Genomic DNA, 115,343 nt, shown 5'->3' with positions numbered 1-115,343 from the left:
TTTTAGCAATAAAGCTTACAAACGATGCCAGAACGGAAGTTTTTATTACAGACGCTGATATTCGATCATGGTTGCCTGGCGACAATATTTATGATGATGCAATTGCTATTCCATGGGATATGCCAACGGGAAAATATCAAATGCAGATTGGAATCGTTGATAAACAGACCCACCAACCTAAAGTTAACCTTGCTATTGAAGGGAGAACCAATGAAGGTTGGTACTCATTTGGAGAAATAGAAATTAAGGATATTAAATAATAAGAAGAAAAATGAAAAAGGAACTGTCAGTTATAATAGTTTTGGTTACTATATTTTTTATTTCATGTGCGGAGGAGCACAGCTCATTAAAAAGTATTGAAATAAATGTTAAAGCACCTTTTGAGATGCCAGGCATCAAAGTGCCTGATTTTAGCAACTGCAAAAAGCTGTTAATAACCGATTTTGGAGCAGTGCCGGGAAATAAAGACAAAACGTCGAAGGCTATTGCTGATGCAATTTATCAGGCAAATAAAGTTGGTGGTGGAATTGTGGTCATTCCTAAAGGTGTCTGGCTGACGGGAAAAATCCATTTTAAAAGCAATGTCAATTTACATCTAGATGAAGGGGCGATGCTTTTGTTTTCGGATAATCCGGACGATTATTTGCCTGCTGTTTCTTCAACATGGGAAGGCATGGAGTGTTACAACTATTCACCATTAATTTATGCTTTCCAGTGCCAAAACATAGCTATAACAGGCAAAGGGGTTTTAAAAGCAAAGATGGATGTGTGGACCGAATGGTTCGAACGCCCCAAAGCACATATGGATGCCCTTATCAGGCTGTACCATATGGGAGCAAAGGATGTTCCTGTTACAGAACGTCAAATGGTTGGCGACAGTGCCCATCTGCGCCCACAATTTATTCAGTTTAACCGTTGCGAGAATATTTTGATAGAAGGGATCTCTATAAAAGACAGCCCTTTCTGGGTAATTCATCCCTTCCTTTCAAAAAATATTGTAATCAGAGACGTTGAGGTTAAAGCGCATGGGCATAATAACGATGGGGTGGACCCTGAAATGAGTCAAAATGTTTTGATTGAGAACTGCACTTTTGACCAGGGCGATGATGCAATAGCCGTAAAATCAGGTCGCAACCAGGATGCATGGCGTTTAAACACCCCATCTAAAAATATTGTCATTCGAAATTGTACCGTAAAAAACGGTCACCAGTTATTAGCAATTGGAAGTGAATTGTCGGGAGGAGTTGAAAATATTTTCATGGATAATTGTATCGTTACCGAAGAGGCAAAATCGTCGTTAAACCACCTTGTATTTATAAAAACCAATGAACGCAGGGGTGGTTATGTTAAAAACATATTTGTCAGTAACATCAAAGCCGATCATATAAAAAACGGGATACTTGGTATTGATACAGATGTATTATATCAATGGCGGCATTTGGTTTCTACCTATGAACGCAAGCTAACTTCAATCGAAAATATTTATATCGAAAATATTCAGGTGTCGGATGTACAGTTTGTTTCTAAAATTCAGGGGCAGGCAGAACTGCCTGTTAAAGAGGTGAATTTGAAAAATGTGACAGCTGATACGATTCACAACAAAAGATTCATACATGAAAATCTTGAAGGTTTTAGCTGGGATGAACAACCGTCAGAACAGAAGGAATAATAAAAATCTTAATACCAAATAAATAGTATTAGTTATGTTTTTAAAAAATGATTTAATGAATACCACAGAAAATACGCAATCCCGGTTACTGTCCCTGGATTTTTTCAGGGGATTTACTATGTTTTTATTAATAGCAGAGTTTACTTTTTTGTTCGACCACCTTGTTTCACCTCAACTTAAAGGTTCTTTTGTTTTTTTCATTGGTGAACAGTTGCATCACCATCCCTGGCATGGGCTTAGGTTTTGGGATTTGATACAACCATTTTTTATGTTTATTGTGGGGGTGGCAATGCCTTTATCATTCTCAAAAAGAATAAGTAAAGGAGATAGTTATAAATCCATATTAAAACATATAATCACTCGCTCATTGCTGCTCCTTTTATTAGGATGGGGATTGTATTGTATTCCCGATGGAATTGCGTTCCGATTTCAAAATGTATTGGCACAACTTTCTGTAACTATTATAGTTGCCTTTCTTTTAATACGAAAATCACCCTTAACTCAAATCTCGGTATCTCTTGGAATATTGATTTTTACAGAAATTATTTACCGCGTTTTCTGGATAGAAGGATTCAACCAGCCATTTACTCCAGACCACAATTTTGGAGCCTGGTTTGATATGATGATTTCAGGGGAATTGGCATCCGGGCATTGGGTGTCGTTTAATGCCATACCGACTTCTGCTCATACCATTTGGGGAGTTTTGGCCGGCAACTTATTAATGAGCAATAAAACAAATAAAAAGAAGCTTTATATTTTAATAGTTGCAGGAATTGTTGGGCTACTTATAGGATATGGACTAGATCCAATAACTCCTATAATTAAACGAATCTCAACTACTTCATTTGTATTTGCAAGTGCCGGATGGACTTTTCTAGCCCTTGCAGCCTCTTTCTGGCTAATTGACATGATGAAGGTTCAAAAAGGAGTGAAATTTTTTGCGGTAGTTGGTATGAATCCTTTGTTTATTTATCTGTTTGCGCATGTTGGAGGTGCTGATTTGTTGGGACAAGTTATCAGACCATTTTCAACAGCACTTTTTGGATGGACAGGGGAACTTGGCACACTAATCATTACCTCTCTATTGGTAGCATTTGGGCTTTGGTACATCTGTTATTGGATGTATAAACGGAAGTTGTTTATTAAAATTTAATTCACTCATTCTAATAAAAGAACAATGAACAAACTACTCTGTACAGGATTAAAAATACTTCTACTCGTATTTACTTTGAATGTGAATGCGCAACATAAAAAGCAGCATCAAATTACCATTCCAGTTGAAAAAAATATGGAATGGTGGTCAGGTGTAATTAATCATGGAAGTTTGATGCCTGTTCAAAATGGCTATAAAGCAAATTTAAATGACAACTATGGCAATCAGGTGCAACCTATGCTCCTTTCGAGCCAGGGGCATGTTATTTGGTCGGAAGAACCATTTGAAATATCCTTAGAAAATGAAATGTTAAATGTGTCATCTCCAGATTCATCGTTGATTTATTTTAAGGCAGGAGAAACTTTAAACGAAGGATTCAATTTCGCCGCAAAGAATTATTTCCCACCATCAGGTAAATTGCCAGATGAGTTGTTGTTTGCCGCCCCTCAGTACAATACATGGATTGAATTGATGTATGATCAGAATCAGGAAGACATCTTAAACTATGCACGTCAAATAATTGCAAACGATTTTCCGCCAGGAGTATTAATGATTGATGATAACTGGCAAGAGGATTATGGGAAATGGGAATTTCATGAAGGTCGTTTTTCTAACCCAAAAATGATGATTGATTCGCTTCACGCAATGGGATTTAAGGTGATGTTGTGGGTTTGTCCCTTTGTTAGTCCTGATTGTGATATATTCCGTAGCTTAAGTGACGACGCAATGCTTCTGACTGATAAATTGGGGAAGCCTGCGGTTGTGGAATGGTGGAATGGATACAGTGCTATTTTAGACCTTTCTAAAACTGAAGCCAACCAATGGTTTAAAGGCCAACTTGATAAGTTAATGGTAAAATACGGCATCGATGGTTTTAAGCTAGATGCCGGCGATTTTGAGCATTATGCTGAATGCTATTCAGGGGTAGAAAAGGTAATTCCTCAAGAACATTGTGAATTATATGCAAGGATTGGGCTTGACTACCCATTGAATGAATACAGGGCAATGTGGAAAATGGCCGGACAACCAATTGTTAACCGGCTAAGAGACAAGCTTCATACTTGGGATGATTTGCAAAAATTGGTGCCCGATATTTTAGTGCAGGGAATTATGGGCTATAGTTTTGCTTGCCCTGACATGATTGGAGGTGGAGAATTCCTTTCTTTTTTAAATACTGAAACTATAGATCAGGAGTTAATTGTTAGATCGGCGCAATGCCATGCTTTAATGCCAATGATGCAATTTTCTGTTGCCCCCTGGCGAATATTGGACGATGAACATTTAGCCGCGTGTAAAAAGGCAGTTGAAATAAGGGAAGACTTTGTGCCCTTAATTCTTGAACTTGCAAAAGAATCTGCAGCTTCAGGCGAACCAATCGTTCGTCCTATGGAATATGTTTTCCCACACCAGGGATATGAAAAGGTAAAAAATCAATTTATGCTTGGCAACGATATCCTTGTAGCTCCCGTCCTTGAAAAAGGGGCGCAGAGGCAAAATGTAATACTCCCAAAAGGTAATTGGATAGATGAAATTGGAGTTACTTATAAAGGGGGTAAGTCTGTGAATATAGAAGTTTTTTTGGATCGTCTGCCTTATTTTAAAAGAGTAAAATAGAGGTGGTTTTAGGCCAATCGCTGGCGAAATTTAGTTATGCCATGGAACAGACATAAGTTTAAAATAATTGCAGATCAACTGGGACCTTTTGATAAATGGTTCCCATACACTTTTGGTTTAACGTGGCTAAAATCTATGCATGAACAATTCACTCCACCTGATTTTTGAACTGATCCCGAGGTAGGCTTCAGTTAACAAATTCCACGATAAAAAAGGGCAAAAAAAAAGGCAGCTTCTACAAGCTGCCTCAAAGCCATGAAAACAATTAAACAATGTTCAGAAAACAGAAAACTAGAAACAATTAAATAGTCATTATATCTTTTTCTTTAGCTTCCACTAAAGAATCGATCTTCTTCGAATAGTTGTCAGTCATTTTTTGTACATCTGCCTCGGCATCCTTTTGGATATCTTCCGACAAACCGTCTTTTTGCAATTTTTTCAAGCTGTCGTTAGCATCTTTTCTTGCTGACCGTACACTGATCTTGGCATTTTCACCTTCCTGATGCGCCTGTTTTACCAAGCCTCTCCTTCTCTCTTCCGTCAAAACAGGAATGTTAATTCGAATAATCTCTCCGTTGTTATCCGGATTAAAACCCAAATTGGCTGCCATAATTGCCTTTTCAATTTCAGAAATTAATTTCTTTTCCCAAGGTTGAATGGCAATGGTCCTTGCATCAGGTGTACTCACATTTGATACCTGACTTAGCGGTACCAAACTTCCATAATATTCTACATGAACGCCATCCAACATGGTTGGTGAAGCTTTTCCTGCTCTAATGTGAACCAACTCCTTTTCGAGGTGCCCAACTGCTCCCTCCATCTTCTCTTTACAGACGTCTAAAACGAAATCTACTTCCTCTTGCATTAGTTAAAACACTGTATTACCAACCGTGGATTGTTAGCAAATATAGAAAAAATATATAAACGTGAAAATTTTTTAAATAATTTATTCCCAATTCAAATAAACCCGGATCAGTTATGCACAATCGTTCCAATTGGTTCCCCATTCATAACTCTTTGCAAATTACCTTTTTGATCCATATTAAAAACCAGGATAGGCAAATTGTTTTCCTTACACAAAGTTGTAGCGGTCAAATCCATTATTCGCAAATTGCGCGCATAGATCTCGTCAAAAGTGATGCTCTCGAATTTGGTTGCTGAAGCATCTTTTTCCGGATCGGCCGAATAAATTCCATCTACCCGGGTACCTTTTAACATAACATTCGCTTCAATCTCAATTCCTCTTAAAGCGCTGGCTGTATCGGTGGTAAAATACGGATTTCCCGTTCCTCCCGATATAATGACAACTTCACCTTTTGCCAATGCATCAACCGCTTTTTCCTTTGAATAGTACTCGCCTACAGGCTCCATGCGAATAGCAGTCATCACCCTGGACCGGACTCCGCCATTTATTAATGCAGAGTTTAACGCCAGGCTATTAATTACCGTAGCCAGCATTCCCATCTGATCGCCTTTTACCCGATCAAACCCTTTGGCAGCTCCGCTTAAACCACGAAATATGTTTCCGCCTCCAATTACAATACCTACCTCTACTCCACTCTTTACCAAAGCGGCTATCTGCTCTGCGTAATCATTTAAGCGGATTTGATCAATTCCGTATTGCTGATCTCCCATCAGTGATTCTCCACTCAGCTTTAAAAGGATGCGTTTGTATTTCGCCATGAGTTTTATTTTAATTGCCCGACAAAGTTAAAATACTTTTCCTTTTCTGACACAAAAAAGCCGGCTGTCTTCCGGCAGCCGGCCCGACACTCAGGGTGTCTTCATACTATTACCCTTCGCAATAATAGTACTCAATATCAAGCGTTTTTTAAGAGTATCTTTAACTAACAGTAAACGAAGATGTTATTTTTTACTTCTGAAAAATATGAGCAATATCAGATTTGGGTATTAATGACACTTCGCTGGGATAAACCCCGTTGACTCAATCGAATCATAAACATAATTATTTTAGCCCAATAACAGCGCCATAAAGGCCGTTTTCTGTGTTCGAACAGAGGTCAAAATCTAAATAATGTCTATTCCTTTCTTTTTGCACAATTCCAGCGACAACTCACTTAACTTATATTTTTGGATTTTACCGCTGGCGGTCATCGGAAACTCTTCAACAAAAAAGATATAACGGGGAATCTTAAAACGTGCGATCTTTCCCCGGCAGAAGTCAACCACTTCTTCCTCGGTCAGCTGCTGGCCTGCTTTTACTTTAATAAAAGCCCCCACTTCCTCTCCGTATTTTTTGCTGGGCACTCCGGCAACTTCCACCGCTTCAATCTGAGGGATCTGAAACAAATAGTTTTCAATTTCGCGTGGGTAAATATTCTCTCCACCCCGGATGATCATATCCTTGATTCGTCCGGTGATCCGGTAAAAGCCATCTTCTGTTTTCACTGCCAGATCGCCCGAATGCAGCCACCCTTCCGCATCAATAACACTTGCAGTGGCTTCCGGATTGTTATAATATCCTTTCATTACATTGTAGCCGCGGCAGCAAATTTCGCCCTGCTCTCCGGTCCGGCAAAGTTTCCCGGTTTCGGGATTTACAATCTTCACTTCCACGTTGGGGTATTCAAAACCAACAGTAGTGGCACGTACCTCAGGCGAATTGTGTGTCCGTGTTGCAGTCATTCCCGGAGAAGATTCCGTAAGACCATACACCACGATAACATCTTTCATGTTCATCTTTTCCATCACTTGCCGCATGGTTTCAATCGGGCAAAGTGCACCCGCCATAATCCCCGTGCGCAACGACGAGAGGTCGAACATATCAAACATCGGGTGATTTAACTCGGCAATAAACATGGTAGGAACACCGTACAATGCGGTACACTTTTCTTTCTGAACAGAAGCCAATACCATCAACGGATCAAAATCTTCGGTAAAAACCAGAGTAGCTCCGTGTGTAACAATGGAACAAACCGCCAGTACACATCCAAAACAATGAAAGAGTGGTACACACACCAGCAGCCGGTCCTTTTGCGTATATTTCATACACTCGCCCGTTGCAAATCCATTGTTCAGAATATTATGGTGCGACAACATCACTCCTTTCGGAAATCCGGTGGTACCCGAAGTATATTGCATGTTCACCACATCGTGACAGGCAACCGTTTCTTTTACACTTTCCAGCTCGAGGTCGTCGATGTGATTTCCGAGAAGAATAAGTTCTGAGGTGTTGTACATCCCCCGGTGTTTCTGCTGCCCCACAAAACCAACGTTACGCAGTTTTGGAAACTTTTCGCTGCGAAGCTCGCCACGCGCCTGAGTCTTTAACTCGGGAACCAAATCAAAAATCATTTGCACATAATCACTGTCGCGGTAGCCGTCTACCAGGAAGAGTGAATGCAGGTCAGCGTTGTGCAGAATGTACTCGATCTCCGACAGCTTGTAATTGGTATTAATGGTCACCAAAACGGCTCCTATTTTTGCCGTGGCAAACATCAGGGTTGTCCAGTCGGGTACATTTTTAGCCCAGATACCCACTTTGTCCCCCGGACGAATACCAATAAACAGCAGGCCTTTGGCCAACTGATCTACACGGTCGTTAAACTGCTTGTACGAAAAACGCAGGTCGCGATCCGGGTATACAATAAAATCATGGTCGGGAGTTTCATAGGCCCATTTTTCCAGCATCTGGCCCAGTGTATAATCGAGTAGCTGCATGTTGGCTGATTTTTAATTTAAACAGGCGTGTAAATAACGGCCAGTAACTTTGCTTTTTGGTTGGCGGCAGCATGAATGTTATGCGCAACAATGGAATCCAGGTATATGCTGTCTCCTTTTTCCAGTTGGTAAAGATCTTTTCCGTAGTTAATCTCCACGCTTCCTTCCATTACAAAAATAAATTCTTCGCCCTCGTGCGACGACAATTTATAGTCCGACTCGTTACTGGGTTCAATTTCCACCACAAAAGGCTCCATGTGGCGGTCGGCTTTTGCCTGCGCGAGCGAGAAGAAATTCAGGTGTTCGCGCGGGGTAGCATCTTTGGTTGAAAAACTAAAGCTTGCTTTTTCTTCGCCGGCTTTTACAACCGCCGGACCAATTTTTTCCTGATCATCCAGAAAGGTACCGATTCGTACTCCCAAGGCTCTTGATATTTTTATAAGATGTCCCAGCGAAGGAACACTTCCTTTTTCCTCAATCGCCTCAAGTTGACCCTCATCCAGGTTCGCTTTCAAAGCCAGATCTTCGCGCGAGATTTTACGGAACTCGCGAAATGCTTTTATTTTCTTTCCGATTTTTTTTTGATTCTTCATGGTTTGATCTATTTACCGGGAACCGTATTTATATCAGTGAAATAAAACCGAATTCAACCGGTTCTTTCATGATCGTTTTATTATCCGTGCAAAAATAACAGTTTGAAGCTAATGAAAAAAGATTCAGTTCGGTATATCCTCCGTTCACGAAAATAACATTCCGATCTAAAGTTTACATAAAATTCACCAAACGCGCAGCAGGTGGCACCACTTCGGCCTAAAACAAATGTCGATACTCACCCTCCGTTTCCGGGTTTCAGAAGCAGGTTCAGTTCTGTAAATGCATAAAAAAAGGTGCCCGAAAGCACCTTTTGTATTCTATTGTTCACGTATTATAACCATTTCAGGTATTTAAAATCCTGGCGGTGTGGCAGGTTCTCGTTTTTCGGGAACAGCCTGAAGCTGTAATTAAATGCCCCCGGATGATCCGGGCGAACCACGTATCTGTATGTGCAGATATTATTGCTGCAATCTTCCGGTTCAAACTCCCAGGCATCGAACATTTCAAGCCCGCCATTTTCACCTTCTTCGGTAATGATCAGTTCCAAACCAACTTCTTTAGCGGTAAGACCGTTCAAATCCACTTTTACATAAACCGGGTATTCGCGACCCATTATCAATTTGTTGGTAAAGCCTTCAATCATATCCTGGTTGATGACTTTAATCCCGTCCCATTTCGAGCTGACATAGGCTTTCCACGCAGCCAGTTCTTTGGCCAGTTTAAACCCATCGGCGTTAACTTTCGATGAACGTTCAAATTGCGGATTGTAATAGCGGTCCTGGTAATCTTTGATCATGCGACCGGTAGTAAAATTAGGCGCCACCTGAGAGATGGTATTTTTTACAAAACCCACCCATTTCTCCGGCACATCTTCGTGGTTCCGGTTGTAGAACGCAGGCACCACTTCTTCTTCCAGAATATTGTAGATGGTTTCAGCATCCAGCTCATCCTGGAAATCCTGTACATCATAAGAACGCTCGGCCGACAAAGCCCAGCCCGCGTTTTTACGGTAACCTTCCACCCACCAGCCGTCAAGTACCGAGAAGTGCAGTGTTCCGTTCATCACTCCTTTTTCCCCACTGGTACCCGAAGCTTCCAACGGACGGGTTGGCGTATTCATCCACACATCCACTCCCTGAAGCAACATTTTCGCCAGGTTAATATCGTAGTTCTGAACAAACAAGATCTTGCCTCTGAATTCCGGACGTTTTGAAACTTCCACAATGTTTTTGATCAGGTCCTGACCAGCTTTATCTGCAGGGTGCGCTTTTCCGGCAAAGATGAACTGTACCGGTCTCTCCGGATTGTTAACAATCCTGGCCAAACGATCCAAATTACGGAACAAAAGATGCGCACGTTTGTAAGTCGCAAAGCGGCGGGCAAAGCCAATTGTCAGCACGTTGGGATTGAGTTTTCCCATCACCTCCGTAATAATTTTCGGGTTTTCGTGCCGCTTGATCCAGTTGCTGGCAAAACGCTGCTTGATGTAATTGATCATTTTCAAACGCAATGTTTTACGCAGTTCCCATATCTCGCTGTCCGGGGCATTGTATATGTTTTTCCAGACATCGAAATCGAGCTGATTTCCCGGAAAGTCGTTCCCAAAATATTTTTTATGAAGTGCTTTCCACTCCGGAGCCGTCCACGAAGGATAGTGAACACCATTGGTTACATAGCCAATTTCAAGTTCATCAACCAGGTAACCCTTGTAGAGATTTTTCAGCACCTCTTTACTCACATCGCCGTGCAACATGCTCACCCCGTTGATTCCCTGCGAAAGGTTGCAAGCCAGGTAACTCATATTAAAATGATCTTCCTGCGGATTGGCTTTTCCCAGTAAATCGAACTCTTCCCAGCTTAAGCCGAGTTTTTCGGGGAAGCTGTTCATGTAATGACGAAACATGTCGTTGTGGAACGAATCGTGCCCTGCAGGTACCGGCGTATGGGTGGTAAATACGGTAGAAGCCGTTACCACTTCCTTCGCTTCGGCAAAGGTCAATCCCTGTTCGCTGATCAGTCCCATAATTCTTTCGAGACCAATAAAGGCCGCATGTCCTTCGTTGCAATGGTAAATATCCGACTGATAACCCAATTTCTTCAGCGCTTTGATACCACCAAGCCCAAGCAACATTTCCTGTTTCAGGCGGTTTTCGTTGTCGCCGCCATACAAATGATGCGTAACAAAACGGTCCTGATCGCTGTTCCCTTCGTGGTCGGCATCCAGTAAATAAAGTTTTACCGAGCCAACATTTACCTGCCAAACATGTGCTACCAGGTTTCTCCCGGGGTATTCCACCTCAATGGTTACCCAGTTGCCGTCTTTATCAATGGCCGGCCGAACCGGTATTTTTGTGAATTGCTGCGCATCGTAGTTCGCCATCTGCTCTCCGTGCAGATTAAGCGTCTGTTTGAAATATCCATACCGGTACAGCAGCCCCACTGCCACCAGGTTTACTTTCGAGTCACTGGCTTCTTTCAAATAGTCGCCAGCCAGGATTCCCAAACCTCCTGAGAAAATTTTCAAGCTGTCGTGCAAGCCGTATTCCATACTAAAATAAGCCACTTCAGGACCACCCAGCTCTTTCCTTGCTTCCAGGTATGCATTGAAATCGGCATACACACGATGCATTCTTGCCAGAAACTCCTCATCTTTGGTCAGTTCCTTCAACTGGTTGTAACTCACTTTATCCAGCAGAACGATCGGGTTATGTTCGCATTCTTCCCAGATTTTAGCATCCACATAACGAAAAAGCTCACGAGCTTCGGTGTTCCAAACCCACCACAGGTTTTTCGACAGCACTCTCAATGGCTCAAGGTCTGTTGGCAAATCAGATTCTACACTGATTTTTTTCCAAACCGGTTCTTCTATTACCGGTGTTTGAATATATCGTACTTTGTTTGTCTCCATTTCTTAAATTTTATATTTGTCCCTTACGCAGGCAAGCTTCGTACTCCCTGCCATTTCATTTATCAGTAATTATCAGTGATATAATAACCCCCTAATGCGTGGCAAAAATAGCTGTTCCGTTTTTACCAGCTGTTTCCCAGGCAATTAAAAACATCGAATTTAACATGCGGGCTACATCAGCTATTTTCAGTGCCGTTTTTGTTTTCCTGTTTTTTGAAGACGGCGCAAATCGGCTTCCAGCTTTTTCAGTTTTTCATCCTTCTCCTCGATAATGCGCTGAAGAATTGCGATTTCACTCTCTGTCTCATTCTCCGGAACCACTGCATTCAGCCTGATCTTAAAATCACTCAGGATGTTCATGTAATTGATGAAGGCCCCATACGGCGAATCAAAAGGATTTTCTGACCGATTAACACGTCCATCGGAAGAATGTTTAGTTGACATATAGTAAAAATGGTCGCTCTCCTGCAGGTAGTTCCAGTCTTTAACCAGGTCAGCATCCGTACAACGCTGCATTCGTTTTCCCAACTCGTAAAGCTTGTTGAAAGCCTCTTTCTGAAGATTATTTCCCAGCCAGGCGGTCAGATCTCTTTCCTCGTCGGCCCAGGAAATAGCTTCGGGCACATGAACCGCAGAAACAGGCTGCAACTGCTCAACCACCTGGGTGGGCGTAGCAAATTGCAAGTGCGGATTTACCGAAACTTTCGCAACAAAACTTTCCAGAAATTTGAAAATTCCACTTTCTTCAGCTTGCCGCTCTCCCAACGATTCATAACTCAGAAATAAATTCACCACTTCTTCTTTCTCCTCCAAACGTTCGAGCCACCCGATAAACTTATCGGCCGTTAAAGGATGCTCCGACCAGTTTCCGTTGGAAAAACGAAAGGCAATGTCGTCGCTGAGTTTAAAGTTGCGCATCAATACCTTTAGACGCGGGTTAATCGCATTCACGTACAGGAAATTGGGGCTCTTCCATCCCAGCACCTGCTTTGCCCCCTCAGTAAGTACGCCCAAAAAACCCATGCCCGCAATTTCGGCACCGATCTCATCCGAATAAATCATCTCGGTATTCCGAAAAATACGCGGTTTTTGTCCGAACAAACCAAATATACGCTCGTCGTGCAAACGAATCTGCTCTTTAAAAATCCCGGGATTTTTCAGCGATGACAACGAATGCGAGTAGGTCTCCGATAAGAACTCGACACAACCGGTTTTTGCCAGTTTTTTAAACGAATCGATCACTTCGGGCGCATACAATTCAAACTGCTCCAGTGCAGTTCCGGTAATCGAAAAGGCGACCTTAAATTTTCCTTCCATCCGGTCGATCAGATCGAGGATGAGTTTATTGGCGGGCAAATAGCACTTGTCGGCTATTTTCCGCATTATCGTATCGTTTGAATAATCGTCGTAATAATAGTGGTCGTTACCGATATCAAAGAACCGGTAGCGCCGGTGCCTGAACGGCTGATGGACCTGAAAAAACAAACAAACTGATTTCGTCATCTTAAAATTGTTTATTCATTATTGTAACTCATCCCACTGCGATTAACTGCTCAGGATTTGTTTCATTCCCTAATCACTTAATTCTGAAACACTACGCTATCGTATACCTTTTTAACATCCATGGCAGAATTGACCCATTTCAATTCTCCTACTTCATTGCGCCCTTCTTTCTTGAAGTGGGCCGACAGCGAAGGGTAACTCAAAATTCCATGAATGGAATCTGCCATGGCAAACGTATCCCAGAAATCAACTTTTATCACATTTTCCAACACTTCGGCTACTCCCGACTGGTTGGAAATAATCACCGGCACATCCAGTTGCATCGCTTCCAGCGGTACAATCCCAAAGGGCTCTGAAACCGAAGGCATTACAAAAACATCGGTCATCCGGAAGAGGTTGCTGACGTCGTTTCCTTTTAAAAATCCGGTAAAATGAAAACGGTCGGCGATTCCCAACTGTGCCGTCCGGGCGATCATCGCATCGAGCATATCACCGCTTCCGGCCATAACAAAGCGCACATTTTTCATTTTCTTCAGCACCAGGCTCGCGGCTTCAATAAAATACTCGGGGCCTTTTTGCATGGTCACCCGCCCCAGAAAAGTAACCACTTTTTCATTAACGCCCTTTGGCGGCAGTGTTCCGGGATCGTCATCCACCGGCTCAACGGCATTGTAAACCGTTACCACCTTATCGGGCGAAATCCCGTATTTGTTGATAACCGTGTAGCGGGTAAGGTTGCTTACCGTAATTATTCTATCGGCAGCCTCCATTCCTTCGCGCTCCACCGCGTAAACACCGGGGTTTACACTCCCGCCGCTCCGGTCGAAGTCGGTAGCATGCACATGCACCACCAAGGGTTTCCCGCTGATTCGCTTGGCTGCTATTCCGGCGGGATAAGCCAGCCAGTCGTGGGCATGAATAATATCAAAATGATTTTGCCGGGCAATGAACCCCGCCACCACTGCATAGTTTTTAATCTCCTGCATTAGCCCGGCGCCGTAGCTTCCGCTAAAATCGATTTTCAAGCCTTCGTTGGTTTCAATAAAGCGGGTGTTCCGGGGATATTTTTCAGTTTTGAGCTTCCAGAAGTCTTCTTCGCTCACATAAGGAACGATCAGAGAATCCACTTCCAGGTAACTCATTGATTTATCTGCTTCCTGAAAATAAAAGTCTTTTGCGGCAATGGGGATAGTATTGGCTCCAATCAGTTTCATAACCGACTGATCTTCATCGCCAAAAGCCTTTGGAACTACAAAGGTTACCTCCACATCGTTAATTTCTGCCAGTCCTTTGGTTAATCCATAACATGCTGTTCCCAGTCCTCCTGAAATATGCGGTGGAAATTCCCAACCAAACATCAATACCTTCATGTGTAACGCTTTTTAAAGTTTTCAATGGCAACCAGACTTTCAAACAAATGTGCCTGTACTTTACGTTTCAACAATTCTGCTCCAATTTTCTCCTCTCTACATTCTTCCTCCCAAATTATCCAGGCGTTATTGTTTACTTTTTTATTCCCGTTATTACTCGTGGTAGTTCCGAATCTGCTTCATGGCGTACGACACACCTGCCACACTCCAAGCCTGCGAAATGGCCCCTTTCCCCTGATGGGGAGGATTTCCTTCGTACATTTCGGAAACGGTTCCCACACAGTGTTGTGTCATCTCTTCTTCAAAACTTTCCAATATTTGTTTTACGAAGGGCAGCCCGCCTTTTTTATGAATCTTCAAATAACCCTCCACAAAAAACGGCAGTAACCAGGGCCAAACCGCGCCCATGTGAATGGCCGACTCTCTTTCCTGCGGATTTCCCTTCACACTTCCCTTGTACCGCAAGTGATCGGGCGACAGGGACCGCAAACCCCGGTTGGTCAGCAATTTCTTTTTGGCCACACTCAACACCTGTTTTTGCTGTTCCTTGTTAAGCGGCGTGTAATCCAGGGCCACTGCAATTACCATATTGGGCCGCACCGACCAGTCGGGAACGCCTTCTTTCACCACATCGGCCAAAAGCCCATGCCCTTCGCTCCAGAAAGTATTTAAAAATGAATGCGCCACTTTCTCTACCATGTCTTTCCATTCATCGATAAATTCGTGGTCGCCGGCCATATCGGCCAAATCGAGCGCAAAACAAATGGCATTGAACCACAATGCATTCACTTCAACTGCCAACCCGGCACGCTGAACCACCGGATTCCCATTCACATAAGAATCCATCCAGGTTAATGCAATCTTTTCTTTTTCAGCCTCAATCAAACCGTCCTTGTTCATTCTTATGTAACCGAGCTTCGATTCTTTATAGCCAGAAAGAATCCGTTTGATGGCGGGGCCATAGGTTTTCCAGGCAACTGCCGGCTTACCTTTGGTTTTGTAACAATGCTGAACCACCCAAATAAACCACAGCGAAGTATCCGCCGAATGATAGGTCAATTCCTTGCTTCCGATATGATCGGGAAAAAATCCGTCGTTAAAATACTTCAGGTACGAATCGAGTATGGTGGCGCACAGCTTTTCGTCTTTCAGCGACAAACACAGTCCGGGCAACGAAACAAAGGTTTGCCGCGTAATGCTCCCGTACCAAGGGAAACCGGCAATAATTTCTGCCGTATTCTTTTTATGAACCACAAATTGCTTGGCGGCATGTTCCAGCGAACTGGCAAAAGTTTCCCTGTCTCCTCTTTTTCTCGACTCGCGGGTAAAACGTTGTTTTAATCCCAGAGGATTTGATTCAGTTAACCCGGCCGCAAACACTACGGACTCGCCTTTTTCCATGGGAAGTTCGAAATAACCCGGGACAAAAAGGTCTTCCAGATAATCGTATCCACGGTTCAGTTCTTTGAGGTATTCGATGTTGTAATACCAATCGGGTACCGGCACAAAATCAGCCTTTTTGCTTGTTTGCAGATAAAGATTCGGATATCCGTCGTACAGGCGCGTGGCAATTCCATTTTCGATATTCTCGAATTTGGTATTCACAAACAGGTTTGCCTTGCTTAGCGCATGAATATTGCGAAAAGCCAAAAAGGGTTTTAAGCGCAAAGTGGTTGCCGAACGCGCTTCTTCCAGCGTGTAACGAATCAGCACCTGTTCTTCCTTTTCAACCAGTAAACGCTCTTTTGTAATAACTACCCCGCCAACCCGGTACGTGATCTTCGGCACATTTCCAAAACTGAAATTCCGCATGTACTTGTGTCCCTTGGGCTCATAACTTCCTCCCTGGTAACGGTGGATGGCGAGGTTAAACTCCGCCTCATTCTGAATTACCGTTTCATCAAGCGACGATAACAACACATGCTTTTCTCCCCCGAAGTTTTCGATGGGGCTAACCAGTAATCCATGATATTTTCGGGTATTACAGCCATTTAATGTGGTACACAGATACGATCCAGCCTTGTTGGTCCGAAGTATTTCGCGGTCTAACGAATACTCCAGATTTATAAGCTGCTCCTGATCAAAACTAAGGTAATGCATAACAAAACTTAATTACGATTTGAGATAAATTGGTTTAGAAAGTTATGGAGAATGAGCGAACACTCATAAACAAATGTACATGAATTATATCATTTTCATCCCCCGTTTTGCTCCAATTCCCTTAAATGCCGGATAAAATATTCTTTTTCTAACTTTAAGTTAAGATAGGAATATTCCTTTTCCAGTTCCTGGGTCATTTTCAGGAACTTGTTTAAGAAAATGGCAAATTCTTGCGAACGTTTGTTTACTGGCCGATGCTGCATGGCATTCACCAGTTTTTGAATTTTCATGGCTGTTTTTCGGCTCTCTGCATCAATCAGGTTTTCCTCAAACACCGACCAGATATGATCGACAGCCACTTCGGTGAGGTGCAACATATCCTCGGCATAAAAGCGGTAATCGCGCAGTTCATCCATCACTATTTCGTACGAAGGAAAATAAAAGCACTTATCCGGAAATCGCTTTACAAGCTCATCAATTGCAAGAATCAGGGCGGCCTTGCTTCGCTGATTTTCGATGGCCCCGTCTTTCCAATGACGAATGGGGCTAACTGTAAATACAATCTTAATTTCGGGATTTTGTTCCCACGACCGGGCCAAGAGCTCGGTGTAAACACCCACAATTTCGCCAACCGACAAACGTTTGCGAACAAACTTCGATGCCGGGACTTTGTGGCAATTGGCCACCACTTCCCCGCTTTCCTTGTAGCGGTAAATCCAGGCTGTACCAAAAGTCAGGAAAAGAAAATCGGCCTGCCGCAGCCAGTTGGATGAAAAAGCGATCCGCGCATTGATCTGCGTCAGTGCTTCCGCCTGATCAACCGAAGAAAACCGGCCGTGGTGCATAAAACTATGCCAGATACCGTTGTGCTGAAACAGCTCACCGGCGCCAAACTTTTTTTCATCCAGCAGCGCCTGTAGTGCATTTGCCACCGAAGAAGGATTGTAAAGAATTCCGAAAGGATTGATATCCACCGGATATTTCAGCGCCTGCATCCTGTTTCCTACATTTTCGGTAAAACAGGAGCCGATAAAAACGCTTCTCTTTTGGTACCCCGCTTTATGTTGATAATGGGGTATGTCTACGTATGTTTGAAATTTTGCTCCCCGCATTTATTTTGCTTTCGGAATATCCACTTTCTTAAACACCAGTGCACTTCGGGCCGGCAAATAAAGTTTTAAATAATGCTGACTCTCAACCCCTCCATTGGGCAAAGTGTAATAGCTAATGTCTTCATCCACCAGATCGTTGCCTCCAAACCTCCCGGAATCGGTATTCAATACAATCCTGTATTTTCCGGCACCCAGCGGAATACCGTAATCGGTGTAGGAATGCTGAGGGTTGAAATTGAACACAAACAAAAACAGTCCGCGGTGAAAAGCCAGCACGTTATCCGGTTTGTTTTCCAGCACCAAATCCACCGAAGGGATGGTCAGCAGTTTATTTTCGTTGATCAGAGCAATCATCTCCTTGTCAAAATCGTACAGCCAGTGAAATTTCAGTTCGGGGTTGTCGGCAATGCTCCAAATCCGGCGGGCATGCTTAAACGACCAGTTATTTCCTTCGCGCGGAAAATCGATCCACTCCGGATGTCCGAATTCATTTCCCATAAAATTCAGGTAAGCGCCACCCGCCGAGCTGGCAGTGGCCAGGCGAATCATTTTATGCAAAGCAATTCCGCGTTCAACCATCAGATTCGGCTGGTCTTTCCGCATGCTAAAATACATTTCCTTGTCGATCAGCCGGAAAATAATGGTTTTGTCACCCACCAATGCCTGATCGTGCGATTCGGCGTAGCTCACCACTTTTTCGTCGAGTCTTTTGGAAGTCAGCTGATAAAAAATATCGCCTACATCCCACTGCTCGTCCGATTTTTCTTTGATGACCTTGATCCAGAAATCGGGCATTCCCATTGCCATCCTGAAATCAAACCCCAGGCCGCCACTTTCAACAGGTGCTGCCAGTCCGGGCATTCCGCTCATATCTTCGGCAATCGAAAGCGATTTCGGGTTTACCTCTTTCATCAGTTTATTGGCCAGCTTAAAATAGGTAACCGCATCGTAATCAACATTGGCCCCAAAATAATCGGCGTAATTGGTAAAGGCGATACCCAGACCGTGGTTAAAATACAGCATGCTGGTAACACCGTCGAAACGAAATCCATCGAATTTAAACTCCTCGAGCCAATACTTGATGTTGGACAGAAGAAAATGTACTACCTGGCTTTTCCCGTAATTAAAGCAATAGGAATCCCACGCCGGATGTTCGCCTTTGGGCCCGTCGTGAAAAAACTGAAAGCGGGTTCCATCGTAATTCCCCAATCCTTCCACTTCATTTTTCACGGCATGAGAATGTACCAGGTCCATAATCACCGCCAATCCCATTCCATGCGCCTCATCAATAAGTTGCTTTAGTTCGTCGGGTGTTCCGAAGCGCGACGATGGTGCAAAAAAGCTGGACACGTGATAGCCAAAACTTCCGTAATAGGGATGCTCGGGAATTGCCATCAGCTGAATGGTATTGTATCCGTTGGCTTTGATACGTGGCAACATCAGTTCACGAAACTCATTGTAAGTATGAACACGGGGTTCCTCTCCCGCCATGCCCACATGAGCTTCGTATACAAGAGGTGGTTCTTCTGTTCTCTCAAATCCGGTATTCCTCCATTCATACGGCAATTCAGGCGCCCATACCTGCGCATTAAAAATGTGGGTATCCTTATCCTGAACCACATATCTTGCCCATGCCGGCACTCGTTTTCCTGAACTCACCGCCCAGTGAATTTGAAGGGCATATAAATCTCCGTGATCAATAGCATCGGCTTCCAATTCCAATTCCCAAACTCCTTCACCAATGTGCGTAAACGAGAATTCAGCCTGTTCGCGCCATTCGTTAAAAGTACCCACCAGATAAATGTAGGTTGCATTGGGTGCCCATTCCCGAATAATCCAACCACCGGTTGTTTTGTGAAGCCCAAAATACAAATGGCCGGAAGAAAATTCGTACAAACTTTTCCCGCCCGTTAATTCCTTTTGTCTCCTCTCCGCAACAATCATCCGATCAGAAATTACTCCTGAATATGGTTCCAGCCATGGATCATCCTGAACAAGTTTTGGCAAAAATTTCTTCATGCTTGTTTTTTTATAAAGATAGAGAAACACTCCATAAAGCTTTCTGAAATCAACAAAAAATCTCCTTAACCTAAAGAAGCGAATAACATGAGTTCACCAACAAGACGTGTAAAACTACTTTAGTACATAATAATGAAGATGGGAAACCGGGAATACGAGATAAAAAACAGCAAGCGGTGCAAAAGAGAAAGACCATGACGGGGGCGCCATGGTCTTATAAGGTTCAATAAATGCTGTTTAATTATTATTTAAAACCTGCGTCTAAATTGCAAAAATCATACCAACAAATACTCTATCTTTAAAAAACTTTTATGTTATTGAATTGTTTTTTTGGTAAAATTTTAAAAATGAAACAACCCGGCTTTACAACCACTTCCCTCAATGTACCTTATCCCAAACCCGATCCTCACAATGCGTTGCATATGCCGTTGTACGAAGCAGTAGCATTCGAATTTGATTCAGCAGAACAAATTGAGGCGAATTTTAAAGGTGAATACATTGCCCATGTATACTCGCGTACGTCGAGCCCTACGGTGGAATATTTCGAACTAAAACTAAAGGCGCTCACAGGCAGCCACGGGGTAATTGCGCTTAGTTCGGGCATGGCTGCCATCTCCAATACCATTTTAGCTCTTACCAAAGCCGGAGATAACATTATCAGCGGGAGCCGGCTGTTTGGACACACATACGCCCTGTTTAACCAAACACTTGCTGAGTTTGGACTGGAATGCCGCTTCTCGGAACTTCGCAACGAAAAGGATATTGAGAAACTGATCGATAAAAACACCCGGGCTATCTATTTTGAAACGGTCACCAATCCTCAGCTCGACATTGCAGATATTGAAATGCTTGCCCGGATCGCCCAAAAGCACGACATTCTCTTGATTGCTGACAGTACGATTACGCCTCCCAATGTTTTTCGCGCGGCTGATTTTGGGGTAAATATCGAGGTAATCTCCACCACCAAACATATTTCCGGCGGGGCTACTTCATTTGGCGGTGCCATTATTGATCACGGGAATTTTGACTGGACACTCAATCCGAACCTGGGCAGCTACACGGAAAAATTCGGGAAAAATGCACTCATCGCTAAAATCAGAAAAAACATTTACCGGAACACCGGAGGCAGCATGTCGCCGCAAACTGCCCGAAACATGAGCCAGGGCCTCGATATGCTTGAATTACGTGTGGAAAAATGCTACCAGAACTGCATGGTGCTGGGAAGCTATCTGCACTCGAACCCAAAAGTGACGGTGGTAAACTATCCTGGCCTGGAAGGAGACCCGGGCTTTGATGCCGCAAAAAAATATTTTAAAGGAGTTCCCGGCACCATCATTTCATTCGACCTGGAATCAAAAGAAGCCTGCTATTCTTTTATGAACAAGCTAAAAGTTGTTCGCAGGGCAACCAACCTGGGCGATAATAAAACACTGATCATTCATCCGCACTCGACCATTTATGCCGAATTTCCGCTGGAAGAAAGAGCCGCCGCCAATATCCGCGACACCATGATGCGACTTTCGGTTGGTATTGAAAATGTGGATGACCTAATTGCCGACATAGAACAAGCGACAAAAGAATAACCCGCAAAAGAGCTGTATGGGCATCATTTACGGGATACTACTTTTCTAACTATGAACTAACGGGCAATTACAATATTCTGCGTATTTGTGAAACTATCAGAATGTACCAAAATCCGGTATACTCCTTCGGTAAATTCAGGTATTTGAATAAAGTTAGGCGAAGAAGTGAGTTCTTTCCGGAACAACAACTTCCCATCGATTGAGAAGATTCGCACATCCACCGGCTCACCAGTCTTTAGTTCGGGGTGAACCAGGCGGAACTGATTCTCTAAAGGATTGGGAAAAACGAAGCTCTTCACCCCGAAATAGCGGTTGGACAGATCGCGCCAATCGCGGACACCGTTTTGATTAAAATCAATCAGCACACAATTGCTACCGGTCGGATTGCAATTTCCGCTTTTTATATCTACACTGTCGAAAGCATCATCCAAACCATCGCCATCATTATCCTGATAGTAGGGTTTCACATCCGAGAAACCATCGTTGTTTACATCGAATGCCTCAATCAGATCGCTCACACCATCACCATCGGCATCAGCATCCAGGTAATCGGGAACTCCGTTATCATCGGTATCCACCGGCAAAGCGTATTTGCCCCCTGCCGAAGGATCGTATGCATCGTCCCAGCCGTTGTTGTTGGCATCCACATTTAGCGGCGCCACGTAATCCTCCTCGCTCTGCCACTCAACGTTATCAGTAATACCGTCGTTGTCGCTGTCTATGTCTTTACTGTCAGGAATTCCATCGCCGTCAGAATCAAGAGCTCCATCTCCCTCTACAAAATCCGGAATTCCATCGTTATCTTTGTCAAGATCCTCAAAGTCGACCACTCCGTCACAATCCGAATCCGGAATAACCTCGATAATAACCTTTGCCATTGCCCGGTAACGATCCTGCGTTTTTTCTTCTATATAATAATCAAACTCCATCGTCCCGCTGTACCATTCCGGAATCTGAATGGAAAAAGTCCGGTCGTCGTTTATAAAAAGCTGATTGGGTCTGGGTGTGATAGCAAAATAGATTTTCAGCGAATCTTCGTTTTCATCCCAGTCGTTTGCCAGAATATCTCCGGTGAGGATATCATCGCAGCCAGCATAGTAAACAAAGGTGTCGTTTTGAGCTACCGGAGGCACATTGTATTTAGCATCGTTACCAGTTCCTTCTATATTTTCGGGAAATAACAACGGGTTTGCAACAACGGGTTTGTATCCATAAACAAGGCCAGCCAATGCCAACATCCATATGACATGAATCTTCTGAAACATGATTAAGCGTCCATGATACAAAAGTAGCCAGCAAAAACATGAACACTATCCTGCAAAACGCTGATTTACATATCTTCTATCCCCCATTCTTGATTCAATATCCCCGAAAACTCATAAGCATTTCTGAAAACCAACCAGACTTTTTGAAGCAAAAGCGACTGCAACGAGGTGTATTTCAAGCAACAGAACAAATAGGCTGATCAAAATGATGCCTGCATTACTTAGTATGCAAGCATCACCGTTCCGTTGCGAACTTCGCCGGTACCATCGTTTAGTTCGAGCACATAAATGTAGTTACCGGCCGGCAATCCGCCCGACCTTCCAATTACAAAGCGGCTGTCGGTTGTACCCCACCACCAGGCATCGTTCCAACCCCAGATATCGTAGTTGCCGTAATGTTCTTTTTCCCACAGTTTTTGTCCGTTGCGGTTAAAGATCATCATTTTCGCATTCGGATACCTTGGGTAGATACACAGGATCTGGAAGAAGTCATGAACACCATCATCGTTCGGTGAGAAACCTTCCGGAATAAACAGTTCGCAATCCATTTCGGTATCCAGGTATTCCGGATGTCCGTCAAGGTCGAGGTCGTCGTTGCTGTAATCGCCGTCGCCATTGATATCTTCGTCTGCGGTCATGTATTCGTCGTCTTCGTCGTTGGTATCGCGCCAGTCACGCCATCCGTCGCCGTCAAAGTCTTGCAGCGGTGCATTGTGTTCCACTTCATTGTCAATGTCATTGCCCCAGGTATCGATCCAGGTATCGTAGGCATCATCCAGGCCATCACCGTCGGTATCAACAAAGAGGCGGGTAACATCCGGGATACCATCGGCATTGTAGTCGTAACCTTCAATGAAGTCGAATACGTTGTCGTTGTCCGAATCAATGTCAATGTAGTCGGGCATTCCGTCCTGATCGTGGTCATTCAGGTTCTCATCGAAAGCATAGCCACCGTAATTCGGATCGTAGCGGTCGTCCCAACCATCGTTGTTCTGGTCGCGCCACCCGTCCGGACTCACATAATCGTGTTCCCCCTGTCCTTCAATATTGTCAACGATACCGTCGTTATCCGAATCAATATCCAGGTAATCCGGTATTCCATCCTGATCCGAATCGATGGAAAGATCCGGGAAATCAGGATTCAATCCTTCGTTCAGGTCACGGATACCATCGTTATCATCGTCGATATCGTCCACATCGGCAACACCGTCACAATCGTGGTCGGCTACACGTGTTATGTATACCCAGGCCGTATCTCTCAACGACGGCGGCAAGCCTTCGTCCCAAATTTCATACTGGAAGCTGTCCACTCCTTCTTCAAAATCGAAGAATGGCTCGTATTCGAAATGCCCGTCATCGTACAAAGTAAGTATTCCGTTAACAGGAGGCGTTATGGTTACCGGGTTCACCACAATGTTGTCGCCATCCGGATCATAATCATCATCTGGTCCCTCAATTACACTACCCGTAAGATTACCACAAGGCAAATCGAAATAATCATCCACAGCCACCGGTGGTTGATTGGCCGGGCGAACGGTAACATGTACCAGTGCTTTTCCGCATTCAGGGTCGCAAGGTATTCCGTCGTCACAAATTATATAGCGGAACACATCCGTCCCAACATACCCAGGATCAGGCGTATAGGTCACTATCCCCGTAACGTTATCAACTACAACCGATCCATTATTTGGATTCGATATCACGCCAAGCGACGAAATATTGATATTTGTTTTCAGATCATAGTCGTTAAGAACCACATTTATATCTACCGGAACATCCACCGCTGTTACGGCCGTATCGTTGACAACGTTTGGCGGAATATTTCCAAATATTTCAAACTCGGCCTGGCAGCTACTGTAGTTCCCGTTTACATCGTAAGCCGTTACCGTAATAAAGGTGGTTCCTATATCATCGCAATCCAGAATATATCTATCCAGCAGGATGGTATCGATACCACACTCGTCGTCTGCACTTTCGGTCACTATTTCCCAGCTCAGTGTATATGTTCCGTCTTCCTCGCTTAGCTGAATGGTTTGTTTTCCGACACAGGTAATAACTGGAGGTATTTCGTCGATCACGGTTACAATGCCTTCACAGGTAGCCGAATTTCCATAAATATCGGTAACTGTCAGTTCTACTGTGTTTTCCCCAACATCGGTACAATCGAAACGATCTTTTGAAAGCTGAATGGAAGCTACTTCACAGTTATCGGTTGAAGTATTGTTAATCTGTTCGGCAGTGATGCTCACTTCGCCGTTTTCATCCAGGTAAACCGTAATATCCTGGCAAATCGCTTCCGGTGGAACGGTATCTACAACCGTGATGTTGGCCATACATTCAGCCGAAAGGCCTGCTTCGTCCACCACTGTCACCCGAACCTGGAAGCCCGACTCAATGTCTTCACAAGTCAGCTCTCTTGTTTCGATGTAAACCAGCATATCTTCCGGTGCCGTACAGTTGTCGTAAAGACTGTCGACCATGGCAATGGAATCCTGAACGGTGAACGAATACGTTCCGTCGGCATTTAGGTAAACCGTAAGGTCGGCACAGAATACTTCGGGAGCCTGGTCGTCGGTTACCAGGTAATAACTGGTGTCGCGTGCTATGTTCCCACAGAAATCAGCTACACTGTAATATACAATCACCCTCGTCCTTCCGGGCTGAAGCACAATCGTAGTGTCTCTCACAGTAAACGAAGCCGGATCAAGCGCACAATTATCATAGGCATCGGCATCAGCCAGTGCCAGAAAATCAGCCAGTGTTTCAATTTCAGGAACAACACTTAACGAACATTCAGCAGTGTCGCCCAGAGGAGCCATCAACACAGGCGGAACAATATCGTAGAAATCAATATGCTGCACACAAGTATCGCGGCGACCGTAAATGTCCTCGGCCACATAATAACGATCCACACTCAGGCAGAAATCGCGGTCTCCCGGAAGGTCGAAGCTACTAAGTTTCGCGAACAGGTTTTCCGGCACATACGATCCTCCAAGCGCGGTAAATCCGGCCAAAGTGGTTGCGGCAGGATAAGCTGACGGATCGGGGCATTCTATTACGGTGTCAGGAATGCAGAGAACTTCGGGTAACAAAGCGGTAAGTTCCACTGTAAGCGTATCCAAACAACCAATAGAATCACTTACAAATACGGTATAACTACCTGCCAGAAGCTTGTTTATATAGTTTGTGGTTTTACCCGTATTCCACAAATATTCAAACGGTTCGGTTCCGTTGGTTACCCCTACTTCGATCTCACCCACCGGATTTGCCGAATATCCCTGGTCAACATGCAAGGTTTCGTACACCTGAATGGCCGGACGCACTTCGATCTCCATACTGCCCGGACCGGCACACTGACCGGGATCGGGTGTAAACGAATAGACCACCGTGCCGGGTACATCGGTATTGATTGCAGCCGGACTCCAGGTTCCCGTAAACCCATTTGTTGATACAGCCGGCAATTCAGGCGCTGCACTATACTGGCAAAGCGGCCCCATAGGATCAAATTCGGGAACATAAGTTTCCGTGTAAATCTTCTGCACAAAAGGAACAGAGCTACACTCGTCTACAATTCGGTAGGTACGCAGCACCACTCCATCTTTGTCAGGTTTTGAATCGCTGATCCATCTCAAAGTGGGAGAACATGCATCCGTAACCACTCCACCAAGGGCTACAAATTCGGAATAGCTGCTCAATGGAGGCGGTATTACACATCCCACATCCGCTAGATCAGGTATTCCCTTCTCCAACTTCATCGGAAAATATGATTCGATTACAAAAATCGCTTCTGCCACGTCCGAAGGATTTCCGCAGCCATCGTAAACCCGGTAAAAACGCTTCACAATTTTCGGACATTTAGTCTGAACTGTTTGTTCCGGACGTACTTCTTCCAAAATCAACTGATTAGCAGGAGTACAGTTATCTCCAAGCGTTACATAATTCCCGGCGTATATCAGAAGCTCTTGCGTATTTCGGTATTTACGCGGATTGTAATCTGAACAGGCATCAATGTATTGTGTTCTGAAGCTGATGGTTGGCTTAATATTGTCTTCACGAATAATCATCTGCTCACAACTCATCACATCGCCGTTGGTATTTTCAACAGAATAGGTACGAATAATGACTTCCGGGCAACGGTTACCATCCGGAACATCGCTAGAAGTAAACGAGGATTCGATTATGGAAGGAGTACTTGAAATAATGCCACCGCCATTCCGGAATGCTTGAACAGTGGTAAATGCTGCCGGAATCGTTTCGTCAGGACACAACGAAATTGGGTCGGGACAAATGATTCCAAAGCCGGTAATTTGCACCTGTACACTTGCCGGACAGCCATTGGCATCGGTTATCTCGGCCCGGTAATTACCAATCTCCAGCCCACTCAAATCCTCAGTGTTTCGAGTAGTACCATCGGGGAAAATCCATACTACATCGTAAGGGCCTGTACCTCCTTCTATGGTCAGATCAATGCTTCCAATCGGAGAAGGAGAATTCCCCACATCGGTTTTCACGAAGCTAACCACAATCGGCTCAGGCTCCTCAACCGTAGTATTTCTGATGGCGGTTAGGGTTGAATCTTCAAGATCAATAACAGTTACCGTATAAAGACCTGCCTGCAAGCCGGAAATATCTTCCAGAACAGATGAGAAATCGTCAGGCCCCACCCAATCAAACAGGTAGTTTCCACTTCCACCCGATACATTCAGGTCGATCTTCCCGTTGTATTCTCCATAACACAAAACAGGCGTAGGAGCCAGCACTACACGCAAGCGGTCTCCTGCTTCTCTTGCCGGCAAGGTAATAACCCTGCTTACCGTACATCCGTTGGCATCGGTTACAACAATGGAGTAAGTTCCGGGCGGTTGGTTTTCCAGGTTTTGTGTTGTATCTCCTGTACTCCAGGCATAGCTGTATTCGGGTGTTCCTCCTGCCACTTCAACAAAAATACTCCCCACACCTGTGCTGCTTTCTGCCGAGTCGATAATTACTTGGGAAATGTAAAGCGAATCAGGCTGTATAATCTCTACAGTAAATGAGTCGGTGCAATTAATTGAATCTACCACAACAACCTTGTACTCACCGGCTACAAGATCACTAATATCCTCTGTTATCTCTCCGTTACTCCAAAGAAAGCGATAAGGCGGAATTCCGCCATTAACGGTGAGATTAACGGAGCCGTTGCTGTCTCCGTAGCAAAGCACATCTACGGGGTCTGCTACCAAATCAATCGGAGGGCTAATAACCAGGTGCAGCCAGCTGGTGTCCGGGCAAGCGGTTCCGCTACCAAGCGTATGCAGGTAATCGCCAGTATTGTAATATGTTTGGCCGGTCCCTTCGATCCATGTATATTCTATGCAGGCATAAATGGTGTCGTAGGTCACTCCGCCCTCAATGATGGTTGTATAAAGAATAACAACCGAATCGCAACCTTCCGAGTCAGGCAATACGGCCTGGTAAACACTGTCGGTTTGCGTTTGGATCGGGATGGAATTCCAGTCGGCCACCAGCTCGTTCAAACAGAAAGTATCAAAAACCGGTACAGTATCAGGAGGAACAATGGTTACATTATACGTGAGCAGGGAGTCGCAGCCATACAAATTTGGAATGGTATCAAAATAAACATGGCTTGAGTCAGTCTGTATCCAACGGTTATTAAGCTGGAATGCATCCGTCCCGGCGCAGAAGGTTAAATCCAGCATAAAATCGGTTACCGGCAATATGGTTACTTCATAGAAAATCAAAGTATCACAACCCGATGGCCCGGGGACATTATGAAGGTAGGTGCTATCATGCTCCGGGGAAATCGTCTGCCCGTACCAGGCAGCAATCGGTTCTCCGAAACAGAAGGTATCCAAGACCGTATCTTTGAATGCCGGCACAATGTCGACTATCAGAGTGATGGTTGAATCACAACCAAAAACGTTCTGTGTGGTATCAAGGTAGGTACTATCGATATAGGTAGAAACCGGCCGGCCGTTCCAGTCAAACGACGGACTTCCTTCGCACAGCACCATCTCGATCAGTGTATCCGACACCGGCAGCGTAATTACCTCCAGTTGCAGGCGCAAAGAGTCGCAGCCCGCGGCGTAATACAAGGTATCGAAGTAAACGCTGTCGCGATCAGGTAAAACGGTATGGCTATTCCAGCTGTAGGGCAATTCGTTTGCACACAATTCCACGGTTTGCAAACTGTCATACGGCAGCAACACTTTTACATCCAGGTTCACGATGGAGTCGCAGCCAAATATGTTTTGAAGGGTGTCGCGGTAAACACTGTCGTGTTCGGCATAAATCATCAGCGTATTCCAGGCATAGGGCTGATTGCCGTAACACAATAAAGTATCAATCAGGGTATCGGTTGCCGGATAGAGGTGTACATCCAGTTGTACAAGTGAGTCGCAGCCAAACTGATTACTAAGTGTTGCCTCGTAAATGCTGTCGAAAACGGTTTGGATGGTGACACCATTCCACACAAACGCCGGTTCATCCTGGCACAGGATTGTATCTACTCTGAAGGTATCCGGCGGAATGATGGTTACATCATAGGTTAACAGCGAGTCGCAACCAAACTGATTGGCATTGTACAAAGTATCAAAATAAACCTGGCTAAAATCGGTTTGAATCCAACGGTTGTTTAACGGAAATTCTTCAGCTCCTGCACAAAGCGTTAATTCAAGCATTGTATCGGTCACCGGAAGCGTGAACACATGGATGGTGATCAGCAGCGAGTCACATCCGGAATTGGAATAATAGGCTGTATCGAGGTAAACGCTGTCGCGGTCAGGCAAAATAGTGATGTTGCCATATGGAGCATACGGTGTCTCGTTTTCGCAAATGTAAATGGTAGTATCGAAATCTGTCGGGAAAAGTACTTTCACATCCAGGGTTAAGATAGAGTCGCAACCATATTGGTTCATGCCCGGCAAAGTATCCTGATAAGTACGATCCATGTCGCTGGTAATCGTTTTTCCGTTCCAGGCAAACGGATCGGCACCTGCGCAAACCTCCATCGAATCGTAGCTATATGATGGCGGATAAACGTTTAATTCAATGCTATCGGAGGCCTCACACATAACCTGGTCAATAATCGTGTAGATCAAGCGGTAATTCCCTACCGGCGCACCCTGGAATGTGCTAACACTGTCGTTGGTCAAATTCAGAAACATCGCCCCATTCCCAGTCCAGCTGTGAGTCAGCGTTCCTGTTCCGCCCAGCGGATTACCATGAAGCAACACCACTTCACCTTCACATAAAACGGTATCGTCTGCCGTTACATCTACCAGTAGTAACTCCGGATTTTCAAGTACCAAGGTATCCATGAAAGTACATCCGTTCTCATCGGTAACAGTGAGATAATAGGCATCGGCAGGCAAACCAACAATTGAGTCTCCATAAAAGACCGAACCAAGCTGGCTGTTCCACTGGAAGGAAAGATCTCCTGTTCCTCCGTTTGCCGAAGCCCGGATAATGCCATCGTAATAGCCGTAACAGCTTATCTGCTGAACAACTTCGGCCAGAGCTGTTAATTGCGGCGGATTAACAATTTCAATCGAATCCATGGCCATACAGCCATTATCATCGGTAACAGTCAGGTAATACATTCCGGCTCCCAGCCCTGAAATTCTGTCGTTACCGGAAGCAGAATAACCATCCGGGCCGGTCCAGGCAAAGTCAAAAGGAGCAGCACCGCCTGTCATTGTTACCCAAATAATGGCATCGTGATCGTTGTAACAAAGTAAAGGCTGCATCCCAAATTCAAATTCAGGCTTACTAAGCCGGAAGGTTACAGAATCAACAGCGGGTGTACAGGTTCCGTTGTCGGCCATTCCTTCGGCGGTCAGAATCAGCGTTACCTCGCCCAGAAGACTGTCGTTTGCCCCCAACTGATAAACCGGGTGCAGACTGTAGGCATCGCTAAATGTTCCGTCGCCGGTGGTGGTCCAGTACAATACGCTATGGTTCCATGCCGTATCGCCCGAAACCGCAATATCGTTCAGGTCACAGAGCACCTTGTCTTCGCCCACTTCCGCTTCGGGCAAGGGGAATACTTTTACCATTCCCTGCTCCAGGGTGTCGCAGCCGTGTTCGGTAGTTACATAAACAATAATATCGAATTCGCCTTCGGCATCCCAAAGGTGAGTGATTTCGTTGCCCCAGGTGGTATCGGTGCCATTTATGTCAGTAAAGTCGACACCCGGCACATAACTGGTGTCATTCACCTCGCGGTCAACCAGCTCCCAATAGTAGGAATAGCCAGCTTCCCCGTCGCGGCGGTAGGTACGTTCGGCTCCCACACATACCGAGTCGATGACATAGGTCTCCTGGGCGAGCAGGTTTGCCGCCATCAGGAGGAAGAATACTATGTACATCCACTTTTTCATTCTTTAGCTACAAGTTGTAAGCTTCAAGCCACAAGTTTTTTCTTTTGAACCACAATAGGAACATAGGGCACGATAGATGATTTAAACGCTTCAAGGTTTTAAAAACACTTGAAGGTTTATCAGACTGCCTACTGCTATTTGCCAATTGTTTGTTCATTTTTTTAGCTACACGTTTTGAGCTTTAAGCTACTAGCTTTTTCTTTTTAACCACAATAGGCACATAGGGCACAGCAGATGGTTTCTTCTCTCGCAAAGGCGCCAAGACGCTAAGTATTTCCTTTTATCATCCTTCATTCTACATTGCCAAATTGCTTACTGTTATTTGCCTATTGCCTATTCATTCCATATTCGTTATTCAAATAGTTTTTTTTGAACCACATGAGGCACATAGGGCACAACAGGTAGTTTAAACGCTTCAAGGTTTTAAAAACGCTTGAAGGTTTATCGGACTGCCTACTGCTATTTGCCAACTGTCGGTTCATTTTATAATCGTTTGTCAAACTGTTAATTGCAAAATTGCTCTATTGTAAACTGAGACACAAAGCCCGTGAAGAGTCGCGGAGCTTGCTGTCGCTTGTGCGGAATACATTTTCATCGGTGCGGAGGCTTCTGTCGATGACCGGAAGCGTTCTCTCGGTCGCCGGAAGCGTTCTTCGCCTGACGCACTGTCAGTTGATAGTTGCGCGGAAGAGATTGCACCTGACGCGGAGTCAGTTTTCGGTCGTGCGAGGTCTTCTGTCAGTCGCGCGAAGTGTACTGTCGTCCGTGCAAGGTCTTTTGCCGGTTGTGCGAAGACTATTTTCATCGGTGCGAAATGTATTTCCATGTTTATATTTTTCTAGCTACAAGTTTTGAGCTTCAAGCTGCGAGCTTTTTCTTTTTAACCACAATAGGCACATAGGGCACGATAGATGATTTAAACGCTTCAAGGTTTTAAAAACACTTGAAGGTTTATCGTACTGCCTACTGCTATTTGCCAACTGTTTGTTCATCTTTTTAGCTACAAGTTTTGAGCTTTAAGCTACGAGCTTTTTCTTTTTAACCACAACAGGTACATAGGGCACAGGAGATGGTTTCTTCTCTCGCAAAGGCGCCAAGACGCTAAGTATTTCCTTTTGTCATCCTTCATTCTACATTGCCAAATTGCTTACTGTTATTTACCAATTGCCTATTCATTCTAATATCTTAAATCGTTCATCATCATTCGTTATTCAAATTGTTTTTTTTGAACCACAACAGGCACATAGGGCACAACAGGTAGTTTAAACGCTTCAAGGTTTTAGAAACGCTTGAAGGTTCTTCGGGTTGCCTACTGTTATTTGCCAATTGCCTGTTCGTTCTATCATGAACCACAATAGGTACATAGGGCACAGATAGATGATTTAAACGCTTCAAGGTTTTAAAAACACTTGAAGGTTTATCGGGTTGCCTACTGCTATTTGCCAACTGTTTGTTCATCTTTTTAGCTACAAGTTTTGAGCTTCAAGCTACGAGCTTTTTCTTTTTAACCACATTAGGTACATAGGGCACAGAGGATTGCTTACATCCTTCGACTTCGCTCAGGATGACGGACTGTCAACTGAGACTGAATACTGTCGACTTTCTTCATACTTTTGCCTTGTTTAAATTTACAATTTAACTTTTCCATACACTAATCATTCTTCTTTCAGGTAGATCGGTTGTTTTGTTGGTTTCGGATAGATCAGGATACCGGTTCCGGGCCGTTCTTCCGGAGCTACTTCTTCGAAACTGTACACTTTACAATCGTCGGTTACTTTCATCACCCAGAATTTTGTTTCGCCCACCGGCAGCGGTTGGGTAATCGAAATTGTAATTTCCGGATCGACCTCTTTTCCATTCAGGTTGTAAACGCTGGGAGTTACCTGGTCTCCAATCGTGTAATATACATCATACGGGCCAACGCCGGTAAAGCGAATGTACACATTGGTTGGCTCGCCGATACATACCGAATCGGCAAAGATCTCCATATCGAGCGTTGATTCGATCACCTCCATTACGTACATCTCGATGTTGTCGGTACAACTTACTTCGTCCCATACATGAATGCGCACGTAGTATTTCCCGGGTGCAAGCCCGGTCACTTTTACGGTTCTTCCCACTCCGCTGGCATACATACCGTCGACGAAATACAGGGCCGGATCGAGTGTTCCTGCCGGATCGAGCACGTCTTTGGGCTGGTTCGATGCGGTGTAAATACCCCAAACAAAATTCAAATCATCGATGCTCGGGCGACTGTCGACGCTAAAGGTCATGGTATCGCACTCTTCAATAACGATCTGGGCCGAAGCATTTGCCACGGTCAACAGCACCAGGAAGAATCCCAGGATGGCTGTTGTGATGTTATGTGCGATTTTTTTAGTCATTTCTTTAGCTACAAGCTGCAAGACGCTAGCTGCAAGTCATTGGTCAATGGGGACGAATTGTCATCCCGAGTGTAGCGAGGGATCTCCCCGCAATTCTCTGTTCTTTCTTCGTTGCTTTCTTTTTCATTTCCTTTTTTCTCTGTGTTCTTTGCGGTTTCTCTACGAACTTTGCGGTTTATTCTTTTCAACCGCAGAGAGCGCAAAGTTTACGCAAAGATCGCGGAACAATTTATTCTTCATACATACGCTCTGAACATTGGCATTTTCCTCCTGCGAACTATCGTTTTTATGCAGCTGCAGTAGTAACGGAAAGCCAGAGTTTTCACTCCGTGCTCTCTGTGTCTTCTCAGTGGTCCTTTGTGGTTTCCGTCGGCTGACGGATCATTTTTTACCACAGAGGGCACAGAGTTTACACAGAGGGCCGCAGAGGGAATAATGCGCGGGACAGTCCCGGGTGCCGGCTGACGACACTCAGGCCCGTCGCGCATCTTCAGCAAGTACCTGGCCCTATCGGGCAAGTTCAAAGTTCCAGGCCGTGTCCGTCCTTTGACGGATTCAAAGTTCAAAGTACGCTCCGTTGGGAGAACACCCGACTTTTGCCTTTTGCCTTTTGCCTTTTGCCTTTTAGAGGGCGGTGCATTGCTGGTTTTTATGTAGTTACTTTTGTTCACATTTCTTTTTGTTTTTACATTTTATATAGCTGCAAGTCTCAAGCTACAAGCTACAAGTGGTGACACTCTGAAGACTGTTCACTGAGACTGTTCACTTTTCCCTTTCCGTAGTTCCGGTTTTTACTTCCGGAATTCTATCAGTGCTGCAAGGCATTAATCCATTGGCAAACTGTTTTATGAACCACATGAGGCACATAGGGCACAGCAGGTAGGTTAAACACTTCAAGGTTTTAAAAACGCTTGAAGGTTTATTGGTTTGCCTACTGTTATTTGCCAATTGTTTGTTCATTTTTTTAGCTACAAGTTTTAAGCTTCAAGCCACAAGTTTTTCCTTTTAACCACATTAGGCACATAGGGCACAGCAGATCGGTTACATCCTTCGACTACCATGCCTCACGGCAGGCAGGCGCTCAGAATGACGTACTGCCAACTGCGACTGAATACTGCCAACTTCCTTCATCCTTTTGCCTTGTTCATCACTTCTTCCTTTCTCCGTGGTCTTTGTGTCTTCGTTGTGTTCTCTATGTTTAAACTCTAACCACAGAGTTCACAGAGGCCTTCACAGAGCCTGCCTGCAATAGGCAGGGGCCACAGAGTTTATTTTCGTATCCCGAAAGGCTTTTGCCCCCGAATTTCCCTTAGAGCTTCAAGTCATTAGTCACTAGCCACTTGTCATTGGTACTGTGTACCGAGACTGAAAACTGCGACTGTTGACTTTTTTAACTACTTCTTCATAACCTTTTTAGTCATTGGTCATTGGTCCGTACTGAAACATCCTTCGACTTCCATGCCTGACGGCAGGCAGGCGCTCAGGATGACCTACTGAACACTGTGACTACCAACTGAGACTGCTGACTCTTCTTCTCCCGCTTTCCAACCTGGCCGGCCGCCCCAAGGGTACTGAAGCACCCCTGGAGCGATCGCATCCGGTTTGTCCGTCAACTGACGGGTATCTTAGGTTATGAAAAAGCAAGATTCATATTCCATTAATTACCATTCGGAGTTTTATCTTCAAACGGAGTCGGAGCATTCTCTGTAACTTCAGGTCTTGGAGTAATCGTATAATCTATATTGTCTGTTGTAAGATCATCAATACAAGCATTACCAGCGCCAGCATCATCTATATCAGGATAATCTCCAGCATAAGAACCCGCGTTAGCCGGATCTTCCATGATACCATTCACGGTCAAATTTATGACTTCATCGGTAAGGTTTTCAGTTACAGTGCCATGTTCAACCTTGACCCTAACAATAATACATGCTTCAGCAACAAATCCATTATCACTGGTACCGGCCGGATATGCAGATGCCAAGACAGCATCTGTTCCAACTGTTTTCCAGGCACCTGTAGTTGCAGCATCTGCAGGATAAGCCCACCCATCAATAGTTACTGTACTTGTACCAGTTGTTGTAACTGCGAAATCACCAGGCATCCATGAGGTCATCCAGTTGGCTGCATTAACCGCGAAGAAGACGTAATCCGTACCGTAATCAACTAACAAAGTAGTTCCATCGTATGATGCAGTCTGAATTGGGTTCACACAATCAGAAACATCACCTCCGGAATCACCAGCATCAGCGATACCAGCTATATCAAGCGTAAAATTGTATTGTGGCACAATTCGATATACCTCCATATTATCGGTACAATTTGCATCGTCAACATTGTACACTACTAATATTACATTGTTGCCGACACCATCAAATGATTTCCAAGTGATTTTAACGGATGGCGAAGTATTAGCTGGATCATTATAAGCAGCATCTGCTGACAGAACATAAGGACTTGATCCATCTTTAGCTTCTATACCCGCAGCAATCGTTCCCTGAGCACTGATGAGACTAGCATCATCGGTTACAAACCAATGAAGTGTACCTATCGAACTAGAGTTGATTGTGTAAGTATATTCAACACCTGGTATTGGAGCCAAAGGATCATCAGCAGTTCCACAAGCAAGAGGGACATATGGTGCACAGTAAGTAGGTACTGCATCCAAATGATCAAGATCAGGAGTAGTAGGTACCTGTCCAAAGACATTGGAAGTTCCGGCGACTATTGCCGCTACGAACAAGATCAAAAATAAAAATTGCTTTTTCATAATGTAAAATTTTAGAGGCCCGGACCCGGCTCCCTGTTTAAAGCGCCAAGCGGTTTGGAACCGCTAAGCACACGAGCGCCGGACGAGCTGGTTACTAATTAAGTATTTGTTTTAAATTGTTTTGTAATTACGTTTTTCATTTTACTTCTCTTTTTATGGTGCAGGGTGTAACAACAGGGCAAAGAGAAAAGGGCACGGAGCACAGGGCAGAGAGCAGAGAGAAAAAAGCGCGGTATACATACTTACTTTGAACCTGCCCTACTGAGTCGTTCAGGCGGGCTCTAAACACTAAACTCTGAACTCGCTTTTGTTTCTCTTTTTTCGGTTCAACCGGGTTCATTTTACGAAGGTTTTTTTCATAGGCATTCAGGTTTTGCGGAGATGCAGTGCCAAGAGCGAAGGGAAAAGAATGCAAAGATTTCTCCCCGCACACGTGGCGAAAGTTCAGGCGGAGGTTGCTGTTTTCACTGCTTACTGCGACCCGTCTGCTTTCGCACGCCGGGCAGGCTGCCGACTGCTTGCTGCAGTTTTGTATCTCCTGTTGATAATTCATTAATATTTTCAGTATTCTCTTTTAATCATTTGTTTTTTCTGTTTGTTCCAAATTCCATCCGTCAGCTGACGGATGGATTTGAAGCCTAATGGTCCGGCTGGCGGGAAAGTGGTGCGCTGTTGTTGTATCGTCAAAAAAAGTTGTTGTAAAGAAAGGCATCCACTGTTCCCGTTCGCCCCGGGGGCACATAGCCCCCTACAGAACCACACTCTCCGGATCGTTGGCTGACGCATCAACTACCGCCCGGAAAGATTTTCCTTTTAGTCATGTTGCATAGGCATGATGGTTTTTGATGTTAGCTACTGTCCGTTCTCCCTTTGCAAGGAAAATTGGGTTACTATTTTTAGCTGCGAGCCACAAGCTGTGAGCTGCAAGCTTGTTTTGTTTATCGTTGATATTTGTTCTTTCTGATGGATGTTCGCTTGTTTCTGTACTTCTTAAATCGTCAGTCAATATTCGAGCTTGCTGCCGCACGATTCTATCGTGTGGCTTGTTAATTCCAAGTTTACTTACCACGCGATGCAATCGCGCGGTAGCAGAGTACGCGATAGCTGGGCGGCTGTAAATACTTTTATGTTTCTTATTCGTTATTCGATATTCGATATTAGCAAGGAGCAGGCCCCTCTCGGTCTCCCCAAAGGGGAGAAGACAAGAATTGGCTGCGAGCCACAAGCTGTGAGCTGCGAGCTTGTTTTGTTTATCGTTGCTATTTGTTCTTTCTGATGGATATTCGCTTGTTGCTGTACTTCTTAAATCGTCAGTCAATATTCGAGCTTGCTGCCGCACGATTCTATCGTGTGGCTTGTTAATTCCAGGTTTACTTACCACGCGATGCAATCGCGCGGTAGCAGAGTACGCGATAGCTGGGCGGCTGTAAATACTTTTATGTTTCTTATTCGATATTCGATATTCGATATTAGCTGTGAGCAGGCGAATATCCCCTCCTTTGGGGTATCCGTCAGCTGAGGGATGGCGTGGTGAAATTATTCCTTCACGAGACAGGCGTTCTTTCTTCGGCAACCACCTCCCTCCCGATTTCATCGGGAGTACTCCTCCTGCCCAGGAGGAGAAATGTTCGTATTCCAATTTCATCATTCTGCTTCCGGTTTTATTACCCGCCACGCGATGCAACCGTGCGGGAGCGAAAGACTGAGCTTGCTTCGGTCGTCCTTTGTCCTCCCTCGCAATGACTATTTTTGCAAAGGAGATGATTGTTTCAGGCGACGTTGTCGCCTGAAACAATCTCACACAATGAAAGGAATCGTCATTGCGAGCCGGCTTCCGGCGGCGAAGCAATCGCGCGGTAGCGGAGCTCTGAACTCTGAATCCGTCAAAGGACGGACACGACTCTGAATCCGTCAAAGGACGGACATGGCTCTGAACCTTGAACTCACTTCCTGATATGTTTATAATTGTGCTCATTTCTACTACTGCTTTTCAATTTTAGGTCGGGGTGTTATCGTTATTTCGCGCATGATCTCGTCGGATATATTTCCGTTACAATCTTCCACCCAATAGGTAATGGTGTGGGTAACAGCTGTAAAGGTTACCCCGTCGCCCCACAGGTAAATATCGGTTGGGATACTGCCTTCTTCGTAGGTGGAAGGCTGCCCGGTACCGCTGACCGGCGCATGACTGACCGCTGCCCCCGTAACCGGATCGGGCGTGTCGGCAAAGTCGATCCGCCAGTTAATGGTCATATCTACCGAGTCGCAGCAATTGTCTTCCAGCGAAGTAAGATCGAGGAAGGTGTCGCCTGCAAACATGGTACGGTAATCCACCGGGAATTTTTCGACCAGGGGATCTACGTGGTTATACACCGGATTCGGATTCGACGGATTGTAGACCGCCCAGTGCAGCGGATCCACGCAGTTTTCGTACGGTTCGGCTTTGAGGGTTGGCGGAATGGTGTCGATTACCTCTATCCAGTGCGAACAGGTATCGAACCCGGCCAGGTTTTCGGCCCTCCATTCTATGGTGGTTACTCCCAGCGGGAAAGTCCGGTCGCCCAGCGGATTGGCATACGGATCGGAGGCGTCTTTTACATAGGTAACCGGACCTTCGCTTGTACCATCGGCAAAAGTTATGGTATAGGTCCAGGTGATGGGCGGCGCTCCTTCAATCAGATCGGCCACACCGGGGTCGAAGGTATCGGAACAATCTGCTTCGCTGCCATCGAGGTAAATTGTAGTATCCGGAGGACATTCGATGTCGGGCGCTGCCCAAACGGTAACCGTAAAGTCGCACACAACAATGTTCCCGTTTCCATCCTTAAAGGTATATTCGATGGTTGTTACCCCCAGATCGTAGGTGTGCGGCCCCGTTAACAAGTTAATGCTGTCCGGACTTCCATTAAATAATGTAGTTATGCTATCCGGAGGTGTTACGGTGTAAATCAGCACCGAGTCGCAGTTGTCCCAATAAGTAGGCAATCCTACGGTTACATTGGTGGCAAAGAGTTCGTTTTCGTCGGCAAAAACTTCCACATCGGGCGGACAAACCAGAATCGGTAGCATGTCGAACACTTCAAAGTTATGTACGCACGAATCAATATTTCCTGAATTATCGGTAATGTACCAAACCACCCGGTGCTGTCCGATCGGATAGTAACCGCTGGCATTGCTCGAATCAACTCCGTAATCGCTGTTGTGCGTAATATCGTACACAACGGTTGTACATTCTTCAGAGATCACAGGCGGCAGTACATCCACCCAGGCATCGCAGGAAGTAGAATCATCGACAAAACGATCGGCAGGATCCGCCTGACATGCTACTACTGAAGACGGGATCTCGTCGCGCAACATGGTAACGGTAAAATCACAGGAATCTTTGTTACCATCCGGGTCGCTTACAATGTACCATACCGTGTTGATTCCGGCCGGGAACTCCAAGCCATTTACTTCGCCCACTCCGGTGGTATCCCAGGCTCCGTTAATGATGCGGAAACTCAGGTCGAGCGAATCGGTATCCCAACAAGGTGCGCTATAAGACGGAGATCCGATGGCGGGAGGCAGAGCAAAACAATCGTCGGCGGTCATTTGCCCTTCTACATCCGAAGGACAGGTGATCGTTGGCAACTGAATACCGTTTACTTCCACGTAAACAATACACGAATCCACATTTCCTGAGTTATCGGTTATGTACCAGGTTACTTCAGTGGTTCCCGTCGGGAAAGTTTCATTTACAATGACTGAATCGTTGTTGTAATTGTTGGTAAAGCTATAAACAACCGTAGTACAGGTTTCATTAATTGTTGGTTGAGGCAAACTCAGGGTGGCATCACATTCGTTGGCTCCCAAGGTTACTGAAGGCGGATTTGGCGGACATACAATGGCCGAGCTGGGGATCTCGTCGCGTAACATCGAAACGGTAAAATCGCAGGAATCTTTGTTCCCATCCGGGTCGCTTACAATGTACCATACCGTGTTGATTCCGGCCGGGAACTCCAAGCCATTTACTTCGCCCACTCCGGTGGTATCCCAGGCTCCGTTAATGATGCGGAAACTCAGGTCGAGCGAATCGGTATCCCAACAAGGTGCGCTATAAGACGGAGATCCGATGGCGGGAGGCAGAGCAAAACAATCGTCGGCGGTCATTTGCCCTTCTACATCCGAAGGACAGGTGATCGTTGGCAACTGAATGCCGGTAACAACCACATAAACCGTACAGGTAGTATCGTTACCTGAATTGTCAGTGATCGTCCAGTTTACTTCTGTGGTTCCAACAGGAAATACCTCATTTATAATTACTGAATCGTTATTAAAATCATTTGTAATTGTATAGGTAGCGGTAACACAATAATCATCTACCGTTGGTGGAGTTAACGATATTGACCTTTCACATTCTGTTGATCCAAGAACAACGGCTGGCGGATCGGATGGGCAGGTAATAGCAGTCCATGGAATCTCATCGCGCAGCATGGTTACGGTAAAGCTACATGAAACCATATTGCTATCGGGATCGGTAACGGTATAGGTTACCGTTGAGACACCCACCGGGAAATTCAAATCAGAAACATAACCAAAGCCGGTTGTATCCCAAAGGCCTCCCTCTGTTTCAATGGTAAATGCGAGAACAAGCGAATCATTGGGCCAGCAATCATCCGAATAAAGCGGATCAAGGATGGTTGGCGGCTCGGCAAAACAGTTGGTGGCATCCATGGTTCCGGTTACATCAACACAATTGGATATTTCCAGATTTGGAGGAGTAACATCCACGATGGTGACAGTAAAGTCACATTCGGCAATTAACCCTGCTGCATCGGTTGCCCGGTAGGTAACGGTTGTTGTTCCCACGGGGAAAGATACGCCGGTAATGATTCCGTTTCCACTGCTCACCAAAGCTCCGGTTGACGTCCAGGTAATATCAGGAACCGAACAACTATCGGCATAAACCGGATCTTCCAATGTATCGGGTATTTTCGAACAGGAATCGGGTGCGGCTTCCTCCAGCACATCGCCGGGGCATGTGATTGTAGGCGGCTCATCATCAACAATGGTGAAAGTAGCCGTGGTTGAATCAGCGTTTCCGCAGTCGTCAGTAACCGTAAATGTAACGGTGATGGAATCGCGGGCGCCATCTCCTACCCAGGCTTGGGTGGTTGCGTTGTTGGTCCAGGTCAAACTATCGGGATGATCGCAATCATCGGTTGCTGCGGCTCCTCCATTGTTATTAAGCCAGGCCAGGTAATCGGGATGGGTGTTTTTATCCAAAGTATTACAATCAGTAATCTGGTCGAAAGACTCAGGACTGATTACCGGTGCGATCGTGTCGATTACATAGATATATGCGGTATCAGCTCCTACATTACCGCAAATATCCTCTGCACTAAAAACCACTGGCAAAACTACATTACAGGCGAGCGTAATACCGCTATAGTTATTCGTTACATCTAAAGGCGTACCATCGTCATTCTGAGCCGTTGCAGTAGCCAACCAATCCTGAATTAGCTGCGCAGCATCCGGATCGTTACATTGAATAGTAAGATCATCAGTTGGAGAGAAAACAGAAGCACCTGTAGTGTCTGCTTCAACCTCAAAATTGTAAACCGCAACGTTACACATTAACCCGCTGGGGTCATAATCGGTTACCTGAACAGAATATGTTCCCAGTGCAACCGGTGGTGTTAAGCTTAATGTATTTGATGTTGATATAACACTCCCTGAAGCGTCAGGACCGTTGAACCATCGCCACTGATAATAAATGGATGAAGGACTTACATCGGCTACCAATGTTAACGGATCATCCTCGCAAATAAGAGTAGGATCAATATTTAGCTCTATTTCGATTGGAGGCAAAACATGAACCGTAATGGTATCACATATTGTACCGTCGTTTGATTGTCCGCAAATGTAACCCACAACATCGGCACAAACCTGATACTGTATCGCAGCAGGTACAAGGTCTTTGTCTTCCAGCGGCACATAAAATACAGGATTGTACGGGTCAGAAACATCCAGGTATTTATCGTACGCCGGATTAAGTGCCGACCAAACCGGGGCGCTTTCAAAATCACCGGTTGTATGAATCTGATTCGAACAGTCAACACGTGTTGAAATATCATCTGATGCAATTATTCCCGCCACAGATTGGATGAAATAATCAATTGGGTCACTCCCCTGCTTACAATGAGAAAAAAGATGGTATTCACCCGAAGGAAGACAAATAATATCTCCATCCGGTCCCTCCAACGATACCTGTTCACAATCAACCCTCCATTCCTTACTATCCTGACCTTTACTTGTTTTTATTTGAACTCCTACAGCACCATCATCAATAATAACATTGAATGACACACAACGGTAAGGATCTTTTCCCCCATCTTCCCACCATACGTCGTCTAAACAGCAACGTGCACCTTTATCTTTCCTTACATCATAAACAGCCCAGAGACTATCCGGGTCTGTCCTTAAATCGACATTAAATACCTCTACTTTATCTGTACATTCAGTACATTCGCAATTGCTTAAATCGTTGACATAAATTACCTGTTCAACCTCCGTGTAATTCAGACATTCATCATAAAACCGGTATTTTCGAACAACGCTTTCAGGGCAATAACCCGCATCGCTTGTACCCGGATCAAAAACAGAGTATTCATCGTACAGCTGCATCGTAACACTACCCCCGCATAAATCGTACGCATCATTTGAAGCATTTGAAGCCAGAAATTGAGCTAAATTCTCGTAATAAACAGGGATATCATCCGGACATTGAACATTTATCACCTGATTGCTAAAAACCACCTCAGGCCCTTTCGTATCACTAACCGTTATTCTCTGCACTCCCGACCTCTGATTACCACATTCATCTTCGGCCACCCATTTTCTGAAAATGGTGTAATTGCTGGCACAACTCACTGCCGGAGTTCCCGTACTGTCGGAATAAAATATGGAATCAACTGCACAGTTATCGGTAGCTGTAGCCCAACCTGTGTCATCAGGATCCTGACTATCGGAACAAGCTATTGATACATTTGGCGGAACAGAAATGGTCGGTTTTGTGATATCGCTTACCGTAATAATCTGGTCTTTTGATGTGCTGTTGCCCGCTGCATCGGTAACGGTCCATGTTCTTGTAAAGCTATAATTCCCGGAGCAAGAACCCGGCACATTAGCTCCATCGGTATAGCCTGAGTTTAAGTTTACAGAAGCCGTGCAATTGTCTTTTAGATTTATTGGATTTCCGGTTTGAACAGGATCACTGTTTGCATTGCAGTTTGCATCGGTGTAAATGGTAATATTTGCTGGAGCCGTAAATGTTGGATCTTCATTATCTATAACAGTAATGGTTTGAGTACAAGTTGAAGTGTTTGTACCATCGGAAGCTGTCCATGTAATTGTAGTTACACCCACTGGAAAGCTGGCATTCATAGCCAGGCCATCGCTACGGCTAGGCGTTTCGGATGGATCAGGGTTGCAATTATCGGTTGCAACCGGAGGAGTGATTGTAAATGAAGCTGCCGTAGCATAGCAAAACCCGGGTGAATTATCAACAGTTATGTTTGCCGGGCATGTAATTACCGGGGCTTCGTTATCGCTGACGGTTACAGTAAATGAACATTCAACCGGCCCGTTTCCTGCCGCATCGGTAAATTCATAAGTAACAGTTGTGATACCCACCGAAAATGCCTGCCCCGAAGCCAAACCGGCGGTTAATGTGCCGGGAAGTCCGTTTCCGTCGCAATTATCATCAAATGCAGGCAGGGTGTAACTAACAACTGCGGTGCAACTTCCGGGATCGGCACCAACACTAATATTTCCGGGACAGCTTGCAACGGTTGGGTCGGTATCGTCTCCCACAATAACCTGTACCGTTGTTTGGGATGAACATCCGTTTGCTGTGGCAGTAATCGTAAACGTGGTAGTTTCTAGCGTTCCCGGATTGGAACTGCTTATCATTCCACTGATTGTATTTCCGGTTCCGCTTTCCAGTCCTGTTAAAGTTGTTGTATTGTCGCGTGTCCAGCTATATGTTGTTCCGGCTACGGAGTTCGGATTGGCAATACTGATGGCAATATTATCTCCCGGACAAATCTGTTGCGTAGCCGGAGAGGCCGAAACAGTTGGAATCGGGTTAACGGTAATTGTAAATGATTCCGGAGTTCCACTACAACTAACACCGTTATTTGTGTAAACAGGCGTCACTTCAATGGTGGCAATAACCGGAACATTTCCTGTATTGGATGCATTAAACGCGGCAATGCTTCCTGTTCCACTTGCTACCAGACCTATAGAGGGTTGATCATTTGTCCACTCATAACTTGTGGCAGTTCCTGTAAAGTTAATGGCAGTTGTATTTGTTCCATGGCATATTTCCTGATCGGAAACTGTATTTACGGATGGAGTTGAATTAACAGTGATTAAAACGACAGTAGAATAAGCTGCCGCGCATACGCCACTGGTTACCTGTGCACGATAATATCTGTTTGCTGAAAGGCTTCCCATCTGAGCTGATGTCAGCGTTGATCCCGTCGCACCGCCAATATCTGTCCACGATGAAGTCCCATCTGATGACCATTGCCACTGTATGCTTCCAACAGAACCTGATAATGTTAGGTCGGCAGGGCTACTTCCATCACAGATCGTCTGATTAGCACTGGCTGTTCCGCCAACGCTAGTAGGATCAACCGAAATTACTACGGTATTTGAATAGGCCGGGGAACAAACACCGCTGGTAACTTCAGCCCGGTAGTAACGGTCTGCATTTAAACTTCCCATATCAACCGAAGTTAACGTCGAACCCACCGCTCCGGTAATATCTGTCCACGATGAAGTTCCATTGGGTGACCATTGCCATTGAATACTTCCAACATGACCCGTTAACGTAAGGTCGGCTGGGCTACTGCCATCACAGATCGTCTGATTAGCACTGGCTGTTCCGCCAACACTAACCGGATCAACAGTTATGGTGGCTTCCACAGAATTCGCTTCATTGCAAACGCCACTCTGAACCACTGCACGATACATTGTCGTCTGAGTCAGATTCGTTGCAGTATAACTGGTTGTAGTATTCGGTATTGTAGTCCAATTCGATCCTCCATTGGTTGAATATTCCCAGCGTTGAACAGCGCCCACTTCTCCGGTTAATGTAAGTGTGGTTGAGTTGACTCCCGAACATACAGTTGCAGAACCGTTAACTGTTCCACCAACGCTAACCGGATCAACATTGACTGTTATCTGATCCTGCGCGGTAAATCCGTTACCGTCTGTAACCGTTACCGTATAAGTTTGATCAGACGTTGGACTGGCAGTCGGAGCGGCAATGTTGGTTGCACTTAAACCTGTTGAAGGGCTCCATGAGTAGGTCCATCCCGGATCGCCCGTAGGAACAGCTGTTAAAACCACTGACGAACCTGTGCATATTTCCTCACTGGCTGCTCCATTATTTATCGAAACAGATGGTGCATCAAGCGTAATTCCTGTAAATATTATCGTTCCTCCGGTTGTAATTGCTCCGGAAGAAATAGTATTTCCGCTTGCTGCGCTACCTTTTATCCAAGGTATGCTACCGGTCCAAACTCCGGCCGCTATCTCCGACTGAGTTCCAGAGATATCCGCTGTTGGAAAGTCAGCAGAAACCGAATAGTTAGGTCCATTGATGTCGTTAAGTGTAACGGTCCAGTAACGCGATAGGAAGTTAGTGGCGCTTGCATTTTGTGGGCTGAATTTGTTATCTGTTGTTGTAACTTCGATGTACGGATTGGCACCAAGAGAGCCTACCGAAGAAAGATTAATATCGACTGAAATATCATTTCCCGAACCATCGACCAAAGGGAAGCTATATGTTCCTGTTCCAGTTACCTGTTGCAGTAATGAATTGCCATTAAGATTAATAGTAGTAGCACTGTTCAAATCCAAATCACGAACCAAAAGATCGCCTTCCAGCAGCAAATCGGCATTGGCCGACGAGGTAATATGATCAAGCGGAATTTCACTTGAAATATTAAAGACGGATCCTCCCGGTGTTGAAGTATTCCCGAATTGGAAAGTGCCGCCCACGGTATTTTTGGTTCCTGTTCCGCTGATAAGCCCTAAATCAAGTTCAGTTGTTGCGGTACTTGGATTTTGGAAAATAATAGTTCCTCCAGTAAAATAAAAATCACCACTCGAAGTCACATTGAGAGATCCAACTCCACTTAAATTATTTCCAGCTGTTGAAAGGCTTACAATCCCTCCAGAAATGGTGATTCCCGAGTTCAATCCCGGAGGACTCAACGTTCCATCTGCAGTGCTTTCCAGTCTGCCGGCGATATCGACTGAACCATTTGAAACAATAAATGCACCGTGGTTCTGTGTGTGTACCGTATTCCCTGAGTTGATACCGAAATTGGCTGTTCCTGAGTTAATCCGGATGAGCCCATTATTGGTAATTGTGAAATTTCCGGTCGACAAAGAACCTCCGGTAACATCAAAACCCGCGGCTTGCTCAATTGTTAGTCCAATGGCCGGATTAACAGAGAAACTCCCTGTTCCCGGGATTGTAACAAGGCCACTCGTCATGGTAAGCAAACCGCTGCTTAATACCGCTGCTGTTCCGCTGATGGTTAATGTTGTTGAAAGGCTTCCTTTATTGATAACCAACCCTTCAAAATTGGTGGTTCCGCTTATACTCGCTGGGTTGCTACCGATAAACTCAACAACACCGTTGGTCCCACCGTTGTATGTTCCGCTATTTGTCCAACTTCCATATACCTGTAGTGTTGTTGCAAGAGTTGCTCCATGATTCACTTCTCCACCACCTTCAATTGAGATATTGTTGCAAGTTGCAGTTGTATTAACAGTAACCGTAAAACCATTTGGAATTGTGACATTATCCGCAGAAGTTGGCACATGTCCACAACTCCATATAGAGTCAACATTCCAATTACCAGAATAAATTGCTTCACAATCTGCCATCGCCGATTTCAACACCAGTTCCGGCTGAGGTTCTTCCTGCGCTTCCTCTTCGCCCGTAACATACACCAGGTGTTCCACTTCGGTGATATTACCGTAATCGTCGGCAATGCTGTAAGTGCGCGTAACGGTGTAGGGGCAACGGATGCCATTGCTCTTTTGCCCAACAAAACGGAAACTTTCAACTTCGATGTTACAGTTATCGAAAGCCACTCCTCCGCCTTCAGTAAACTCGCGCCACGAAGTAAATGCTTCAGGTACCGGATCCCCGCATTTCACACGAATTGGATGGGGAGCATAAATCTCTGGTTTTTCATTGTCGGTAACCGTTACGGTAAACGAATACTCATCGCGGTTGTATTCCACCCCGTCGCTAATGGAGAAAAACACTTCGGTGGTTCCAATCGGAAAGGCACTTCCAGGCATGTAATTGGCATCCACAATAATTTGATCGCGCGAAGCACAGTTATCCAAAACAATGGGTTCCTGCCAGTTTACAACGGCATGACAGTCGCCGGGGTCGGCCTCAACCGAAATATTTCCAGGCGGATTCATCAAACGGGGAATTTCGTTGTCGGCTACGACCACTGTAAAAGAACAGAAAACCGACTGATTGGAGCGGTCTCTTCCGCGGTAAGTTACCAGGGTAGTTCCTTCGTTAAAAACATACGAAGTAAGCTGATTAATCCCCGAGGCAGAAGAACTGCCTTCGGTTGCTCCTTCCATCTGCCAGCTAAGCGATGCAATGGTATTTCCCCGGTCGATCAGTTCCAATCCGGAACTAATCAGGGTATTACAGGCATTTACATCGGTATAGGTGGAAATATTCTCGGGACAAACAATGCCAATGGTATCGTCAGGGAAGGCATTGTTGCCGGAGATTTTAGAAAAATGAATGTTATCCGGCGCCTCATAACCACCTGTAACAATATCCACAGAGCCCCCTTCGCCAGCGCGCAACACGCCCGCTTTTACAGAAGTGGGATCTATAAATACCGATAAAGAAACTATCAAAACAATAGTTAATTTACAAGTTTGGTTATGTAGCAATTTAGTCAACTTAATTTCTTTCGATTTAAGTGGCCAATGTTTGTCTTATTTGCCCCTTTCTTATTCCCGGGGCACTTTGCAGAGGTTCTGCCAACACAGAAAACAGCGGGTTTCCGGGCTTCCGATAGCCAATGCCGACGGGCTGCTGATCTGTTGTTGTTTCGGTTCTTGTTAAGTTTTTCATTCGTTTAAAATTGTCTACTTTTTAAGGCAACTCATGGAACTCGCATAATCATGCTCCTGCGTATTAGAAAGTCTTTTTATCATGCTCGTTTCATCTCATTCAAATTGGGTTTGTAATTTTAAATCCTTGTCAGAAGTACCTCGATCGTAAGTAAGTGCGTCCAAAAAAGTCGATGTCGTAACCAATGGTAAATTCGAAAGTTCCGTTCTGGTAAGGATAAATATCTGTATAGGTAACGTCCATGGCAAAGCCAACGCGAATATTGTTGCTGAACATCCAGTTTCCCGTAAAACACAGGGCTGCATTGCTACGCCACATCACGCCGAGCCAAAGTTTTTCGCGAATCATAAAATTGGCGGCAACATCGGCCTGAAGCGGCGTCCCCCAGGTTGCACGCACCAGCATGGTTGGTTTGAAAACCACGTAATTAAAGGGGTCGAAAGGCAAAACGTAGCCCCCATTCAGGTAAATGGTGCGCACCTCGGCACTGGTAGAATAATTATGGAAGTTCTCTTTTAAGTCGTTTTCGATAAGTTTGGGAACCGAGAATCCGGCATAGAAATGCTCCTGGTACAGAAAAAAGCCGATCCCGAAGTTGGGTAAAAACTTCAGGTCAACATCCTCCGAGAAAGCATGATCATACTGATTGTCGGGATATAACTCATACTCGGTAAGTGGATTTTTATAGTTAACAAAGCCAAATTTAACACCCATCCTTAAGCGGGTACGGCGCGACAGGTACACTTCATAGGCATAATCGGCCAATACACTCAACCTGTTTTCAAGGCCGAACCTGTCGTTCATAACATTTAGCCCAACCCCTACGGCTTCATTTTTCAGGGGCGAATGAAAAGAAAAGGATTCAGTAAGGGGCGACCGGTTAATACCTGCCCACTGTTTTCTTACTAAGGTGGTAAATCCTATTTTCTCCCATATACCTGCATAAGCCGGATTAATGACCTGGCCATTATACATATACGAGGTTAAAATAGGTTCTTGTTGCGCACCACAATGAAGGGAAATTAGCAAGACAAAAACTCCTAATACAACAATTCTTTTTATGACGATACCAATATATCTGGTTACAACTAAGGCAAACTACGAATAATTATCAACAAATACAACCGTTTCAAAGCGAAAAAGATATCCACACAAAGCGCTTGAAATCTACATTCGCAGGTTTCTTATTGTTAATTTTCCCAATATGGGAACTGTTAATAACTCTCCCCGCACACAATATTCAAAAAATACGGCGTTACTACGTAGTTTCCCTGAGCCCGAAACAGGTGTAATTACCTATGTTTCAGAACCGCCACATAAACCACTATATACCTGAAGTACCCAGGTTTAGAATTGAATGAAATTCAAAAGAAGAATTAAGATGAGAGTAATGAGTAGCGTGAATTAAAATTTTTTATTCGTCGCACTCCTATCTATTTACTCAAATCTGTAGAAAACAAGAGAGTAATCTAAAAAAGAAGATAAGTTATTGACCCGTAATTTCTTCTATGGCTTTAAAAACCCGGAAGAAGTTACCGCCCCACACTTTAGAAATTTCATCGCGGGTATAACCGCGTGCCAGCATTTCTTCGGTGATCCGTGGAAATTCGCTTACATCCACACAATCCCGGATACCGCCACCGCCGTCGAAATCAGAACCAATGCCTACAAAGTCGATCCCAACCAGGTTTTTAACATAGTCGATATGGTCCACAAAATCGGAAACGGTCGGCAATTCCTTTGGATATTTTTCATCCAGTCCCCGCCACTCCGCACGAATTTTTCCTTTCTCTTCGTCGTTCATCGTCTCCCATTCTTTGGACAAGAAAATCTCCCTCAATTCCTGCTCTTTTTGGTAGCGGATGGTGGTTGTATCCGGGTCTTTCACATAATCGTCAAGCATGCAAATCTGAATCACCCCGCCATTGGCAGCAAGAGCTTTGATCATATCGTCGGTCATGTTTCTCGGATGGTGAGCAATCGCCCGCACGCTGGAGTGTGAAGCAATTACCGGAACCGAACTTAATTCAATCACATCGTAAAAGGCCTTGTCGGAAATATGCGAAACGTCGATCATCATTCCCAAGCGGTTCATTTCTTTCACCACTTCTTTTCCAAACCGGCTCAGTCCGTTGTGCTCGGCTCCTTTTTTATCGGTTGAAGAATCGCAAATATCGTTGTTGGACGAATGACAAAGCGTAATGTACCTGACACCCTTTTTATAAAACTCTTCCACCCTGTTAAGATCGGTACCAATCGGGAATCCGTTCTCCATCCCAATGTAAATCGCTCTTTTCCCTTCGGCCGATATCCGCAGCACATCATCGGGCTCCGTTGCAACTTCTGCCAGATTACTGTTTTCCCGGCACACCTCGTAGGTCTTCTCAATCATGCGATTTGCCTTTTCATAAGCTGCCTGGGTATTTTCGGGAGTTCGTTCGCGCTGCCCGGTAAAGGCGGCAAAAAACATGGCATCCAAGCCACCTTCTTTCATTCGGGGAAAATCCACACGACTTTGAGGCGCCTTGTTACGAACCGCCACATCAAAATCTTCCTGCAACAAAGCCATGGGAGTATCACAATGCGTATCCACCGTAATGGCCTTGTTGTGAATTTTCATCACCTTCTTACTATACGACTCCGCTTTCGCAAAAGTGTGTATCAGCAATCCCCCCATCACCAATACCCAATAAACAGATTTCTTCATTTTTATTTTATTGAACCACTTGCAATGATACCAATTTGTTTTAAAAATCAATGTAAAACAAACAGGAAGTTTCCCTTCCGGCTAAGTCGCACACACAATCACATGCCCCAAAAACTTTTCCTATCACTATTCCAAAACCTGATTTCCTCGGCACTCAACACAAAGAGCGTATCCTGAAGCAAATCTCCGGTATGAAAATCAAAACTTAATTTACAGTCCCAAATTTCTTTTTATATTTCCCGACTTTAACAATAACGAAACTGAAAAGTAGAGCACAAATAAGAAAAGGATGGATACTGCCAATAACAGCGATTGCTTGCTTTGGCCTCACAGAGCTTGCGGCAAGAAATCCCAACCTGACCGAAAGCTGGTATTCAAAAGGCATTTATCCTTTTGTGGCCCAAGTTGCATCCAGCATCAGCTCAGTAATTCCCTTATCTGTCGACGATCTTTTCTACATCGCATTATTGCTTTGCATTCCGGTAATGATCGCACTTTTAGTTCTGCGAAAAATCTCGTTTCGCCAGGCAGGCAAGCTTACCCTCAACATTCTGGCTACTGGCTACATTGCGTTTTACCTGCTTTGGGGATTTAATTACTACCGCCAGGATTTAAACGCCCGGCTCAACATAACTGCCCAGCAACCAGACAAACAAACATTTCTTGAACTCACCAACAAACTGATCGACCAAACAAACCGGAACCACTGTTCTTTGGAAAACCTTTCGGCCGAAAAAGCAGATTCCCTGGTTGAGTTTTCATACAAGCAACTTGCGCCCGTGCTAAAGTTTGAATACCCGATGGGCAAAAGAGAAGACAAATCGATCACCTTTAGTCACTTTTTTGCGCAGTCGGGCATTTCGGGATATTTTGGCCCGTTCTTTAACGAGGTTCACGTAAACAAAAAAGTGCTGCCAATTGAATACCCGGTAATCCTGGCACACGAAAAAGCGCACCAACTCGGAGTGACCAGCGAAGCAGAAGCCAACTTTTACGCCTGGTTCGTTTGTTCGCAAAGCGATTCGAAAGAACTGAACTACGCTGCCAACCTGTATATTTTAAGGCACTTTCTGAGACAAGCTTACCCATTGAAAGAATATCCCGAATTGGCAGAAAAAATCAGTCCGCAAGTGAAAGATGACTTCAACCGGATTAGGCAACACTGGATGGAACTTCGGAACGAAAAACTCGACCAGGCAGCCTCCACCGTTAACAATGCCTACCTAAAAACCAACAAAGTGGAAGCCGGTATTCAGGATTACAGCGGAGTAGTAAAGCTTGTTTTGGATTTTTCACTGGACAGTGCCTTTCAACAAAGCCATTCTTTCATGCTCCCTGAATAATCCTATTTTTACAGAAATTTTCCAGAATGAAACGAACATGAATTTTAATTCTTCAAATTCGCAAAACTGTATACCACAGCAGGCAAGTAGAATTAAAATTCATCGAGAGTTCCATCGAATACGAATACAATAAACAATTTTAATGAGATGAAAGTCACACCTATTTCAGCCGGAAATTTCCACTGCGATGGCGGTGCCCTTTTTGGCGTCATCCCCAAAGTTTTGTGGAGCAAAGTTTACCCATCGGACGAAAACAACTTCACAAAGCTGGCACTTCGTTGCCTGCTGGTTGAAACAGCGAACAGAAAGATATTAATCGAAACCGGAATCGGAGATCATTATCCTGACAAACATTTGCAAAACAACGGTGTAAGCTCGGTGAATAAACTTGGAGAATCTATTAAAAAAGCCGGCATTTCAAACACTTCAATTACCGATGTATTTTTCACCCACCTTCACTGGGACCATTGTACCGGTGCAGTAAAAAACACCGGAAGTGGCTTCCAACTTCGTTTTCCGAATGCCACGCATTGGTGCAGTCTTACGCAATGGGAGCACACAAAAACATCCAATCCCCGGGAGCGGACCGCCTTTCATTATGACATACTGAAGTTCCTGTACAATTCAGGACAGCTTAAGATGGTTGAAAATGAAGGAGAATTATTCCCGGGCTTTCAAGTCCGTTTTGTTGACGGGCACACTCCCGGACAAATGATTCCACTGATAAACGCCGGCGGTAAAACTTTCGCGTACATGTCGGATTTAATTCCAACAGCTGCCAACATTCCGCTGTTATGGATTTCGGCCTACGATCTGGATCCGGTAAAAGTGATGAGTGAAAAGCAGAAATTTCTGGAGGAAGCCGCCGAAAAAGACTACATCCTGTTTTTTGAACACGATTATTATACTGAATGTGCCACACTTACCAAATCGGAGAAAGGGGTCGTTGTAAAGGAAAAATTCGCGTTGAAAGATCTAGTCGATAAAGATTGACAATACATTGATCTCCCCTCTGGCAAACTTGCTTATGGAAACTTATTTCACCAACTCTTTGGTTGAAAGCAAGCCGCAGGCTGCATAAATGTCCTGTCCACGCGAGGCTCGTACCGTAGTTAAAATCCCCTTGTTATTCAGGGCGTCTTTAAAGCGCTGAATGGTTGTTTCGCCCGGACTCTTTAGCGGTGTGCCGGGTACCGGGTGAAAACGAATAAGGTTGATCCGACATTTCAACCCGCTTAACAAACGCGCCAATTCCCTCACGTGCTCCATGCTGTCATTTAATCCTTCAAATAATATATATTCGAACGAAACACGCCGCTGCCTTCCAAAATCCCAGCTTTTTATTTCCTCAACCACTGCGTCAACCGGATAGGCTACCTGCACCGGCATCAGCTTTTGACGCTCTTCATGAAACGGAGTATGAAGACTTACTGCCAGGTGTGCCTCACTCCTCTCCAGAAAAGTAAGCATTCCCGGGATAATACCGATAGTAGAAACCGTGATTCTTCGCGGACTCATGGCATATCCCCATTCCGAAGTCAGGATCTCGAGGCTTTTCAATACTTCTTCCAGGTTATCGAAGGGTTCGCCCATTCCCATGTAGACAATGTTGCTCACCTCGTTCACCTCATCAATACTGCGAATCTGGTTTACAATTTCGCCCGCCGATAATTGCCCCTGAAAACCTTGTTTGGCAGTAAAACAAAACAAGCACCCCATTTTACAGCCCACCTGCGAACTCACGCAAACGGTCTTCCGGTCGCGCTCCGGAATCATCGCCGTTTCAATAAATTTATTCTGAATGGTTGGAAACAAGTATTTTTTGGTACCATCAACACTGGCCTGCACTTTTGTGTAAGCGGTCAGCCCGTACTCAAAACGTTCGTTTAAAAGTTCGCGGGCTTTTAGCGAAAGATTGGTCATCTCGTCAATCGACGAAACCTGTTTTTTGTACAACCAGTCGGTGATTTGTTTTGCCGTAAACTTAGGCAACCCCAATTCCAGCACAACCTCCTGTAACTCTGTCAATGTTTTACCAAACAAGCGCTCTTTCATACTTCTCATTTGGCGCAAAGATACGCTTTCTTTTTGAGTGAAGTTAAAGGGCAAAACAATCTGAGCCGTCTCTCTCCTATTGAGTTTTCATAGTCATTTTTATATTAACAGCGAGACTCATCCTCCATAAAAAACAAAAAATCCCTCCACTACAAACCCCTGATCTTAGGTCGATTACAGCCCATCATTAAAAAAACAATAAAATTTTATTACAATTGCCACTTTTAGATGAGTAGGTTTTTAAAATCAAATCGTTTCTTATACAAAAGAAGACAAAATGAAGAATCATAATAATAATATATTGCTATCACTTAAAAACTTAATCTATTTTTTTAAAAAGGAAGAAATCACAACTTCAGCGGATGAGAAAAAGCGACTTTGGAACAAGGTCGTACAAACTGCCGCCTACCATAACAGACGGAAAAAATACCGTATTTACACAGCTGTAGCAACGGCCGCTGCATTAAGCGGGGCTTTTCTCTGGTTTGAAATCGCCCATACCGCTCAAAATGAAGACAAGCTAAACACGGTTGTTGCGCAGATGTCTGTTCCCAAACAATCGTCTGACATTATTATTATGGTTTCGGACAGCAATGAGATCCATATAGACAAAGACACTGCCGTAGTAAATTACTCAGGAAGCGGAGAGATTACCATTAATAACCAGGCAATAGCAACTAAAAAACCAATAAGAAAAAAAGAACCGATCAGCTACAACCAGATTATTGTACCTGGAGGAAAACGCACGATGCTGACTTTATCCGACTCCACAAAAATATGGATCAATGCCGGAAGCCGTGTTATATTCCCTCAGCAGTTTGAAGAAAAACAGCGTAAAATTTACGTGGAGGGAGAAGCCTATCTCGAAGTGGCCAAAAATGCTCAAAAGCCATTTATTGTTGAGACTCCCGCAAAGTTTGACATCCGGGTACTAGGTACTTCGTTCAACGTTTGCACCTATTCTGAACTAAACTATGCCACGGTAGTACTGGCAGAAGGGAAAATTGAGCTTCAAGGAGAAAATAAACAACAAAAAATTATGGCTCCCAACCAACTCGTTCGGATAGACGCAACCGGAGCAATGGGAGAAATAATTGAGGTTGATGCCCATGAATACACCAGCTGGACCCAAGGCCTACTTGTGTTGAACTCTCAACCCTTTACCGAAGTATTGAAACGACTGGAAATCTACTTTGGAGTTTCCATAAAAGCTGACGAAAAATTCAACCCAAAAATATCAGGCGAACTGGAATTGAAGGACCAGCTGGAAGATATACTAACCGGCCTCCAGAACATCTTACCGTATCGCTATTCCGTTAACGAAGAGGGAGTTTATGAAATATCAACTAATTAAAATCCGGTGAAACAGATCATCAAAACAACTATTAATTCCTAACAAGATAAATCAAAGTATAAATGAAAAAACACGAATTGCCTATGAGAATATAAACGCCAGGAACTAGAACTAAAAAGCCGAACAATACTGGGAATATTGTCCGGCTTGAAGAGATTCAAAATGTAAAATTTAAAATCTAATATCATTACAAATTTATGAATAAAATAGACGCAAAAGTTTTAAACAAGCGGTCATTATTAAAGAATAATATCCGAAGGATGAAATTGTTAGCAATCTGCCTCATATTAGGACTGCAATTTAGCTATGGAGAAAACAGCTATTCACAAACTACCTCCATATCTATCAATGCAGTTGGAAAAACCGTAAAAGAAGTGCTGAATGAAATCAGTAAAAAAACCGAATTTGTATTCATCTACCAGGATGAAGCACTGGATCTTGAACGCAGGGTTACCGCGAATTTTTCAGGAGAAAAAGTGGATGCTATTCTGAACTCACTGTTTACAGATACCAACAATACCTATGTGATTTCGGGCAGGCAAATCTATATCTCCAAAAAGCAACCAATACCGGGGGACGAAGAGCCGTCAAAACAAACTCAAAAAATTACCGGTAGAATTACCGATACAAACGGTGAATTGCTCGTTGGTGTCAACATTGTTATAAAAGGCACGACCAATGGTACCATTTCAGACATCGACGGTAATTTTACGCTCAATGCAGTACCGGGTCAAACCCTTGTTATTTCGTTTATCGGATTTAAAAAACAGGAAATCCTGGTAAGTGAACAAACACAGCTTTCAATTGTGCTGGAAGAAGATCAAACTCAACTTGGAGACGTAGTGGTAGTTGGTTACGGCAACCAGAAAAAAGCTTCCGTAATCGGGTCTGTTCAATCCATTAAAGCAACCGAGTTAAAGGTTCCGTCCACTCAGTTATCTACCAGTTTTGCAGGTCGTGTTGCAGGGCTTATTGCAGTGCAACGAAGCGGGCAACCGGGTGCCGACGGCGCCAATTTCTGGATCAGGGGTATTTCTACGTTTGGAGGCACCACCACTCCGTTAATCATTCTTGACGGAGTACAGATTAGTTCCGGAGACCTGAATAACATCGACCCGGAAATCATAGAAAGCTTTTCGGTACTGAAAGATGCAACGGCAACCGCTTTGTACGGAACACTCGGGGCAAACGGAGTTATGATTATTACCACAAAAAACGGGAGAGATCTGGACAAACCCAAAATCAACGTTCGCATCGAAAACTCCATTGCTGCACCAACTTACAAAGTAAATCTTGCCGACGGGGTTACCTATATGAACATGTACAACGAAGCTCAAAAAAATCCTTCGAGTACATCATTCATTCCCTATTCGCAGGAAAAAATAAACGGGACCATAGCAGGAAACAACCCCACGCTTTACCCGGATGTAAACTGGTACGATGAGCTTTTCAACGATTACCAGACAACTCAAAAAGCAATTATAAACATAACAGGAGGTAGCTCTAAAGTAGACTATTTCTCGTCTCTTTCCGGATCACACGAATCAGGAATGTTAAAATCAAGAAGCAAAGACTTCTTCTCTTACAGCAATAACATTTCGTTGTGGAGATACAATTTCCAGAACAACCTGAGGTATTATCCAACCAAAACAACCACGGTTGGTTTACGGTTAAATGTTCAGCTTAGAGATGAAAATTCACCCTACCGGAGTGCTGGTGACCTATTTAACAACGTAATTTATTCGAACCCGGTTGATTTCCCAATCCTGTTCCCAACTGACGATCCCCGCAATTTAAGCTCCACCACCGACCACCTGATGTGGGGAGGAAAAGCCTCTTCTAACGACCGAAGAATAAACCCGCTGGCTGAAATGGTACGAGGATACAATTCGGATTTCCAAAGTACGGTAATTGCGGCCCTGCAATTAGACCAGAAACTGGACTTCATTACAAACGGATTGAATTTCAGCGGCTTGGTTTCTTTCAAAAACTGGTCGAGAACGCATATATCAAGAAGCTCGAATTACAACCAATATTACCTGGGTAATATTTATTACAATGGCGAAGGTGATATTTCGGAGTACGACCTTGTAAGAACAACCGGTTCTCCGGTATCCACCGTTCTTGATATTGACGGCGACAACAGCTTTGGCAGAGGTGATCGCACCATGTATATTCAGGGGCAGTTAAACTACTCGAAAGTTATTGACGATGTGCACAGCTTAGGGGCCATGATTTTGTACAACCAAAACGAATTCAACATCAATACGCCCGGAACACTAAAAGAATCACTCCCAAAAAGAAAACAAGGCATTGCAGGCCGTGTAACTTATGGATATGCAAACCGTTACATGGCTGAATTTAACTTTGGATACAACGGAAGTGAAAACTTTGCCAAAGGACACCGTTACGGATTCTTTCCTTCTGTTGCTTTGGGTTATAACATTAGCGAAGAAGCTTTTTGGGAGTCCATCAAACCGGTTATCTCCCATATGAAAATCAGGGGATCATGGGGACAGGTTGGTAACGACCAAACCGATGATGCCCGCTTCCTCTACCTGGCAGATATTGATTTACAATCAGATGACGCTAAATACACTACAGGTATAGATCAGAACTATTCGCAATCGGGTCCGGTTTACAAACGTTACCAAAACAGCGATCTTTCTTGGGAAATTGGTACTAAAACAAACATTGGGGTAGACCTCCAGCTCTTTGATTCTTTTGAAATCGTTTTTGACGTGTTTAAAGAAAGAAGGGAAAACATATTCATGGAGCGTCAATCCATTCCGAATTTCTTTGGTGCATCCGGCACGGCCATTTACGGCAACCTGGGAGAGGTTGAAAACAAAGGTTTTGACGGGGCTGTAAACTACAACAAACAAGTAAACCCTGACCTGTTTGTTTCAGTAAAAGGAACTTTCTCATTTGCCAAAAACAAAATTCTTTCGTACGACGAGCCTGCCTACCTCCTTTACCCTGGAAATTCCAGAGTTGGACATAGCATCAATCAGCCATTGTTGTACACTGCTGAAAGACTATTTATCGACGATGCAGAAGTTGCCAACAGTCCAGACCAGCTGATCGGGGGATTTATTAGCGGAGGAGATATTAAGTACACGGATATCCCCGACATAAACGGAGAAACTGACGGACAGATTGATCAGAACGACCGCCAGTACATGGGACATCCAACTGTTCCGGAGCTTGTTTACGGTTTGGGAACATCCTTGCAGTACAAAAAGTGGGACTTCTCTGTATTCTTCCAGGGAGTGGCTCGCACATCACTGGTTATGAGCGGATTTCACCCTTTCGGAACCAGCTATACCCGCAACGTGCTGCAATTTGTAGCTGATGACTACTGGAGTGAAAGCAACCAGGATATATACGCCAGGTATCCGCGCTTAAGTATTGCAGATAATGCCAATAACACTGCAGCTTCTACCTATTGGTTACGCGATGCTTCGTTCCTTAAACTCAAAAACCTGGAGTTTGGATATTCACACAAATTTATGCGATTCTACCTGAGCGGAACCAATTTACTGACCTTCTCAAAGTTCAAGGAATGGGACCCGGAAATGGGCGGAGGATCCGGCTTAAAATATCCGACAATGCGAGTAGTTAATTTGGGCGTACAATTCACATTATAAAATTTTGAACAGGATGAAATTTAAATACATTATTTCTTCAATACTCTTGGTACTGTCTCTTTTCAGTTGTGATTATCTTGACATTGTACCAACCGAAACGGCCAACGACAAGGATGCTTTCAAAGATTCAGAAGCGGCCAGGAGATATCTTTATTCCTGCTATTCGTATCTACCTAACCCAAGGCATCAAACAGCTTCCATTGACATGTTTACGGCCGATGAGGTAGTAACCGCTTTCGAGCACGAAACTTTTGCCAACTTTCCAAAAGGAAACTATACAGCCAGCAACCCGGTTATTTCTTACTGGAATACACTTTTTCAGGGTATCCGGCAATGTTATTTGCTACTGGAAAATATTGACGCTGTTCCCCTGATGGACGAGAAAGACAAGCAGGAATACAAAGCCGAAGCCACTTTCTTAATTGCCTACTATCACTACATTCTGGTTAAAAATTATGGACCGACCATCCTGATTAAAGAATCGTTTGCAGTAAATACTCCTGCAGAAAATTTCCCGGCCCGTTCTCCGTATGATGAATGTGTTCAGTGGGTAGCCGACAAGTTTGACGAGGCCATTGCTTTGGGCTTGCCCAACGAACAGGAAGAAACCAGCTTTGGACGGGCTACCAAACCGGCAGCGCTTGCCATTAAAGCCAGAATGTTCCTGTATGCCGCTTCACCCCAGTTCAACGGTGGATCGGTTTACTACTCCGACCCTGATGCTGACGATATCTCGGGGGCTTTAGCCCAGGTAAAAAATGCTGATGGAACGGCATTGATGAATACGACTTATGACGCTTCAAAATGGCAAAAAGCAGCCGATGCAGCAAAAACGGCAATAGATGCAGCAGAAGATAATGGCATTCGTTTGTTCCAGGAAGGTGATGTACCTGCTACGTTGGCCGAACCTTCGAACAGTGTTGAAAAAACGCTCCGAATGGCCATCACCGACCGCCACACCCCTGAAATTATCTGGGCTGATACACGCCCCGAAAATTATTATTCATTGCAAAGAAAAAGTACCCCCTGGAATGCAACAAACGGTGGATCGTGGAACGGGGTAGCTCCCACTCTCACTATGATAAAATCATTCTATACAAAAAACGGACTGCCGATTGATGAAGATCCCAGCTATGATTTTGAAAGTGCTTTCGAATACAGCAATCAAACCGACTTAACACATGGCTCGGGAAATACTCTTAATCTAAACATGGGGAGAGAACCCCGCTTTTATGCCTGGATAGCATACCACAACAGTTATTACGAGCTGTATGCTTACACCAACGACCCGGGAGTAACAGCTGACAACCGAAACAGAATGCTGGTAAGCTTCCGCAAAGACGACAACTGCGGAGTTAAAACCCGGACCAACAACTATGCTCCTTCCGGTTACCTGAACAAAAAAGGTGTTCATCCTTCGTTCTCAAGAGCAACAGGTGGAAGTATCATCAATTATCCCTGGCCAATTATCCGTTTGGGAGAGTTATACCTGGATTATGCCGAAGCACTCATTGAAGTGGGAGGTGCAAGCAACCTGGAAACAGCAAAGGAATACATCGACCGAATCAGGACCAGAGCAGGCATTCCAACCATTGACGAAGCATGGGCTGCCACCGGCGCCACACTCGACCAGGCCAAAATGCGCCAAATCGTTCGCCAGGAAAGAACCATTGAATTGTATTTGGAAAACCAACGCTTCTGGGATGTAAGAAGATGGTTGCTGGGCACCAAATATTTTAACATGAAAGCACAGGGAATGGATTACTCTCAATCAACCGATGCCGGATTCTTCAATGTTGTGGATGTGAATTTTACCCGGGTATTCCGAACTCCGCAACATTACCTGATGCCTATTCCGATCGGGGATATTGAGAAAAACCAGTTCCTGGTTCAAAACCCCGGCTATTAATTTCGGGAATAAAAAAGATAGTTAATGAATATTTCAATAACACGACTTTAAACTTTAAATAGATGAAGAAAATAATCAATATATTTTACCTGCTTTCCATTTTCCTGTTTGTTGCTTCATGTAGCGACGACGACGAAAATGTGCACATCCCGGGACAAGTAGTTGACTTGGCGGCAGAAGCCGATTATGGTGCAGTAGTGTTAAAATGGGGATTGCCCTCAGGCGAAGGAATCGATTACGTAAACATCACCTATACAATAGGCGGACAGGATTTTAGCAAGAATATATCCAAATTCAATCTGGATTCTGTTTCCGGTTATGTAACTGCCACTATTGACGGGTTTGCTGACACCAACGAATACCTGTTTAAGTTGGCATCCTGCAACATACAAGGCGGAAAATCAGAGCCGGTTACAATTTCGAAAGCACCTCTTCCTCCTGCCTACAACGAAGTAATCTCAACCATATCGGTTGTTCCCGATTTTGGTGGCGGTATTATTTCGTGGGTGAACGAAACCGGAAAAACGCTGGTGATTTCGGTTACTTATCCTGATCCTGAAAATCCAACTGCCAGAGAAACGATAAAATTTACTTCCAGTGACACAGGCAAAGATTTTATTACCAATCTTCCCGCCGACCCGATAACATTTGAAGTAACTGTATCTGACCAATATAAAAACAGCTCTGAACCTGTTTCATTTGACATTACACCTTTGGCGGAATCACAAATTTCCAAAGACACCTGGACTGTCCCTGGGTTTGATGCCAATTCTCCTTACGAAACAATTGGTTATAGTTCACAGCAGACTGATGCAAATGTCCTGGCTGTTTTCGATGATGAAATCAGTACTTTTTGGCATGCCAGCTGGTCTGCTTTCGGTTCAACTTACCCCCATTTCTTCATCATTGATCTTGGGAAAGAAGTAACGATTAGCCGAATTGGCATGATTCGTCGTCAGGGAGACGGTCGTGGACAAAAAGGACAGCAGTTCTTAACATGTCCTGAAGCCGGAGCAACCGATCTCACTGACCCAACTACATGGAATTGGGAAGATCAAGGTGCATATGCCTTTAATTCCGGGACAAATGACGAACAAACCTACCGACTGACGAATAACCCGAAAGCCAGGTATGTAAAAGTTTATTTTGGACCTGAATACAAAGGAGCCAACAATTTTGCGATGGTTGCAGAAATGAATGTTTACGGACAAGAATAATATAGTACTATTACAGAAGTTTTACGCTTTAACCGGCGTAAAACTTCTTCCTTCAATTAAACTAACATCAATCAAAAACTATGTGCAGAACGAAAAGAAAATCCTTTATCGCTTTTTTTGCGGCACTTTTAATGTTCAATATCTCGTGTTCAAAAGACAAACTGGAAGAACCCGTTGAGATTCCCAAACTGGAAATTGAAGCCTCACAACTAGCGTTCAGCCGCATTGGTTCTACACAAACCGTAAATGTTAGCACCAATCAATCTCCGCTTACCTGCGAGTCGGGTGTTAGCTGGTGTACCGCCACTTATGCCAACGGAGTAATTACAGTAGAAACCACCACCAACCAACAGTCAGACCAGCGTGCAGCAATTGTTTCTGTAAAAGCCGGCGAACTCAAAAAATCGTTCTCGGTCTCCCAATCGGGGCTCGATTCGTACCAGGGAGATATTAAAGACGATATAAAAGTTGCGGTTTCAAGCGCCGAAACTTCTTCGTTCCAATCAGGCTCCAATATTGATAAATCGCTCGACGGAAACTACACCACCATCTATCACTCCAACTGGAATAACTCCGGCGAAAATTACTTCCCCATTACTTTGAGCTATCATTTCTCGAACGTTTCAACAATCGATTATTTTGTTTACTACCCACGCCAAAGCGGCTCAAACGGACACATTAAAGAATTTGAATTGTGGATAGCTACCGAAGACAATTCCACCCTTACCAAATACGGAGATTACAATTTCAACGGTAGTTCAGCATCAAGCCGCGTAACATTTTCTACCCCCATCAGCAAACCTGTTACGATTCAGCTGGTGGTAAAATCAGGAGCCGGCGACGGCCAGGGTTTTGTTTCCTGCGCCGAAATGGAATTCTACCGGAAAAACCCGGACAATTTCGATTATCTATCGATTTTTACTGACAACAGTTGCTCTGAGCTAAAACCTGGGACAAGCGAATCGGCTGTAATGGCTATCCCAAACGACTTTTTCAAAGACATGGCACTGGAAATTTTCCGCGGAGAATACAACCAGGAATTCAGAATTCAGGAATACCGCCCGTGGCAGGATCCTGCCGTAATGGCCCAAATAAACAAAACCAGCACCTATAGTTTGCGCGATAACCCCACCGGAATCTCTGCTTCTACCGGAGACGAACTCATCTTTTTTGCCAATAACCCGGACCATAAAAATGTATCCATTGTGATCCAGGATTTGGAAAATGGCTTTGGCGGAAACTCCTATCCCGTTGCCAACGGATTAAACAAGATCAACATTACTTCCGGGGGTTTGGTTTACGTGATGTACCACACCGGGTCCGCCACCGAAAGTCCGGTAAAAATCAACTTTGTAACCGGCACAATAAATGGCTACTTCGACAGTCAGAAACACAATTCCGAGGATTGGAACAGGCTTTTAAGCCACGCAAGCTACAAGCATTTTGATGTTCTGGGAAAATATGCGCACTTAACTTTCCCCACCGAAAAATTCCGGGAGAATACCCCCGACGGGCTGGCATTGATCAACAAATACGACGACCTGGTTCGCCTGGAATGGGAATTTATGGGGCTGTTCAAATACAACAAAACCTTTAACAACCGCATGTATTTCCACGTGGTTTATACTGATAGTTACATGTATTCGACCAGCTACCGTACTGCTTATGTAACAGGAACAATGAACGACCTGTGCAGTCTGAATAAACTCACCACATCTCCCTGGGGACCGGCACACGAAGTGGGTCACTCCAACCAAACCCGGCCCGGTCTGAAGTGGATTGGCATGACCGAAGTCACCACCAACATTCACTCTTTGCACGTACAAACTTCGTGGGGCAATACCTCGCGCCTGATCTCTGACGACCGATACAACAAAGGATTCAACGAGCTCGTGAACAAAGGCATTCCCCACAACCAAAACGGTGACGTATTTGTAAAACTTATTCCTTTCTGGCAGCTGAAACTGTACCTGATGGATGCACTGGGGAAACAGGATTTCTACAAAGATCTGTATGAATACATGCGGAACCAGGATAATTCACAGGCCACAAACGATGGCTTTTATCAGCTCGATTTTGTGCGTGCCACCTGCCGCATTGCCAACCTCGACCTGACGGCTTTCTTTGAAGCCTGGGGTTTTCTTACGCCCATAGACATAACGGTGAACGATTATGCAACCAGGCAATTCACCATCACCCAGCAGCAAATTAACGAGCTGAAAGCGGAGATTGCCGCTAAAAACTATCCGCAACCCGCGCATAACAACATTTATTCAATAACTGACAACAACGTCTCCAACTACAAATAAACAGCAATAACAGAGAAAGGTAGTCCCTTCAGGCAAAGGCGGTATGCAGCTTTTCAAACGGCGCATACCTGCCTCGGCGGGGCTCCTCAAAAAAAAGAAGTAAATTCGATCTCTTGAATCGCTAATAGTAAAAGCAAGCAAAATAAAATGAAGCATTTAGTTCTTATTCTTTTTATTATTCTGAACGTGAACCAGGTATTTTCAGCCGGTTCAGCAGTAAATATTCCACTTGGCGGGAATGCTTATGTTACCCAAAAAGCGGGAACCGTTGATATCAACAAAAACGGCCTTTCCGCCTGGGACGATAAAACTGCCGTAATTTCCTGCTGGTTTAAAACAGGCCACAGCGGAAACCTGGACATAGCGTTGAAAACCCGCACACCCGAAGGCAAATCCGAAATTGAAGTATCCATAAACGGGAAAGCGCACAAACTTACCCTTGATAACCCTGCGTGGGAAACCATTAAAGTGGGAAGCACAACGGTAAAAGAAAACCAGCATGTACGTATTGATTTCAAAGGCAAAACACGCACAGGTTCTGTTTTTGCAGATATTTCTGACCTTATAATTGAAGGCGAAGCAGCACAGGAGCCGCTGATTTTTGTGCGCGAACCCGAGAATTTCTATTTTGGCCGACGTGGCCCCTCGGTTCATCTTTCGTACCCGATTCCCGAATCGGCCGGAAACGTAGAGTACTTCTACAACGAAGTGATGGTGCCTGAAAAAGAAGATGTGATCGGTTCTTACTACATGGTTAATGGTTTTGGCGAAGGATACTGCGGAATACAGGTAAATTCGCCCACCGAAAGAAGGATCCTGTTTTCGGTCTGGAGCCCTTATTCAACCGATAACCCCGAAGAAATTCCGGTAGAAGCCCAGGTCCACATGCTCGGCAAGGGCAAAGACGTGGTTACCAAAGAATTTGGGGGCGAAGGATCAGGAGGACAAAGCTTCCTGCGCTATCCGTGGAAAGCCGGAAAGACCTATCGGTTTCTGACGCGCATTCACCCCGACCAAAACCGCGAAGGTGCCACCGTTTATACGTCGTGGTTCTTTGACCCCGGGCAAAACAACTGGCGGCTGATCGCCTCGTTCTCGCGGCCACAAAAGGTAACGTGGTACACCCGCCCGCATTCGTTCCTCGAGAACTTTATCCCTTCGCAGGGGCACCTCACCCGAAAAGTGGAGCTTACCAACCAGTGGATCGTTACCGAAAAAGGTGAATGGATTGAATTAACCGAGGCTGGCTTTACCTACGATGCAACGGCTGCCGCCAAACGCCGCGCCGACTATTACGGTGGCGTTACAAAAAACCGGAAATCGTTTGTAATGAAAAACTGTGGTTTCTTTGACGAAAACACGGCTTACAAAACGGTTTTCACCCGCGAAAAGTCTTCTGCCGCTCACCCGGAAATCGACTTTAAAGCCCTGCCCAGGCAGTAGCTACTTCGATACCATACACAAGAGAATCAGGTTTTTCTTCAGATCATCGCCACTGAGAAAAGCCTGATTTTCTTTATCCAGTAAAAGGTTTCGCAATTTCGACAAGGCTCTTGACGACGAATTCATCGACGATTGCTCATTGATATCCAGAATTTCCGCAATTTCTTTATGCGAAAGCTCCTGAATGTATCGAAAGTAGAGGATTTGCTTTTGCTTGTCCGAGAGCTGATCGTAAGAATGCAACAGCTTTTTGAGCAATAGTAACTCCTCATCGTTACCGCCAAACTTCTTTTCCAGATCATCTTCGTCAACAGGCATGTGAAACGAAATATCGTTTTCAGAAACCAGCAATTTCTGTTTGGCCAGTTTGTCAATTAAAATATTCCGGATCGATTTTAACAGGTACGGCCGCACATGCATCGTTGGCTTTATGTTTTTGCTCGAATACAGTTTTACAAACAAATCCTGTATACAGTCTTTCACAATTTCGGGGTCAGGGAATAATTTCAGGCCATAATTCAGCAGCTGATCATAGTATTTTGTATATATGATCTCAAGGGATTGCTTGTCGCCGTTGATAAAACCGGCCCAGTTCTTCAAATCCTCCATGCTCTTTTCTTATTCTCTAATCCGGGACATTCTTTTTCTCAAAAGGAAAAGAGACCAAACTTGATTGCAGAAATTACCAAATAAATTGCAAACTCTTCATTCTTACTGCTCTGAATCGAATTTCATTGCATAATAATAAAATAAGCACCTAAAAAACAAGGAATAAATCATTTCGCATGTAATAAATGCTTACTCCATTAGCGAGTTCCGAAATCCGGGAGCTTTGCGGTGCTTTGTTTTTTGCTCGTACGAAAAGGCGATTTCCAAAAGCGCAGGCTCGCTCCAGGCTTTCCCGAAAAAGGAGAGGCCAATCGGCAGCCCTTCCACAAAGCCCATCGGCACCGTGATGTTCGGGTAGCCCGAGATAGCGGCAGGTGATGAGCTTCCTCCGCTAAAATGATCGCCGTTCACCCAATCGATGGTCCACGCAGGGCCGTTGGTTTGCGCGATAATTGCATCCAGCCCGTGCTCTTCCATCACTTTGTCGATTCCTTCCTTACCCGCAAACAGCTTTGAGTTTGCCAAAGCTTCCTGGTACTCTTCGCTTGTCAAATCGCCTTTGGCCTGCGCGGCTTCCATTATTTCCTGGTCGAACCACGGCATTTCTTTAGCGGCATTCGCTTTGTTAAAAGCGATGATCTCTTCCAAACTTTTCACCGGAGCTGTGGGATGCCCCGCCAGGTATTGGTTCAAATCGGCTTTAAACTCGTACAAAAGAACCTGGTACGAAAACCGGTTCCATTCCCGGTTGTGCTCGAACTCAACTCCTTCAAGCACCTCTGCACCGGCCTCGCGCAAATCGCTGACAGCCTGCACAAAAAGCTCTTTCACTTTTCGGTTGCCCGATAACATCTGCGAAGCCACGCCAATGCGTTTTCCCTTTAAACCATCCGCTTTCAGGTAAGGTGTATAATCCTTCAGAATATTTCCTTTTTCAAGATGAGTTTCGGCATCGTCCGGGTCGGCTTCCGCCAGCGCTCCCAGTAAGATGGCAGCATCGCTTACGTTGCGGCACATCGGCCCCGCAGTGTCCTGGCTGTGTGCAATCGGAATAATTCCCTGCCGGCTCCACATACCCAGCGTAGGTTTTATTCCCACCAAGCCGTTGTTCCCCGACGGACAAACGATCGAACCGTTGGTTTCGGTCCCAATTCCGATGGCGCATAAATTGGCCGAAATGGCCGCTCCGGTTCCGGAACTCGAGCCGCAAGGGCTTCTATCCAAAAAGTAAGGATTTCGTACCTGTCCGCCCCGGCCGCTCCATCCGCTCGAAGAATTATCCGAGCGGAAATTGGCCCACTCGCTCAGGTTGGTCTTCCCCAACAGAACAGCCCCGGCTTCGCGTAACTTTCTTACAATAAACGCATCTTTTTCCACCACGTTCCCCGCCAATGCAAGCGATCCGGCGGTGGTCATCATTTTGTCGCCTGTATCGATGTTGTCTTTGATTAACACCGGGATTCCGTGCAAAGGCCCGCGAATCGTCCCCTTTTTCCGCTCGCCGTCGAGCTGCCGGGCTATTTCCAATGCATCCGGGTTCAACTCGATCACCGACTTCAGATACGCATCCACCTTTTCAATGCGGTCGAGGTATTTTTGGCAAAGGCTTTCGGCCGTTAATTCGCCCGCCTCCATCTTTTTCTGAAGTCCGGCAACCGTGGTTTCGTTCAACTCAAAATCGGTAAGGTTTACCGGGGTTTCTGAATCTCCGGAACCTGTTGTACACGCAGCCGCTCCGGAAAGCGCCAGTACCGATCCGCTTATCGCACTGGTTTTAAAAAAGGTACGTCGTTTCATCTGTTTAGATTTTTAATTATTTTGGCAACAGATGGAATTCGCATGAGATCTTATCATGTCGTTTGGTGTAAATTCTATTCTCATGCTCATTTCATTTTGTTTATTCGTTAGGTTTTTGAGACTTGAATACGAAGATTCGCTAATTCGGAAACATCAGATTAAGTAAAAATCCGCCTAAGCTGATAATCACCAGGGCCACCACCACAAAAAGAAAGGTACTTTTCATTTTCGAGGAAAGCCAGATCAGCAGCGGCGTCATTAATCCCAGAAATACGCCATAACGCACTTCGGTTAAGGACACTTTGAATACCTCGCCGTTGAGCCAGGCAATAAACGGGGGCAGAAATACAAAACCCAGTATAACAGCTATCACGATTAAAAAGGTCTTGATCGATTTTTTCATCTTATATCCAAATTACTTCACTTTGTCAGGATTCTTCTTAATAAAATCTCCCCAGTTTTTATACTCTTTTGATTTCTGAGGCTTGCTTAGCTGGATAAAATGGCAAATGGCCACCGCCACCGCATCGGTTTCATCCAAAACGCTTTCAATCTCCTTTAAATCATAAACTTTTTGCAGGAAATAAGCCACCTGCTCTTTCGAGGCACGCCCCATTCCGGTAATGGCCTGCTTTACCAGCAGCGGCGCATATTCATGAATCGGAACCCCGTGCATCAGTGCGGCCGCCATAATAACGCCCTGTCCGCGTCCGAGTTTCAGCATCGACTGTACGTTCTTCCCGTAAAAAGGGGCCTCAATCGCCATCACATCGGGGCGATAGGTCTCCACCAAATGAAGCGCCCGCTCGTGCAAAACCTTCAAGCGCTGGTAATGATCCTTAAACTTCCCGGGCGTAATGTTCCCCATGTGCAGGATCACCGGCTTTTTGTTCCTGATTTCCACCAGCCCGTAACCGGTTACCGTGGTCCCCGGGTCGATCCCCAAAATTCGAAGTGGTTTTTCCATCCAATAAAAATAGTGACTTGTGGTAACTTATTGCGATTTATTGCGAGAAGTTGTGGCTGGTTTGTGATTTATTGTGTTTTGCAGAAAAGAACAGAGACAACACATACCAGTGAATCCGAAATGCAATTCTCAAATGTTATCGCCCGTGTTTCTATGCTTTATAAATCAGGTTCATTTCAGATAATTCTTGTCCGATTTGGTGAATTCCACTTAGTATTTTTTCAGTCTGGCTTTCTGATGGCTTTTTATGTCCTTGCACATACTGAGATAACAGAGTAGGGTTCATCCCAATCTTTTCAGCAAGAAACTTTGCGTTGAGCACTTTATAATACTGGAAGAACTGAGCAAAGTCAATTTCAAATTTTAAATTCTCATGTGTAATTTCAAATTCTTCTTCAAAATTTAATTGAGTTGCTTCAAGCGCATTATTTATTAACTCAGGAATAGTCCTTCCTGTTGTAAATATTGGATATTCTTCAGAGTAGGCAGAAAATCCGGTCTTTGTTTTTTCAACTATTATTTTAATTTTTTTCTTAAACGCTTTCATGATTCATGTCTTTAAAGTGTAATTCCTGCATCTCTCAAAATTTTCTTCTCAAGTCCCTTTCCGACTTCCTGACTCCCATGGTTTGGAAAAATCAGTATTCCTTCTTTTTGGTCATGCTTTAATTTAACATGCGACCCTTTTTGTGAAATCGGGTACCAGCCATCTTTTCTCAAAAGTCGAAATAATTCGGAGCATTTCATGTAACTGAATCTTTCTAAATCTCACTCAAAGGTAAACAATAATTTACTTGTTGCGATAAAATATCTGCTGGAATCTTCTTTTTTCCATCATTAACTACACTACTTAATAAAATGATGATCAGCCTGTTTTCGTCCGGAATCCCAATTCATCAGCTTACAACTTTCTTCGCCGGACGAGATCGGGCTTTCCTTGGGGCTGAACTTGTTTAAAATTAAATATCGAACGCCATTGTAATTGTCAGTTCGATAAGCTGTTGGGCCTAAAGCAGAGTATATTCTTCTTTTATGTTGACTCACCCTGATCCCGAGTGCTCGGGATCGTCCCTCTCTATGAATAGAGAGGGAGAAGAGGGAGAGTCAATAATAAACCACCCTTATTCCCCATCCGTCACCGTCCTTTTCTCCTGTCGAGTTGCTGAAGAAGTACGCCCGACACAATAAAAGCCAGGCCGATAAACGTAGTGACATAAATGGTTTCTTTCAGAATAAAATGAATAAACACCAGCGAAAGAAAAGGCGCAAAAAACACCAGGTTCCCGATTTTGGCATTGCTGGTGGTCAGGTTCATGGCTTTTAGCCAAAGCACATAGGTGATGCCCACCTCAAAAATCCCGGTATAAACAATGGCGTAAAAACCCACTCCGGGCGTAATTCTGAACGAAGAGAAAAGCGCCACCACGGGCAAGAGGTAAACAAAACCGATGGCAAAGTTGAGGAAGAGTTTCAGCACCTCGTCGCGGCGGTCGCGCACATTAAAGATCCAGTACAGCGACCACAGCACCGAACTTCCCACCGCCAGGAAAACCCCCAGCGGGTTTGTATTGCGGAAGCCGTCGAAACCACCCTGCGATGAAATAAAAAACACCCCGGTAAAACTAACCATCAGCGCTGCAAAGCTTATCCAGCCTATTTTTTGGTTCAGCAGCGGCACCGACAGCAAGGCCAGTGTGATGGGCCAGATCATGTTCAGAGGTTGCGCCACCTGCGCCGGCAGCAGCGAGTAGGCTTTAAACAACACGAGGTAGTACAGCAAGGGATTGAAGGCCCCCATCAGCAACGAATGTGTCCATTGCCGCGGGGTAACCCGGGCAATTAAATGCACTTTCCGCTGAAACAGCAAAACCGCAAACAGCAACACAACCGTTACGCCCGATGCGTAAAAAATAACCTGGATAAAGTCGTATTCGGCCAAAGCCAGTTTAAAGGCCGTTGCCACGGTCGACCAAAACAACACGGCCAGCCCCGCATACAAATAGGATTTTACAGGTTGCGCCATAAAGCTGATGATTAAAAACGCCAATGTACAAAAAGAAAACCGGATGACCGTCGCTAAAACAAACGGGCGAAAAACGGCATAACTCACTGTGCAGATGCTCCATAACACAATCGCGTGGCTTGATTTATATATCCCAATTGCATTATCTTTTTTTTGAAATTCAGGATAGCGGAAACCCTGTATACATGTTAAGGTACCTGGCAGCCGGAAGGGTGGCAGGGAAATATCCCCAAAAATTCCAGTGTACCCCAAATTATCAAATTAAATTAAAACAGTATGGACGACCAATTCTCGTTTCATTTAACGGAAGACGAAAAGGACCAGGTAAACCAGGCCATCCAGGTACTGGCAACCGTACTGGAACCTAAGTTAATGACACTTACGCCCGAAGAGCGTAAAGAGCTGCCCAAGATGGGCGATAAAACCGTGGCTTTTGTTGAAAAAGCGGTTGAATACGGACAGGAATATCCGCAGTATATGCCTGCCTTTATTGATGTACCCGAAGCTACTGCCGACTTTGAGGCAGTAAAAGCCATTCGTACCTATTTCACCCAGCTCGAACGCATTACCAACGAGCTCGACGATAGTATGATTCTGGCCGGAAGCGAAGCCTACAGCGCATCGCTTTCAATTTACAAAGTGCTGAAAAACGCGGCTACCATGGGGCAACCCGGCGCCGAAGAAGCCGTCGCCGAATTGGCCAACCGTTTTCCGCGCGGAAAACGAAAAGCAGCACCCGAAAACATCTAGCTCTGGTAAACCGGACTATCGCACAAAACCTTATTGATGGTTGGGTACAATAATCCGGTTTTTATCCTTCCGCTCGTCCTGAATTTCTGTTTGAACGGGCATCAAACCCGGCTTTTACGACAAAACCTCGCTTTTATCCGCCGGGGTTTTGTGTTATTAGAGCCCATCAAACAAAATGAATACAAACACCCGGCTCCCGACTTCCTTCTTCCCGCTTTTTTCTTCCACAAGCTCATTTTTAGCTCCAACAACCTGGCTTTTTGATGCATTGCCCTTGACCAAAACCAGGAAAAGCATGAAAAACATTCAAACAAGCTAACTTTTTACCCCGTGCATCGAGTAAAAAACGGCCTGTAATTCTGCTTTTTACGAGCCGGTTTTAGTCCCCTACAAGAATGTTCTAAAAAAAAGCCAGCCTTTTCTAACAAAAAACGAGAAGGCCGGGAAAAAGAGCGAGGTATAATCTTGCTTTTTACCAGCACACCGGACTAAAAAGTGAAAGTGTTCTTACTTTCTACCAGCCTTTCGGGGTAAAAAGCGAGCTTAACGAGGGTTTTACTTAGAACCGCGAACCCGGGCCAGCAGTTTATGCCCCATAACACCCTGTAAAGAAAAGGCTTGGTTGATTTTCTGTTTATATTTAGGCAGCAAATCATTAAAAACCGTTGAATACGCATTATCACATAAAAACAGAGAGAAATTAGTAAACCATAAAAGGCGTGCTTTACAAGTGTATGTTATTGGAAACGACACATTTTGTTGTACCTATAGAAGATATTGATTGGATAAATGATGCGTTATAGGGACGTTAGTAATAATAATGAAAAAGGCTTCAGTCGACCGAAATATGAACATTTACATCTTGTAATATGAAACATACAAAGACAATCGGATTAATTTTGATTTTGTATTTTATCGCATGCTTTAGTAATGCGCAGACAGTAAGAGAATTATTAAATACTGTTATGACAGATATTATGGAAGGCAATTGCAAAATTGAGTTACAAAAAAACATGAAACCATTGTGTCTTGGATTTGACACAACTAAGATTTATTATAACGATGCAAAAACCATTAAACTTAATCCTATAATTGGGACATGGAAGTCCGAGCAGTTTGAGAATGTTATTGAAAATACTGATCACAATATCTTAATCAAAATAGAAGATTCTGACTGTTTCAATGGAGACAAAATATGGCATTGCCTTCTCGCTCCAATATCATATAATCCTGACACGACAATTGCACTGATACAATATCATAAATCAATTTTATTTACAAAAGAAAATGAATCTGGAACAATTTTGTACCAAGTGAGGAATGGGAAATGGACTCGTCATTTTGTGATTGAACAGATAAGTGCAAAAAATTCGATAACCCAATGATAAAATTACAGTTGCTAATAAATTGTAATATGGCAGGCGGGGGTTTCAGCGGTCTGACAAGTCAGACCTTGCGCCCACTTCCTGCGGGTCTGATAGGATTTCTCTTCGTAGATATAAAATAACAAGGATCGATCTGATGTGGTGATTCGAGAAAGTCAACAAAAAGATTGCAGTAAATCAAAATACGTTCTTAAAAGAATTGACAAACACAAAAAAATCTCAATAACGATGAAAGCATTTACTTTACTTCTAATTATTCTCGTTTTTGTAGCCTGTAACAAAGACAAGGAAAATGTTCCAACTTATACAAACGATAAGTTTGAGTTAACGGCTGCAGCTGACTGGACACTCGTAAATGAACAAGGCATTGACACCTATGTTGGATATTACCAAAAGGAAGATTATAAAATAGAATTCGACTTTGGATATTTAGCGTATGGAAATATTGACAGCATTAAAAATACTCCCGATCTATTGCTTTTCGAAGAATTGCTGATAGATGGGAATAAAGCAAAAATTGTAAAAGAAAACAGGCCGGATGGAACAAGATTATCCGCATATATCGACAAAGGTGACGAAGTAAATAAAAATAGACTTTATACCTTTAATACATCAAATGACCAATTATTCATTGATATAGTGAAGAGTCATAAATTTAAATAAACAACTCCGCTGGCGCGATTTTGCCAATCGTGCCTCGGCCTGCAAGGCTGAAAAAGATATAACACAAAAAGGTCTGGATAGCTATCGGGACGCAACGATAACTTGCAAGTGACTGTTGTGTTGCATATAAAACCCTATCACATCGATGGAACAACACGTAATTTTAAAGATGAGATTCATCCATCGATTTTTCAAAAAGGATTCCTCCTTTATACATTCCTTTTAGGATAGGATGAATTTCTTTACCAAGATCGGTTAAGCTGTATTCCACTTTGGGCGGAACTTCCGGATAAACGGTTCGACGGATTAACCCGTCAGATTCCAGTTCTTTAAGCTGTTTGGTCAGCATGCGTTCGCTAATATCAGGCAAGAGTTTAACTAATTCGCTATACCTTTTGTCTCCCTGAAAAAGGTGAAGAACGATGGTTCCTTTTCGTTTACCTTTTACCACGTTTATAAATGTATCAATCGGGCAATAACTTTTTTTCATTTTTTTTCTTCTCTCAAAGACTTGTAAATACTAAAAACAGCAATAAATGTTCGTATGTATACCTTTTGTAAGTTATTGATAAGCAAATTATTTATCCTGACATTTGTACAAAAATAGATAAATTAAAAGACAAAAGATGGTACAAAATAATTCTACATTTAAGGCATTTAGAGTGGAAGAGAAGGATGGGAATTTCGTTGGTTCTATTAAAGAAGTGGCCTTTAATCGGTTAAACGATAATGAAATTTTAGTAAGAGTACACTTCAGTTCTCTGAACTATAAAGATGCATTGTCGGCTTCGGGAAACAAAGGAGTAACCAAAAATTATCCGCACACGCCCGGTATTGACGCGGCAGGTATAATAGAAAAATCGCACAGTGCATTATTTAAAACAGGTGATAAAGTAATTGTTACCAGTTATGATTTAGGGATGAATACCGACGGCGGATTTGCAGAGTACATTCAAGTTCCGGCAGAATGGGCCGTAAAACTACCCGAAAAAATGACCCTGAAAGAGGCCATGATTTATGGCACTGCAGGATTAACAGCTGGAATATCCGTTTTAAGACTTACGGAATTAATAAAACCGGAAGACGGAAAAATAGCGGTGTCGGGGGCAACAGGTGGCGTAGGCGCATTAAGCGTTGCTATACTGAATAAGTTAGGATATTCGGTAGTTGCAATAACAGGCAAGGAGACGGAAAGAGACTATTTAATGAACCTGGGAGCAAAAGAAATAATATTGCGAAGTGAGATCGAAAATTTTGATAAAAAACCCTTGTTGAAACCTTTGTTTGCGGGGGCAATAGATACGGTCGGAGGCGTCATTCTCGAAAACATTATTAAATCAACCCATTCGATAGGCGTTGTAACTTGCTGCGGAAATGTTGCATCTCCCAAATTGGATTTAACCGTCTTTCCCTTTATCCTTCGAGGTGTTACGCTTATTGGTATCGATTCGCAAAACTATCCGATGAAATACAGGGAAATAGTATGGAATAAGTTAGCCGATGAATGGAAGCCAAAGCAATTAGAATATACCTGCAATGAAATTCAGCTAAAGGATTTACCCCATAAAATTGAATTAATGCTCAGCGGAAAATTAAAGGGAAGAACAATCCTGAGTTTAGTTGAATAAATACGCAATTCAATACGTGTAGCCGTTGCACACCCCCAATAATTTTTAAGCGCCTGTTAAAACTACGAAGGGGAATAAGCTGTTTTTCGCACTTTTAACAGGTTCTTTCATTTTTTAATACCCTGTTTAGAAAAGAATTAATTGGTTCTCTGTTGATATTTAACCGGCGAATAATCAAAAACCGTTGAATACACCTCATCACATAAAAACAGAGAGAAATTAGGAATACATAAAAAGTGTCATTTACACATATGTTAACAGCAAGCGACGCAACCATAGGACAAGCTAATGCATCTTGAGTTAAAACAATTGACATGAAAAACCACAGAACACAATTATTTGGGGCGAGTATTTTAAGTATACTTTGCTTTAGCCTTATTTTATTTATTTCATCCTGTGAAAAAAGTGACAGTGACAGTTCAAAAGACTATAAATCAGGTAAACTAAAAAATCTGACAGGACTTGATGGTTGTGGTTGGGTGATCGAGCTAGATGATAAATCAAAGTTAGAACCATTGAATTTAGATGCCTTTGATTTGGAATTAGCAGAAAACAAAGAAATTAAATTTAAATATCACGAAAGAACAGACTTGGGAAGCTATTGTATGGTTGGAGTAGTAGCTGAGATAGATGAGATTAAGGATATTTCTAAATTGGTTTGTGACCAAAGCGTTATAATAAGTTCAGAAGAATACGAGAATGCACCGAACGACCCATTTTCAATAACAGAATTAACAATTACCGGAGATTGTCTGAACATAAAATTTGCAGCAAGTGGATGCGATGGTGATACATGGACTGTAAAATTAATTGATTCAGGCAACGTTGCAAAATCGGATCCATGCCAAAGGACCTTAAGATTATCTCTTGACAATAAAGAAATCTGTACAGCAGTTCCAGGGAAAGAGGTTTCATTTGATATAAAGAACTTACAGATAATTGGTGACGACAAAGTGATTCTCCATGTATCAGGAGAAGAAATACTTTATGAATATTAAAATAACAATTACCGGCTGCCAACAAAGGTAGTTGTTGCACAACCCCCTAGTTTTTAATAGTATCACATCCATTACCCTTTGTAAAGAAAAATAGATTTTCTTTACAAAACAAACTATATTTGTAAAGAGAACTGCAAAATCTTTACACAATGAGCCAAAATGAAAATTGGAAATTAAAAGAACTGCCACCGACTATTGACCTTGAAACGAAAGCAGTTCTTAAAAGTTTGCCTTCTGCTCATGCAGCTTTGGCCGAATTAAAAGGAATTGCATCGACCATTCCGAATCAAATCATTTTGGTTAATACACTTGGGCTTCAGGAAGCAAAAGATAGTTCTGCTATTGAAAACATCATTACAACACATGATGATTTGTACAAGTCGGAATTAAATCTCGACTCATTTAAATCACCTGAAGCGAAAGAGGTTCAAAACTACATATCAGCATTAAAAAAGGGATTTGAACTGATTAAAGTAAAGGGACTAATTACCAATAACATTATCGTCGAAATTCAAAAAGAACTGGAAGGGAACAGCGCCGGATTTCGAAAGCTTCCCGGAACTGCCTTAAAAAACTCTTCGACCGGAGAAATAATTTATACTCCTCCGCAAGACATCAATGAAATAAATAAATTGATGACAAATCTCGAAAAGTTCATCAATGACCCGTCGATGTCCGATTATGACCCCATTATAAAAATGGCGATCATTCATTATCAATTCGAAAGTATTCACCCATTTTACGATGGAAACGGTCGTACAGGAAGAATAATAAATATCCTTTATTTAATTATCGAAAATTTGCAAAACCTTCCCATCCTGTATTTAAGCAATTATATTATTCAAAATAAAGCCGATTATTACAGGCTTTTACAGGAACTCAGGGACAATAAAAACTGGGAGGAATGGTTGTTATTCATGATTCATGGAATTGAAAAAACTTCACGCGAAACCATTGAATTAATTCTCCAAATCAAAGAATTGATGATGGAGTATAAACATAAACTTCGCGACAATTACAAATTTTACAGTCAAGATTTACTAAACAACTTGTTTAAACATCCTTATACAAAAATTGAATTCATTGTCAACGACTTGAATGTTTCAAGAATTACTGCTGCTAATTATTTAAATAAACTGGCTGAGGATGGAATTTTAAAAAAAGAAAGAATAGGAACCGGTAATTATTATATAAACGAAAAGTTATTTAACCTATTGACAAGAAGATAAAACCACTTGCGGTAATGCAGGTAGCCGTTGCACAAATTCAATAATTTTTAAACGCCTGCCTTTTATTTCGAAAGACCAAAGACAAAAAGCAACCAGCACCGGCGGGCTATGCTTTCTTATTCAAATTCATCCAGCTTTATACCTTTCATGAACATCTCCTCTTTATCCATCTTCTTATCATTTTCGTTATCAGGCAAAAGCTCCCGAAGCTCCCGAAATTTGGTACGCGATTCCTCAATGTACACACTGCCCGGATAATCACTTAACATGTCGCGGTAGAGCTCTTTGGCTTTCTCTTTCTGGTCGAGATCATAATTGTATAGTTCTGCCAGCAAATACATGGCATCGTCACCCAGCAATTCGTAGCCAAAATCATTGACAATGGTTTGAAGGTATTCGGCAGCCAGCGCATAGTTCTGCTGGCCGATTTCGAGTTTTGCTTTTCGGAAAAGAATGTCATCCACCAGCGAATTGTAGGGGAATTGTTCCCCCAGCGAATCGAGCACCGCCATTGCCTCGTTGTTCCGGTTCTGGAAAAACAACAAGTCGGCACGGGCAAACATTTGCAGGGGAACCGCGGTAGTGTCCAGGTTCAGGTTGTTCCCGATCATCATCGAAAGCTCCATGGCATCGTTGGCGGTCAGTTTCGAAGTACTCGCCTTGAGCACATCCAGCTGAGCTTTGGCCCACTTAAAATTGCCCATGTAATAGCCCAGCCGCGCTTTTTTCAGCTTCACCTCATCGCCCAGGCTGTTGGTTTTGTTCTCATCAATTACCTGCGAATACAAAAGCATGGCTTCCCACTGATCGTTGCTGTACAAATAAATATCGGCCAGCTCGGTCTTCAACTCCCCTATCTGTTCAGGTTTTAACCCGGGAATGCCGATTCCCTTTTCCAGCATTTCAATGCCCCGCTCGGGCGCTCTCAGGTAAAACGCCTCCAGGTGCGCATACTCTCTTACCAGTGGCAATGTGGCCGGCCCCAGTTGGAGGTATTCCAAACCCTTACTGAATTGCTCCGCCAGCTCCTTCCCTTTTTCCACGTCATCCGGAAAATCGTTGACATACTCCAGGTAGGAAGCATTCAGCGTCCGGATGTAGGCCTGCGCATAATAGCTGTTCTGCTCGCCTTTATCCATCAGGTATTTATAAGCCTTTTTAGCTTCCGTGTAGTCTTTGTTTCGCAGGGCCATATCGCCCAAAACGGCAATCTGCTGGTCTTCTTCCCCGGTGCGGCGGTCGATCGCAATCGACTGGCGCAAGGCACTGGCAAACTTGCGCTCCTGCAGAAGAAACCAGATCAGCAGCCGGTTGTAGCCAATCACATCGGGTTCGTTCTGAATACGCAGCAACACCTGCTCGCGAAACTGGTCGCGAAGCCCGTCGTCGATATCCAGCCGCATGGCCGACGACAAACTGCTTTGCACCCGCGGAAGATGATTCGGATCTCTTTTCAGCAGATTGAGGTATTCTTCCAGCATGTTTTCATTGTCGCGCAAGTACAAATACGAACGCGCCAGCTCGTAACTGAAATCTTCGGCCGGCAACACTTCCCGGGCCTTCAGGTACACATCTCTCGAAAGCTCAAACTCCTGGTTTGCCAGAAAAGCATTCGCCACCGTATAATAACTCCCTTTATTGGGCTGAATGTTGTCGATCGCCTCCCGGTATTTGGCTGCGGCTTCGGTTTTTAATCCCTTTGCTTTCAGCACCTGCCCCCAGTAAATAAAATAATCGGGCCGCGGAGGTTTTTGTTTTTTAAGTTCATCCTGAATTTCCCTGATGGCCTCGTCGTACTGTTTCAACTCAATCATACAGGTAATGTAATACCGGTAATAGGTACTGTTCCGGGTAAGACCGTACACATCTCTGAGCAAAGGAAGTGCTTTCTCATAGTCTTTTTCATTGTAGTACTTAATTGCCAGACTTGATTTACTCTGAATCTCCGATACTTTCTTCTGCTGAGCGTACACCGTATTCAGACTAAAAAGGATCAAAAAAGAGCATATAATGTGTTTCATAGATTTCCTGATATCTCACAAAAATAACACAGTTACAGGAAGAAGTGTTTTTTTCAGAACAATTTTAGTATTTGAGAGTTTTTCATCCTGTATTCATTTTTAAACTAATAACTTTGCAGAAATTTTTTTGATATGGCACATGAATTGAATGGCAGGGAGCGCCTGCCGAAGTGGATGAAGATGAAAATGCCAAAAGGGGAAAGCTACTCGAAAGTGAAGAACCTGGTCAACAAACACGGTTTGCATACGATTTGCACCAGCGGAAACTGCCCGAACATTGGGGAGTGCTGGAACCGGGGTACCGCCACGTTTATGATACTGGGGAACATTTGTACCCGCCGCTGTAAATTCTGTGCCGTTCCCAACGGAAGACCACTGGCTCCCGACCTGGAAGAACCCAAGAAACTGGCTGAATCGGTGCGCATTATGGGTGTTAAACATTGTGTGATTACTTCGGTCGACCGCGACGACCTGGAAGACCAGGGAGCAGGAATATGGGCAGAAACCATTCGCGAAGTAAAACGCGTAAACCCGGAAACCAAGATTGAAGTGCTGATTCCCGATTTCAGGGGAAAAACGGAACTTATTCAGCAGGTGATTGATGCCGGCCCGGATGTGATTTCGCACAACCTGGAAACTACCGAAGAACGCACACCCTTTATTCGTTTTGCAGCCAAATACCGCCGCAGCCTTGAAGTGATAAAATATGTGGCCGACCATTTTGGGCGAGCCAAATCGGGGATAATGCTTGGTCTGGGCGAAACGCACGAAGATGTGCTAAAAACCATGGACGACCTGCTGGAGGCTGGCTGCAAAGTAATGACCATTGGACAGTACCTCGCACCAACGCCCAAACACATGCCGGTGGTAGAATACATTACTCCCGAAAAATTTGTGGAATACCGCAACATTGGTATCCGCAAAGGATTTAAATTTGTGGAAAGCTCGCCGCTGGTGCGTAGTTCGTACCGTGCCGAGGAACATGTGAATGCGTAGGAAAGTGATCAGTATTCAGTGGCAGTTGACAGATGCAAAACCCTGACCTCGCAGTTCGAAGCTAAAAACAAAAAAATGGCAGATTTTAACTACATCGATTTAGGACTGAAAGATTACAAAGCCTGCTGGGATTACCAGGAAGAAAGGCTGCAGGAAGTTGTAGCCGAAAAACGCAGTACCGGAAAACCAACGGCGCGCAACAGTTTTATCCTGGTGGAGCATCCGCATGTTTACACGCTGGGCAAAAGCGGCGACGAAAAAAACCTGCTGGCCAATACTGATTTCCTGAAGAAAATAGACGCCACCTATTACAAGATCAACCGCGGCGGCGATATTACCTACCACGGCCCGGGGCAATTGGTGGGCTACCCCATTATTGACCTGGAAAACCTAAAAATAGGCGTACGCGAGTACATCGAAAAAATGGAAGACGCGATTATTGCCACCATTGCCGAATACGGTTTGGAAGGCGGAAGAAAAGAAGGTGCCACCGGTGTTTGGCTACAGGCCGACCATAAAGTGCGCGCCCGGAAAATCTGCGCCATCGGGGTGCGCGTAAGCCGCTATGTTACCATGCACGGCTTTGCGCTAAACGTAAATACCGACATGCGTTACTACAATTACATCAACCCCTGCGGCTTTGCCTCTTCGGCAGTTACTTCCATTCAACAGGAACTGGGCCGGGAAATCTCGATGGAGGAAGTAAAAAAAATCGCTATGGAAAAATTCAATACGATCTACTAAATATGAAAAAACTGACCATTCTGCTAATCCTACCTTTATTTTGGGCGTGTCAACCTGCTTCTGAAACGAAGCTGCCGATTGAAGGAACATGGCTGCTGATTTCGGGTGAAACGATTCAGCAAAACGATACGGTTTTTACCGATTACACCGACGGGCAAAAAACCATTAAGATCATCAATGCCAATCACTTTTCCTTTCTTCGCCACGACCTGAATAAAGGCACCGATTCTACGGCTGTATTTGTTGCAGGCGGAGGAAAATATTCGCTAAACGGAACGACCTACACCGAACACCTGGAGTTTTGCAATTTCCGCGAATGGGAAGATCATACTTTTGACTTTGAAATAACAATCAACAACGATACGCTCGTTCAAAAAGGAATCGAGAAAATCGAAAATCTCGGGGTCGATCGTTTGATAATTGAAACATATACCCGGCTTAAATAAGCAGCTTCCTTTATCGCAGAAATTAATTCTGCCCGGGCGGGAACCGGGCAGGGCGGTGTAAGCTAATTTCTTTTGTTCATTACCATTTGAAAAGTAGTGAAATACACAGCCATTCGTATTTATCCTGTACTAATTTCACCTTGCATCCCACTCTACTCTGCGTCTTTTTTCTATTTTTGTTAGCATGCAATGTATTTACAGGTCAAATTGGGGTTATGCCTTTTTCGGGGCATTGTTTTTCCTGCTATTTCCGTTCCATTCAATCGCGAAAAACAGCCTGGAGGAATATGTATTTCTTTCCACTGAAACCAACGGAAACATAAAGCAGGATTTGCTTGAAGGATACCGTGCGTTCATTCTTTCTCCAGGTGCTTCAGGCATCCATCTTTTTAACGAGGCAAATAAATTCATGGAGAATAACGATAGCGAAATTCTTACTTTTATCGCCACGCAGGACTTCGCTGAATCTTTTCTAAAGCCCGGATCCGACAGTATTTCCCGCTTTGTGGCCATACCCGGGGAACAAACCATCGAAAACATCCCGGATTGCCTGGCAAAAAACAAAAGGCTTTTTGTGTTCACTCCCGAAGCGACAGCTTTCTCCTATTCGTTGGAAGAACTTGCCTGCAGCTACAGGGTTCCTGTTGGGTTTCCGGCCGAAACACGGGCTGGTTTTGAAGGAAAACCCGAAAATGACCTGGTTGTTTTTTACCTCGATGCGGCTTTAAAAAACCTGCCCGATTCATTAAAACAACATCCGGAGAAAACGCCGCAGCTTTTTAACGAGCGTACCGGAAAGCTACCCAACTTTTTTGTTACGCGGCACAAAGAGATTTTTGACGTTTACCATCAGCATTTCTCAAAACAAAAGTGGTACACTGCCAATGTAATTTTTGACAACCTACCGATAGAAGGAATTACCTGGAAAGAATTGCCTCAGTTGGAGTCGTTTGGGAAGATACACACCACGCAAACCGAACTGAGCCCGTACAAGGATGGTTATCATTTTTCGCCCGACGTGTTCACCTTTAACAGCTTCACCTCTGAAAGCACCAAGATATTTTACGCCCGCCAAAAGGATCTGAAAGACGGAATGGTTTTGATGCTTCCCTTTGAGCAGAATGTTGACAATGCGGTTGCAACCAATACCGAAATTCCTTACAGCAACATCGAGTACCGGAAAGACTCGTTGCGGGGATGGTGTGCCGTGTTCAACGGAAAAGACAATTACATTGACTACGACACCGACATCGAGCTCAACGATAATTTTACGGTAAGTGCCTGGATAAAGCCTACCGACATAAGCGGAAACCGAAGCATAATCGGAAAAGGGAAAGCGCTGTCGGTAAAATTCAGGGACGGAAACCTGCTCTTTACTTCGCCCGGAATCAAAGACCACGTAATTGATTCAGCCGTAGTTAAAATCAACGAGTGGCAGCAAATAACCTTTGTGATCTCGATCGGCAAAACCGTACGCTTCTTTAAAAACGGTGAGTTGGTGGGGATTGACACTGCCGCCAACATCCGTTCAACGGAATATTCACTTTTAATAGGTACCAATCTGTGGGACGAATCGTTCCATGGAATGATGGACGACCTGACCATTTGGGACCGCGCCCTGAGCGATGTTGAAGTGGAACGCCTGTATCAGCAGGGCATAAAAAGAGAAACCGAACCGGCAAGCTTTTCCTGGCTCTGGCTTTTGCCTTTAGCGGTTCTACTGGCTGGCTTTATGGTTCTTCTCCTCCGGAAAAGAAAACACCGAATCTCGAAGCCGTCATACAGCACCCCAAAAACCATCATTTCGCTGAAAGAAAAACGGAAAAATACCGGCCCTTCCATCCAGTTTTTTGGTGGTTTTAAAATTATTAACCGCGATGGAGAAGACCTGACTTCCCGTTTTTCCACCCGAAGAAAACAGTTATTTGTATTGGTGCTAATTGCCACTTTACGCGAAAACGGGCTTAGTTCCAAACAGCTCACCAACCATCTTTGGGCGGGCTATCCTGCCGAGAGTGCGAAAAACAACCGGGGGACCCAGGTACAGCGTATCCGCGAGATCATTGAACAAAACAGCGGTATCAACATCGAATACAACAACCGGAAATGGGTAATTACCCTCGACGACGATGTGTATTGCGACCTCGCCGATTATTTCCTGCTTATCGAACAGTTTAAACAAAGCATCAAAACCGGCATCCATTCCGGGCTTCTGAACAAAATTCTCCTGATCATCGAAAAGGGAGCGCTGCTTCCGCACATGGACGACGTGTGGCTCGATGATTTCAAAAGCAAAATTTCGGATGAACTGCTCGAAACGTTGCTGCCACTTTATTTGGATGAAACCTTTATGCAGAACCACGAGGCCGTGCTTCGCCTGTCGCAGGCGCTGCTGATTTTTGACCCCTTAAACGAAACCATTCTCAGCTATAAAATAAAAGCGCTGCTAAAACTGGGGAAAAATACACAAGCGCACGAATCGTTGGAACACTTCGAAAAGTACTACCAGCAGTGTTATGCGCAACCTTTTGGCAAAACAATTTCTGAGTTGCTGGAGATCTCATAGACTCTACTGAGTACATCATTTCCGTTTCTCGTCATCCCGCTGGATTTTGGATTTTCGGCGAACTTTTGTCCGATTTTCTTCGCTGTTACCCCTAATATTACCCTATATTGTAACCTGAGGTAACTTATACTTGCAATTTAATTCACTAAGCTGCAATTTTTTAATACCAAAAAGCTATATGAGTAAAAATCAAACTACAAACAGAAGAAAGTTCTTAAAAAGCGCTCTTATGGTTGGTGCCGGATTTACGATTATCCCGCGCCACGCGCTTGGAGGAAACGGATTCCTCGCTCCGTCTGACACGCTGACCAAAGCCATCATCGGAGTTGGGGGAATGGGTCGCGGACATATTCCTTACGAAGGCACAAAAGTGGTGGCCATTTGCGATGTCGATACCGAACATTTGGCATTGGCGCGTAACATGATCGATTACAAAGTGAAAGAATTTAGCGATTTCAGGGAAGTTTGTCAACTCCCCGAAGTGGATATCGTTCACATTGCTACTCCACCACACTGGCACGGAATTATGGCTGTTGAAGCAGCAAAAGCCGGGAAAGACATCTGGTGCGAAAAACCCATGACACGTACGATTGGCGAAGGCAAAAAAGTAGTGGAAGCTGTAAATGCCCACGGCCGTATGTTCCGCCTGAATACCTGGTTCCGTTTCAAAGACAATTTCTACGGTTTGGGTACCGACGTTAAACCTTTAAAGAAAGTAATCGACAGCGGAATTTTAGGATGGCCGCTGAAAGTAACCGTGAGCGGAATTACCGGTTACAACTGGAAGTTTTTCTGGAGCGGACAACACAACCTGCCTACCGAACAGGTTCCTTCCAACCTCGACTACGACATGTGGTTAGGACCTGCCCCGTACAGACCTTACAACCATTTACGCGTACACTCCAACTTCCGTGGATACTGGGATTACGATGGCGGTGGTTTGGGCGACATGGGACAACACTACCTCGACCCGGTACAGTACATGCTGGGTAAAGACGACACAAGCCCGGTAAAAATTGAAGTGGATGCACCGCAGCAGCACTACGATGCAGTAGGCAGCTGGAGAAGAATCACTTATACTTATGCCGATGGTTGCCAGATTATCCTCGATGGTGAAAACCGCGACAAAGATGCAGCCTACATTGAAGGACCAAACGGCAAAATTTACCAGGGATTCAGATCCGACATTCCAAATCTTCAAAGCTTTATTAAAACGCTTCCTGAGCCGGAACCACAAATCGGAATCTTCTCTGAGTCGGTAAAAACACGCAAGAAATTCGCACTGAACGAAATGAATGGTTTCCGTTCGGCTACCCTGGTTAACCTGGGAATTATTGCGGTTCGCCTGGGTCGAACACTTCGTTTTGATCCTGAAAAACTGGAGTTCATCGATGATGAAGGAGCCAACCGTCTGATCAATCAGCCCATGCGTGCTCCCTGGACAATTTAGTGAACGAAATTTTTAGGTTTTAGGATAAAAGATTAACGACAACAACGATGAAGAGAAATATAATTCAACTTATTTGCATCCTTGTTCTGGCCGCAGTTTCGGGCACCGGATTTGCCCAGGACCGCCGGACATTGGATACCAAAGTCGCCGACATTCTGGCGCAAATGCCCACAAAAAACCTCTCTCACCTTGACAAGGCAATGAACGAGGTTTACCTTTTGGGAGAAGAAGGAATTCAGAAAATGCTGGAAATGCTGACCCCTCCGGGAGTTGGCGACGACACAGCCGTTCGTTTTGCATTGAATAGCTTTGCCCGCTACAGCAGTCAGTTTGGGAAAACCGAAGAACGTACATTTGCTGAGAACAATTTACTAAAAGCACTTGCTGTTCAGAAAGATGCCGAAGTAAAAACCTTTTTGATGAACCAACTCAACCTGGTTGGCGAGGCAAAAACTACCGAAGCGTTAAAGTCTTATCTGACCAACGAAGAATTGGTTGAACCCGCTGCTCAGTGTATTCTAGCTATCAACAGCGAAGGTGCGGCTCAGTTATTTGCAGAAGCACTTCCTTCAGCCGGAGAAAAAGCCAAACTAACATTGGTACGTGCGCTTGGTGAATTGAGCTACGCAGCAGCCGTTCCGCAAATCACAGCACTGGCAGGAACCGATGAAGTGAAACTCAGAAAAACAACACTTACTGCACTGGCACAAATTGGTGATCCGGCTTCGTACAACCTGCTTTTAAAAGCTGCACAGGGTGTTAAGTTTGCCTACGACAAAACCGATGCAGCCAACGCTTTCCTTTTGTATGCCGATCGTTTGGGTCAGAAAAATGAAATTGCCACGCTCGAAAAAGCCTGCAAAGCAGTTTTCAAAGCCAACCAGGCACCCGAATTGTTGCACAACTATTCTACTGCACTGTTTATCTATGCCAAATACATGGGTTATAAGGCTACACCGCTGTTGCTAAAAGCCGTTGACAATTCGGACAAGGCTTTCCGTTACTCGGCGCTGAACATTGCTGAAAAAACAGGAGGCATTGCCGACACCCGTCTTTGGATTGCCAAAGCGGAAGCAGCTGCTCCGGAAGTAAAAGCTGAGATTATTTCGATGCTTGGACGCCGCGGATGCACGCTTGCCAACGAACTGGTTGCTCAGAATATAAACAACGCTTCTGAAGCGGTTAGACAGGAAGCTCTTGTGGCTTTAAGTCAGCTAAAAGGAAAAGAAGCCATTCCTGCTTTGGTTGCCCACCTGAAAAGCGGTAACGACCTTCAGCTTACCAAAAATACGCTATCTCAACTGCTCGACAAAGATCACCTTTACCAGGTAGCAGGCGAACTTTCCAATACATCAGGCGAAACAAAAGCTACTGTTATCGAATTACTGGCTGCCAAGGCAGGTTCTCAGTATTTTGACGATGTGCTGGCCGCCACTAAATCGTCGGAAAATGTGGTAAAATCAGCTGCTTTTAAAGCGCTGAAAAACGTATCAGCTTACGGCAATACAGATGACCTCCTGAAACTTTTGCTTTCAGTTTCTGATGCCAGCGAGATTGCCGAAACTCAAAAGGCCATTATTATTGTTACCCAAAATGTAGCCGCCGAACAAAAAGCAAACGGTAAAGTATTCACTGCCTTAAAATCAACCGACAAAAAAGAGCGGATCTTCCCGATCCTGCCTGAAATTGGCGGCAATGTGGCGCTTGAAACCGTAACCAACTATTTCAATACTTCCAGCGGCGCTCAAAAAGAAGCTGCTTTCAACGCACTCAACGCCTGGAAAGAATATTCGGCTGCCAAAGAATTGTATGAAATCTGCCAAAGTTCGTCAGGCGAATTCAAACAAAAAGCTTTTTCCAACTTTGTAAAACTGGTTCGTTCCGCCAATTTGCCGGATGACCAGAAATTACTTCAGTACCGGAAAATAATGCCTTACGCTACTTCCAACGGCGACAAAAACAGTGTGATCGCCGCCATCGGAGGATTAAAAACGTTCCTGGCTTTGGTATACCTGGAGCCGTTCCTGGATAACAAAGACCTGGCTGAAAGAGCAGCCCGCTCGGTAATGCAAAATGCAATGCCCGGCAACGACGGTGAAAAAGGACAAACCGGCGATATCGTAAAAAGAGTTCTCGGAAAAGCTCTTAACGCCTTATCGGGTGAAGACAGCCAGTACGACAAGATCAATATTCAGCGTTACCTCGATGCGATGCCCGACGAAAAAGGCTTTGTATCGATGTTCAACGGCAAAGACCTGGAAGGATGGCAAGGTATGTTGCTGGATGGCAACCCGATCAAAATTGCCAAAATGAGCGAAGCTGAAAAAGCAAAAGCTCAGGTGGAAGCCGACAAGAAAATGGTAGAAAACTGGAGTGTAAAAGACGGTCAAATCATCTTTAATGGCCACGGTGCCAACCTGGTTTCAGTAAAACGCTACAAAGATTTTGAAATGATCGTTGACTGGAAGATCACCAAAAAAGGCGACAGCGGCATTTACCTGAGAGGAACCCCACAGGTTCAGATCTGGGATACTTCACGCGTTGAAGTAGGTGCACAGGTAGGATCAGGCGGGCTGTACAACAACAACCCTGACAATGTTCGCAATCCGTCGAAAGTAGCCGACAACCCGCTTGATGAGTGGAACACCTTCCACATTACCATGATCGGTGAAAACGTAACAGTTTACCTGAACGGCGAGTTGGTAGTTGACAATGTGCGTATGGACAACTTCTGGGATCGCAGCATTCCGATTTTCGAAGAAGGAACCATCGAATTGCAGGCACACGGAAACGAACTGGCTTTCCGCGATGTATATGTGAAAGAAATCGATACCCAATCCATCGGTTTAACTCAGCAAGAAAAAGAGGAAGGTTTTGTTTCGCTGTTCAACGGTAAAAACCTGGATGGCTGGCAAGGAAACCTGACCGACTATTATGCTGAAGACGGTATTTTGGTGGTCAACCCAAAAATGGGCGGACGCGGCAACTTATTTACTGCCGACGAGTACAGCGATTTCAACTTCCGTTTTGAGTTCAAACTGACTCCCGGTGCCAACAACGGACTCGGAATCAGGGCTCCGCTGGAAGGAGATGCTGCTTACATGGGCATGGAACTTCAGATACTGGATAACACAGCTCCTATTTATGCCAAGCTGCACGAATACCAGTACCACGGATCGGTTTACGGCGTAATTGCAGCCAAAAGAGGCTTCCTGAACCCTGTTGGCGAATGGAACACCGAAGAAGTAATCGTAAAAGGTTCAAGCATAAAAATTATTCTGAATGGAGTGACCATTGTTGACGGAGATATTAAAGAAGCCAGCAAAAATGGTACACGCGACGGAAAAAAACACCCGGGTTTGGACCGCGAAAAAGGTTACATCGGATTTTTGGGCCACGGCTCTGAATTGTATTTCAGAAACATCCGCATCAAAGATTTGAGCAAATAATGCTTATCCCACAGGTTTAAAGACCTGTATTCATAATCGTAAAGAAAAAGGGCTTCCGTTAGGAAGCCCTTTCTTTTTATAGCTTGTGCAATGTTTTTAAATTAGTCCGGCCTCCTGAAGAAGGGCTTCCATTTCCTGCTGAACCTCGCGGGCAGCCTCTTTTGCTTTTTCGGCAAAATCAACCTCTCCGGAAGCATAAATAATTCCGCGCGAAGAGTTTACCAGCAAACCACATTTCGAATTCAATCCGTTGTGCGCCACTTCCTGTAAACTACCTCCCTGTGCTCCTACTCCCGGCACCAGCAAAAAGTGGTTGGGAACAATCGCGCGTATTTCTTTTAATTTCTCGGCCTTTGTGGCACCTACCACATACATCAGGTTTTCTTCGCTTCCCCATTGCTGCGACTTTTTCAGCACTGTTTCAAACAGTTTATCGCCGGTTTCCCGGTCTTCAATAAACTGAAAATCGAAAGCTCCCTTGTTGGATGTCAGCGCCAAAAGAATCACCCACTTGCCGGGGTAAGTCATAAACGGCTTTACTGAATCTTCTCCCATATAAGGCGCCACGGTTACGGCGTCAAAATCCTGCTCGCCAAAGAAGGCACGCGCATACAAGTTGGAAGTATTGCCAATATCGCCACGTTTGGCATCGGCAATCAGAAAAATCTCAGGGTAGTTTTCCTTGATATAGGCAACTGTTTTTTCGAGGCTGACCAATCCCTTCGAGCCCAGACTTTCATAAAAAGCCAGGTTGGGTTTGTACGCCACCGAAAACTCAGCCGTAGCATCAATTATCTCCTTGTTGAAAGAAAAAACCGGGTCGGAAGTTTCCAATAAATGCGGAGGAATTTTCTGAATATCGGTGTCCAGCCCCACACAAAGAAAGCTGCGTTTCTTTTGGATCTCCTCAAAAAGTTGTTGTTGATTCATTTCTATTTGTTGAAAGCCCGAAATCGGTCCTTATTTTAAAATTAAATAGCTGCTTCTTTTAATTTTTCGGCATTTTCTTCGATCATCAGTTTTTCGATGATCTCGTCGATTTCACCGCCTATAATTGCCTGCAGGTTGTACAGCGTCAGGTTAATACGGTGATCGGTCACACGGCCCTGCGGCCAGTTATAGGTGCGGATTTTTGCCGAACGGTCGCCGGTGGAAACCATGGTTTTACGCTTCGATGAAATCTCGTCGATGTATTTCTGGTATTCCATGTTGTAAATACGGGTACGAAGTTCGGTCATCGCTTTGGCTAGGTTTTTCAGCTGCGATTTTTCGTCCTGACAGGTTACCACAATTCCGGTTGGCATGTGTGTTAAACGAATGGCCGAATAAGTAGTGTTCACCGACTGTCCGCCAGGTCCGGAAGAACAGTAAGTATCTTTCCGGATATCCGATTCTTTCAGTTCCACATCAAACTCTTCGGCTTCAGGCAAAACAGCCACGGTTGCAGCCGATGTATGTACCCTTCCCTGTGTTTCGGTTTGCGGAACACGTTGTACACGGTGCACACCCGATTCGTATTTCAGAATCCCGTAAACACCTTCTCCGGTAACTTTGGCCACAATTTCCTTGTAACCACCCGCAGTTCCTTCGTTGGCATTGGTAACTTCCAGACGCCAGCCTTTTTTCTCGCAGTATTTCGAGTACATACGGAAAAGGTCGCCGGCAAAAATACTGGCTTCGTCGCCACCGGTTCCTGCACGGATTTCGAGAATCGCATTCTTCCCGTCTTCCGGATCAGCCGGAACCAGCAGGAATTTCACTTCCCGTTCCACCTTCGGAAGTAAGTCTTCCGAGGCTTCAATCTCTTCACGTGCCATTGCACGCATTTCCTCGTCGGTCTCTTCAGCCAACATTTCTTTCCCGGTTTCGATATTGTCTACCAGGTTTTTATATTCCTGAAATTTGCCCACCAGCTTCTGCAGATTTTTGTATTCCTGGTTCAGCTTCACGTAACGCTTCATATCTGCCATTACAGCTGGGTCGGTAATCTGCTGCTCCACTTCTGCGTAGCGGTGCTTGATCGACTCAAATTTCTCTAGTAATTCGTATTGTGCCATAATCTATCCTGTCTTTTAATCTCATTCCCGTGCAAACGGGAATCTCTATCTTCAGAATCACTCAGCTGATAAATCCTCCCAATTCGCGTTTTCTTTTTCTATCAATTCAATTTTCCATTCCCTATTCCACTTTTTCAGTCTTCGTTCTCTTGAAAAAGCTTCTTCATAGGTATCAAATTCTTCGTAATAACCCAGTTTATCTACATTGTACTTCGACGTAAATCCTTTCAGAACTTTGTCTTTGTGTTCTCCCAGTCTTCTTTCTAACTCATTTGTTAGTCCAATATACAAAACTCCGTTTGGCTTGTTCGCTAATATGTAAACATAAAAGTTCGCCATATTTTGATGAGATTCCCACGAAAGTGGGAATGAGCTAATATTCAAATGTGCCGTTTCCGGATGTAATGGTGAGTTTTTTCCCTTCAAAAGATTCAACTCTTCCGATAATCTGTGCCTCGATGTTGAACGATTCAGAGATGTTGATGATCTCCTGCGCTACATCTTCACCGCAGTATATTTCAAAACGGTGTCCCATGTTAAACACCTTGTACATTTCTTTCCAGTCGGTTCCCGATTGCTCGTGAATCAGTTTAAACAGCGGCGGAACCGGAAACATGTTGTCTTTTATTACATGAACGTTATCGACAAAATGCAACACTTTGGTTTGTGCACCACCCGAGCAATGAATCATTCCGGATATTTCACCGCGGAACTGATCCAGCACCTTTTTAATTACCGGAGCGTAAGTTCGTGTGGGCGAAAGTACCAGCTTCCCGGCATCAATATCCAGGCCATCAACAACATCTGTCAGTTTTTTGCCTCCCGAATAAACCAACTCTCCCGGCACCTGCGGGTCAAAACTTTCAGGATACTTTTCTGCCAGGTACTTTGAGAATACATCATGTCGGGCCGAAGTCAATCCGTTACTACCCATTCCTCCGTTGTATTCGGCTTCGTAACTTGCCTGTCCTGAAGAGGAAAGTCCTACAATCACATTTCCGGCCTTGATGCGGTCGGCAGAAACAACGTCGTCTCTTTTCATGCGGCAGGTTACGGTTGAATCAACTATGATCGTGCGTACCAAATCACCCACATCGGCTGTTTCACCACCGGTGGAGTAAATGCTTACGCCCATTTCGCGTAAAGTAGCGAGCAATTCCTCGGTTCCGTTGATAATGGCAGCAATCACTTCTCCCGGAATGTTGTTTTTGTTTCGTCCGATGGTGGATGAAACCAGGATATTATCGGTGGCTCCCACACACAAAAGGTCGTCCACATTCATGATCAGTGCATCCTGCGCAATGCCTTTCCAAACCGAAAGATCGCCGGTTTCTTTCCAGTACATGTAGGCCAGCGCCGATTTTGTGCCGGCTCCATCGGCATGCATTATGTTACACCATTCGGGGTCTCCGCCTAAAATATCGGGAACGATCTTACAAAAAGCCTTTGGAAATACACCTTTGTCTACATTCCTGATTGCCTCGTGTACATCTTCCTTCGATGCTGAAACTCCCCTTGCACTGTATCTTGATTCCGTTACCATCTATGCTGAAATTTTTGTGGCTACAAAATTAGCAAAACTTTGCTCATTTCAGGAAACTAGCTTTGCATTGGCCTCATCTTTAATGTAACAAAAAAGGAAAGCCTCATCTGAAGCTTTCCTTTTAAATATCAATTTATCCTAAGCGTATAAAAATCTCTTGATCTTTCGGGTGGGGGTACGTTCAAACGGAATAGGCTGCAATATCACCTGGTTAATCCGCGAAAACTTGTTCACTTCCAGGTTAACTTTCTTCATGATCTCCTGCAGAATTTCGTCCGATTTGACCGAAATATATTGCTTGGCCTCCAGTTTCATATTCTTCAGATTCTCCTCCACTTCTTCCATGTTAAGGTGAATCATGGCTACCAGTTTCCCTTTTTTCTCCACTACCAGCGATTCCAGAACAAAACGCATCTTGTTGATAACCGACTCTATTTCTTCGGGATAGATGTTTTCGCCGCTGGCACCTACAATCATGGTTTTGATTCGGCCTTTTACATACAGCTTGTTTTTGATGAAAACACCCCGGTCGCCGGTACGGAACCAGCCATCTTCCGTAAACACTTCTTTGGTAATTCCAGGCGCTTTGTAGTAGCCTTTCATTACATTTTCGCCCTTTGCCTGAATCTCACCTTCGCCGGTCTTCGGATCAGGATCGGCTATACGCAGCGTAACGCCTTCCATGGCAATACCGGTAGAACCTACCCGTGTATTTTTACCAACTGCACCAGCCAGCAAAGGAGCGGTTTCTGTCAGCCCGTAACCAATCGCGTATGGAAATCCACCTTCTTTCAGAAAACGTTCCACCGTGGTATCGAGCTTGGCGCCACCGATTCCAAAGAAATGAACGCAACCACCAAAAGTCTCCATCAACTTTTTGGCAGCTACCTTGTGCAACAATATTCTTGTCGGAGCAAAAGTGCTCAGGAAACGCATCAGACCATTCTTCTCAAACGTAGGCTGGATCTTTGAACGATACACCTTTTCGATGATCAGCGGCACTGACAACATGATGGTTGGCTTCACCGTTTTGAGTGCCGGTAGTAAAACCGAAGGCACCGGCGGCTTACGCAAATAATGCACCGAAGCACCGTACATCATCGGTAATAAAAAGCCTACGGTGTTTTCGAGTGTATGCGAAAGCGGCAGCATCGAAAGAAACCTGTCGTCTTCTTCAATTTTTTGCAGCGTACGACTTTGGCGGGCAGTCCACGTCAGGTTTTTATGTGTCAGCATAACCCCTTTCGAGTTCCCGGTAGTTCCCGATGTATAAATAATAGATGCCAAATCTTCCTCGTCCACATCCACCGGAACAAAATCTTTTTTGTTAACCGGAACCGATGAAGCAAGCAAGTGTAAATGGCTCGCCGGAGTTTCTTTTGGAATAAGCGCAAAGCGCTCTACCAAAATCATGCACTCGAGCATATCAGCTGTTTTCTCGCTGACACTCGCATACAAACCTTCAGAAACAAACAATGCTTTTGATCCCGAATGTTCGAGAATCGAGTGAATTTCTTTACTGTGAAAATCGGGTAAAATCGGAACGGCTACGGCTCCGATCAGCGAAATGGCAAAGAAAGCTTTTCCCCAGTTTGGCATGTTGGCACTTAGTATCGCCACTTTATCGCCCGAACCAATGCCCAACTCCAGCAACATCTCTGCAATGCGTTCCACCTCTTCTCCCATTTCCGCATAAGTGTAATTTTCTTCGCCGGTAAATACGATCGAGGTTTTATTTGCATATTTCTCTACCGAATTATAAAACATCGCCGGTAGAGTAAGTTTTTTATTATATGTCATATACAATCTTCCCTGTCTGTTCAAACCCAAATAATCCTAAAAACCTTTAGGTTCCTTAAAACGTGACAAAAATAGCAAAAAAGCAATGTCTGCAACAGCGATATACATTCCATTCGAAATAATATTTTCATTTCAGGACTGATTATCAACACCTTAAAAAACGATTCTTAACATTGTTAACATTTTTTGGCATTTAAAATCTATCTTCATACGGCTAATTTTGAATTATGAATTCGAATATTCGACAAAACGAGGTACTTAAACGTACTGAGGATCACATCAAAGAGCTTTTTGACGGAGAAGGATCGGGACATGACTGGTGGCACATTTTTCGTGTCCGAAACCTGGCCTTGAAAATTTCAGAACACGAAGGAGGTGACCGTTTTACGATTGAAATGGCAGCTTTATTACACGACCTGGACGACTGGAAGCTGCAAACAGGCAATCACACATCGAGAGCCCGGGCCTGGCTTAAACAAATGGATGTTGAGGCAGTTCAACAGGAGAAAATATTACGGGTGATTTCCGAAGTATCGTTTAAAGGTGCGGAAGTAAAAACGGCTGCCACCTCAAAAGAAGCTAAAATTGTTCAGGATGCCGACCGGCTCGATGCCATCGGAGCAATCGGGATTGCCCGTACTTTTGCCTATGGCGGAAACAAGAATCGCTTGATGTACGATCCAAACATTCCTCCTGTAATGCACAATAATTTTGATGATTACAAGAAAAGCACGGCACCCACCATCAACCATTTTTACGAAAAACTACTGCTATTGAAAGAACGGCTCAACACCTCCTCCGCCCTTCAAATAGCCAACGAAAGACACGCTTTTATGGAAGTATTTCTGGATCGTTTTTTCGGTGAGTGGAACGGCGAAATTTAATTCAATTGCCTCTGTTTTTTACTGAAAACGTTTCGTATTTTTAATGGATCAAAAAAAGCAAAGCCATGCGTATTGAACATATTGCAATCTGGACATACAATCTTGAGGGCCTCCGAAACTTTTACATGCATTACTTCGATGCATCTTCTTCCGAAATTTACCACAACCACTCCAAGGAGTTTCGGTCCTATTTCCTTTCCTTTTACGGTGATTGCCGGCTGGAACTGATGGAAATGCCCGGAATTCCCAAATCGAAAAACGATGTAGTTAAGCAGTTTACCGGCTTGATTCATTTTGCCATCAGTGTTGGATCGAAAGACAAGGTTGATGCGCTCACCAACACGCTCCGGAAAGATGGGTTCAAAGTGCTGAAAGAGCCCCACTCCACCGGAGACGGATATTATGAAAGCGTTGTCCTTGACCCGGATGGGAACCGTATTGAAATTACCAGCTAGGCCGCAGAAAATCAGAAAAATAAAAGTAAGAAAAGACATTAAGTTCCGGCATTGATTTCCATGCCGCACTCCCATATTTTTACGGGCCGGTGTTTGTTTTTTTCGTAATCTGCGGGATCCACATTCTCGCCCCAAACAACTTTGTCACCATTGTAGCGATACACCTCGCAATTGCTGCATGACCAATGGTTACAATAAAGATGATAGTAGTATTCGTTGTTATAGGTCCATCGCTGCAGGGTACACCCAAAACATTCGCCCGAGTTCTCCAGTTCTGTCAAACGTGTCTCAATCCATGCCGGCGTTGTAATTTCTTCCGTTTCCCGCTCTTCGCATGTAAGCAGAAAAAGAGCCAAAATACAGGTTACAAATACGATTTTCTTGCTCATCATCAATCGTCATAAATGGTTAATATCACATTTGTCTCGAAATCCTGCGCCCCCTGAGTAACCGAAATGCCTGAGAGTTTTAGCTGAAGCGGAACAAAATAAGCACTACCTTTCCCGCTGAAAAAATCCCGAGACACTCTATCTACTACCTGGTAATTATCTCCCCCTTTTATCCGCGTTTTTCTTTTATTGTTGCTCCAATCGCCATAACCATCTTCGGTCCTCTTAATTTCAAGTTTAACATGGTTATTCCAGGTAAGGTCCTCTTTAGCAACTTCTATTTTCCATTTTCTGTTCGGATTAAAAAGAGCATCCCAGAAACTCTGAAAATCAATAGAGACATAAACACTTGACTCACTCTCGACAGAAGGGGAATAATCTTCTCCTGCCTCATTTATTATAAAATCAACTCCATCAAAAGTAACCATTCCATCCACGCTCACTTCCATATACTGGGCGTTTGCCAACAACCCACCAAACAAAAAGATTAAGACCCATGCAACTTTCATTCTCCGCTAATTATCAGTTATAGTATACAATACGGTAAATACCTGGTCTTCTATCGATTTCATCTGGCTAAAATCTGAAATCTCAAGAAAATATTTTAATTCATGTCCCTTTCCTACTCCGTCTCCGGTAAAGCAACTCCCAATGCCGGTAATAATCGGATGCGGCTGATTGGTAATCTGAACTCTACCAACAGGATTCCCTTGATTTATGCTCCCAAATGCAGATGCAAAAGAGGCTTCCACATAAAAAGAAATGCCGTCGGGAATGGTACCTTCCGAAATCTGCGCATTGATCGACCGGCGGTTCCCGTTTCTCCGAATGGCGGAGGTATAGTTGATCCACACCGACTCGTTGGAAACATGTTCGACCACCGGCTCTCCCCCCGCAATATCGGGTGCATTTACACTAAATTCGATGTAACCAAGCTCGGGCTCAATATCCACAATCGCAATTTCGGGGACCGAGAAACGTACGTTTATGTTTCCGCTGTTCCATTGTGCCTGTGCCGCTACCGCAAAGCCCAAGGCCACAAAAACGGTCATTATATGTTTAATGCAACTCTTCATTATTTTACTTCATTTGTACAACATCTGCGCTGAATACAACGGCTTTACTCCTGATCTTCACCTGCTTTAAACTCGCCCACGCTCATTATATTTCCATCTTTAACCACCACAATAAAAGGCGATGCATATTCTGAGTTTAGCTTTTCAAGTTCTTTTTCAGCGTCTTTGTAAGTGGTAAACCGACCTATAAAATACTTGTGTAAGTTATCAATTTGTTTTTCGAAATAAAAAGATTGGTCTTTCAGAAATTTCGAGTCTTTTCGCAAGGCTTTTTTAAATGCACCGATCTGAATCGAATAAAAGATTTCCGGCTCTGACGATTCCTTAAGGGTTCGCTTGTTAATGACTACCGGCGTAAGATTATTTTTAACAGCGATGGATTTTCCTGTGGACTTGAAAATGATCTCTTTTTTAGATGACTCGAGCGTAATCTCTGCAAACTTCTTTTCGCCCGGTTCCAGATGATAGGTGTAAACTGTTTGTTTGGGCCGGTACCCCGCAGGAACCGTATTGGCATAGATCCGCAACTCAACATCGCCGGGGCGAACCAACGGAAATGAAAAGTTGCCCTCGCCATCACTTGTCAGGCGAAAAGTTTCAAAATCCGTTTTCAGCTCCACCACAACATTGGCAGGTTTTGCCGCTTTATTATCCAATGCAGCTAACTGACTTTGGCCCAGGATCAGCTTCCCGCTCAAACGGGCACCCTTCTGAATCGATATATTAACCACCGACTCTTCGTTATCCAGCACCTCCATTTCAAGTGGCATCGGAATACTCGGAATCTCATCCACATCCAGCTTCGATTTATCAATCACCAGAAGCTGCTTCCCAGGCGTAACCAGCCTGAACTCAAATTCGCCGTTCTTGTTTGAAGCCGTAGTTTCGTTTAAAATCCGCAGGTAGATCCCCTCAACAGGATTTCCTTCCCGGTCGCTGATTCTTCCGACAACCTTTCCGGCGCTTATCACCTGTTTTAAAGGAACGCCAAGCCGGTACGCATAAGTAGCAGCCATGGTAAACTCGGGGTCGTTCACCTGGTTTCTGAAAATGGTATAAAAACTTCGGAGCGAAATACTGTGCCTGCGCAAGAACGAATAATCCAGGTTAAACTGCATCAGGTTTCGGTTCCGGTAATAATCATCAATATCGTAGGCATTTTGCAGGTAAAAATTCATGCGTAGATTTTTTGAAATCCTGCTCGTAGCGGCCATTCCCACCAACACACTGCGCCGGTCGTCAGAAACAATTTGGTTAATATTCGACCAGTTCCCAAAAACCCGCACCGAATGCCGTGAATTAAAACGATATGTTACATCAGCCGAGGCCCGGTAACTCTTTTGATCTTGCTGACTTGCGTCTTCCAAAAAGTTAGAGGTCTCCCCCACCTCACCACTCAAATAGTAATGTATTTTTTTGAACCGGTGATTAAACTGCAGGTTCCACGAGTTGGTTTGATAGTGAAATTTATTCAGGCTTAACCTGTCTTTTCTTTCATACTCGCGCCAGTAAAGTTTCAGGCTACTTCGTTCGCCTGTTTTATAGCTCACTGTTCCCTGCAACGACCTGGAATAAGGTGCCGTTACAAAAAAGGTATCCAACTGCGCATTTCTGAAATCTTCTCTCGCACTGGCAAACAGGCTGATTCGCTCTGAAATGTCGGCACTTACACCGGCTGAGTAAAACCGCGAATTGGTGTAATACCCGGGGTAGTCTTTTCCTGTGTCGTAATAAACTCCTGTAAGCTGAAAAATTGAAAACCGACTGTTTAATCCGGCACGCAACGCATTCGATTTTTTTCCTAAAAATTGGCCATGCGATACTTCCAGATCTACCGAAGTATGCAGAAAAGGAGTAAACAGCGAAGTCAAGCTAAACAGTTGAGCAGGATCATTTTCCAGTTGGTATTTTTTGGACAAATAGTGCAATTCAATTTTATTGTTCCGGTTAAAATCGAAACCTGCTGAAGCTGCCAATTCACTCTCAATCTCCTCGAAAAACCGTGGCTTTAAATACTTGAAACCTATCCCCAAGCCATTGTTCAGGGTGAGCTTACTCTCTGCACCCCGTCCATACCGAAACGACTCGGTAAGCGGAGTTACCGTATAGGATTTGTCTCCCAGAAATACCTCCAGATTATCATTCGAATAAGTAAGAAAATACTGGTCGTACAAACCCAGAAAGCTAAGATCCGAATTATCGGGCCAGCGGGCCATAAACCCTAACTGATGCTTTCCTTCGGGGTCAAGCGAACCTCTCCCATCAACCTGGTACTGCAAAACCGACTCAAACTCGTTTTGGCGATTGGTAGAAAGATAAGTTGCCGCCATTTTCACCGGAAAACGATAGTACAGATCTTTCCGGGCTTTCTTTGACGGCAACACTACGGCGGTAGAATAAACACTTTTTAAAACCCGTTCCTCTACCTGTGCCCGCACCGTAAACGATTCATTTTTACTCTGAAAGATTTCATCAGACGTTGCTTTTACAATCTGAACCTGTGCAGATTCGCCTGGCTTTAGCACAACAGATGAAGGCCCTGCAACATCGCAATTATTGGTGTTGATGAAAATATTCTTCTCCGTATTTCCTAAATTCTGAAGCATGTAAGAAGCACTAATTTTGTCTCCCGCCGACACGTAAACCGGTTTTTCAATCAGTTCCAGTGTAATTTTTTCAACCTCCAGAACAGAAATACCGATTTCAGCCTGAGCCAACTGTGTTTCGCCTCGCTCCTTCAGACTAACCGTAACAGGGTATTCACCCACTGCACTTTCGTGAAAGATCTTCATCGAAACAATTCCCAGTTTTTTTTGACCGGGAGCAATTTTGATTCCCTGAATTCGTGTCACCAAACCCCAAGCCTCAGGATATAAAAAAGAAGGTGAAACATCGAGGGTATCAGTCGATAAATTATCAAGCTGGTAAGCCAGGTTCAAAACTTCCCCGGGAAGTGCAGAAACTTTGTCTTTCACAAAACGCACCGATGCTTTCTGCTGGCCCAAAGCAGACCAGGCAAATGCCAATAAAAATATAGTTATGAAAAATGGCTGACGAAACATTCTTATATTTCAAGCGAGATATTGGTACCGTAAATGTGGTCTTCATCACAGTCTGCCACCAGGATAGCCGTGTAATTCCCTGGCTTAATTCCCTCTAAAACAAGCGAGGTACTGATGGAAGTTCCCGGAAGCGTTTTTCGCCGATCGGCTTTAAAAATTCCCTGCGAAATTCCGTTTTCATCAAATACTTCCAGGCTGATTTCGGGCCTTAGAATGCATTCGCCTGTATTCTCAACTGCCACATTTAATAAATTATTTGTCCCGTCGTTGGCAAGTTCCAGTCCCAAGAATTGCAAATCTTTTGTTCCTGTTTCGCCAATATTGGTGATGATTTGCACGGCATACCGGATGGCGGTATTGATCTTTACCCCACGCGTAGAAGCAACTGTATCGGGCGGCACAATTCCCTCCACCATAATCACACTCCAGTAAGTTCCCTTCAATGAGTCGATTTGTGGCACACTTACCTCAAAATCAACAAATGCTTTTTCGTTGGGTTGAAGCGTAAGTAATTGCGGACTAAAGTTGACCCACGCCGCATTGGAGCGATCAAGCGTGCCCGGTTCATCGTGCCGGCTCTCTCCGGTATACGAAAACCAGTAATCGCGAAGATAAACCCTCACGCTTCGTTCTTCCGAACCATTGTTTTGGATTTCAATCCTGTCTTTGGACTTAGTTCCCAGCTCTCCTGTCGACTCATGAGTTAATCCATTCAACACCAAAATATTGGCACTCGTAAAAATTGTAAATGAAGAAAAAAAGACAACAAGGGAAAAAATGCGGGTCAGATATTGAAGCCTCATCCTGATTGGTTTTTGCAATTTGAAAATTTTCAACGCTAAAATACCAATCTCCCAGTTCTTTGCAATTGTTTTAGGAAATTAATTATCGTCGGTTAACGTATAAACCACATGAACGGAAGCGAGCTTGTTTTCAGAGGCTTGATAGAACATATCTTCATCAATTTCCAATTGATACGACAACAAATGTCCATTATGCACGCCACTACCAGTATAACAACTACCGATACCAGAAATCACATCGCTCGGATTGCTTGAAAGAACAACAGTGCCATTGGTTTTTCCCAACTCTCCTTTCCCTGTTCCTACACTATTGTCAGCTTTTACCTTAATGATTACACCTTCCGGGACTTCTCCCACAACCGTTGCAGTTACTTTTCTTTTTTGATTTTTATGACAAACAGAAGAATAATTCAACCAGATATCTGCGGTCGCTTCTCCCCCCATCTCTATTTTGCTGCCTGCAACAGATGATGAAGTCCCCATCAGCTCAATATTGGAATTCCCATCGTGCTGAAGCGATAACAAAGCGACATCAGGAATCACAACACTGGCCTTATGTTCAGTGTTCTCACCAATACCCAAACTAAATCGGGTCAATGAAAAAAGCATTATGATGACAAGAAAAGCGCCCTTGTGTTTCATGTTGCTAAAATTAGATCGCAACAACACGAAAGTCAATAGGTGAATTACCTATTGTTACGGTTAAAAAGACTGAAAACAAAAAGAGGAAAGCTGAACAGCCTTCCTCTTAATTCCCTTATTTTTTATCTTAACTCTCTATTCTGCTTCAATAGTATAAGTGATGGTAAAATCATAATCACCAGTACTCAAATCTTCATAACTAGCAGTTTCATCCTCCATCTTCAAAGAGTATGTCAGTAAGTGCCCCTCTTCACTACCTGTTCCGGTATAACAGTTTTTAATACCAGTAACAATTGCCTTACCGTTCTTTTCTAATACTATTCCTTCTGCACCTGTACTAGGTGTCCCTAAGGTTCCTTTCCCTTTTCCACTATAATCTTCCACTTTCAACAATATGGTAACGCCTTTAGGCAATGCCATGCTATTTGCAGCGGTCATCGAAACCGAAATACGATTGTTCTTACCGCCTTTGCCCGGTAGCGAAGAGTACTGCAAGTACTTAGTACTATTAGAAGCACTGGGACTATTAAAATCCAAGCCTTCACCAGCGACATCTGGAGCTTTAGGAGATAGCTCAATTGAGCCCTCACCTGACAATCCAACAAAGGCATAAGTTGGAAATTTTACTCTTAAATCATGTGAAACTGTTTCTGACTGTGCGCTTGCTACTACTGCTAAAAAGAAGATCAAAACGGATACTAAAGATAATTTTTTCATGATGTTGTGTTTTTTTATTGTTTGTAATTTTTCTTCAAAAGCTTTGCACCTTATTGCGTCCGATGCACTTTAAGTAAAACAACTCACATGCCAAAAAGTATAATCAACTGATTATCAAAAAAATGGGAAGTGTGCCAAAAATCAACCAGAATCATATTGGGACAAAAAATATCATAAATGGGACTTGCGGCAAAATTATTCATTTTCGGGAAATGAGGTTATTGTGTCCTTATTTGGACCAAATTGAATCAATGAACGAATTCAGTCCTATTGATGGGCCGCTAACCTTTAGCATGTTCAACCGGTCCAAAAGAATCACAAACAGCGAGACCGCGTCACCCAAACACCGGGATCGTAATAACCTTACTATTACAGCATTCAAACAGAAAAGAAGTTATCGGGAGGATTTGAGATAGTCGGCTGCTATCTCCAGTTCTTTGTACCACTCTTCACCATATTTCTTGATAAGTGGCTCTTTTAGAAATTTATAAAGCGGAAGTTTTTGGGAAGCACCACATTGGCGCCCAGGCTTACATATCCTGAGTTGCTGATAATTCACCGCGTCAAAGTCCCTGTATTCTGTTATCCGAATCGGGAACAGGTGACAGGAAATTGGCTTGCGAAACTTTATTTTACCCTCAAAGTATGCTTTTTCGACAGCACATTGCAGAATGCCATTGTCGTTGTAAAAAGAGTAAACACATTGCCGGTTGTTAACCAGCGGAGTCACAAGGTCTCCATCGCTGTCAATAACCGAATAGCCTTGTTTCTCAACCTCTTTTTTATGTTTCTGGGGAAGATATTCTTCAAACAGGGGGTAATCCTTTTCAATCTGAATGGCCTCTTCATCGGTGAGCGGAGCTCCTGAATCACCTTCAATACAACATGCACCTTTGCATTTTAATACATCGCACAGGAAATGTTCCTCAATGATGTCATCACTCAACAATGCTCTTCCAACTTCAATCACCATTCTTCTTATTTAGTTCTTAACATTTTCGCCATTCCCACGAAAGAGAGCCCCCAACTCCCAAGGTTCAGATTTCTGCTTCGCAGGAATGACGAACTATTTTTATCGGAAATACTATTTCACAATCAGGTTCTTTCCGGTCATGTCGGCAGGAACTTCCAGTCCCATATCGGCCAACAAAGTCGGAGCCACATCGGCCAGCACACCATCCAGCAGCTTAATACCTTGTTTTTCGGTTACAAAAACACAAGGAACCGGATTCAACGAGTGAGCTGTGTTTTCAGATCCATCCGCATTAACTGCATTGTCAGCATTACCGTGGTCGGCAATCACCATTATATCGTAACCGCCTTTTTGTGCAGCTGTTACCACATCTTTCAAACATCCGTCCACAGCTACAATTGCCTTATAAATCGCCTCATAAACCCCGGTATGTCCAACCATATCGCCATTGGCAAAATTCAGACAAACAAAGTCAGCTTCTCCCTTTTCCAGTTTTGGGACAATCGCATCGCGAACGCCCGGAGCTGACATTTCCGGTTGGAGATCGTAGGTCGGCACTTTGGGCGATTGAACCAGAATTCGGCTCTCTCCTTCGAATTCTGCTTCGCGGCCACCGCTAAAGAAGAACGTTACGTGCGCATATTTCTCTGTTTCAGCAATCCTGATCTGTTTCAATCCTGCCTTTGCCACAACTTCTCCCATGGTGTTCTGCACATTGTCTTTGTCGAAAATCACGTTAATACCTTCGAAGTCGGCTTTGTAATTGGTCATCGTATACCATTGTAGATCCATGGTATGCATGCCAAATTCCGGCAAATCTTTTTGAGTGAAAGCAATGGTTGTCTGACGCAAACGGTCGGTACGGAAATTAAAGCAAATTACCACATCACCTTCTTCAACTTTTGCCAAGGGCTCTCCGGCTTCGTCCACCATTACGATTGGCTTCATAAATTCGTCAGTCACACCATTGTCGTACGACTTTTGAATGCTTGCCAATACATCAGTTGATTTTTCGCCTTTGCCTTCGGTATAAAGATCGTACGCTAGTTTCAAACGGTCATAATTATTGTCGCGGTCCATTCCGTAGTAACGACCAATCAACGACGCGAATTTACCAACGGTTCCTTCAAGCGCTTTTAAATCGGCTTCAACAAAACCATATCCTGAACGCGGGTCAGTATCACGACCGTCCATTAATCCGTGTACAAAAACATCGTCCAATCCCATGTCGGTGGCAATCTGACAAAGCGCTACCATGTGAGAGCTCAGTGCGTGAACTCCACCAGGGCCAACCAGCCCAATCAGGTGAACTTTTTTATTATTGTCTTTGGCATAATTGTATGCTTTCAGAATCTGCGGATGCTGCCACAACGATTTGTCGCGGATTGCCTTTGTAATTTTCACCATATCCTGGTAAAGAATCCGGCCGGCACCAATATTAAGGTGTCCAACTTCAGAGTTTCCCATTTGTCCATCGGGCAAACCCACATATTCGCCGCAAGCCATTAATTTTGAATGCGGATATTTTTCCATCAGCGAATCCATAAAAGGTGTCGGAGCCGTTGCTACGATATCATTTTTTGAACCATCACCGATTCCCCATCCATCGAGAATCACCAGCAAAGTTTTCTGAATTTCAGCCATTTTATTCTGTTTTTATAGTTATCAAATTTTGAACGGACAAAAGTATCCTTTTTTAACTCATTACTGAAATAACAATCATCTTGTACTGATTGATTTAACAATCTTTTGGGATTCCGTCTCCGTTAAAGAATTTTTAACACAACCGATTCTTTTTCAAGGCAATCTGCTTTGCTCTTCCGCGTTTATACCTGCACAGCACTTTCGAAATTCAGACAGTATTCAAATGGCAATTGACAGCTAATGCTTAAATTAGTTGCTGCAAAACCGTTTTTTTTAATGCGAAAAACTAAAATTGAAATACCCATTATCCTCATCACAGTGGTGATGCTGGCGCTGATTGTGCTTTCCGGGAATATGGTTTACAAGAGTCTCTCTGAAATTGTGGACTCGTGGCTAAGCGAAGCCCGGCCCGACTATAAGCTAATTATGGTAAAAGACCTGCATGCCAACCTGGGTGACGTCGAGAATTCGGTAAAACTTTATTCGCTCAGTAAAAGCAAAACATACCTTGAAACTTATTACGAGCTAAACAACACAATCGACGATAAACTGAGCGAGCTGCAACACTATGCCATTTCCGACACTGCTGCGCGCGGATCAGTCGATTCGCTTCTGGTTCTCTCCCGCCAAAAACTACTGATTTGGAAAAACATACTGAACCTCCACCTTTCGAAAGAGGACGAACACGAAACCTTTACCCAGTATTTCGACAAGCTGGATACCATGGAAGTGGCAAAAGACACGATCCATTTTCAGGAGGCTAAAAAAGTAGGCTTTTTTAAACGCCTGCTGGGAAAGAAGCCCGAACCTCCGCAACCGATTATTGTCGACAGAACGGTTGAGCAGCAATCGATGCGCGACGAAATTGCCGAACTGGAAAAAGAAATAGCCGCGCGAAACAAGGCATTAACGGCTCGCGAGACTGCGCTGATGCAAAAAAACCTGGAGATCAACAATGCGCTGGCAGGAGTCATTTCAAAGCTCGAACGGCAAGAACAACAGAGCCTGCTCCTGAAAACACAGCAAGCCGATTTGCTGGCCTCCCAAACCTACAAACGACTCACTCTTTTTGCGCTCACGGTTCTTTTGCTCATGTTCCTGACGCTGGCCCTGTTCTTCAGAGACCTGCGCAAATCAAGATCGTACCAAAAGGCTCTCCAGGAAGCCAAAAACCACGCAGAGCAGCTGGCGCGCACCAAGGAACTTTTTGTGGCTACCGTCAGTCACGAAATGAGGACTCCGATCAACGCTATTTATGGCTTATCGGAACAACTTTTACTGCGAAAACCCGATGATAAAAACAGAAAAGACCTGGAGGTGATCCATAAATCAACGCGGCATTTAATCGACTTGGTCAACGACACCTTTGATTTCACCCGGATCGAAAACCAGCGAATTCAACTTCAGCCTGTCGATTTCTATTTGGACGACCTGCTGGAAAAAATTGAATTATTCAACCGAGAAGCAGCCAACGCCAAAGGCATTCAACTGTCGCTTGACAAAGGGAATACAGCAGACCTGGTTATTTACAACGATGAAACCCGTCTCAAACAGATCCTCAGCAACCTGGTTACCAATGCCATCAAATTTACCGACAAAGGTTCGGTCGTTTTAAAAGCTTCTCTTGCCAGCGAGGGAAATAAAGAATGGCTCAGGTTTGAAGTAACCGATACGGGAATCGGAATTTCGGAAGAAAACCGGGAAAGAATATTCGACGACTTTGTTCAGTTGGATACGGATGCCAATAAAAAAGCCGGGGGCACTGGATTGGGTCTTTACATCGTGAAAAAACTGGTGGCGCTTCTCGACGGAACTATTTCATTAAAAAGCCAGCCCGGAGTTGGCACTACGTTTACGGTCGCCATCCCCTACCGAAAAGGAAATCCGGCCAATATCGTTCAGACCAGCGAAAGCTTTCCGGCACCGGAACAGCTAAAAGGAGGAAAGGTGCTGATTGTGGACGACGAGGAGTTCAACCGCCACCTGCTAAAAAATATTTTGGGGAAATGGGAAATAGAATTCGACGAAGCGGAAAACGGACAGCAAGCGGTTGAAATGGCCGTCAAAACTTCGTACCGTTTAATAATGATGGACATCCGCATGCCGGTTCTGAATGGCATTGAGGCCGCTGGATTATTAAAAGAAAAAGGAATTACAACAAAAGTCATCGCCCTGTCGGCCAATAAAAGCCAGCCAGGCCTGGTCCAAATATTTGATGCTTTTCTGGAAAAACCTTTTAAAGAAGCCGATCTTTACGCGATTATCACCCAAACCCTGGCAAACAGCGCAGTGATTCATCCGAAAAAGAAAGAGGAAGAGCAATCGTTTCAGCCCGATATTGAAGAGCTAATGAACATGGCCAATGGAGACAAAGTATTCCTGAAAGAAATGATCCGGATATTTATGAATTCCAGCCAAAGCAACCTCAAAAAAATCAAAGACGGTATAGACCAGCAAAAATGGCAAACGGTGGCCGACCTGGCGCACAAAATGGCTGCGCCGGTAAAACACATGAACATCATGCCCGTTTACAACACCGTAAAAACCTTGCAGCAACTGGCTGAATCTTCTGCCGGAAAGCCGCAGATTGAAGCCCAGTTTGCCCGGCTCGGAAACGAAATCAACATTCTGAATACACACCTGCAAAACCTACTGGAGAATAATTTTACAGATTGATGCCAACTTTTCGTTGTGCAGTGCGGGATATTGGATAATTTTGTTCTGCACAACAATGCCAGATACCTTTTGAACGATATGGAATCAAAAACATTCAAAATATTTGTAGTAGAAGACGACGAGTGGTACAACCGCTTGCTGGTTCACAATTTATCGCTGAACCCCGACTATGAGATCCAGTCGTTTGCAGATGGGAAAAGCTGTTTGGCACAACTACACCAGCAACCCGATGTGATTACACTCGACTACCGCCTGCCCGATATGAAAGGCCTGGAAGTGCTCAAACAGGTAAAAGAAAGGGACGAGGATATTCAGGTAATCCTGATCTCGGAACAGGAAGACATTGAGGTAGTGGTAGACCTGCTGAAACACGGCGCTTATGATTACATCGTAAAATCGAAAGACATTCGGGAAAGACTTCTCAACACGGTCAGTAACATACGGAAGGAGTTCAAATTAAAAGACGAAATAAAAACGCTTCGCAAGGAAGTCCGTCAAAAATACAGCTACCAGAATACAATTGTAGGGAACAGTCCGGCCACCCAAAAAATATTCGATTTAATTGAAAAAGCCACCCGCACCAATGTAACGGTTTCGGTAACCGGCGAAACAGGCACGGGCAAAGAACTGGTGGCAAAGGCCATTCACTACAACTCGCAACGGGCCAAAAAACCTTTTGTGGCGGTAAACATGGCTGCCATCCCGAAAGATTTGGTGGAAAGCGAATTGTTCGGACACGAAAAAGGCGCCTTTACCGGAGCAGCTGCCCGCCGTATCGGAAAATTTGAGGAAGCCAACGGCGGCACCTTGTTTCTCGATGAAATTGCCGAAATGGAAATTTCGCTGCAGGCAAAGTTACTCAGGGCCTTGCAGGAAAAAGAGATCATACGTGTTGGCAGCAACCAAACGGTTAAAATTGATTGCCGCATTATTATGGCTACCAACAAAAACCTGCTGGAAGAAGTAAAAAAGGGAACCTTCCGGCAAGATCTTTACTATCGTTTGTACGGACTTCCGATTGATCTTCCGCCGCTGCGCGACCGTGGCAACGATGTAATATTGCTCGCTAAAAACTTTATTGCCACCTTTTGCAAGGAAAATAAGCTGGAGCCCAAAACGCTGGGGGCTTCTGCTTCGCGCAAACTGTTATCGTACCCCTTCCCGGGGAATGTGCGCGAATTGAAATCGGTTATTGAACTGGCCGCCACCCTCGCCGACGGCAGCGAGATACTTGCCGAACACCTTATGATGGATGATTCGGCAAGCCTGGAAAGCCTTTACTCGGAAGGCATGACCCTGCGCGAATACAACCTCTGCCTGGTAAAAAAACTAATGGAACAGTACGACAACAAACCCAAAATAGTAGCCGACAAACTGGGTGTTGGCGTTGCCACCATTTACCGCATGCTGAAAGAGGAAGAATAAACCCGGTTTTTATCATTTTGATAATCGGCTATCAATGTGATAGAAAACAAACCTGCCGCACTTTTCTCAATCTACTGATTTCCTATCGTTTACAAAGCGGCCTCTACTCTGGCACAACACTTGGCTATATAGGAGCATATCAATCAATTCAAAACGATAGGAGATTAAGTCATGGAAAAAATGAAAAAATCACAAATAGCAGGCCTACTACTGGTGGCGGCTATGCTGGCAGTTGCCATTTATACAGGGGTATCCATTTACCAAAAAAAGAGCCAGGAGATCAACACTCTTCAAGCCGACAAACAAAGTATGAATAGCGAACTTCAGGAACGCGACTCGATGGTAAACGAGCTGATGACTGCGTTTAATGAAATCGAGGACAACCTGAAATTCATCAAAGAGAAACGCCAGCAACTTTCGCTGGAAACAGAACGTGAAGGCGGGCGCGATCAGAAGCAAGTAATTGTTGACGACATTAAAATGATGAACGAAATGCTTGAAAAAAGCAGCGAACACATTGCCCAGCTGGAAAAGAAACTCAAAAAATCGGGTATTGAACTAAGTTCATTCAAAAAGAAAATTGCTGCCCTCAACCAGAGCATCGAAGACCAGAACAACGAGATTGCCCACCTTCAGCAGCAACTGCAGGAAAAAAACATTTTGCTGGCCAACATGAGCGAGCAAATGAATGTAATGGAAAGCGAACTCACCAAAAAAGCCGATACCCTGCAAATAAAGGAACAGGTGATTGAAGAGCAGATCGGCGAACTGAACAAAGCACACATTGCCTACGGAACTTACAAAGAACTCAGAGACAAAGGCGTGCTTACCAAAGATGGTGGCTTCCTGGGCATCGGAAAACACACGGCAATTCAGGAAAATTTTGCGGATGATTATTTCACCGAGTTGAATATCCAGGATACAAAAACCATCCCGCTGTTTTCGCACAAAGCAAAGGTAATTTCAGAACATCCGGATAGTTCTTACTCTTTCGTAGAGGAAGACGGAATGATCGCTTACCTGCAGATCGACAACCCCGATGAGTTCTGGAAAATATCGAAATACGCCGTAATTGAAGTAAAATAAAATAGGTTTGCAAGAAGTTGAGGGAATGCAACAGAGGTTGCACCCTTCAACTTCACTTTTACAAACTTGTTATATATACAGCCAGCAACAATGGGCTGAAAACAGGAAAACAACACATTTGTTATAAACTATAATTAAAAAGCAGAACCCATGAAGAGAATTGGATTAGTGTTAAGTACGTTTGTTTTAGGGATTATTTTAATGGTTGCGTGTAACGATGATGACACAAGCGGCATTGAGGCCGGCAAAGGAAAAGTGAACATCTATCTGACCGACGCTCCCTTCCCGGTTGACCTGATTGCTGAAACATACGTAACCATTGACAAAGTAGAAATCAGGAAACAGGAAACTGATTCAAGCGGATCAGATTTTATTGTCCTGACCGAGGAACCCATGGAAATTGATCTGCTGACGCTTTCAAACGGAGTGACCGAAATACTGGCCTCTGTTGATTTGGAAGCCGGAACCTACGACCAGATCAGGATGCACGTGAGTGAGTCGAAAGTGGTGATGAAAGATGCAACCGAATTCGATCTGAAGGTTCCCAGCGGATCTTCCAGCGGGTTAAAGATCAAGATTGAACCGGCCCTTGAAATCAGTGGCGGAGAAACAGCCGACGTGCTGCTCGACTTCGATGTGAGCAAATCGTTTGTTGTTAAAGGAAACTGGCAGGGCGGACACATCAACGGCTTTAACTTTAAGCCCGTAGTACGTTGTGTAATGTTAGGCAAAGCCGGCCGTATTGAAGGTACAGTAAGCGATACAGCCAGTGTAGCCCTCGAAAATGCTTCTGTAAAAGTATGGATGCCCCTTGAAGGCATGGAAACAGATAGTTTGATTACGTCTTCGTTTAGCGACGAGGCCGGTAAGTACAAAATCATCGGACTCTTGTCAGGCACGTATTACCTCACCACCGAGTTGGAAGGCTACCAAACAGATACGGTCTGGAATGTGGGAGTTACCGAAGGAAATGCGACGGTGGTAGATATTCAACTTAATCCTGTACAATAAACCAGGTTCATTTACGAATGAGGCATTGTCATGTTGCTCACAAACAATTGTGATAATGACTTGAGGTTTAATGCTCGGCAGTCCGTTAGTGAACGGACTGCCTTTTTTATGGGCCAGCGCAGAACAAACAAGACGCCTTCATTCACCAAACAGTAAGACAAGAAAAAGAAGAGCCAAAGTACCCCCGAATTAAGGAAATTCGACACATTGCACTACTGCCGACAAATAAGATCCGATCAAAAAACAGCCCGGTTGTTTGCCAGAAAATATTTTTACCTTTACCTCCGCCGAACCTAATTTATCATGGAGAAAGCTGTCAGCATTTCAATAAAAATAGGAGGGATTGAAGAACGAATACTGGTAGAACGAATGCAACAGGGAGACACCACTGCATTTGAACTTTTATTCAAATACTATTATCCCGGACTGGTTGTTTTTGCATCGAATATTGTAATCAATAAAGACGAAGCGGAAGAACTTGTTCAGGACTTTTTTGTACGTCTCTGGGAAAACCGGCATTCCTTAAAATCAGACAATCCACTAAAAAACTACCTTTTCACATCGGTTAAAAACCGCTCCATCAACTTCTTAAAAAGTGTGCAGGTAAAAAAGAACGTTATTGAAGAACTTAAACGGCAAATGGAGTCGGAGATGCGATACAACCCCGATATTTACACCGACACAGAACTTCAGCAAAAACTTAAACTGGCCTTTACCAAACTTCCTCCCCGAACTGCTGAAATTTTTACCCTTAGCCGTTTCAAAGGTTTATCGAACGACGAAATTGCACTTTCTCTTGAACTGTCAAAACGTACAGTGGAGACTCAAATTTCCAATGCATTGAAGATCCTGAGAAAAGAGCTTCAAAATTACCTTACCCTGCTCCTGTTTTTCTGACATTCAAAAAAAAATACATACCCGACTACGTGTTTTTCTTTGCTCGATTGTATTAAAGACAACAAAAGGGAGATAACAGATATTTATCAGCGGAGGAAAATTGAAGAAAGAATCATTACACAAGGACGAACAGCTTTCACAATACCTGGCATTTAACCGGGAAATTTCGAAGGAGGAGAAAGAAATGCAGGCCGCAGTGATGGCTGGCATGACAGATGACATTGACGTGGATTTTGCCTTTAAAAAGGTAATGATCCGCACCCGAAAAAAAGACAAGGTCAAACAGTTGGTTCAACAGCTAACCAAAGTCGCGGCAGTTCTTGCCATACCCTTGCTTATTTATTCAGCCTGGAGCATACAAAAACAGCTCTCTAAAACCGAGGTAAAACAAGAGTTTGCAGAACAGCAATTTAACAGCCCGGTGGGAATGCGATCGCATGTAATACTTCCTGACGGGACAAAAGTATGGCTCAATGCCGAGAGTTTGCTCAGATACGAAGTTCCGTTTGTTCAGCAAAACAGGAAGATATACCTTGAAGGAGAAGCATTTCTGGATGTGGCCTCGAACAAAAACTCACCTTTCATCGTAACTGCTGCCAATACAAGTATTGAAGTAACCGGAACACGGTTTAATGTAAAAGCCTACCCCGAAGAAGAGGTGGTGGCTGTGGCCCTGCAGGAAGGCTCGGTTAAATTCAGTGCGGTGGATCAGGCAAACCAATCGAATACGGTTGAAATGAAGCCCGGCGATCACTACGAGGTAGAAAAAAATTCAAAGAATTTAAAAGCAATACCGGGCAACATCGACGCTCAAATATCGTGGCACAAAAACATCCTTGTGCTGGACGATACGCCACTCGAAGAAGTGGCCACATTACTCGAACGCTGGTACGGTGTTAAAGTGATCATCACAAACGACGAGTTAAAGAAATACAAATTCAGTACAACATTCGAAAACGAACCGTTGAACCGGGTACTGGAACTTCTGCAGTTAAGTTCACCAGCCATTAAAATAATCTACAAGCCCGGGAAAATGAACAAGGTTGAGGGCGAAAAAAATTATTCCACAGTAATAATATCCAAAAACAAAGAGCTTATGTGAAAATATTTTTCAAAGAAAAAGAGGAAGTGCTCCAACACTCCCTCCGCGCTTAATACCAAGTAATTGGTCTGGTAATTAAACTAATAAAAAAACATTCAAAGGTATGAAAAATTTTGTCAAACCCTTGTGGTTGCTGACGAGGCGCCATAAGAAAAAACTTATGATTATGCGCAATGCATTATTATTGATTCTTCTCTCTGCTTTCCAGGTAGTTGCCTCAAGCAGCTATTCTCAAACCAAGAAGCTTAGCGTTAGTTTCGAACAAGCTACGGTGAGGCAGGTTCTGGCAGCAGTAGAAAAGCAAAGCGAATTCTATTTTCTGTACAACAGTGAGCTAATTGATGTTGACAAAAAAGTAAGCGTTTCCGTAGAAAACGCCACCATTGACAACATCCTCAACCAGTTGTTCGACAAGAACGACGTAGGCGTACTGATCAATGACAAATACATTATTTTAACGCCCAAAACTGCCTCAACACCCGACCAGAAATCGGTGACCGGAAAAGTTACTGACTCCAAGGGAGAACCGCTTGTGGGAGTTACGGTTGTGGTGAAAGGAACGACACACGGAACCATTACCAATTTCGACGGAAGCTATACCATCAGCGATTTATCAGCCGATGCCGTTTTGGTTTTCTCTTTTATAGGAATGGAAACCGCGGAAGAACAGGTTGGCAACCAAACCAACATTAATGTTACGCTTGTTTCGGAAGCCATTGGTTTGGAAGAAGTAGTAGTTACCGCTTTGGGCATAAAGAGGGAACAAAAAGCGCTGGGTTATTCGGTTCAGGCTGTTAAAGGTGAAGATTTACAAAGAGTACAAGGAACAGATGTTGCGACATCTCTTACCGGTAAGGTTGCCGGTGTATTAATCGAAAACCCGACAGACTTTAACACTACTCCTAAAATCAGCATTTTGGGAGAAACTCCGCTAATCGTAATTGATGGGATTGCGTACGCCAATAAAACCTTAAACGATATTTCTTCTGAAGACATAGAATCGTTAAACGTACTTAAAGGGCCTACCGCTTCTGCTTTATATGGTTTTAGGGGAAGAGCCGGTGCGATTTTAATCACCACTAAAAATGGGAGTAGCAGCAACACTG

79 protein-coding genes (2 of these 79 only partly in view) are annotated in these 115,343 nt (G+C 44.2%); 35 read left to right on the top strand and 44 right to left on the bottom strand.

Going from position 1 to position 115,343, the window contains the following annotated elements:
- The 4 genes in view from D1614_RS04380 to D1614_RS04365 are tightly spaced (at most 55 nt apart) and all read left to right on the top strand, a layout consistent with a single transcriptional unit that may run on beyond the window.
- A protein-coding gene (locus tag D1614_RS04380; RefSeq protein WP_119436676.1) for a DUF4832 domain-containing protein crosses the window boundary here: on the top strand, positions 1 to 260 show its 3' portion. Its footprint begins 1,177 nt before the window's first position; the window shows 260 of its 1,437 coding nt (coding positions 1,178-1,437); its start codon lies beyond the left edge, outside the window; its stop codon occupies positions 258 to 260.
- Positions 261 to 271: 11 nt separating this feature from the next.
- Entirely contained in the window at positions 272 to 1,669 is a 1,398-nt protein-coding gene (locus tag D1614_RS04375) for a glycoside hydrolase family 28 protein (protein WP_119436675.1), read from the top strand.
- 55 nt (positions 1,670 to 1,724) lie between these two features.
- A complete protein-coding gene (locus D1614_RS04370) occupies positions 1,725 to 2,822 on the top strand; it encodes an acyltransferase family protein (protein WP_119436674.1) in 1,098 nt (365 codons plus the stop codon).
- A 24-nt stretch (positions 2,823 to 2,846) separates the two neighbouring features.
- Positions 2,847 to 4,436, top strand: coding sequence for a glycoside hydrolase family 31 protein (locus D1614_RS04365; protein ID WP_119436673.1), 1,590 nt, complete (start codon positions 2,847 to 2,849; stop codon positions 4,434 to 4,436).
- 301 nt (positions 4,437 to 4,737) lie between these two features.
- Here the strand turns inward: D1614_RS04365 and frr are convergent, their stop codons facing one another.
- From frr to D1614_RS04315, 10 genes are all read right to left on the bottom strand, one after another.
- On the bottom strand, positions 4,738 to 5,301 hold the full coding sequence (gene frr / locus D1614_RS04360) for a ribosome recycling factor (protein WP_119436672.1): 564 nt from the start codon (positions 5,299 to 5,301) through the stop codon (positions 4,738 to 4,740).
- Between the two features lie 107 nt (positions 5,302 to 5,408).
- Positions 5,409 to 6,119, bottom strand: a complete 711-nt coding sequence (gene pyrH / locus D1614_RS04355) for a UMP kinase (RefSeq protein WP_119436671.1) — start codon at positions 6,117 to 6,119, stop codon at positions 5,409 to 5,411.
- A gap of 345 nt (positions 6,120 to 6,464) precedes the next feature.
- Positions 6,465 to 8,117: an AMP-binding protein gene (locus tag D1614_RS04350; protein ID WP_119436670.1), complete on the bottom strand. Its 1,653-nt coding sequence runs from the start codon at positions 8,115 to 8,117 to the stop codon at positions 6,465 to 6,467.
- 17 nt (positions 8,118 to 8,134) lie between these two features.
- Positions 8,135 to 8,710: a helix-turn-helix domain-containing protein gene (locus tag D1614_RS04345; RefSeq protein ID WP_119436669.1), complete on the bottom strand. Its 576-nt coding sequence runs from the start codon at positions 8,708 to 8,710 to the stop codon at positions 8,135 to 8,137.
- A 332-nt stretch (positions 8,711 to 9,042) separates the two neighbouring features.
- A complete protein-coding gene (glgP, locus tag D1614_RS04340) occupies positions 9,043 to 11,619 on the bottom strand; it encodes an alpha-glucan family phosphorylase (protein ID WP_119436668.1) in 2,577 nt (858 codons plus the stop codon).
- A 186-nt stretch (positions 11,620 to 11,805) separates the two neighbouring features.
- Positions 11,806 to 13,122, bottom strand: coding sequence for a glycoside hydrolase family 57 protein (locus tag D1614_RS04335; protein WP_119436667.1), 1,317 nt, complete (start codon positions 13,120 to 13,122; stop codon positions 11,806 to 11,808).
- Positions 13,123 to 13,199: 77 nt separating this feature from the next.
- Positions 13,200 to 14,492 carry a glycosyltransferase family 4 protein gene (locus tag D1614_RS04330; RefSeq protein WP_119436666.1) on the bottom strand — a complete coding sequence of 431 codons (1,293 nt, stop codon included), beginning with the start codon at positions 14,490 to 14,492 and terminating at the stop codon, positions 13,200 to 13,202.
- A 153-nt stretch (positions 14,493 to 14,645) separates the two neighbouring features.
- Complete coding sequence (locus D1614_RS04325; protein ID WP_119436665.1) at positions 14,646 to 16,592, bottom strand: amylo-alpha-1,6-glucosidase; 1,947 nt, start codon at positions 16,590 to 16,592, stop codon at positions 14,646 to 14,648.
- Positions 16,593 to 16,687: 95 nt separating this feature from the next.
- Positions 16,688 to 17,704 (bottom strand): GSCFA domain-containing protein, encoded by a 1,017-nt coding sequence (locus D1614_RS04320; RefSeq protein ID WP_119436664.1) that lies wholly within the window; start codon positions 17,702 to 17,704, stop codon positions 16,688 to 16,690.
- Entirely contained in the window at positions 17,705 to 19,723 is a 2,019-nt protein-coding gene (locus tag D1614_RS04315) for an alpha amylase C-terminal domain-containing protein (protein ID WP_119436663.1), read from the bottom strand.
- Between the two features lie 347 nt (positions 19,724 to 20,070).
- Between D1614_RS04315 and D1614_RS04310 the strand changes: the two genes are divergently transcribed.
- On the top strand, positions 20,071 to 21,306 hold the full coding sequence (locus tag D1614_RS04310) for an aminotransferase class I/II-fold pyridoxal phosphate-dependent enzyme (RefSeq protein ID WP_162304411.1): 1,236 nt from the start codon (positions 20,071 to 20,073) through the stop codon (positions 21,304 to 21,306).
- Between the two features lie 56 nt (positions 21,307 to 21,362).
- On the opposite strand, the gene D1614_RS04305 is transcribed toward D1614_RS04310, so the two are convergent.
- The 10 genes from D1614_RS04305 to D1614_RS04260 form a co-directional block, all read right to left on the bottom strand.
- Positions 21,363 to 22,571, bottom strand: a complete 1,209-nt coding sequence (locus D1614_RS04305; RefSeq protein ID WP_119436661.1) for a T9SS type A sorting domain-containing protein — start codon at positions 22,569 to 22,571, stop codon at positions 21,363 to 21,365.
- Positions 22,572 to 22,792: 221 nt separating this feature from the next.
- Positions 22,793 to 30,952, bottom strand: a complete 8,160-nt coding sequence (locus D1614_RS04300; RefSeq protein ID WP_119436660.1) for a T9SS type B sorting domain-containing protein — start codon at positions 30,950 to 30,952, stop codon at positions 22,793 to 22,795.
- Between the two features lie 1,655 nt (positions 30,953 to 32,607).
- Positions 32,608 to 33,336, bottom strand: coding sequence for a hypothetical protein (locus D1614_RS04295; RefSeq protein WP_147384019.1), 729 nt, complete (start codon positions 33,334 to 33,336; stop codon positions 32,608 to 32,610).
- Between the two features lie 1,657 nt (positions 33,337 to 34,993).
- The gene (locus tag D1614_RS04290) at positions 34,994 to 36,106 is read right to left on the bottom strand and encodes a hypothetical protein (protein WP_119436658.1); all 1,113 of its coding nucleotides are present in this window, start codon (positions 36,104 to 36,106) and stop codon (positions 34,994 to 34,996) included.
- A 136-nt stretch (positions 36,107 to 36,242) separates the two neighbouring features.
- Positions 36,243 to 36,659 (bottom strand): hypothetical protein, encoded by a 417-nt coding sequence (locus tag D1614_RS04285; RefSeq protein ID WP_119436657.1) that lies wholly within the window; start codon positions 36,657 to 36,659, stop codon positions 36,243 to 36,245.
- A gap of 264 nt (positions 36,660 to 36,923) precedes the next feature.
- Positions 36,924 to 37,754, bottom strand: a complete 831-nt coding sequence (locus D1614_RS04275; RefSeq protein ID WP_147384017.1) for a hypothetical protein — start codon at positions 37,752 to 37,754, stop codon at positions 36,924 to 36,926.
- Positions 37,755 to 38,086: 332 nt separating this feature from the next.
- Complete coding sequence (locus D1614_RS04270) at positions 38,087 to 48,067, bottom strand: HYR domain-containing protein (protein WP_119436654.1); 9,981 nt, start codon at positions 48,065 to 48,067, stop codon at positions 38,087 to 38,089.
- Positions 48,068 to 48,128: 61 nt separating this feature from the next.
- A complete protein-coding gene (locus D1614_RS25625) occupies positions 48,129 to 48,287 on the bottom strand; it encodes a hypothetical protein (protein WP_155523330.1) in 159 nt (52 codons plus the stop codon).
- Between the two features lie 129 nt (positions 48,288 to 48,416).
- Positions 48,417 to 49,340 carry a PorP/SprF family type IX secretion system membrane protein gene (locus D1614_RS04265; protein ID WP_262707199.1) on the bottom strand — a complete coding sequence of 308 codons (924 nt, stop codon included), beginning with the start codon at positions 49,338 to 49,340 and terminating at the stop codon, positions 48,417 to 48,419.
- Positions 49,341 to 49,773: 433 nt separating this feature from the next.
- Positions 49,774 to 50,994 carry a dipeptidase gene (locus tag D1614_RS04260; RefSeq protein ID WP_119436652.1) on the bottom strand — a complete coding sequence of 407 codons (1,221 nt, stop codon included), beginning with the start codon at positions 50,992 to 50,994 and terminating at the stop codon, positions 49,774 to 49,776.
- Between the two features lie 251 nt (positions 50,995 to 51,245).
- Between D1614_RS04260 and D1614_RS04255 the strand changes: the two genes are divergently transcribed.
- Positions 51,246 to 52,337 carry a DUF3810 domain-containing protein gene (locus tag D1614_RS04255; RefSeq protein WP_119436651.1) on the top strand — a complete coding sequence of 364 codons (1,092 nt, stop codon included), beginning with the start codon at positions 51,246 to 51,248 and terminating at the stop codon, positions 52,335 to 52,337.
- A 147-nt stretch (positions 52,338 to 52,484) separates the two neighbouring features.
- Positions 52,485 to 53,330 (top strand): MBL fold metallo-hydrolase, encoded by an 846-nt coding sequence (locus tag D1614_RS04250; protein WP_119436650.1) that lies wholly within the window; start codon positions 52,485 to 52,487, stop codon positions 53,328 to 53,330.
- A gap of 42 nt (positions 53,331 to 53,372) precedes the next feature.
- On the opposite strand, the gene rlmN is transcribed toward D1614_RS04250, so the two are convergent.
- The gene (gene rlmN, locus D1614_RS04245) at positions 53,373 to 54,392 is read right to left on the bottom strand and encodes a dual-specificity RNA methyltransferase RlmN (protein WP_119436649.1); all 1,020 of its coding nucleotides are present in this window, start codon (positions 54,390 to 54,392) and stop codon (positions 53,373 to 53,375) included.
- 277 nt (positions 54,393 to 54,669) lie between these two features.
- On the opposite strand from rlmN, the gene D1614_RS04240 reads away from it, so the two are divergent.
- From D1614_RS04240 to D1614_RS04215, 6 genes are all read left to right on the top strand, one after another.
- Positions 54,670 to 55,746 (top strand): FecR family protein, encoded by a 1,077-nt coding sequence (locus D1614_RS04240; RefSeq protein ID WP_119436648.1) that lies wholly within the window; start codon positions 54,670 to 54,672, stop codon positions 55,744 to 55,746.
- A gap of 260 nt (positions 55,747 to 56,006) precedes the next feature.
- On the top strand, positions 56,007 to 59,396 hold the full coding sequence (locus tag D1614_RS04235; RefSeq protein WP_206609922.1) for a TonB-dependent receptor: 3,390 nt from the start codon (positions 56,007 to 56,009) through the stop codon (positions 59,394 to 59,396).
- 13 nt (positions 59,397 to 59,409) lie between these two features.
- Positions 59,410 to 61,305 carry a RagB/SusD family nutrient uptake outer membrane protein gene (locus D1614_RS04230; RefSeq protein WP_119436646.1) on the top strand — a complete coding sequence of 632 codons (1,896 nt, stop codon included), beginning with the start codon at positions 59,410 to 59,412 and terminating at the stop codon, positions 61,303 to 61,305.
- 62 nt (positions 61,306 to 61,367) lie between these two features.
- Entirely contained in the window at positions 61,368 to 62,522 is a 1,155-nt protein-coding gene (locus D1614_RS04225; protein ID WP_119436645.1) for a DUF5126 domain-containing protein, read from the top strand.
- An 80-nt stretch (positions 62,523 to 62,602) separates the two neighbouring features.
- Complete coding sequence (locus tag D1614_RS04220; protein WP_119436644.1) at positions 62,603 to 64,831, top strand: M60 family metallopeptidase; 2,229 nt, start codon at positions 62,603 to 62,605, stop codon at positions 64,829 to 64,831.
- A 147-nt stretch (positions 64,832 to 64,978) separates the two neighbouring features.
- Positions 64,979 to 66,274 (top strand): DUF3472 domain-containing protein, encoded by a 1,296-nt coding sequence (locus D1614_RS04215; protein WP_119436643.1) that lies wholly within the window; start codon positions 64,979 to 64,981, stop codon positions 66,272 to 66,274.
- Here the strand turns inward: D1614_RS04215 and D1614_RS04210 are convergent, their stop codons facing one another.
- The 7 genes from D1614_RS04210 to D1614_RS04180 form a co-directional block, all read right to left on the bottom strand.
- Complete coding sequence (locus D1614_RS04210) at positions 66,275 to 66,883, bottom strand: RNA polymerase sigma factor (RefSeq protein ID WP_119436642.1); 609 nt, start codon at positions 66,881 to 66,883, stop codon at positions 66,275 to 66,277.
- 189 nt (positions 66,884 to 67,072) lie between these two features.
- A complete protein-coding gene (locus D1614_RS04205) occupies positions 67,073 to 68,680 on the bottom strand; it encodes an amidase (protein WP_119436641.1) in 1,608 nt (535 codons plus the stop codon).
- Positions 68,681 to 68,819: 139 nt separating this feature from the next.
- Positions 68,820 to 69,083, bottom strand: a complete 264-nt coding sequence (locus tag D1614_RS04200) for a hypothetical protein (RefSeq protein ID WP_119436640.1) — start codon at positions 69,081 to 69,083, stop codon at positions 68,820 to 68,822.
- Positions 69,084 to 69,095: 12 nt separating this feature from the next.
- On the bottom strand, positions 69,096 to 69,647 hold the full coding sequence (ruvC, locus tag D1614_RS04195; RefSeq protein ID WP_119436639.1) for a crossover junction endodeoxyribonuclease RuvC: 552 nt from the start codon (positions 69,645 to 69,647) through the stop codon (positions 69,096 to 69,098).
- Between the two features lie 151 nt (positions 69,648 to 69,798).
- Positions 69,799 to 70,194 carry a helix-turn-helix domain-containing protein gene (locus tag D1614_RS04190; RefSeq protein WP_119436638.1) on the bottom strand — a complete coding sequence of 132 codons (396 nt, stop codon included), beginning with the start codon at positions 70,192 to 70,194 and terminating at the stop codon, positions 69,799 to 69,801.
- A gap of 11 nt (positions 70,195 to 70,205) precedes the next feature.
- On the bottom strand, positions 70,206 to 70,394 hold the full coding sequence (locus D1614_RS04185) for a type II toxin-antitoxin system HicA family toxin (protein ID WP_119436637.1): 189 nt from the start codon (positions 70,392 to 70,394) through the stop codon (positions 70,206 to 70,208).
- 388 nt (positions 70,395 to 70,782) lie between these two features.
- A complete protein-coding gene (locus D1614_RS04180) occupies positions 70,783 to 71,670 on the bottom strand; it encodes a DMT family transporter (RefSeq protein ID WP_119436636.1) in 888 nt (295 codons plus the stop codon).
- A gap of 276 nt (positions 71,671 to 71,946) precedes the next feature.
- Here D1614_RS04180 and D1614_RS04175 point away from each other — a divergent pair, with 276 nt between their 5' ends.
- From D1614_RS04175 to D1614_RS04165, 4 genes are all read left to right on the top strand, one after another.
- Positions 71,947 to 72,420 carry a hypothetical protein gene (locus D1614_RS04175; RefSeq protein WP_119436635.1) on the top strand — a complete coding sequence of 158 codons (474 nt, stop codon included), beginning with the start codon at positions 71,947 to 71,949 and terminating at the stop codon, positions 72,418 to 72,420.
- A gap of 36 nt (positions 72,421 to 72,456) precedes the next feature.
- The gene (locus D1614_RS26040) at positions 72,457 to 72,684 is read left to right on the top strand and encodes a hypothetical protein (protein ID WP_147384015.1); all 228 of its coding nucleotides are present in this window, start codon (positions 72,457 to 72,459) and stop codon (positions 72,682 to 72,684) included.
- 605 nt (positions 72,685 to 73,289) lie between these two features.
- Positions 73,290 to 73,805, top strand: a complete 516-nt coding sequence (locus D1614_RS04170; protein WP_119436634.1) for a hypothetical protein — start codon at positions 73,290 to 73,292, stop codon at positions 73,803 to 73,805.
- A gap of 228 nt (positions 73,806 to 74,033) precedes the next feature.
- Entirely contained in the window at positions 74,034 to 74,468 is a 435-nt protein-coding gene (locus D1614_RS04165) for a hypothetical protein (protein ID WP_119436633.1), read from the top strand.
- A gap of 163 nt (positions 74,469 to 74,631) precedes the next feature.
- Here the strand turns inward: D1614_RS04165 and D1614_RS04160 are convergent, their stop codons facing one another.
- Complete coding sequence (locus D1614_RS04160) at positions 74,632 to 74,958, bottom strand: winged helix-turn-helix transcriptional regulator (RefSeq protein ID WP_119436632.1); 327 nt, start codon at positions 74,956 to 74,958, stop codon at positions 74,632 to 74,634.
- 136 nt (positions 74,959 to 75,094) lie between these two features.
- Here D1614_RS04160 and D1614_RS04155 point away from each other — a divergent pair, with 136 nt between their 5' ends.
- From D1614_RS04155 to D1614_RS04145, 3 genes are all read left to right on the top strand, one after another.
- Complete coding sequence (locus D1614_RS04155; protein WP_119436631.1) at positions 75,095 to 76,096, top strand: YhdH/YhfP family quinone oxidoreductase; 1,002 nt, start codon at positions 75,095 to 75,097, stop codon at positions 76,094 to 76,096.
- Between the two features lie 314 nt (positions 76,097 to 76,410).
- Entirely contained in the window at positions 76,411 to 77,094 is a 684-nt protein-coding gene (locus D1614_RS04150; RefSeq protein WP_119436630.1) for a hypothetical protein, read from the top strand.
- A 149-nt stretch (positions 77,095 to 77,243) separates the two neighbouring features.
- Positions 77,244 to 78,323 (top strand): Fic family protein, encoded by a 1,080-nt coding sequence (locus D1614_RS04145; RefSeq protein ID WP_119436629.1) that lies wholly within the window; start codon positions 77,244 to 77,246, stop codon positions 78,321 to 78,323.
- A gap of 116 nt (positions 78,324 to 78,439) precedes the next feature.
- On the opposite strand, the gene D1614_RS04140 is transcribed toward D1614_RS04145, so the two are convergent.
- Positions 78,440 to 80,344 carry a tetratricopeptide repeat protein gene (locus tag D1614_RS04140; protein ID WP_119436628.1) on the bottom strand — a complete coding sequence of 635 codons (1,905 nt, stop codon included), beginning with the start codon at positions 80,342 to 80,344 and terminating at the stop codon, positions 78,440 to 78,442.
- A gap of 132 nt (positions 80,345 to 80,476) precedes the next feature.
- Here D1614_RS04140 and lipA point away from each other — a divergent pair, with 132 nt between their 5' ends.
- From lipA to D1614_RS04110, 6 genes are all read left to right on the top strand, one after another.
- The gene (lipA, locus tag D1614_RS04135; RefSeq protein WP_119436627.1) at positions 80,477 to 81,340 is read left to right on the top strand and encodes a lipoyl synthase; all 864 of its coding nucleotides are present in this window, start codon (positions 80,477 to 80,479) and stop codon (positions 81,338 to 81,340) included.
- 75 nt (positions 81,341 to 81,415) lie between these two features.
- Positions 81,416 to 82,084: a lipoyl(octanoyl) transferase LipB gene (gene lipB, locus D1614_RS04130; RefSeq protein ID WP_119436914.1), complete on the top strand. Its 669-nt coding sequence runs from the start codon at positions 81,416 to 81,418 to the stop codon at positions 82,082 to 82,084.
- Between the two features lie 2 nt (positions 82,085 to 82,086).
- Positions 82,087 to 82,530 carry a hypothetical protein gene (locus D1614_RS04125; RefSeq protein ID WP_119436626.1) on the top strand — a complete coding sequence of 148 codons (444 nt, stop codon included), beginning with the start codon at positions 82,087 to 82,089 and terminating at the stop codon, positions 82,528 to 82,530.
- A 184-nt stretch (positions 82,531 to 82,714) separates the two neighbouring features.
- Positions 82,715 to 85,096 (top strand): LamG domain-containing protein, encoded by a 2,382-nt coding sequence (locus D1614_RS04120; RefSeq protein ID WP_119436625.1) that lies wholly within the window; start codon positions 82,715 to 82,717, stop codon positions 85,094 to 85,096.
- A gap of 229 nt (positions 85,097 to 85,325) precedes the next feature.
- A complete protein-coding gene (locus D1614_RS04115) occupies positions 85,326 to 86,546 on the top strand; it encodes a Gfo/Idh/MocA family oxidoreductase (protein ID WP_206609921.1) in 1,221 nt (406 codons plus the stop codon).
- Between the two features lie 47 nt (positions 86,547 to 86,593).
- On the top strand, positions 86,594 to 89,995 hold the full coding sequence (locus D1614_RS04110; RefSeq protein ID WP_119436623.1) for a DUF1080 domain-containing protein: 3,402 nt from the start codon (positions 86,594 to 86,596) through the stop codon (positions 89,993 to 89,995).
- 96 nt (positions 89,996 to 90,091) lie between these two features.
- Here the strand turns inward: D1614_RS04110 and pyrF are convergent, their stop codons facing one another.
- From pyrF to D1614_RS04085, 5 genes are all read right to left on the bottom strand, one after another.
- Entirely contained in the window at positions 90,092 to 90,925 is an 834-nt protein-coding gene (pyrF, locus tag D1614_RS04105) for an orotidine-5'-phosphate decarboxylase (protein WP_119436622.1), read from the bottom strand.
- A 41-nt stretch (positions 90,926 to 90,966) separates the two neighbouring features.
- Complete coding sequence (gene prfA, locus D1614_RS04100; protein ID WP_119436621.1) at positions 90,967 to 92,052, bottom strand: peptide chain release factor 1; 1,086 nt, start codon at positions 92,050 to 92,052, stop codon at positions 90,967 to 90,969.
- A gap of 57 nt (positions 92,053 to 92,109) precedes the next feature.
- On the bottom strand, positions 92,110 to 92,391 hold the full coding sequence (locus D1614_RS04095) for a GIY-YIG nuclease family protein (protein ID WP_119436620.1): 282 nt from the start codon (positions 92,389 to 92,391) through the stop codon (positions 92,110 to 92,112).
- A 34-nt stretch (positions 92,392 to 92,425) separates the two neighbouring features.
- Complete coding sequence (locus D1614_RS04090) at positions 92,426 to 93,595, bottom strand: AIR synthase related protein (RefSeq protein WP_119436619.1); 1,170 nt, start codon at positions 93,593 to 93,595, stop codon at positions 92,426 to 92,428.
- A gap of 138 nt (positions 93,596 to 93,733) precedes the next feature.
- Positions 93,734 to 95,395 carry an AMP-binding protein gene (locus tag D1614_RS04085; protein ID WP_119436618.1) on the bottom strand — a complete coding sequence of 554 codons (1,662 nt, stop codon included), beginning with the start codon at positions 95,393 to 95,395 and terminating at the stop codon, positions 93,734 to 93,736.
- Between the two features lie 227 nt (positions 95,396 to 95,622).
- Here D1614_RS04085 and D1614_RS04080 point away from each other — a divergent pair, with 227 nt between their 5' ends.
- Both D1614_RS04080 and D1614_RS04075 read left to right on the top strand, forming a co-directional pair.
- Positions 95,623 to 96,279, top strand: a complete 657-nt coding sequence (locus D1614_RS04080) for an HD domain-containing protein (RefSeq protein ID WP_206609920.1) — start codon at positions 95,623 to 95,625, stop codon at positions 96,277 to 96,279.
- 65 nt (positions 96,280 to 96,344) lie between these two features.
- Positions 96,345 to 96,734 carry a VOC family protein gene (locus D1614_RS04075; RefSeq protein ID WP_119436617.1) on the top strand — a complete coding sequence of 130 codons (390 nt, stop codon included), beginning with the start codon at positions 96,345 to 96,347 and terminating at the stop codon, positions 96,732 to 96,734.
- 38 nt (positions 96,735 to 96,772) lie between these two features.
- Here the strand turns inward: D1614_RS04075 and D1614_RS04070 are convergent, their stop codons facing one another.
- The 9 genes from D1614_RS04070 to gpmI form a co-directional block, all read right to left on the bottom strand.
- Complete coding sequence (locus D1614_RS04070; RefSeq protein WP_162304408.1) at positions 96,773 to 97,126, bottom strand: hypothetical protein; 354 nt, start codon at positions 97,124 to 97,126, stop codon at positions 96,773 to 96,775.
- Positions 97,126 to 97,632 (bottom strand): hypothetical protein, encoded by a 507-nt coding sequence (locus tag D1614_RS04065; RefSeq protein ID WP_119436615.1) that lies wholly within the window; start codon positions 97,630 to 97,632, stop codon positions 97,126 to 97,128. The genes D1614_RS04070 and D1614_RS04065 overlap by 1 nt, the downstream gene beginning before the upstream one ends.
- 6 nt (positions 97,633 to 97,638) lie before the next feature.
- Entirely contained in the window at positions 97,639 to 98,199 is a 561-nt protein-coding gene (locus tag D1614_RS04060) for a hypothetical protein (RefSeq protein WP_147384013.1), read from the bottom strand.
- A 44-nt stretch (positions 98,200 to 98,243) separates the two neighbouring features.
- On the bottom strand, positions 98,244 to 101,225 hold the full coding sequence (locus tag D1614_RS04055) for an Ig-like domain-containing protein (RefSeq protein ID WP_162304407.1): 2,982 nt from the start codon (positions 101,223 to 101,225) through the stop codon (positions 98,244 to 98,246).
- A gap of 38 nt (positions 101,226 to 101,263) precedes the next feature.
- The gene (locus tag D1614_RS04050) at positions 101,264 to 102,064 is read right to left on the bottom strand and encodes a hypothetical protein (protein WP_119436612.1); all 801 of its coding nucleotides are present in this window, start codon (positions 102,062 to 102,064) and stop codon (positions 101,264 to 101,266) included.
- A gap of 78 nt (positions 102,065 to 102,142) precedes the next feature.
- Complete coding sequence (locus D1614_RS04045; protein ID WP_119436611.1) at positions 102,143 to 102,706, bottom strand: hypothetical protein; 564 nt, start codon at positions 102,704 to 102,706, stop codon at positions 102,143 to 102,145.
- A 135-nt stretch (positions 102,707 to 102,841) separates the two neighbouring features.
- Positions 102,842 to 103,423, bottom strand: coding sequence for a hypothetical protein (locus D1614_RS04040; protein WP_119436610.1), 582 nt, complete (start codon positions 103,421 to 103,423; stop codon positions 102,842 to 102,844).
- Positions 103,424 to 103,817: 394 nt separating this feature from the next.
- Positions 103,818 to 104,396: a DUF3109 family protein gene (locus D1614_RS04035; protein ID WP_241558076.1), complete on the bottom strand. Its 579-nt coding sequence runs from the start codon at positions 104,394 to 104,396 to the stop codon at positions 103,818 to 103,820.
- Between the two features lie 111 nt (positions 104,397 to 104,507).
- The gene (gpmI, locus tag D1614_RS04030; protein ID WP_119436609.1) at positions 104,508 to 106,040 is read right to left on the bottom strand and encodes a 2,3-bisphosphoglycerate-independent phosphoglycerate mutase; all 1,533 of its coding nucleotides are present in this window, start codon (positions 106,038 to 106,040) and stop codon (positions 104,508 to 104,510) included.
- A 276-nt stretch (positions 106,041 to 106,316) separates the two neighbouring features.
- On the opposite strand from gpmI, the gene D1614_RS04025 reads away from it, so the two are divergent.
- From D1614_RS04025 to D1614_RS03995, 7 genes are all read left to right on the top strand, one after another.
- The gene (locus D1614_RS04025) at positions 106,317 to 108,716 is read left to right on the top strand and encodes a hybrid sensor histidine kinase/response regulator (protein ID WP_162304406.1); all 2,400 of its coding nucleotides are present in this window, start codon (positions 106,317 to 106,319) and stop codon (positions 108,714 to 108,716) included.
- A gap of 78 nt (positions 108,717 to 108,794) precedes the next feature.
- Positions 108,795 to 110,141, top strand: a complete 1,347-nt coding sequence (locus tag D1614_RS04020; RefSeq protein ID WP_119436911.1) for a sigma-54-dependent transcriptional regulator — start codon at positions 108,795 to 108,797, stop codon at positions 110,139 to 110,141.
- A 180-nt stretch (positions 110,142 to 110,321) separates the two neighbouring features.
- A complete protein-coding gene (locus tag D1614_RS04015) occupies positions 110,322 to 111,227 on the top strand; it encodes a Cbp1 family collagen-binding glycoprotein adhesin (protein ID WP_147384012.1) in 906 nt (301 codons plus the stop codon).
- A gap of 150 nt (positions 111,228 to 111,377) precedes the next feature.
- Positions 111,378 to 112,238: a DUF4382 domain-containing protein gene (locus tag D1614_RS04010; RefSeq protein ID WP_119436606.1), complete on the top strand. Its 861-nt coding sequence runs from the start codon at positions 111,378 to 111,380 to the stop codon at positions 112,236 to 112,238.
- 303 nt (positions 112,239 to 112,541) lie between these two features.
- Positions 112,542 to 113,135: an RNA polymerase sigma-70 factor gene (locus D1614_RS04005; RefSeq protein ID WP_119436605.1), complete on the top strand. Its 594-nt coding sequence runs from the start codon at positions 112,542 to 112,544 to the stop codon at positions 113,133 to 113,135.
- 100 nt (positions 113,136 to 113,235) lie between these two features.
- The gene (locus tag D1614_RS04000; protein ID WP_119436604.1) at positions 113,236 to 114,237 is read left to right on the top strand and encodes a FecR family protein; all 1,002 of its coding nucleotides are present in this window, start codon (positions 113,236 to 113,238) and stop codon (positions 114,235 to 114,237) included.
- A 166-nt stretch (positions 114,238 to 114,403) separates the two neighbouring features.
- On the top strand, positions 114,404 to 115,343 hold the beginning of the coding sequence (locus tag D1614_RS03995; protein WP_162304405.1) for a SusC/RagA family TonB-linked outer membrane protein. The gene runs 2,498 nt beyond the window's last position; 940 of the gene's 3,438 nt are visible here — the first part of the coding sequence; it begins with the start codon at positions 114,404 to 114,406; the stop codon falls past the right edge of the window.

Origin of the sequence: Maribellus luteus (assembly GCF_003576475.1) — a bacterium.
Taxonomy (GTDB): Bacteria; Bacteroidota; Bacteroidia; order Bacteroidales; family Prolixibacteraceae; genus Draconibacterium; species Draconibacterium luteum.
This window is presented reverse-complemented; position numbering and strand designations above follow the sequence as displayed.

Coding starts and splice junctions, on each gene's coding strand:
- D1614_RS04335 (WP_119436667.1), bottom strand. CDS start 13,122: ATGACGAAATCAGTTTGTTTGTTTTTTCAGGTCCATCAGCCGTTCAGG.
- D1614_RS04170 (WP_119436634.1), top strand. CDS start 73,290: ATGAAACATACAAAGACAATCGGATTAATTTTGATTTTGTATTTTATC.
- D1614_RS25625 (WP_155523330.1), bottom strand. CDS start 48,287: ATGAAAAACTTAACAAGAACCGAAACAACAACAGATCAGCAGCCCGTC.
- D1614_RS26040 (WP_147384015.1), top strand. CDS start 72,457: ATGGTTGGGTACAATAATCCGGTTTTTATCCTTCCGCTCGTCCTGAAT.
- D1614_RS04370 (WP_119436674.1), top strand. CDS start 1,725: ATGAATACCACAGAAAATACGCAATCCCGGTTACTGTCCCTGGATTTT.
- D1614_RS04045 (WP_119436611.1), bottom strand. CDS start 102,706: ATGAAACACAAGGGCGCTTTTCTTGTCATCATAATGCTTTTTTCATTG.
- D1614_RS04075 (WP_119436617.1), top strand. CDS start 96,345: ATGCGTATTGAACATATTGCAATCTGGACATACAATCTTGAGGGCCTC.
- D1614_RS04300 (WP_119436660.1), bottom strand. CDS start 30,952: ATGAAAAAGTGGATGTACATAGTATTCTTCCTCCTGATGGCGGCAAAC.
- D1614_RS04005 (WP_119436605.1), top strand. CDS start 112,542: ATGGAGAAAGCTGTCAGCATTTCAATAAAAATAGGAGGGATTGAAGAA.
- rlmN (WP_119436649.1), bottom strand. CDS start 54,392: ATGAAAGAGCGCTTGTTTGGTAAAACATTGACAGAGTTACAGGAGGTT.
- D1614_RS04290 (WP_119436658.1), bottom strand. CDS start 36,106: ATGAAAAAGCAATTTTTATTTTTGATCTTGTTCGTAGCGGCAATAGTC.
- D1614_RS04150 (WP_119436630.1), top strand. CDS start 76,411: ATGAAAAACCACAGAACACAATTATTTGGGGCGAGTATTTTAAGTATA.
- D1614_RS04200 (WP_119436640.1), bottom strand. CDS start 69,083: ATGAAAAAATCGATCAAGACCTTTTTAATCGTGATAGCTGTTATACTG.
- D1614_RS04235 (WP_206609922.1), top strand. CDS start 56,007: ATGAAATTGTTAGCAATCTGCCTCATATTAGGACTGCAATTTAGCTAT.
- D1614_RS04375 (WP_119436675.1), top strand. CDS start 272: ATGAAAAAGGAACTGTCAGTTATAATAGTTTTGGTTACTATATTTTTT.
- frr (WP_119436672.1), bottom strand. CDS start 5,301: ATGCAAGAGGAAGTAGATTTCGTTTTAGACGTCTGTAAAGAGAAGATG.
- D1614_RS04180 (WP_119436636.1), bottom strand. CDS start 71,670: ATGGCGCAACCTGTAAAATCCTATTTGTATGCGGGGCTGGCCGTGTTG.
- D1614_RS04040 (WP_119436610.1), bottom strand. CDS start 103,423: ATGAAAAAATTATCTTTAGTATCCGTTTTGATCTTCTTTTTAGCAGTA.
- D1614_RS04220 (WP_119436644.1), top strand. CDS start 62,603: ATGTGCAGAACGAAAAGAAAATCCTTTATCGCTTTTTTTGCGGCACTT.
- D1614_RS04085 (WP_119436618.1), bottom strand. CDS start 95,395: ATGACATATAATAAAAAACTTACTCTACCGGCGATGTTTTATAATTCG.
- D1614_RS04250 (WP_119436650.1), top strand. CDS start 52,485: ATGAAAGTCACACCTATTTCAGCCGGAAATTTCCACTGCGATGGCGGT.
- pyrH (WP_119436671.1), bottom strand. CDS start 6,119: ATGGCGAAATACAAACGCATCCTTTTAAAGCTGAGTGGAGAATCACTG.
- D1614_RS04320 (WP_119436664.1), bottom strand. CDS start 17,704: ATGCGGGGAGCAAAATTTCAAACATACGTAGACATACCCCATTATCAA.
- D1614_RS04120 (WP_119436625.1), top strand. CDS start 82,715: ATGCAATGTATTTACAGGTCAAATTGGGGTTATGCCTTTTTCGGGGCA.
- pyrF (WP_119436622.1), bottom strand. CDS start 90,925: ATGAATCAACAACAACTTTTTGAGGAGATCCAAAAGAAACGCAGCTTT.
- D1614_RS04080 (WP_206609920.1), top strand. CDS start 95,623: ATGAATTCGAATATTCGACAAAACGAGGTACTTAAACGTACTGAGGAT.
- D1614_RS04350 (WP_119436670.1), bottom strand. CDS start 8,117: ATGCAGCTACTCGATTATACACTGGGCCAGATGCTGGAAAAATGGGCC.
- lipA (WP_119436627.1), top strand. CDS start 80,477: ATGGCACATGAATTGAATGGCAGGGAGCGCCTGCCGAAGTGGATGAAG.
- D1614_RS04345 (WP_119436669.1), bottom strand. CDS start 8,710: ATGAAGAATCAAAAAAAAATCGGAAAGAAAATAAAAGCATTTCGCGAG.
- D1614_RS04365 (WP_119436673.1), top strand. CDS start 2,847: ATGAACAAACTACTCTGTACAGGATTAAAAATACTTCTACTCGTATTT.
- D1614_RS04140 (WP_119436628.1), bottom strand. CDS start 80,344: ATGAAACACATTATATGCTCTTTTTTGATCCTTTTTAGTCTGAATACG.
- D1614_RS04315 (WP_119436663.1), bottom strand. CDS start 19,723: ATGAAGAAATTTTTGCCAAAACTTGTTCAGGATGATCCATGGCTGGAA.
- D1614_RS04230 (WP_119436646.1), top strand. CDS start 59,410: ATGAAATTTAAATACATTATTTCTTCAATACTCTTGGTACTGTCTCTT.
- D1614_RS04065 (WP_119436615.1), bottom strand. CDS start 97,632: ATGAAAGTTGCATGGGTCTTAATCTTTTTGTTTGGTGGGTTGTTGGCA.
- D1614_RS04155 (WP_119436631.1), top strand. CDS start 75,095: ATGGTACAAAATAATTCTACATTTAAGGCATTTAGAGTGGAAGAGAAG.
- D1614_RS04285 (WP_119436657.1), bottom strand. CDS start 36,659: ATGAATTATCAACAGGAGATACAAAACTGCAGCAAGCAGTCGGCAGCC.
- D1614_RS04185 (WP_119436637.1), bottom strand. CDS start 70,394: ATGAAATGCTCCGAATTATTTCGACTTTTGAGAAAAGATGGCTGGTAC.
- D1614_RS04160 (WP_119436632.1), bottom strand. CDS start 74,958: ATGAAAAAAAGTTATTGCCCGATTGATACATTTATAAACGTGGTAAAA.
- glgP (WP_119436668.1), bottom strand. CDS start 11,619: ATGGAGACAAACAAAGTACGATATATTCAAACACCGGTAATAGAAGAA.
- D1614_RS04125 (WP_119436626.1), top strand. CDS start 82,087: ATGAAAAAACTGACCATTCTGCTAATCCTACCTTTATTTTGGGCGTGT.
- D1614_RS04110 (WP_119436623.1), top strand. CDS start 86,594: ATGAAGAGAAATATAATTCAACTTATTTGCATCCTTGTTCTGGCCGCA.
- D1614_RS04020 (WP_119436911.1), top strand. CDS start 108,795: ATGGAATCAAAAACATTCAAAATATTTGTAGTAGAAGACGACGAGTGG.
- D1614_RS04295 (WP_147384019.1), bottom strand. CDS start 33,336: ATGACTAAAAAAATCGCACATAACATCACAACAGCCATCCTGGGATTC.
- D1614_RS04015 (WP_147384012.1), top strand. CDS start 110,322: ATGAAAAAATCACAAATAGCAGGCCTACTACTGGTGGCGGCTATGCTG.
- D1614_RS04060 (WP_147384013.1), bottom strand. CDS start 98,199: ATGAAGAGTTGCATTAAACATATAATGACCGTTTTTGTGGCCTTGGGC.
- D1614_RS04210 (WP_119436642.1), bottom strand. CDS start 66,883: ATGGAGGATTTGAAGAACTGGGCCGGTTTTATCAACGGCGACAAGCAA.
- D1614_RS04305 (WP_119436661.1), bottom strand. CDS start 22,571: ATGTTTCAGAAGATTCATGTCATATGGATGTTGGCATTGGCTGGCCTT.
- D1614_RS04240 (WP_119436648.1), top strand. CDS start 54,670: ATGAAGAATCATAATAATAATATATTGCTATCACTTAAAAACTTAATC.
- ruvC (WP_119436639.1), bottom strand. CDS start 69,647: ATGGAAAAACCACTTCGAATTTTGGGGATCGACCCGGGGACCACGGTA.
- D1614_RS04050 (WP_119436612.1), bottom strand. CDS start 102,064: ATGAGGCTTCAATATCTGACCCGCATTTTTTCCCTTGTTGTCTTTTTT.
- D1614_RS04145 (WP_119436629.1), top strand. CDS start 77,244: ATGAGCCAAAATGAAAATTGGAAATTAAAAGAACTGCCACCGACTATT.
- D1614_RS04225 (WP_119436645.1), top strand. CDS start 61,368: ATGAAGAAAATAATCAATATATTTTACCTGCTTTCCATTTTCCTGTTT.
- D1614_RS04330 (WP_119436666.1), bottom strand. CDS start 14,492: ATGAAGGTATTGATGTTTGGTTGGGAATTTCCACCGCATATTTCAGGA.
- D1614_RS04115 (WP_206609921.1), top strand. CDS start 85,326: ATGGTTGGTGCCGGATTTACGATTATCCCGCGCCACGCGCTTGGAGGA.
- D1614_RS04070 (WP_162304408.1), bottom strand. CDS start 97,126: ATGATGAGCAAGAAAATCGTATTTGTAACCTGTATTTTGGCTCTTTTT.
- D1614_RS04215 (WP_119436643.1), top strand. CDS start 64,979: ATGAAGCATTTAGTTCTTATTCTTTTTATTATTCTGAACGTGAACCAG.
- D1614_RS04025 (WP_162304406.1), top strand. CDS start 106,317: ATGCGAAAAACTAAAATTGAAATACCCATTATCCTCATCACAGTGGTG.
- D1614_RS04165 (WP_119436633.1), top strand. CDS start 74,034: ATGAAAGCATTTACTTTACTTCTAATTATTCTCGTTTTTGTAGCCTGT.
- lipB (WP_119436914.1), top strand. CDS start 81,416: ATGGCAGATTTTAACTACATCGATTTAGGACTGAAAGATTACAAAGCC.
- D1614_RS04190 (WP_119436638.1), bottom strand. CDS start 70,194: ATGAAAGCGTTTAAGAAAAAAATTAAAATAATAGTTGAAAAAACAAAG.
- D1614_RS04010 (WP_119436606.1), top strand. CDS start 111,378: ATGAAGAGAATTGGATTAGTGTTAAGTACGTTTGTTTTAGGGATTATT.
- D1614_RS04275 (WP_147384017.1), bottom strand. CDS start 37,754: ATGATGAAATTGGAATACGAACATTTCTCCTCCTGGGCAGGAGGAGTA.
- D1614_RS04310 (WP_162304411.1), top strand. CDS start 20,071: ATGAAACAACCCGGCTTTACAACCACTTCCCTCAATGTACCTTATCCC.
- D1614_RS04260 (WP_119436652.1), bottom strand. CDS start 50,994: ATGAAGAAATCTGTTTATTGGGTATTGGTGATGGGGGGATTGCTGATA.
- D1614_RS04175 (WP_119436635.1), top strand. CDS start 71,947: ATGGACGACCAATTCTCGTTTCATTTAACGGAAGACGAAAAGGACCAG.
- D1614_RS04095 (WP_119436620.1), bottom strand. CDS start 92,391: ATGGCGAACTTTTATGTTTACATATTAGCGAACAAGCCAAACGGAGTT.
- D1614_RS04035 (WP_241558076.1), bottom strand. CDS start 104,396: ATGGTGATTGAAGTTGGAAGAGCATTGTTGAGTGATGACATCATTGAG.
- gpmI (WP_119436609.1), bottom strand. CDS start 106,040: ATGGCTGAAATTCAGAAAACTTTGCTGGTGATTCTCGATGGATGGGGA.
- D1614_RS04325 (WP_119436665.1), bottom strand. CDS start 16,592: ATGCATTACCTTAGTTTTGATCAGGAGCAGCTTATAAATCTGGAGTAT.
- prfA (WP_119436621.1), bottom strand. CDS start 92,052: ATGGCACAATACGAATTACTAGAGAAATTTGAGTCGATCAAGCACCGC.
- D1614_RS04090 (WP_119436619.1), bottom strand. CDS start 93,595: ATGGTAACGGAATCAAGATACAGTGCAAGGGGAGTTTCAGCATCGAAG.
- D1614_RS04205 (WP_119436641.1), bottom strand. CDS start 68,680: ATGAAACGACGTACCTTTTTTAAAACCAGTGCGATAAGCGGATCGGTA.